This window comes from Asticcacaulis sp. AC402 (assembly GCF_000495835.1).
Taxonomy (GTDB): domain Bacteria; phylum Pseudomonadota; class Alphaproteobacteria; order Caulobacterales; family Caulobacteraceae; genus Asticcacaulis.
This window is the reverse complement of sequence record NZ_AWGC01000014.1, coordinates 1-115,343: the sequence shown is the minus strand read 5'-3', so window position 1 is coordinate 115,343 and position 115,343 is coordinate 1. Positions and strand designations below refer to the sequence as shown.

The following is a 115,343-nucleotide window of genomic DNA, read 5'->3' as shown; positions in this document are numbered from 1 at the left end:
TCAGCGTGACTGCCGGTCTCGATAATGCGGCCACCGTCCATGATTACCAGACGATCCATGCGCGCAATCGTGCTGAGGCGGTGGGCGATGGCGATCACCGTCTTGCCGGCCATCAGTTCCAGCAAGCTGTCCTGGATGGCGGCCTCGACCTCGGAATCGAGCGCCGATGTAGCTTCGTCCAGCACAAGGATCGGCGCGTTTTTCAGCAACACCCGGGCGATGGCGATACGCTGACGCTGGCCGCCCGACAGCTTGACGCCGCGCTCGCCGACATGGGCGTCGAGGCCCGCGCGGCCGCGATTATCGCGCAGTTCCGGGATAAAGTCCCACGCGTGGGCGCGGCGGGCGGCCGCGATGATCTCGTCGTCCGAAGCTCCCGGCCGGCCATAGGCGATATTGCTGCGGATCGAGCGGTGCAGCAGTGACGTGTCCTGGGTCACCATGCCGATATGGGCGCGCAAGGAATCCTGGGTTACTTTCGCAATATCCTGGCCGTCGATCAGAATGCGGCCCTGGGTGACGTCGTGCAGTCTGAGGAAAACATTGACCAGGGTTGACTTGCCGGCACCCGAAGGTCCGACCAGTCCGATCTTTTCGCCGGCGGCGACAGTTAGGTTGACGCCGCCGATGGCCGCGCGTTCGGACTCGCCGTAATGGAAATGGACATCCTCGAACCGGATGACGCCTTGGTCGATGGTGAGTTCGATGGCATCGGGTACATCGGTGACCTTGTGCGGTTGGGCGATGGTGACGATGCCGTTCTGGATGGTGCCAATGTTTTCGAACAGGCTGGTCACCTGGAACATGACCCAACCCGACATGTTGAGGATGCGCTGAGTCAAAGCCCCGGCCAGGGCAATGGCGCCGATGGTGATGGCGCCCTCACTCCACAGCCAGATGGCCACCACAGCGGTCGTGATCAACAGGACGATGTTCAGCAGGTTGACGATCACATCCAACTGGGTGATCAGCCGCTGTTGGACCTGCCATTTGACGGTATTGGTCTCCATGGCCTCACGGACATAGGCTTCTTCGCGGGATGGATCGGCAAACAGTTTGACGGTTTGGATGTTGGTGTAGCTGTCGACCAGCCGCCCCACCAGGGCCGAGCGAGCTTCGGAGCCTTCCTCCGATGCCCTGGACAGTTTGGGGACATAGTGCCAACACAGCAGACCATAGGCGGCGCACCAGACCACCAGCGGAATGACCAGGCGAACATCGGCTTCCAGGAACATGTAAAGCGCGCTGGAAAAATAGACGAGGACGTAGAGGAAGGTGTCGCTCAACGTAATCAGGGTGTTGCGTACGGCCGACGCCGTGTCGGCGACCTTGGACGCCACCCGGCCGGCGAAGTCGTTGGCGAAGAAGCTGATCGACTGGCGCACAATATGGCGGTGCGACTGCCAGCGGATCAGGACAGGGAACTGGGTGGTCAGTCCCTGTTGCAGCAACAGGGACTGGATCAGGACCAGGACCGGCCAGGCAACACCGACGGTCAACAGCATGGTGAGGAAGGTTCCGCCGTGCTGCGCCCACAGTTGGCCAGGCTCGGAGGAGGTCAGGATATCGATGATGTCCGCGATGAAGCGAAACACCATGACCTCGGCAAGAGTGGCCAGCAGCCCGACCACCAGCACCGCGGCAAACAGCGGCCAGACCTGGCGCAGATAGCTCCAGACATAGGCCACCAGCCCCGGTGGCGGGGCCAGCTCGTCATGGGGTCGGAACGGATCGATCAGCCGTTCAAAGGAGCGGAAAAGGGTGTTCAGCATTTCTTATACCTCCCCGCCGCAGGTGGGGTGAGCGAAGCCGAAATATATCTCGGCGCGCGAAGGACCATGAGTGAGGCCAACAAAGTGCAGCCTAGCGAAATGGTGGTGGGGCGACTTGCTGTCATAGTAGCAAACTTTGCTGCTGCTGAAAGAAAGTCGCCCCACCACCACGCGTCGCTACGGCCTTTGGCCTTCGCTAGCGCGGTCCCCCTCCCCGCGCAAGCGCAGGGAGGTATAAAAAAGAGGCGGACTTTTACAAGCCCACCTCCGAAATCCTGTCAGGATCGACGCCTTATTGGGCGCCGAACAGGCGGGCCCAGAAGCCAGGCTTCTTCTTGGTGGCCTCTGCCGCCTTGGCGGTGATTTCATGCGCCTTGTCGGCAGCCTTGTCCATCACGTCATCCGCCTTGCGGGCGAGATCCTCGACCACCGGCTTGGCAGCGGCAATGGCCTCGTCAACCTTGTCCTTGGCAGCGTCCAGAGCGGCTTCGACCTTTTCGCCGGCTTCCTTAAGGTGCGGCTCGGCAGCTTCGCGCAGATCGTCGAGCTTGTCGGCGGCGACAGCGGCGGCCTCGTCCAGCTTGGTCCTGGCGCTTTCGAGCACTTCCTCGACCTGCTTGGACGCGGTCTTCTTGGCGGCAGGCGCCTTCCTGACGGCCTTGGGCGCTGGTTCCAGCACCGCTGGCTTGACATCATTGACCAGCGGCGCCTTGTTCGGCGCGGCCTTGGCAGTCGCAGCCTTGGGGGCAGCGGTCCTGGGCGCAACAGCCTTGGCCGCGGTCGCCTTGGGGGCCGATTTCTTCTCGGCCGGAGTGTCGCCCGCCGCCGCCGCAGGGGCCTTGCGCGCGATCGTCTTTTTCACGCCGGCATCGGCCGGAATTTCACTGTCGCCAGTTGTCTTTTTTGTGCTAGCTCTCGCCATCTTGTGTCCTTAAGTGCCAAACCGTCCGAATCTCGCACGTTCTTTGGGAAATTAGCCGAGTTCGGACGTTGAATCAAATCCTACCGCAGAGCAGCATGCCCTATAATCCTCAACAAATCGTGGCCCGCGGCCCGCGCACCGTCGCCGAAGCCGCAGCCGATGCCCTGGATGCCGATATCGAGTTAGAAGGCATGACCTATTCGATCCTGGAAGAGGACGAAGATCATGACGTCTGGCGCATCGATGCCTTCCCGACGGAGGAAGACGAAGACCAGAGAATTCAACGTATTCTGACGGATTTTCCGGACCTGGTCGTCACCGCCGAACAGTTGGCCGATGCCGACTGGTTGGCCATGGCGCTGTCGGGCCTGCCGCCGGTGCGCGCCGGCCGCTTCTTTGTCTATGGCATTCACGATCACGGCCGCGCCCCGGTCAATGCCGTTAATTTGCGCATCGAAGCCGGCGCCGCCTTCGGCACCGGCCACCACGGAACCACCGTTGGCTGCCTGATCGCCTATAATGACCTGCTCAAAAAATCGCGATTCGCCCGCGTGCTCGATGTCGGCGCCGGCACCGGCGTGTTGGCCATCGCCGCTGCCAAGACCGGAACCGCCGTTGCTGTCGGTACCGATATCGACCCGATCAGCGTGCGCATCTCCAACGAGAATGCCAGGTTAAACCAGTCGACAGCGCGCTTTGTCTACGCCAACGGGTTGAACCACCGCAAGGTGCGTCAATCCGGACCGTATGATCTGGTCTTCGCCAACATCCTGGCACGCCCCCTGGTCGGCCTGTCGATGGATATCCGCGGTGCGCTAAAATCGCAGGGCCTGGTTATCCTGTCGGGCCTGCTGCGTACCCAGGAACGCTTCGTCAAGGCGGCCTATCTCAGCCACGGTTTCAAGGTTGTGCGCCGCATCCACCGCGACGCCTGGTGCACCCTGGTCATGCAGCGTAACTGACGGATCGTCTTTTCCAGCGCCCCTGACCGCTGCGATCTAAAACCGCAGCATGACGCCGTGCGTGGCGCGCGAGCCACAGCCATCGTCTTCCCGCCACGGGTGCTTGCGAATGTGGCTTTGAATTCATAGAGTAATATGTATTAAATAAACCAAATATAAAAAATCTCAGGGAGCCCTTTCATGCCCATTTGCAACCGCCGTTTGTTCACGGGCGCTATCGCTGCCCTTGCATTTTCTGGAGCCGCCATGGCGCAGGATTCCGCCCCGACTGCGCCCCAGCCGATGGTCATTTATGACGACGTTCTGGGCGCCGGCTGGAGCAACTGGAGTTGGGCCAAGACGACGCTTTCGACTGATATCGGCGCCGACGTCAAACCGATCTCAATGCAAAGCGAGCCCTGGCAGGCCCTGTATCTTCAGCACGCACCGTTTTCGACGGCTGGCTATTCCAAGATGACCTTCTATGTGAACGGTGGGGCTGCCGGCGGCCAGAACATTTCCGTCAAAGCACTGATTGGCGACAAGCCGGTCGATCCCGGCTACACCATCCGTCTCAACGCCAATACCTGGAATGTCGTGGAAATCCCCCTCGCCGACCTCGGTGCGGCCAACCAGACCGTCAACGGCTTCTGGTGGCAGGCTCAGAACCAGCCCGTCGGCACCTGGTACATCACGGTTATCCAACTCGAGTAGCAAAATTGCGGCGGCGGATTTGAAGTCGCCACATTGGCCGTCTATAGTCGCTGGCGTAACCAGACAGGTGACTCGATGACTCCCGATACACTTTCCGCCCCGACCGCTTTCCAGCAGTTCGACGTCACCACGCACCCCTCCCAGGGCGTCACCCATGTCGCAGCGCTGCGCTCAGAAATGCGCCGGCTGGAGCTGGACGGATTTATCGTGCCGCATGAGGACGAACATCAGAACGAATACCTGCCCGACGCCAATGAGCGTCTGGCCTGGGTGTCGGGTTTCACGGGATCGGCCGGCGCCGCCATCGTTTTTCAAGACAAGGCTGTCCTCTATGCCGACGGCCGCTATACCTTGCAATCGCGCGAACAGACAGACCAAAGCGTTTGGGAGGTCAAGGACTTCCACGGCACCTCCCTGGCCGACGAAATCACCGCCACCTCGTCCGGGGCGGTCATCGGCTATGATGCCGCCCTGATCAGCCCGACCAGCCTGAACGCTCTGCTTACGGCTGCCGCCAGCGCGGGCGTCACCCTGAAATCTCTGTCGCCCAATCCGCTGGATGTCGCCTGGGGTGCGGCCCGTCCGTCGCAACCGGCGGCGCCAATCGTGCCCCAGCCGCTGGAATTTGCCGGCATCGCCTCGGCCGACAAGCGTGGCCAGATCGCGCGCAACCTGAAAGCCAACGGCCAGGCGGCCGCCCTGATTACGGCACCATCGTCCCTGGCCTGGTTGTTCAACATCCGCGGCGGCGATGTCATCCGTTCGCCCCTGCCCCTCGGCCAGGCCGTGCTGAAAGATGACGGCTCAGCCGAACTGTTTATTGAGCCCGCAAAGATCACTAACGGCTTGCTGGAATGGCTTGGCAACGAGGTCAGCGTCCGCACACCCGGCGAAGTCGCCGCCGCACTCGGCGCCCTGTCCGGCCGTAGCGTGCTGATCGACGCCAACCTGTCGTCGGCCTACTGGCTGGAGGCGTTGCAATCGGCCGGCGCCAAACCTTTCCTGGCCGATGATCCCTGTATGCTGCCCAAGGCCTGCAAGAACCGAACCGAGATCGCCGGGACAAAGGCCGCACACATCCGCGACGGCGCTGTCCTGACCGAGTTCCTGCACTGGGTAGCGACCGAAGCGCAAGAGACCCTGCCAACCGAGATTGAAGTGGCCAAAAAGCTGGAAGCCATGCGTGTCGCAGCCGGTGGACTAAAGGATCTGTCCTTTGACACCATTTCCGGTTTCGGGCCGCACGGCGCCCTGCCCCACTATCGCGTTACCACCGCGTCGGACCTGCGCATCGCGCCCGGTAACCTGCTGCTGGTCGATTCCGGCGGGCAGTATGCCGACGGCACCACCGACGTTACGCGCACCATGGCGATCGGCACGCCCACAGCCGAGCACAGACGCATGTTTACCCTGGTGCTGAAGGGCCATATCGCCCTGGCGACAGCCAGGTTCCCGGCCGGCACCACCGGCACGCATCTGGATATCCTGGCACGGCAATATCTGTGGGCGGAAGGCTTCGATTACGACCATGGCACCGGCCACGGCGTCGGCGTCTATCTCGGGGTCCACGAAGGCCCCCAGCGGATCGCCAAGGCGCTGAACCGCTACGCCCTGCAAACCGGGATGATCGTTTCAAACGAGCCCGGCTTTTACAAGGAAGGCGATTTCGGCATCCGCATCGAGAACCTGCAATATGTCACCGAAGCCGTCATCCCCAAAGGCGGCGAACGCGCCATGCACGGTTTCGCCAACCTGACCTGGGCACCGATCGACCGCAGCCTGATCATGGTCGAGATGTTGAGCCCCGCCGAGCGGCAATACATGGACGATTACCACGCCGAAGTCACCCGGTTGGTCGGGCCGATGGTGAAACCCGACGTCCGGGCCTGGCTGGACGAGGTCTGCGCGCCGCTTTAGAGCGCAATCCGATAAAGTGGACACCACTTTTCGGAAAAATTGCGCGACAAAACAAAACCTTAGAGCGGGGTTTTGATTCCATCAAAACCCCGCTCTAGCCCCGTCCGAAAAACGGCATAGCGCCGGCCATGACCGTGACAAAAGGAATATTGGCTTCCGGTGGCAGACTGGCGATGTAGACTACCAGCTTCGCCACCTCATCGGACGACATCCGCGGTTCCGGCCGCAATTGCCCGTCGGCCTGAATCGCGCCAGTGACCCTATGGCCCGACATGTCGTTAACAGCATTGCCGACATCGATCTGCGAACAGGTGACGCCGAACGTCCGGCCATCCGTCAGCAATGACCGGGTCAGGCCGGTGATGGCGTGTTTCGACACGCTGTAATACCAACCCGCGAAAATCTTGACTCATCGTGGGTTGGCAAGCGCGACTGCGCGCCCGAGCTTTTGCGAGGAGCCATGCGGCGCTTGAGCTGAAAAAAACGAATGCCAAGCGTCATTCTTTATGAGGCTTGGTGTAAGCAGCCGTCAGCGGACGCGGCATGTGGGCAGACTGCGAGCCGGCATTGATGATCCGACCGCTGCGCGGGTTCTGCGCCTTCATTATGCGCATGGCCTGACCGGCGCACAGCATGGCGCCAAGGATATTGATATCCAGTGTCGTGCGCAGTTCGTCCCATGGCAGGTCTTCCAGCGGCAGAAAGGGCGAATTGTAGCCGGCATTGTTGAACAGCAGATCAAGCCGACCGTACTCAGTCACCGTCTTGTCGAACAGAGCCGTCACGGCCTGCGGATCGGTGATATCGGTCGGCATGGTCAGCATGTTGGCGCCAAGCTTTGCGGTCTCATCGAGGGCATCGGCGCGGCGGCCCGCCAGCCCCATCGCAAATCCGGCCTGATACCAACCCGCGAAAATCTTGACTCATCGTGGGTTGGCAAGCGCGCCAGAGAACGTTCTTTGGGCGCCCGAGCTTTTGCGAGGAGCCATGCGGCGCTTGAGCTGAAAAAATGCGAATACCAAGCGTCATTCTTTATGAGGCTTGGTATGAGAGAGGTGAAGCGCGGCGGCGCGGCCGATACCGCTGTCGGCGCCGGTAACGAGGGCGATCTTGGTCATGGCGCACATGAACCCGTCACGTTGCTGTGGTCAAGGGTGGCAAATTGTGCCAAGTTCGCACAGAGTAAGAGGATGCCCTATGCGCAAGATACTGATCGTCACCGCCGCCCTGCTAATGTGCGCGTCCCTGAGCGGTTGCATTACCCGCGGCTGCGACAACAAGCCGGTCAAGACCTGCGACAGCCAAAAAGCGCCCATGGGTTACGAAACGGCTGTCCAAAGCCTCAAAGCTCTGATTTCGTAACACCTTATCCTCCAATCAGCGCCAGCCACTCGTCTTCGGTGAGCACTTGAATTCCCAGTTCCGCCGCTGTCTTGAGCTTCGACCCGGCGCCCGGGCCAGCCACGACGATATCGGTCTTTTTTGACACCGAACCTGACACCTTGGCGCCCAGCCGTTCCGCCTGGGCCTTGGCCTCGTCGCGGGTCAGCTTTTCCAGCGTGCCCGTGAACACCACCGTCTTGCCCGACACCGGCGAGGTCGACGCCACGGCCTCGGCGTCCTGCACCCGCACCTGCTCGATAAAGCGCTCATAGATGCCGCGCTGATACGGGTGGGCGAAATAGCTGGTCACCGAGCGAGCAATGACCGGCCCGACCTGATTCAGGTCTTTGACCGCGTTGAAAGCTTCCTCGTCACCAGCCGCGGCCTTGACCAGGGTGTCATGAAAGACCCGCTCGCTGACAAAGGCGCGCGCCAGCAGCTTTGCCGTCGTGTCGCCGACGTGCTTTATGCCCAGGGCCGCAATAAACCGCTCCAGTGGCAGATCACGCCGGATGTCAATGGCAGCGAACAGCTTATCCAGCTCGGTAAAGGCGCGGTCGGTGTCGGCCAGTTGCTTCTTGACCGCCTGGCCGCTCTTTTCCTGGCGGGCGGTCGACTGGCGCTTGCGCTCCTCCAGAACGATCACCTTGGCTTCCTCGGCCTTTTCATGCAGACGATAGATGTCGGCTGGTTCGCCTAAGATACCGCCGCGGTTGAAGATCTCAATATAGGTCTCGCCCAGACCTTCGATATCCAGCACCCGGCGCGAGACAACATATTTCAAATACTCGGTCCGCTGATGCGGGCAGGCCTGGTCGCCGCTGCATTTGCGCGCTACGCCCTCGGTGCCCGCTGCGTTCTGCTCGCGCACGACCTCGGTCTTCAGCGGACAGGGACAAACCGTCGGGAATACGTAGGGCTCGGCCGTATCCGGCCGTTCGTCGGGTTCTATCCCCACGATCTGGGGAATGACATCCCCGGCGCGCTGGACGCGGACCATGTCGCCGATACGGATGTCCTTGCGCTCGATCTCGTCGGCATTGTGCAGGGTGACATTGGTGACCACGACCCCGCCAACATTGACTGGCTGCAGCCGCGCCACCGGCGTCAGCGTCCCCATTCGGCCGATCTGGATGTCGATGGCCGCCAAACGCGTCAGGGCCTGTTGCGCCGGAAACTTGTGGGCAATCGCCCAGCGCGGCGACCGCGACACAAAGCCCAGCCGGCGCTGCCAGTCCAGGCGATCGACCTTGTAGACCACGCCGTCGATGTCGTAGCCCAAGCCAGAACGCTCGCGGCCAATACGGTTATAGACCTCCAGCAGACCGGCCGCGCCATCGACCTGGGCCGACTGCGGATTGACCTGCAAACCCCATTCACGGAACTTCGCCAGAGCCTCGGTCTGAGTGGCGACAAAACCGTCATCGCTCACCTCTCCCCCAAAGACTTCTCCCCAAGTGTAGGCAAAGAAGCACAGCGGCCGCGCGGCGGTCACCGCCGCATCCAACTGGCGCAACGAACCCGAGGCGAAGTTGCGCGGATTGGCGTAGGTGCGACCGCCTTCGGCCTGGGCCTTGGCGTTCATGTCGGCAAAGGCCTGCAAAGGCACATAGATTTCGCCGCGGATTTCAATCCGTTCGGGATGGCCGGTGCCGTTTAAGCGGTGCGGAATATCGGCGATAGTTCGAATGTTCTCGGTGACGTCTTCGCCGGTACGGCCGTCGCCGCGTGTCGCCCCGCGCACCAGTTCGCCCTTGACGTATAGCAGGCTGCACGACAGGCCGTCGATCTTGGGCTCGGCGGCAAAGACCACCGGCTCTTCGGCCGGCAGTTTCAGGAAACGGCGGATACGGTCCTCGAAATCAGTGACGTCTTCGTCAGCAAAAGCGTTGTCGAGCGACAGCATCGGCACGCCGTGGACCACGGGCGAGAATTTTTCCAAGATCACCGCCCCTACAGTCTGTGTCGGCGACTCGGCAGTCTTGAGCTCGGGAAACCGCACTTCCAGGTCGCGCAGTTGCTTTTCCAGCGCGTCATAGTCGGCGTCGGTCAGCTCCGGCGTTTCTTCGCGGTAGTAGAGGTTGCGATGATACTGAACCTGCACCGCCAGTTCGGTATGCAGGGCGCGAGCGTCGTCGAGAGTCATGTGAAGAACCACGGATAGACACGGATGAACACGGATGAACACGGATGTATAGGACGCACGATCCATCCGTGTCCATCCGAGGTTCAATCCTTATGCGCGGACAAGTCACAAACCGTCAGTACCGCCACGGTCCATTGTCGGGGTCGTTGGGTTCGTCCAGCGCCTTCTGTGTAAGGTGATAGCACAGCAGGATCAGGCAAAAGAAACCGGCCACCACCATACCGACCAGAGCCCAGAATTTGAGATCGGCGCGAAAGGCCAGGGTCTCGGCATAGGACATGCCGCGATCATTCAGCGTCCAGGCAACACAGCCGATCACTACAGCCGCCGTAATGCCGAAAAACTGCAGCAGGAAAAAGAACAGGTGACGGAGCAAAGACATCATAGCCGCACCTCCTTACCGACGAAGTCTATCACACTGTCTCAGCGGATTTAAGACGTACCGCTGCCGCTCTCGCTTCCGGCGTTATCGAGGCACCCGACAGCATCCGCGCCAGTTCTTCCAGCGCCTCATTAGCATCCAGACGCGCAACCTGCGACCGCATGCCATCGCCATGGACGTGCTTGCTGACTTTGAGATGCGAGTCGCCGCGCGCCGCCACCTGGGGGCTATGGGTGACGACGATCACCTGCGACCGCTCCGCCAGCCGCTTCAACCGCAACCCGACGGCATCCGCCACGGCACCGCCGACACCCTGATCGACCTCGTCGAAAATCATCACCGGTCCCGCGGTGTCTTCTCCGCCGCGTCCGGCCAGAGCCGCTTTCAAAGCCAGGGCAAAACGCGCCAGTTCCCCGCCCGAGGCGATGACCCCCAGGCCACCCCATTCGGCGCCAGGATTGGTCTTGACTTCAAACTCGACGACATCGCCGCCGGCGGCCGTAAACCGTTCCGGTTCCAGCGCCTTCAGCGCCACACGGAAGCGCGCCTTATCCAGCTTTAGCGGCGTCAATTCGGCCATTACAGCGTTTGACAGGGTCTCGCCGGCCGCCACGCGTCGCGCCCGCAACGCTTCGACAGCGGCATGGAACAGCGCCTCGGCCGCGGCAATCTGCTTGTCCAGCCGCGCCAGATGGGCATCGAGATCCTCGATCCCGCTCAGCGCCTTGGCGATGCGGACCCGTTCCGCTGGCAGATCATCGACCAGCACACCCAGCTTGCGCGCCATGGCGCGCAGCGCAAACAGCCGCTCCTCGACGCGATCGAGTTGACCAGGTTCCAGATCCAGGCTGTTGCCGGCCTGATCCATAAGCGCCAGGGCCTCATCGGCAGCAATCAGCGTGCGGTCCAATGCATCGGCCGCCGCCGTCAGACGCTGCAAGACCTCGTCCTCGCCAGTCGCACCGGCCTGCATGGCGCGGGTGCGGGCATGATCCAGCGCCCGGAAAGCCTTGGCAAGGCGTTGCGACAGCAGGTCACCGCCGACGGCATCGCGCGCTTCGGTGATATCTTCCAGTGCCCGTTCCGACGCGCCCAGCAAGGCGCGTTCTGACGCCAGTTGCCCTTCTTCTCCCGGCTGCGGATTCAGCCGTTCCAGTTCCTGCAGGCGCTGGGTCAGGATCTCCAATTCGGCCTTGTCGCCCAGGGCGCGCTTGACCAGATCGCGGTGTTCGTCCTTCAGCGCCTTCAGCGCTTTCCACGCTTCAGCCACCTGGGCCCGCTCGCCGTCACAGGCGCCATAGGCATCCAGCATGCCCAGGTGCGACCGCGCATCCAGCAGCCCCACCGTTTCGTGCTGACCATGAACTTCCAAAAGTGAGTCACCCAGCGCCTTGAGCACAGCGACGCTCACCGGTTGGTCGTTGACGAAGGCTTTCGAACGACCGTCACGGCCTACCACGCGGCGCAACAGCAGGGTCTCGCCGGGTTCCAGCGCCAACCCCTTGTCTTCAAGGAAATCATAGACCGGATGAACGGCCGGCAATTCGAATTCTGCCGTTACAGAAGCCTGCGATGCGCCAGAACGGATCAGGCCGGTATCGGCGCGCGCACCGGTCGCCAGTCCCAGACTGTCGAGCAGGATCGATTTTCCGGCGCCGGTTTCACCCGTCAGGACGCTAAGGCCCGGCTGGATATCAAGCTCCAGGCGGTCGACAAGCACGACGTCATTGATGGTCAGGCGGGTCAGCATGGGCGCAGTCCGTGATTCACTGTGCCCATTAGACCTCATTTTGTTCTCTTCGACAAGAACATTTCAGGAACCTTGCCTTAGCGGGCGGAAGATTAGCCGGCGTCCGGGCGCAAAAACCCGAACCAGCCCTTCTTGTTCGTCTTGGTGTCAGGCGTCTCGGGGCCCTTCTTGCCATTGGGATCAGGTGCGATAGCGGGACGGTCACCCTTCTCGGTCAGCAACTTATAGGCCGCAGCATACCAGCGATCGCCCGGATAGTTGTAACCCAGAACGGCGCCGTTACGCATGGCTTCCTCGTGCAGACCCATCACCTCGTTGGCCTCAACGAGGCGGTACAGGGCCTCCGGCGTGTGCGAGGTCGTCTGATAGGTGCTGGCCACCGTTTTAAATCGGCCGATCGCCGCCAGGGGCTGATTGTCGTCCATATAATAGCGGCCGATTTCCATTTCCTTGCCGGCCAGCTGGTCTTGCACCATGTCGATCTTGACGCGGGCATCCTTGGCATATTCGCTATTGGGATAGCGGCGAACGACCTCCGACAACAGAGTCTGGGCGTTGGTGGTCGAAGCCTGGTCGCGGCCGACATCTACGATCTGCTCGAACGAACAGATGGCCTTCATGTAATAGGCGTAGGGGGTCAGTTCGCTACCCGGATACAGATGGATGAACTGATCCGATGCCGCAGAGGCTTCGGCATACTTGCCCGCCTGGTAGTGGGCGAAGATGGTCATGACGATGGCACGGCGTGACCATTCCGAATAGGGGTGCTGACGCTGCACTTCTTCGAAATATTGCCCGGCCTCGTTCCACGACTTGTCGTCGAGGCGCTCCATGCCCGTGGCATAGAGCAGCTCGACCGGGCGTTCTTCGTACACCAGATGCTGCTGCTCGCGCTTGCTGGCGCACCCCGAAAGCGCCGTCAGGGCAACGCCTGCGGCCAGAACTAATGCCGAAGTCTTGATAAGCCGACCAGAGATCACGGAACACCCTCGAATAAGCGCCCGCCCCGGACGCAGTGATTAAGTATTTGAGGATATCTACACGATGGTCAGGGCGCCGCCAACCGGAATTAACCGATGGGCGAACTAGCCAACGTCGGCGAGGGCCGCGCCACGGGTGACGATGCGGTAGGCATCCGGACGAGACAGTAGTTCGCGAACAAGGGCATTATTAAGGCCGTGGCCGGCGCGGATTCCTTCAAACCTGCCAAGAATCGGCATGCCCAGCACATAAAGGTCGCCGATGGCATCCAGGGCCTTGTGGCGGGCAAATTCGTCGGCGAAGCGCAGACCGCCTTCGTTCATGATGGTGTCACCATCAATGACAATGGCATTGTCCAGCGATCCACCACGCGCCAGGCCGGCCTTGCGCAGCGCTTCGACACCCTGCAGGAAGCCGAAGGTGCGGGCCGAGGCCAGTTCTTCACGGAAGGATTGCTCAGTAACCACAAGGTCGACTTCCTGATGGCCGATCGGCGTACCCGGAAAATCGATCTCGAAACGGACCTCGAAACGATCACAGGGCAGAAGCACGGCCGACTTGTCACCGTCGACGACTTCAATCGGCTTCAGGATCTCGATGACCTGTTGCGGCAGGGCCTGGCGGCGGAAGCCGGCCTGGTCGAGCAGTTGCACGAATGGCAGGGCCGACCCGTCCATGATCGGCACTTCGGGACCATCGAGTTCGACAACCACATTGTCGATACTCATGGCCGCAAAGGCCGCCATGACGTGTTCGATGGTCGAGACGGAAACACCGGCCGAATTCGTAATGACGGTGCCAAGATTGGTCTTGGTGACATTGTGGGCCACGGCCGGGACGCGATTGTCGATGCCGTCGATGTCGGAACGCACGAAGACGACGCCGGTGCCGGTTATCGCAGGACGCACCACCATACGCACAGGAACGCCCGTGTGCAGGCCCATGCCGGCGATGATCGCCGCGTGAGCCAAAGTCTGTTCGTTCTGATCAGGCAACATGACGCTTAACCTACACTCTTCAGATGAAGAAACCGCTGTTTACCGCCCCAGCCAGACATAAAAAATGCGGGCGCTGCGCCCGCATCAGATATCTCATTTTCAACGTCCGTTCACAAACGAACTTCTATTTCGCTTTGTAACCACGTCCTTAACGCGGTTTTTCACCAATCCACGATGACCTTGACTCATCGTGGATTGGCAAGGGCGCCAAAGTACGCTTCTTGGCCGCCCGAGCTTACGCAAGGAGCCATGGGGGGCGCCTAGTCCGGCGCTTGAGCTGAAAAAAAGCGAATACCAAGCGTCATTCTTTATGAGGCTTGGTATTTGAGCGCAATCCGATATAGCGTGAGGCACTTTTCGGAAAAATTGCGCGACAAAAACGAAAACCTAAAGCGCAATCCGATAAAGTGGACGCCACTTTTCGGATAAATTGCGCGACAAAAACGAAAACTCAGAGCGAGGTTTCTGGTCTATCATAACGCATCCCGCTCTAATCGCCCCAACACCCGGCCCAAAAAGAAAAATCCAGGCCTGTCGACCTGGATTTCCACGCTTCTTAGAATTTGCTTTCAGCGCCCTAAAACGTACAGGGGATCAACCGCGACACCGCGCACGGTGTCATCAGTTAGCGAGGCGCCTTAAGAAAGAAGGTATTTCGAGATCGTCCTCCGCTTCCATGGAGGGCTGCTCGACAGGGCGTGTAGCCGGGTTGAGGTTCGACTTCTGCGGCGCCGGAACATAACGATCCTGAGCCGCTTCTTCGACCGGCTCGACGTGGCCTGCCAAAGAACCACCCTGAGGTCCGCCCTGATGTCCGCCCTGGGGACCGGCAGCGCCACGCTGCGGGAACAGCCCGCGCCAGAAGGATTCGCGTCCCTCGTCTTCGGTCTGTAAACGCGGTGCCGGTTGCGTTGCCGGACGGGCGGTAACCTGCGGCGCAGGCGCTGCCGAAGGGGTTTCCAGGCGGGCGTTTGTGTAAGGATTGGGACGCGAAATCGCCGGACGCGCCACTGGCGCCTCAATCATAGGCTCAGGCTTTACGTCGGACTGGGCGTGGGCAAAAAAGGCGTCCTCGTCGACTGGGGAATCGACACTGCGGCTGACGACCGGCTCGGTTGCCGGCGAAGCCTTAGCCGAATGGCGCTCTTCAAACAGGCTGGAACGGGCCACCGCGCCGGACGATGTCAAGCTGGACGTGGCAGCCGGCTGGCGTGCCTCGGCGGCGATCGGGTTGGCTTGCGGAGCCGGCAGCGGCTGGCTTTCCTGGCGCGCCGCGTACCCCATACCGAACGTCGGCGGCTGAACCTGCGCCCTGACCGGGGAGGCAAGCGGGGTCTGCAGAGCGACGCCGTCCATGCCGGTGGCGACCACCGACACGCGCAACTTGCCTTCCAGACTGGGATCGAAAGCAGCACCGAAGATGATATTGGCATCCGGATCGACTTCCGAAGAAATGGCATTGGCCGCTTCGTCGACCTCGTGCAGGGTCATGTCCAGCCCGCCGGTCACGTTGACCAGTACAGCCTTGGCACCCTTCAAAGAGGTTTCGTCCAGCAGCGGGTTCTGGATGGCATTCTGTGCCGCCAGCAGGGCGCGGTCTTCGCCGGCGGCTTCTCCGGTGCCCATCATGGCCTTGCCCATATCGGACATGACCGAGCGGACGTCGGCGAAGTCGAGGTTGATCAGGCCCGGCAGCACCATCAGGTCGGTGATGGAGCGCACGCCGGCGTGCAGCACCTGGTCGGCCATGCCGAAGGCTTCTGCGAAGGTGGTGCGTTCGTTGGCAATCCGGAACAGGTTCTGGTTCGGAATAACGATCAGCGTGTCGACATAACGCTGCAACTCGGCGATGCCGGCATCGGCCAGACGCATGCGGTGGCGGCCTTCGAAGGTGAAAGGCTTGGTGACCACGCCAACCGTTAGTATGCCGCGTTCACGCGCACACTTGGCGATGATCGGTGCTGCACCGGTACCGGTACCGCCGCCCATGCCGGCGGTGATGAACACCATGTGCGCGCCGTCCAGATGCTCGTTGATCTGGTCGGACGATTCCTCGGCGGCAGTCATGCCGACCTCGGGATGCGCGCCGGCGCCAAGACCCATGGTGATGCCGACGCCCAGCTGAATGCGGGCATCGGTACGGGAAAACTGGAGTTGCTGAGCGTCGGTATTGGCGACGACGAACTCGACGCCCTCCAGGCCGGCCTCGATCATATTGTTGACGGCGTTGCCGCCGGCGCCACCAACGCCGAAGACCACGATACGCGGCTTGAGTTCCGTGGCGCGCGGTGCGGAAAGAGAAATAGCCATGGGCTCGGACCAACCTTTCACAAAATTCCCCTTTCAGAGGCATGTCAAGCGGGGCGCTTCGCTGTCTCCTGCGGGTTCCAAACAGGAGACTACGAACATGCTTAACGAATTCTTACCCGATACCTTGAGTCGGGTAAATTTGAAGTGCTCACGGTAATAAATTTTAAGAGAGATTACCGAAACGTGGACGTTCTAGGCGTCAATCGCGTCCGAAATGAGTCAGCCAAGTTGTGCAATTCCCGTGATAGCTGAAATCGCGTTAACGCAACCTGAATTACGGCCGCACCCTGCATATCTGCACCGCTTCCGACCAACTGTGAGATATCCCACATGGCAGCGACAACTCATTGCGCCCAAGAAGGGCGGCGAACAACACCCGCCCGCGATGATCGTGGCTCATCGCGGGCTGGCAAGCGCGCCAGCGTGCATTTCTGGCCCCCCCGAGCTTATGCGAAGCGCCATCGGGGCCGCCCGTGCAGTGGCGCTTGCCAACCCGCATGTGCCAAGAATTTCGTGGGTTGGTATAACAATGCGTCAGAACTTGTAGCGCACACTCATGTTGAAGTTCTGGTTGCTGTTTAGCTTGCCAACCTCGTTAACGAAAGACAGCCGAAGCGAGAATTTATCGTCCTTGCCGACATACTGTGCATCGGCGCCGTAGCGCACATTGTACTCATCGAACGCAGTGCTGATTTGCGCCGGATTCGAAGCCGTATTGGCCCCGACCAGACGGAACGGCATCTTCAGCCTGTCGGTCGATTGTTTCAGGGCGCCGATATTGAACGATATAACCGAATGGCTGTCGGCCCTCTGGTCCATGACCAGCCCGAAGGTCACTTCAGGATTAAGCGTCATGAAAACCTGAGTACTGGACGCCCCCGAAGCACCGAGCCCGTCGAGCCCCGTTTCCCGGAAGTCGTACTGGTGCAGCGCAGTCACCGACAGGCTGACGGCTGGCTGGATGAAATAGGCATCCCGGGCCCAGGTACCGCCGAAGCTGCCCCGTGCCATCAGGTAGCCGCTGGACGGTTTCGACTGCCCGACCCCCGGCGTAAAGACAGTGACACGGCGTTCAGTCTCGAGCGACTGGTATCCACCCGACAGAGATAGACCCAGGACCTTGCCACCGGTGTACCTGCGCTTGAAGCCCAGGCCCATCTTCAAGCTGTTACCCTTGCTCCATGCCTTGTCGGCGCGGACGTAGAGGGCGTCGATACTGTCATAACCGACGGCAGTTGCCACCGACCAGTGCTCGTTGAGTCGGTCCTCACGGCCCGCCTGGAAGCTGGCCATGGCATTGTCGAAGCCATAGCTCTCGTTGTCGGCCTTGCGCTTTGCAGAGGTGGAGGCTGCATGCCCCCAGATGCAACTGTCGGCAGGGGAAACAGCACCCTGGTCGCACTTCATCATCTGGCCAGCGAACTGCCGTCCGGCGGTCGTTTGCACGAACAACGGTGCCATGAAGGGTTCCGGGTTCAGTTGGTCGAATATCGCCTTGTAGCGATCCTCTTCACCGGCCTGAAGATTGCCGATCAGCGCCATCAAGCGGCCGATACCGCCTGAATCGCCAGCTGAGATCGCCGAATCCATATGGTGACCGATTTCGCGTTCGTTTCGGTTGAGGAACGGCTGGCCGAAGTTCGACGTAAAGGCCAGGCTAACGCCCGAGGTATCGGCGATAATGCGGTAGTCCAGAGCCAGGGTGTCGGTGATATTCAGGCCGTTGTCCGCCCCGTCGCCGCCAGTGGCGAACAGGGTGGCAGGCGCAGCATTCTCGAGCCAGGTCAGGATCACATCACCCGTCCCGGCCACCGTTGCATTGCCTGTTACATTGACTTTGTCGTAGGCATAGGGACCAAAGGCGACATCAAAGGCCAAATGGCCCGTCGCCGTCTGGACGAAATTGCCGTCCAGCTCGACCTGATTGACGACGCGTGAGCCCAGCATGAGGTTGGTAAGCGGATTGCCAACGGCGTCGAGATTGTCGAAGACGCCAGAGTTGGCGAGGTCGATCGGCACGCGCGGTGCCGACAGGCCCATCAGGAAGTCGCCGGAATTGCTGAAGGTGCTGGACGACGGAACCGGCCCCGCTCCGTCATGCAGGTCGATGGTCGTGTAGGCGACAAAACTCGAACCGGCGCGATTGCTGAAACTGTTGGCGCCGCTGCCGAGGTCGATATTGCCGATCACCACGCCGTCATTGAATACTCTGTCATCGCCGGTCGTGGCGTTGATAGCCAGGCCGGAAACGGCCGAGATCGATCCCTTTGAGGTGACCGTATTGACCGCGCCGCCGTCCAGTGAAATGCCGATGGCATTGCCGCGAACCAGGCTGGTGGCGTCGATGGTGATGTTGCCGCCACCCAGGCTACCCAGACTTTGCGCGAAGATCGCCGTGGCGCCCGCACCCGAGGTGACGACATTGCCGTCAACGTTTAGGCCAATCGCACCGCCCTGACCGGAACCGCCGGCCGTGCCGGCAAACAGGCCGTCGACCCATCCGCCGCCGCCGCCCAGGCTTTGCGCGGCCACACCGTAGGCGCCGATGCCCGACGTTATGACCGAGCCGACCTGCTTGAAGTCGATCGAGCCACCGTTGCCGATATTGGCGCTGTTTAACACCACGCTTGAACCGTCACCAACGCCGAAGACACCCCCGCCCCCCCCGCCGATCGACTGCAGGAAGATGCCATGCGCGCCGGCGCCTGTCGTCTCGACATTGCCGGCATTACCGAGCTTGACCAAGCCGCCAGTGCCCGAAGCACCGCCACTGCCGCCAAGGGTCAGCTGGAGGGTATCAACGCCACTCAACCGCAGCTCTCCGCCGCCCGCCCCGATCGACTGGGCAAAGATGCCAAGGGCGTGGGCACCCGAGGTGCTGACGCCGCCGCTGAAGCTCGTATCAATATCACCGCCGTCCAGCATGGTACCGCCTGTGGCGCCAAACGTGACGGTCGAGGTCACCGGGACCGGTGCGGCGTTCAATCCGCCACGATTGCTTGCGATCGGTGTGCTACCCGCCAGCCTGGCCGAAAGCGACGCCGGAACCACTGCCGGATGCACGACCACGCTGGCCGAGCCGCCACCGCCGCCAATGCTTTGCAGGATGACGCCGGTCGACAGATCGCCGGTTGTCACGACACTGCCGGTCTGGCGACGCAGGATGTCGCCCCCGGCTTCATGTGAGCCCGACTGGCTGCCGAAGGCCAGGTTGATCGGCCCGACCAGGGCGCCGGCTTCGGTCGTGATGTCAACAAGGGCGTGACCGCCGCCACCGCCGATGGTCTGCGACAGGACGCCGGCCGAATTGCGGCCCGTGGTGATCAAAGCGCCATCGTGGGTATTGTCGATATCGGCACCGGAATTGTTGACGCCGTTGCTGCCGCCCAGGTTAACCGAGTAGGAAATGGCCGCTGCCCCGATATTGTCACCCATCGACGCTGCATCCACCTGGCGGGTCTTGATACGCACGGTGCCACCACCACCACCGACCGACTGGTCGAAGCTGGCCACGCCGTTGTCGCCGCCGACACCCAGCGTGCCCTTGGAGATGATCTTGACCTTGCCGGCATTCATATCCGTCAGGTCGCTGCCCCCCAGTCGCGCCGCGATCTTGGGATCTTCGACGACGTCTTCATCCTTGATGTCGAAAACGTCCTTGAACAGGCTCACGACGGACGAGCCGGGCAGGCCCGCCACGCCATCAATGCTGAAGTCCAGCCTGCCGCCGCCGCCATTTATACTTTCGGCGACAATGGCCTGGGCGCCTTCACCGGTTACGGTGATATTGCCGGTCTGATTGACCGTGACATTACCGCCGGCGCCGCCCTTGCCGCCCCCGGTGGCACCGACCGCCAATGCGATCAGATTGGACGCGACAACGTTGGCAAGGTTATCGGTCGCCGTGAGTCCGACGCCGGCGTTTCCGCCTCCCCCTCCGATACTCTGCGCCACAATGCCGTGGCCGCCGGCACCAGTCGTCTGGATGATTCCGGAGTTGGTAACCGTAACGTCGCCTCCATAGCCGCCGTCACCACCAATCCCGCCGATGGCGAGGACCGGAGTCTTGGACTTTTGGCCAATGGACGCCGCCGCCGCGATGACGAGGCCACCATTACCGCCGCCACCGCCTGTCGACTGGGCCAGTATCCCGTAAGCGCCCTTGCCGTCCGTGAAGATGCCGCCGGAATTGTCGACCAACACCGTGCCGGAATGGTTACCCTTGCCGCCCTTGCCGCCGAAATGCAGGCCAACCGATATCGAATCGGCCGAGCCGCGCAACCCGGTCATCGAGACGATCGAAGACCCATTGCCGCCGCCGCCGCCCAGGCTTTGGGCAAAAATCCCGTGCGCCGAGTCACCCTCGGTCCAGATGGTCCCGGAGCCAGTCGCCGCAGTCTTGACGTTTGCAACCTTGACGTTGCCGCCGGTGCCGCCCTTACCGCCGTTACCGCCGAAATTCATGGTCAGGGCCTGGGTCTGGCCCCCACCACTGTTGGAGGCCAAAAGTGTATGCAGAATAACGCCGGCATTGCCGCCGCCACCTCCGGTGCTGGTCGCGCGGATACCCTCCGCGGCGAAGCCCTTGGTGACGATGCTGCCTTCGTTTCGAACCTCGACCAGACCGGCTTCGGCGCCTTCTCCGCCCGTGCCGCCGACATTGATATCGATCGACTGCTTACTACCGCCACCGGTCGTCAATGTACCCTGTGCGACAGCACCGCCGTCGCCGCCGCCGCCGCCGATGCTCTCAGCCCGGATACCGAAGGATTGCAGGCCGTCGGTCTGGATGGCGCCGCTATTGGTCACCTTGACACCATAGCCGACCGCACCCTCGCCGCCACTCCCGCCGACATTGAGGTTGAAGGTCCGCGTCGTCTTCTCCGCCTTTACGCTCTCGATATTGGCCTGCAAATAGTCGCCGCCGGCTCCGCCAGAACCACCGATCGACTGGGCCCAGATCCCGCTGGAACGGTCGTTCTGGGTCCAAAGGGTCGCCGAATTGATCACGGTGACCTGGTCGGAATGCGAGCCCTTACCGCCGCCGCCGCCGATATTGATATTGGCGGAGGTGGTATCCTCTTCCGCGTCAGTGCTCAGTGTAAACTTGTCACCAACCGTGCCGCCCATGCCACCGCCGCCGCCCAGGCTCTGGGCGAAGATGGCGTGTGCCCGATCACCCGCTGTATGGATCAGCCCCTTTGTCGTGACAGTGACAGTGCCCCCGATAGCCGACTCGCCGCCATCGAGACCGATAGCCAGATTGCCGCCATAGCTGCCGGACTTGCCCTCGAAATCCCCACCGACAGAGGTTGTTCCGCTGTCACCGCCGCCGCCGCCGATGCTCTGGGCCAGAATACCGATCGACTCATCGCCCTCGGTGACAATCGAGCCGTCGGAACCAACCGTCACTGCACCGCTGGTCGCCCCCTTGCCGCCGGCGCGTCCGATATTCACGGCGAGACTTGAGCCATCGGCCTGGCTCGTCGCAAAATCGAGGATGGGATCAAGAATCTTGTTGATGCTGCTGGCTGAACCGCCGCCACCGCCAATGCTTTGCGCCTTGATGCCGACCGAGGAATCGCCCTGGGTCGTTATCTGGCCGACATGATCGACCGTAACCGCAGCGCCACTTCCGCCTGAGCCATTGGCGCCGCCGACACCGATATTGACGCCCTTGGTCTTGCCGCCCAAGGCGCCCGCGCCAAGATTGGCATGAGAATCACCGCCGCCGCCGCCGATGCTCTGCGCGATCAGGCCATGGCTGTAACGACCGTCAGTCGCTATGCTGCCATTATGGCGGACGACAACAACGTCACCATTGCCGGCATCGGCGCCGGAACCACCGACTGAAATGATGGCCGCCTTGTAGGTCTTGCCATCGTTCGGATTGGATTCCTTGTTGTAGGCGAAGTTGAAATTCATTCCCGCGATGCCGCCACCGCCGCCCACACTCTGCGCGATAAGGCCGGTACTGTAGTCGCCGGTCGTCTGGATGGCTGAGGCATTGACCGTCTCGGTCGCCGCAACGGTTTCGTAACCGCGGTTCACCCTGACCATACCGCCATTGCCGCCAGCGCCGCCATTGCCGCCCATGCCGAATTGCAGGGTGTTGCCGGCGTTGCGCGCCACGGTCGCCGTAATGTTCATGCCACCGACGCCGCCGCCGCCGCCAACCGACTGGGCCAATATGCCACCGGCATTAAAGACCACGGTCAGTTCGTCGTCGGAATTGTCCTCAGTCGACGTGCTGTCGGGCCCGGTGACGGTGATCGCGCCAACGCTGTTCAGCTTGACATCACCGGCATCCGCACCGCCGCCAGCCGTTCCGCCAACGCCCGCCACAATGCGGTTTGTCGACTTGCCCGCGCTGGCATTGGCGATATTGGCCGAGACATTCAGTCCACCATCGCCACCGCCGCCAGCCACGCTTTGGGCCACGATGCCGAAAGCGTTTTTGCCCGTAACAATGACCAGGCCCTTCTGTTTGACATCAACGTCCCCGCTGATATTGCCCGCGCCGCCGAAACCGCCCAGACCAAAGGTAATCGAAGTGTCGTCCTTGCTGTTGATATTGACAGTACCCGAAACATTGATGCCGCCGGCACCGCCGCCGCCGCCCAGGGACTGGGCAAACAGGCCGCGGGCACCGTCTCCGGTCGCCTGGATATCGGCATCGACGTCGGCCGTGACCTTTTTCGCCAGGCCGCCGTCGCCGCCGAAGCCGCCCATGCCAAAGGCCAGGGCGCTGTTGCTGGCGATACCGCCCGAGACGTTCAGGCCGCCGAGGCCGCCACCGCCGCCCAGCGACTGCGCGATGATCGCCGCGCGGTTGTCACCATCGACGATGACCTGTACGCGATCCGAAGCCGGCGCCCTAACCGTCAGATCGACCGTGCCGCCGTTACCGCCGCCGCCGCCGAAGCCACCAATGCCGATCGCTGCCGCCTTGCCGGAAGAGGCCGATTTTGTGAGGCTGACGCCGCCCGAGACGTTCAGGCCTCCGTTGCCACCACCGCCGCCCACGCTTTGCGCCACAAGGGCGCCACTGAACAGGTTGGGGGTGTCTGAGCCGCCCGCCCCGGCGCCCATGCCGGTTGCCCGGACATTGCCGATGACGGTCGCTGTCACGGCGTCGGCATGACTGGCCTTGCCGCCGAAACCGCCGATGCCGATATTGATTGCGGCATTGTCGGCCGAAGATGCCACAAGACCACCTGTGACGTTGATGGCGCCATTGCCGCCGCCGCCCGCCAGGCTCTGGACGATGATGGCTTCGGAATCCTTGCCCGTCGTCAGGGTATCGCCGGTGCGTTTCAGCCAGGCCGTGCCCGATGCACCGCCGTCGCCGCCGAACCCGCCGATACCAACCGAGGCCTGGCCTGACTTGCCCTTGGCCGAAAGGCTGAGTTGCCCGGTGACGTTCAGACCGCCATTGCCGCCGGAGCCGCCGACGCTCTGGACGACCACACCGTCAGAATTGACGCCATGGGTCTCATATTTACCAGAGATATCGCCATGGACATTGCCCCCGGTGCCGCCCGAAAGACCGAAGCCGCCAATGCCGACGCCAATGGACCCATTGTCACCCGAGGTCAGTGTGGCCGAAGCCGTGACATTGAAGCCGCCATTGCCGCCACTACCGCCCATACTTTGCAACGTGGCGCCGTAGGCTTCATTGCCGCGCGTATAGACGTCGCCGCTCAGCGTGCCATGGACGCTGCTGGCATTACCGCCGCCACCGCCAAAGCCACCCAGGCCGACACCGATATTGCCGCCCTTGCCGGCCGACGCCGTCAGACTGCCCGTCACATTGAATCCGCCCTGGCCGCCACCGCCGCCAACGCTTTGCATCAATATGCCGTGAGACGTGTCGCCCATCGTCGTGACATTGCCGATGACCGAGGCATTGACCAGGCTGGCGTGGCTCGCCTTGCCGCCAAAACCACCGACACCGACGCCGATATTGCCCGAGCCACCGCTGTCGCCCGCCGTAAGGGCGACCGCGCCGGTAACATTGAAGCCGCCATTGCCACCGCCGCCGGCCAGACTTTGATAGGTGACGCCGCCCGAATTGGCACCGGCCGTATAGACGTTGCCGGACACCTTGCCAGTGACCGCGCCGCTTGCGCCGCCGTCACCGCCCATGCCGCCGACGCCGACCAGCACATTGCCTGCGCCCTTGGTTGAAGCGGCCAGGCCGCCTGAGACATTGAATCCGCCGTTGCCGCCGCCGCCGCCGACACTCTGGATCAGAACGCCCGTTGCGTCACGGGCCCCGAGCGTCGTGACATCACCCGTGACATTGCCCTCGACCGCGCTGGCATAGCCGCCCTTACCGCCTGATCCGCCAACCCCAACGCCGACATTGCCGGCACCGGTCTTGGCCAGGGTAATTCCGGCAACGACCGTGAAGCCACCGTTGCCGCCGCCGCCGCCGATGCTTTGCGCCAGGACGCCGCGGCCGCCGGCCGCGTGCGTCTGCACGGCGACCGTCTTACCTGAAGCCGCTGCGCCTCCGGTCACGTTCAGCGTCACCTTGCCGGTCGAATTGCCGCCATCGCCGCCCGAACCGCCAACCGACACACCGACGGTGCCCGCTCCTGTTCCACCCGCTGCAATACTGCCGGTAACGGCGAAGCCCCCGTTGCCGCCGCCGCCGCCAACGCTTTGGGCGATGATGCCGTCACTGTCCTTGCCAAGCGTCTCGGTAATTCCCGTGACCGTCAGGTCGACCTGGCCGGCATTGCCCCCGCCCATGCCCGAACCACCGATCCCGACACCAACCGCTCCGCCGCCGGTTCCACCGCCGCCGATACTGCCCGCGATCGCAAATCCACCATTGCCGCCGCCGCCGCCGAGACTCTGGGCCACGATGGCGTCGGACTCAGTCCCGGCCGTATAGACATTGCCCATCACGCTCGCGCCGACGCGCTTGCCTTCACCGCCGCCCGCGCCGGATCCACCGATGCCAACGCTGATTGCGCCGCCGCCGGTGCCGCCGGCGCCAATTCCGGCGCCGATCGAGAATCCGCCGTTGCCGCCACCGCCCCCGACGCTTTGCGCCAGGAACCCGCCCGATTGGTCCTTGGTGGTCGTGATTGCAACCGCCGAGGCATCGACCTCGCCGCCGTCCCCGGCCTTGCCACCGCTGCCGCCCAGCCCGACTGAGATCGCGCCGCCGCCCGTGCCGCCACCGCCGATGCCGCCGGCGACCGAAAAGGCGCCATTGCCGCCGCCGCCGCCCATGGACTGGACAATGACGCCCGCCGAGCCAACACCTTGCGTCGAGACCAGGCCTGAAACGCGCCCTTCGACATAGCCGGCATTGCCGCCTTCGCTGCCCGATCCACCGATCGAGACCGAAATGCCGCCGCCCCCCGTTCCGCCGGCACCAATACTGCCGGCAATCGAGAAGCCACCATTACCGCCGCCGCCGCCCACGCTTTGCGCCAGGAAACCGCTGGAATTCTCGCCCTTGGTCCCGATACTCTGCGCGAAGCCGTGAACTTCGCCGGCCTGGCCAGCGCCGCCGCCCGAACCGCCCAGGCCGACCGAAATCGCCCCGCCGCCCGTACCGCCCGCGCCAATGCCGCCCGCCACGCTGAAACCACCGTTACCACCGCCGCCGCCCAGGCTCTGCACGGTCACGCCGGTCGAACTTTCGCCCTCGGTCAGGACCAGTCCCGTAACCGTCCCGGTGACCTTACCGCCAGTGCCGCCACCGGCGCCGGCGCCGCCCACCGACACCGAAATGGCGCCTCCACCCGTTCCGCCGCCGCCAATTCCAGCACCGATCGAGAAGCCGCCGTTGCCGCCGCCGCCGCCGACACTCTGCGCCAGGAAGCCGCCCGAGCGGTCTCCCTTGGTCGTGATCCCCGCCGCCGAGGCATCGACAGTACCACCATGTCCCGCGGTGCCGCCCGATCCGCCGACCCCGACATTGATCGCGACACCGGCGGTACCGCCCCCGCCGATCCCGCCCGCCACGGTAAAGCCGCCATTGCCGCCGCCGCCGCCCAGGCTCTGGACGACGACGCCGGTCGAATTCTCGCCCTCGGTGATAACCTGGCCGCTGACCCGGCCCTCCGTCCAGCCGGCGCTGCCGCCGGAACCGCCCGAACCGCCCACCGACACGGACACCGCCCCGCCCACCGTTCCTCCGGCACCGATACTGCCGGCAATTGAGAAGCCACCATTGCCACCGCCGCCACCGACGCTTTGCGCCAGGAAGCCGGTGGACTGAGCCTTGAGCGTATGAATACTGGTCGCGAAGCCATGGACCTCGCCGCCGCCGCCGCCGCCGCCGCCCGTGCCGCCAAGGCCGACCGAAATTGCGCCGCCGCCTATGCCGCCGCCCCCCAGGGAACCGGAGACATTAAAGCCGCCATTGCCGCCGCCGCCGCCCAGGCTCTGCACCGTCACGCCTGCCGAGCGAAAGCCTCTGGTCGTTACCGCGCCGCGTGCATCGCCAAAGGCGTAACCACCGGTGCTGCCTGTACCAGCGCTGCCACCTATGCCAACCGACACGGCACCACCAGCGCCACCGCCAGCGCCGATCGTCCCCGATATATTGTAGCCGCCGTTACCACCGCCGCCGCCAACGCTCTGGACCAGCAGGCCGCCGGAATCGTCGCCCCAGGTATCGATCGTACTGAGAGTCCGCCCCTCGGCGCGACCGCCAATGCCGCCGCCCTTGCCAGTGCCGCCCAGGCCTATGGCGACCGCGCCGCCCGTGCCGCCCGCAGCGCCGAGCGCACCGGATATGTTAAAGCCGCCATTGCCGCCGCCGCCGCCGACACTCTGCACGATGACGCCCGTCGAACGGTCGCCCACCGTCTGGACCTCGCCACCAATGGTCCCCAGCGCCGTGCCGCCAGCGCCGCCCGTATCCCCGCTACCGCCGATCCCCAGGCTGCCGCCGCCGCCAGCACCGCCACTCAGGCCGACCGCGCCCGAGATGTTATAGCCGCCGGAACCGCCGCCGCCGCCAACCGACTGGATCAACGCCCCTGCCGCGTCGTCGCCCAGGGTCGTGATGCTGCCATTGAAGTCGACATCACTCAGGCCGCCATCGCCGCCCATGCCGCCCGATCCACCGATGCCGCCGGCCAGGGCCAGGGCCCCACCGCCCGCCGCGGCCACAGAGGCCGAGATGCTGAAACCACCCTTGCCACCGCCGCCGCCGACGCTTTGCGCCAGAAGGCCTGTCGAAAACTCACCGTTGTTACGCACCTCGGTGGTTGCGACACCGTCCTTCATGACAAAGGCGCCACCGATTTCACCGGTCTGGATCGAACCACCCGAGCGCACGATGACGTTACCGCCAGCGCCACCGTTGCCGCCAGCGCCGCCGACCGCCGCTGACAGCGACACCGCAACGCCCGGACTGGCCGCGATTGCCGTCGAAATGGCATAGCCGCCCGAACCGCCACCACCACCGACCGACTGGATATACATGCCTTCGGAATTATCGCCCGAGGTCAATATCTTGAGATCGTCCTTGTTGGTACCGTAGCAGGTGCTGGCCGTGAAACAGCCCACGACATCGCCGACATGGACCAGCCCCCCGGCGCCACCGCTATTTCCCTTGCCACCGATGGCGAGACTGACTGCGCCGCCGAAGCCGACCGACATCTGCGCCGCCAGGCCGCCGGAACCACCGCCGCCGCCGACACTCTGCGCGAAGATACCGCGCGACCGGTCGCCGATGGTGGTAATCTCGCCCGTCGCTGTCCGGTTCCTGAAGGTCAGGTCGACCTGCCCCCCCTTGCCGCCGGCATTGCCATCCCCCCCCAGTGAGACGCCCGCAAAGGCGCTGACCGAATAGCTGGCGCCGCCATTACCGCCGCCGCCGCCGACCGACTGAGCGAAGATACCGTGGGAATCCTCTCCCGACGTCGTAATACTGCCAATATGATTGACCGTAACGACGCCGCCATCGCCGCCGGCGCTGCCCTTGCCGCCGATGACCAGGAAGACACCGCCCGACGTGCCACCGTCGCCGCCACCGCCGCCAATCGACTGCGCCTGAAGGCCGGTCGCCTGGTTTCCTTCGGTGACAATCGATCCGGCATTGCCAACGGTCACGTGGCCGCCCGTGCTGCCGGGTCCCGCCTCGCCACCGATCGAGACCAGCCCGCCGGCGTCGCCGCCGGAACCGCCACCACCGCCGACCGACTGGGCGAAGATGCCCCGGGCATATCTGCCTTTGGTCCAGACCAGGCCGGCATTGTCGATCCCGACCACACCGCCGATACCGCCGCCGGCGCCTTTGCCGCCCAGCGAGACCAGGCCACCCGTGCTACCGCCCGAACCGCCACCGCCGCCAACCGACTGGGCAAAGATACCGTCACTGCCGGCCTTGGTTGTCACAACCGAGCCGGTCGTCCCCACGCTGACCGATACATCACCACCCGGACCGCCGACATCACCCTTGCCGCCCAGTGCGAAGATACCGCCAGAACCGGCCGCCGAACCGCCGCCACCGCCGACCGACTGCGCGAAGATGCCCCGCGAATCCAGGCCATCGGTGGTGAGTGCTCCGCCTGAGGTTACGGTCACGGTGCTGGCCCGGCCACCCTTCTTGCCGCCGCCGCCCAGGGTCACCAGTCCGGCACTGACGCCGGCATCGCCGCCACCGCCGCCGACCGACTGGGCAAAGACGCTGTGTGAATTTTCTCCGGTCGTCGAAACCGTGGCGCCGCTCTCGATACTGATCGTGGCCGTGCCGCCGTCACCGCCGGCCCCGCCGTCCGAACCCAGGGTAGCCAGTCCGACGCTGAGGCCGCCAGAACCACCGCCGCCGCCAACCGACTGGGCAAACAAGCCGTAGGCGCGCTTGCCGGTCGTCAGCACCGAAGAGCCGGTCTTGGCTGTGATGCTGGCCGCGGCACCATTGCCACCGGCGGATCCGGTATTGCCGAAGGTCACGATGCCGCCGGCATCGCCGGCATTACCGCCCGATCCCCCGATCGACTGGGCAAATACACCATGGGCGTAGTCTCCGCCCGTCTGGACCTTGCCAGCGTTGGTGACAGACACGGTATTGCCATTGCCTCCGGTGCTGCCACCACCACCTTCGCCGATTATGCCATAACTGCCGCCACCATCGCCTGACGCGCCGCCGAGGCTCTGTGCCATGATTCCGATGGCGTTCTTGCCTGTCGTAATGATCTTGCCCGAGTTGGTGACGTCAACCGTGCCAGCCTGGGCTGCTGCGCCGCCGCCGCCGCCGGTGCTGGCTATGTATCCTGTACCGCCCTTGCCCCCTTGTCCTGCTCGGCTTTGCGCAAAGATACCGTAGGCCCCTTCGCCACCGGTCGTAACTTCGACCGATGTATTCAGCTTGACCGTGCCGCCGACCCCTGCCGTGCCGCCACGCGCCGCGTCAATGTTACCATAAGCATCGCCGCCCTGGCCACCATTGCCCCCCACACTCGACACAGCGATCCCAGGCAGCGATCTCGAGATGGTCTGGATATTGCCCCAGCCCGCGTCAATCGTGCGGTCGACATCTGGCCCCTTGCCGCCGTTTCCGCCGGCGCTCGGGTTGTAAGCTATTTCTATGCAGCCCAGAATCCCAAAACAGATCCGTACGCCCCCACCGTCATGACCATCGGAACCGTTCCCGCCGGCACCACCGGCGACATAGATGTTCGTGTCGCCGACAGCAGGGAGAAACGAAAGAGGAACGGAACCCGAACCGTCACCGCCCGTGCCGAAACTGGGAACGCCCTCGATATCCTTCGATTTGTCAATAACCCGGTCAATGAGCGACTCGACGCCCTTGTCGTCCTTGGCCTTGACCTGAATAACGCGTCCATCGGCATTCTTGATGACGTCCGTAACCGTATAAAAGACCGGCCCCGCAGGCGTCTTGACGGTGATAACGTCGTCCTTGGCCGATGCCAGAAGGATAATATTGCCCTTGTCGGTCCGCACGGTCGAGGGCGTAATGACCTCAACGACTTTTTCATCCGCCCCGGAGACCGGGTTGACGACATTCTGCCCAACGGATATCGGCGGTGGTGGAGGAAGGGCAGCGAACACAACTGAGGGCAGCCCGCTTCCCAGTGTCGCCATGGCCAAGCCAATAGTCAGCCAGGACGATGAGCCGAACAGGCGCCGGGCGCGTGGATTAGAAACGGGACGACAGCCAACACTCGACTTTGACAGACCATCTGATTTGCGCATTTCGTGCCCCGAATTATGAATAGAGTTGATTTTCTTAACGATTGTTAACCAACTTGGGAGCAGTTTTGGCGCAAAGTCAATTCTGCAAATCGGTTACACAGGCCGGCCCCGCCTGGAAACCTGCATCATACCAACCCGCGAAAATCTTGACTCATCGTGGGTTGGCAAGCGCGCCAGAGAACGTTCTTTGGGCGCCCGAGCTTTTGCGAGGAGCCATGCGGCGCTTGAGCTGAAAAAAAACGAATACCAAGCGTCATTCTTTATGAGGCTTGGTATCAGACCATTGAGACGTTAGGCCCGGCGCTGACTCTGTCGCGGCGTTCGATTCGGCAAGAAGCGACGGCGTTGGTAAAGAGTTGAAACTACCGTACTTTGGGATAGTGCGTCCCGGGCGTTCGTGCGGGTTCCGGATTACGGAACGGCTTAACCTACAGGTTGGATTTCAGCCACTCGACGACGCGCATGAAGAGGTTGCCATGCCCGCCGGTCGGCGCATCCTTGGGGCCGATCTTGGCCGCCATGATCTTCTTCACCGGCACAACATCGCGCGGACCGTACAAGGTGCGCAGGATTACACCTGCGGTTGCCGCGAACGACGGCCCTGCCGCAGCGTCGCCAAGGTGCGGGACGCGCATGGGACGGCCCAGACGTACAGGACGGTCGAACACCCGAATGGCCAACTCACGCACGCCCGCCAGTTGCGAGGCGCCACCCGTAAGCACAATACCGGCGCCCGGCTCGATGTGAATTCCCGATGCCTTGATCTTTTCGCGCAGCAACTCAAAGGTTTCCTCGACGCGCGGGGCGATGATCCCTTTCAGGATCGAACGCGGCACGATGATGGGCGCACCGCCGCGTTCATCGCCGCGCGGCGGGGCTTCGACGGTTTCACGGTCTTCATTGGACGAGGCAATCGCCGAACCATGGAGAGTCTTCAGGCGCTCGGCGCCGGCCAGGGTTGTCGACAGGCCGCGGGCGATGTCCGCCGTCACGTGCTGGCCACCGACATTGAGGCAGTCGACATGAACCAGGGTCCCGTTGGCGAAGATCGCTGCCGTCGTGCTGGACGCCCCCATATCGATACAGATGCAGCCCAGATCCTTTTCGTCCTCTTCCAACGAAGCCACAGCGGCCGCCAAGGGTGCCGAGACGATCGCCTGGACCTCGAGATGGGCCTGGCTGACACACTGCTGAATATTGTTGAATACGCTCTCGTCAATGGTAACGACCAGAAGCTCCAGGCCAAGACTGCGTCCATTAAGCCCGCGCGGATCGCTGACCCCGGCCTGCTCGTCGACGCTCCACGACACCGGCAGCAAATGTATGGCGCGGCGGTTGGGGAAACGGACCTGAGCGAGCGCAGACGCAATGGCACGGTTGAGGTCGAGATCGGCGATAGGCTTCAAGCCCAGCGACACCTGGGCCGACACCCTGTGCGAAGCCGTCTGGGCGCCGGGGATCGTCACCCGCACCCCTTGGATCGACACATTGGCCATGGCCTCGGCGCGCTCGACGGCCTGGGCGATGGCCTGGGAGGCCGCCTCCATATCGATGATCGAGCCGGCGCGGATACCGCGTGACTGAACATAGCCGACGCCGGCGACGCGGATCGACTGATCGGCGTGACGCGCCCCTTCCGGCCGCATGATAAAACAGCCTATCTTGGACGAGCCCAGGTCAAGAGAGGCGATCAGACCTGTCGCGGCGGTGGGGCGTGCCTGATGGGCAGACACCGGCGGCGGTGCCGTCCGGGCGCGTGGCGCCGGGACGTTCAGGCGGGCATTCTGGCGGTCTTCAAATCGTGACATGAGCTTCTTCTCTGGTCAGATCAAAGGTTGGGATGGGCTTCGATGGGCACGACGACAAGGGCTTCCGGATCGAGCAGGTCGATTTCGGCAAACCCCTGGTCCAGCACGCGCTGGCGCACCATCAGGGTGTCAAGCGTGTTCAGCGCCTGTTCCTGGTTCAGCGCCGGCAGTTTGATGATGGCGCCGTTCTTCAGGTGGACATCCCAGCGCCGCGTATCGACGCGCACCAGGGCGTAGGTCTTCTGCATAAGCGCCGGCCGCGTCTGCATCAGTTGCAGGATATCGTTGGCGGTTTCGTTGGCGCCCTCGCCCACGACCAGTGGCAGGTCGAGGAAGCGGCTGGCCTGGGCCTCCGGAATGATATGACCCTGATCGTCGATAACGGTATCGCGACCCCTGTACTGCCACACGGCCAGGCGTGGGCGCTCGACGATCGAGACGACCAGCAGGCCGGGTAGTTGGCGGCGAACGCTGGCTTCCTTGACCCAGCCAACGGCTTCGATCTCAGCCTGGAGCTTTTTGAGGTCCAACAGGGCAATCGGCTGGCCGGCTGTCAGGGTTTTTTTCAACGCGCGCTTAATGGCCGGCTCGGCCTCGTCGCTGACCCCGACCAGACGGATATTCTGCAGCTTCAATCCCATGGCCGCCAGGCGGCTGTCGGCAAAGCCGGTGACAGCGCCACCCAGGGCCTGAGCCCGCTGGCCGGTGAACAGGACGACCCCCAGCAGGACGACGACGATGACGACAGCGAACCAGGCGCGCAACTCGTTGGGGACGGCGACGGATCCAATGACACTTGACTTGCCGGCGGGTCCCGCAGCCTTGCGTCCGGCCGGACGCTTGCCGGCAGGCTTGGCGCTCCCCTTCCCCTGGGCCTTCCCTTGGGCAGGAGCCGGGGCGGAAGCTTGGCGTCTGCCTCCACGAACGACGGCGGGCATGCGTGTCTCCAGTTTTCAAAAAACCTGCGCGCCCCATGCGAGAACGTGCCAGACCAGGTCTTGGGCACTTCCTGGATTAACATGAGGCGTCAACCCTATGAGCGCCCGCGGGACGGACACGCGGCGGGCAGGCCGACCTGACGGGCTAGGCGTCCATTCAACGCCATCGTCCTTAACAGAGTGATAACGAATCGCGTTTTTGTCGGCTCTGGTCGCTCAAAACCAGTCTGAAAACACAAAATCTCTGATGGCTGTTGCGCTGCAACAGTCTCGACACTGTTGGCCGATAGCTGTTTCCCGCGAAGCGCGTAGCGGGCCATCGCCCTACCGGGAGAGTCGATTTTACCGTACGCAAAAACGGGCGGAACCGAAGTCCCGCCCGCTCCACTTCATCCAAACACGTCAGCCTATTCCGCCGCTACATTCTCGGTCTCCGGCACAGCCAGATTGGACGACAACTCGATGGACACGCCGCTGTCATCGTCGCGTACTATCTCCTCGCCGTTGAGAATCTTGGCGATTTCATCGCCTGTCAGGGTCTCGATATCCAGAAGAGTCTTGGCCAGGCGATGCATTCCATCCAGGTTCTCCGTCAGGATGCGCTTGGCGTCGTCATGACCTGCCTGAACCAGACGGCGGATCTCCTCGTCGATCTTCTGCGACGTCGCTTCCGAAACGTCGCGGCCAAAGGCACCATGCTGATCTTCGCTGTCCTTGTAATTGACAAAGCCCAGCACATCCGAATAGCCCCAGCGGGTCACCATGGCCTTGGCCAGACGGGTTGCATACTGGATATCCGACGAAGCGCCCGTGGTCACCTTGTCCTTGCCGAAGATGATTTCTTCCGCCACCCGGCCGGCCATCAGGATGGCCAGACGCGAGGTCATCTGGACATAGGTGTCCGAAAGGCGGTCGTTCTCCGGCAGTTGCTGGACCATGCCCAGGGCGCGACCGCGCGGGATGATCGTCGCCTTGTGAATGGGGTCAGCGTCCGGGGCCTTCAGGGCCACGATGGCATGACCGGCTTCGTGATAGGCGGTGTTCTTCTTTTCCTGTTCGGTCATGGCCAAAGACCGCCGTTCGGCCCCCATCAGAACCTTGTCCTTGGCGTCTTCGAAGTCGCGCATGGTGACCAGTTTGCGGTCCTTGCGCGCCGCCATAAGCGCCGCCTCGTTGACCAGATTGGCAAGATCGGCGCCCGAGAAACCGGGCGTGCCGCGGGCAATGACCTTGACGTCGACATCAACCGCCAAAGGCACGGGCTTCATGTGGACGCGCAGGATGGCTTCACGGCCAAACAGATCGGGATTGGACACGGTGACCTGGCGGTCGAAACGGCCGGGACGCAGCAGGGCCGAGTCCAGCACATCAGGACGGTTTGTCGCCGCGATGATGATAATGCCCTCCTGGGCCTCGAAGCCATCCATCTCCACCAGAAGCTGGTTAAGGGTCTGTTCGCGCTCGTCGTTACCGCCGCCATGACCGGCGCCGCGATGACGGCCGACCGCGTCGATTTCGTCGATGAAGATGATGCACGGTGCGTTTTTCTTGGCCTGGTCGAACATGTCGCGGACGCGGCTGGCGCCAACACCGACGAACATTTCGACAAAGTCCGAACCCGAGATCGAGAAGAAGGGCACGCCGGCTTCACCCGCGACGGCGCGGGCCAGCAAGGTCTTGCCGGTGCCCGGCGGGCCGACCAGCAATGCGCCCTTTGGGATCTTGCCGCCCAGCTTCTGGAACTTGGACGGGTCCTTCAGGAAGTCGACCACCTCCTGAAGCTCTTCCTTGGCCTCTTCGATGCCGGCGACATCCTGGAAGGTGACACGGTTCTTGTGCTCGGTCAGAAGGCGGGCCTTCGATTTGCCAAAGCCCATGGCGCCGCCACGGCCGCCGCCCTGCATCTGACGCATGAAGAAGATCCAGATGCCGATGATCAGGATAACAGGCAACAAGGTCATGATGACGTTCATCAACATTGACACGCGGCCGGACTTGACGTCGTACTGGACGTTCTTCTGGTCCAGAGCCTCGATCAGGTTGCGCTGATCGTAGGGCGACGTGCTGCGGTAGGTAGCCTTGTCCTTGCCGATAGCCTGGATGTCGTCGTTATGGATGGTGACCTTGGCTATGGCATCGCCCTTGATCTTGGTCATCAACTCCGAATACGGAATCTCTTTGGGCCCCTGGGGCATGCCGGTGCCCGCCTTGCCTTGGTTCATATAGATATAGATTCCGAGCAATACCGCCAGAATCACGCCGACTATAGCCATCGACCGCAGGTTCATGCCTTACAATCCTCGTCTGGTCCCAGCGGGACCGTCTTGCACATTCTCTCCCATATAGGGAGCGCCGTGTCGTTTCGCTACAGCACTTTTCCGGAAGGGATCACAAATCGGTTTCGCAGCTGACCCTGCAGGCGCTGGCCCTGAAACGCGGCAGCACCCAGCAGGTCGTCGTCACCGTCTCATTATGCTTCTGCCCCGAAACGCCGTAAAGGGGCACTGCAAGATGTGGGCCCGCGCCGGTGACCATCGGCAGAGAGGCACGCAGTTGCGCCGGAAGAGTCCTCAGAAAGGCGTTTCCGACCTCGTCAAGACGGCTGCGGTCGTGGCCGGTGGCAGTCACGACAACTGTCTGGTCGAATTCGAAGCGACCGTCCCAAACCGCCTCTTGCCGTGGCGGGCCGTGGCGGCCGATATCGCCGGCTTCCCGAAAAACATGGATTATTCCGCGGGTTTGGCGGATGCGGGCTCCGGCCAGGGTATGGGCTTGGCCATCCGACATCGCGCCATAGAGCCGCTCGACACTAGGACCGCGCGGCAGCCGGTCGCCGCCACCGGCACAGACGGCGGCAGTCACCAGAAGATGGAGCGCCGCTTCCCGCGGCAGGCGGCGAAAAGCTTCGGCGTCGAACCGTAACAGGCCCAAGGCGGCCCAGCCCTCAGGATCGTGCAGCAGGCCCTCGACCTCGGCGCGCATCACCCGTTTGCCTTGCCTGGCCGGTTCCGGCGCCTGGCCAGCCAGGGCCTGGCGGGCGCGGGCGCGCAGGGAGAGTGGGTTGTCATTAGCCGGGTCATCGATCCAGGTCAGATTGCGCGCACGCAAAAAATCACGCAACCCAGCGCGGCTGTGGCCCAGCAGCGGTCGGCATAGAAATACCCCCCGGCCCTGGGGCCAGGCGGGCGAAGGCGACCAGGTCTGGGGCGAGCCGACATTGGAGCCAAGGTCGCGCATATAGGCGGCTTCGGCGATGTCATCGGCGGTATGGGCCAGGCACAAAACGCGAATTCCGGCGGCCCGAGCCGCATCGGCCAGCAGCGCGTGGCGTGCCGTGCGGGCGGCGGCGGACAGGCCGGTAGCGGGTTTGTCGCCGGTCCAGGCCAGGCCCGTGAACGCAAGGCCCAGCCGGTCGGCATGCACAGCCACGCTGTGCGCCCATTGTCCGCTGTCGGGATGGATGCCGTGATTGACATGGAAGACATGTAACGGACGCCGGCCCCACTCGGCGAGCAGATATAGCAGGGCGACCGAGTCTCCCCCGCCTGACACGGCCACCCCAAGCGTACCGTTTCCGTTTAGCAAGGTACCGAAATCAGGGCCAAAGACCGAATTGTCAATCATCAAAAGCGTTGAACCACGGATGGGAACAGAAGAACACGCCTTTCCGACTAATCCGGAAATACCGCGAAGCGGCACTTGTGAATGAAGTGGGTCCACAGATTACACAGATTACACAGATTGGATTCTTAATCTGTGTAATCTGTGTAATCTCTGGATTCCTTTAGGAAAAGGCCGCTGCGCGGAGGGTCAGGCCAGCCCTGAAAATCCGTGTCCATCGGTGGTTCGACACTAAACTCTTAAGCGGGACATTTATCCTTGGCCTTGAGCGTCTTGGCCATCGTCTTGTGCTCGTTGGTCGCTGTCTTGGCATACAGCTTGTCGAACTGCGCCAGGGCCAGGCAGGCATCGGTCGGTCGGTTTGAGTCTGTCAATGCCCCCGCCAGGCGCACTGTGGCTTCCGGCGCCCACGAGGTCTTCGGCCAGCCCTTGAGCGCGGTGGCGTAGGCCGCGACAGCACCCGACGCATCCTGTTTCATGCTGCGGATCTGGCCCAGCCGGAACCAGGCTTCCGGCAGTTGCGTCGCTTCCGGCCAGGTGGCGGTGAACGATTCGAAGGCCCGGCCAGCATCATCTGTCTGGCCAGAGGTCATAAGCGCAAAGGCCTGGTCGAAATCGCCCTCCGCAGTGCCCGTCGAAGCCGGCGGCGGCGGCGGCGGCGCCAGCATCGCCTCGATATCCTTCATATGGGCGTCAGCGACATCGGCGCGTCGCGTCAGGACGTCGATACGGGCATTCTGGGCGTTGACCACGCCCTGCAGTTGCTGATTGGCATAGAGCGCCTCCTCAAGCTGCCCGGTCAGACGAATGATCACCTCCCCCTGTTCGTCCTGCTTGCGCGACAAACTGTCGACGGTGGCCTGCAGGGCCACGACCTCAGGGTCAGGCTCGATCAGGATCGGCGGATTCTTCTTGTTTTCCGTACGGGCGACGGCACGTTCCAACTTGCGGACATTGCGGTCGAGGCGTTGAAGGCGCTTTTCGTCCCAGGCCCCTGCCGGCGTCGCCGGACGACCAAGATCTTCCTCCTCGTCCTCGTCGCCAAACAACTGGGCGTGGGCGACGGCCGGAACCAGCACCGCCGTCGTCACGGCTCCGAACGCCAGCGTCAGGGCCACAATCGAGGCGCCCGCCGTCATTCGGCCGCGCAGCTTCCAATCCCGCTTTTTGTCAGAAAATCCGTTATGCGCCATAGGCTTGTACCCCGCCCTTGAGAACTGTTACACATAGGTGCCGATAAATCGGCGCAACCTGGCGCGGGATGTGTTCTGATGGAAACGTTTAGAAGAACACAACCCGCTCTAGATTCAAAATACATGCGCTCCGCACGTTTTTCGGATTGATTCCGTGAAAACGCACCTTGCTCGAGGCCTAGCAACATAGTCGGGCTGAAATAAGACGTAAACCCCTTTGCTGTGCAGCCTTCACTACGGCATGGAAACGGCCTCCCGCCCAAGACGGAAGGCCCCTCCATAATCACTCGGCAGGAACGCCCTAGTTGGCGCCCGAAACGATGGCCGTGTGGCTGTTGCGGTTCTGCTGCCAGGACTCCTCGTCCGCGCCGGTGGCAATCGGCTGTTCTTTGCCATAGGAGATGGTCGAGATACGCGAGGGCACGACGCCCTTGGACGTCAGGAAGTCGGCCACGGATTGGGCACGACGTGCACCCAGGGCGAAGTTGTATTCGCGGGTGCCGCGTTCGTCAGCATTGCCTTCGATACGGACCTTGACCGACGGATAACGGATCAGCCAGGCCGCCTGGGCCGCCAGAACGCCCTCGGCGTCGGAACGGATGGACGACTGGTCGGTATCGAAATAGACACGATCGCCGACATTGACGATGAAGTCCTGCTGCGAGCCGGGGGCCACACCGACCGGAGGCAAGGCCGTCGCGGCGGGCGGCACAGGTGTCGTCGGCTTGGGCGCCGGAGTCGTGGCGACCGGCGGAGTTACGGTGGGGGGCGGGGCCACTTCCTTCTTGGTACAGGCTGCCACAGACGTCATAACGAAGGCTACCAAGGCCACCTTGACGATCGACTTCATCGATACGTTCATAATAATTCCTCTCACGAAATTATGAAACCAGGGGTATTTTTCATGGTTTTGCGACACTCACATGTCAACAGAACCTATTTTCCGTCACGATGATATGCCTTTGCAGTTTTGTCAAACTAAAGGCGGCATAAATTCCATCCGAAACGGTTTTTCACGTCTCCGGTGTGCCCCTACTCCAAAAGAGGCGACCAGGCGGGATCGGAGGCGCCGCCAGGATAGGGCACATTGCGTTCGATCCGGCCGTTGACCTCGACCATCCACAGCGAAGGCATGCCACCAGGCGGTTCGCGGAAGAACATGATATAGCGACCATTGGGCGCCCAGGTCGGGCCTTCCTCCAGGTAGGACGAAGTCAGCAGGCGCTCACCCGAACCATCCGGATTCATCACCCCGATCGAGAAACGGCCCTTGGACTGCTTGGTAAAGGCGATCAAATCTCCCTTGGGAGAAAACACCGGGGTCGAATAGAGCCCCCCGCCGAAGGTGATGCGGCGCGCGCCCGACCCGTCCGCCCCCATCACATAGATCTGGGGCGAACCACCGCGGTCCGAGGTGAAGGCGATACGCGACCCATCCGGTGAGAACGACGGCGAGGTGTCGATGGCCGGGTCCGAGGTCAGCCGCGACGCGGCGCGAGTGTTCAGGTTCATCACATAGATGTCGGAATTGGCGCCCTGCGACACCGAAAACGCTAGTTTTGACCCGTCCGGTGAGTAACGCGGCGCAAACGCCATCCCGCGGACCTGCCCCACCTGCTCCCCGCGCTGGGCACGCACATTGTAAAGAAAGATGCGGGCGCTGTCCGCGGACAGGGCCATATAGGCGATTTCGTTGCCGTCGGCCGAAAAGCGCGGCGTGATAATCTTGCCCGAGCCTTCGACTGGCAGATATTGCGGATTGGCCCCGTCCTGATCCATCATCGCCAGGCGCTTGACCCGGGCGCCACGTTTGCCGCTTTCGGCGACGAAGGCGATGCGCGTATCGAAATAGCCCTTCTCACCGGTCAGCCGCTCGTAGATGAGATCGGCATGCTTATGCGCCACACGCCGCCACTCGACGGGATTGTTCGCAAACCCGATGCCGGGGTTGTTCGGATTCGTCGAAAGCTGCACTTCCTTTTGAGAGTAGATGTCCCAAAGATGGACATCGGCCTGTATCTGCCCGTTCGCATTGATATAGGCACGCCCGTTGGCCAGGAACTGGGCATTAACAGCGCTCCAGTTCTCCCATGCCGGCGAGAGATTGACATCGAGCGACGTCTGGATGAAGGCACGCGGATCGATCGGCGCGAAGTAACCCGAGCTTTGCAGGTCAGCTATAATCACTTTGGTGATCTGCTCGCCGATATTGTTACCCGATGGTTCTGTCCCTGCAATCATGATGGCGATCGACAGGGGCTGAACAATGCCCTCACTCACCGTTCCACGCAGCGGACCTTGCGACTGGCCCGCCACCGATCCGGCCAGTGACGTCACAACGCCGGCGGCGGGAAGCGCACCCAATAGCATTCGGCGGGACAGGGGCGAAAAAGGCTTCGTCATGACCTGACTTTCTTGTAGTTGCGACACACCGGGGCGGCACTGAAATGAATGACTAGGTTCGGTCCATATAGTGTCCGGTCCAGGCCGGAATATGGCTGTCCCGACACATTGGCCTGGGCAGTCAGGTCGTAGGCTTGTTGCAGGGCGGGCTTAACGTCCACGGCAAACCGCCTGAGCGTCAAAAAGAGGCTGCACGCCGTCTGTGTTGTACAAGGCAGGCGGAAGATCAGTATAGGGTTCGCCCCGGCGGACGGCGGCGATAGCCAGGTTGGCATTGGCCACCCAGACAGGATCGGTGCGGCGGTTCGCCCAGCGAGGGCCTTCGACAATGCGGCCATTGGGCGACAGCCTGAACCAGATTTCGATTTTTACCTGACGGGTGCCTGGAACGTCGCAGTTCAGGTACCACAACTTGCTCAGTCGCCGTGTCAGGGCATCCATCTCATCTTTTGTGCCCGCGGCCTGATCGGCATTGCCGCGCTGATTCTGACCATTCGTGGCCTGGGTATTGGCTTTCGGCGGCCGTCGGCTGTTTGACTGCGATGGCGTAGCGCTCAGAGTGTCGAGATCAAGAGTCTTTTCCGCAGCCGCCTTCTTGTCCGGCGTCGGCTTTTTCTGCCCTTTCGGGTCCGGCAGTGGCGCCTTGTCCTTTCTGGCCGGCTCGGGTTTCTTGTCCGGCTTGGCCGGTGCAGAGGCCTTCTGGGGTGCCGGCACCGGCTGCGGATCGGGTTCCGGCGGGGCCGGTGTGACCGTCTCTTCCGAAGGTATCGGTTCCGGCTGATTGACCGCCAGCTCATCGACGGGCGCCGGCGCCATTTCCTGACTGGTCACGTCCGAGAGGATCTCAACAGCGACCGAAGTCACCCGAACAGGCTTCGGCGCCGTCGTCCAGCCGATATAGGCCAGCCCCAGCAAGCCCACATGCAGGAGAAGGGAGACCACAACGGCGGGAAGAAAACCTCGCTTCATCGGCTTAGGACGAGGCTCCCGCGGACGACGAAGCGGTGCCAGCAGCCTTGCTCTTGCCCATCGGATCGGTGACGATGCTTATCCGGTTGAAGCCCGAGCTCGAAAGCTTGCCCATCACCTGAGCGACGGTTTCCCAGTCGGTCTCGCTGGCACCACGGATATAGATTGGCCTGTCAGTCTCGCCATTGGTCATGGCCAGCAGGCGCGGCGTCAGTGTGTCGTAGGTGACGGCCTTGTCATTGACATAGATGTTACCGTCCCTGTCGACCGACACGGTGAGAGGATCGCTCTCTTCCTTCAGCGCGGCGGCTTCGGTCTTGGGCAGGTTAATATCTATGCCCGAATTCAGCAGCGGCGCCGAGATCATAAAGATGATCAGCAGAACCAGCATGACGTCGACCATCGGCGTCACGTTAATTTCGGAAAGCGCCGAGCGGCGGCGGACGCGACGATTGCCGCGGCGGCTCCCCCCCGGACCGGCAAGACCCATGGCCATCGGATCAGCCCCCCAGCTTTTCGCCGAGACGGCGGGTCAGGGACACCATCAGCTCATCGGCAAAGCTTTCCATGCGGGTGGCGAAGCGCGATACCTTGGCGTTGAACAGGTTGAACGCGACATAGGCCGGGATGGCAGCGAACAGGCCCAAAGCAGTGGCAAACAGGGCTTCTGAAATGGCCGGCGCCACCGTGGTCAGGTTGGTATCGCCCTGGGACGCGATGGCCGAGAAGGCGTTCATGATGCCCCAGACCGTGCCGAAAAGGCCAAGGAAGGGGGTCGCCGTGGCGATGACGGCCAGGATCGACAGCCCGTCTTCAACACTGTCAGCCTCGGACGTAACAATGTGCGACAGCTCGCGATCGACCTGGGCCATCAGGAATTCCCCCTGGACGGCGTTCATCGACTTGCCCTTATAGTCACGCCAGGCCGAAGTGACCGCCACCAGCAGTTTCTGAAACGGTTCCTTCGGTTGATTGCCGATCGCGGCGGCGATATCGTCAAGGGCCCGGCCAGAGTTCAGCGCGGCCTCAAAGGTATCAGCCTCCTTGTTGATGCGGCCCAAGGCCAGCGACTTCTGCACCATGATGGCCCACGACCAGACAGATGAGAAGGCCAGGATGACCATCACGACCTGGACGACCAGATCGGCATCCATGACCATTTTGATGTAATCCAGCGAAGCAGGAGAGGCAGTACCGGCGCTCATGATGCACCCCCAAAACAGTTAATCCGACGTATGACAGGCTTATATGTGAACCACATTGCCCCAAGTTTCACGACAATTCTATGGCGTGCAAGCAAGTTTAGAAGAAGTGTTCGCATCTTTTTCGAAAAATCGCGCCCGAAGAGACAGCGGGAAATGAAGCCTTAGGTGCCGTTTTGGTCAGTTAAGATGTTATTCACAGCGTCAAGTAGCACCCGCGGCAGGCGGCGGGGCCGGCCGTCGAAGCCCAGGCAAACGGCGTCGAAATGCGCTTCGCACAGTAACACGCCGTCGCGTTCGATTCGCTGGTGCAGGAAGAACTGCGCGCCCTTCACACCGGTAGATCGTGACCGCACCAGGACGATTTCGTCGATCCTGGCCGGCGCCTTGTAGGTGATATCGATATGGGTGACGGCGAAGGCCAGCGGCGGGTCCATCTGCGCCAGTTCGTGGTGGTGGACGCCGATCAGGCGCAAATAGTCCGACCGTCCACGCTCGAAAAACTTCATATAGTTGGCGTAATAGACGACGCCGGAAAAGTCGGTGTCTTCATAATAGATGCGCACTAGGAGGTGATGCTCATCACCAACCAGGCGTCCGGCCAGGGGCTGTTCGGGAATATCGGTCATAGTATATTTGTAGCTGCCGGTTCACGGCCTGTCGAGCAAACTGCACACCGGCCCGCGCAGTTCCGTCCGCGCATACGGCCCCTTGGTGGTGAAATCGATATAGCTTCTGTCGTCACCATAGACAGGCCAGCGCGGCAGGCCCGGCGCATTGGGATCGCCCGTCTTCGCAAAGTTCACCCAATAGTCCAGCAGCGGCGGCCACGTCTCATCCCCCTGCCCGTCCGGACGCGGGTTCATCACGAAATCCAGCTCCGAACCATGGTGGACCTTGCCGTCCTTATCGACCCCCAGATGGTACAGAAAAGCCGAATTTCCGGCCCGGGTCATCTGGGCCGCCGTCCAGTCGGCGGGGCAGCGCATCATGATGTCGGTCGAAATCTGCATGGCCGTATCTCCGAGCAGCGGATCGGCCTTGGGCGGCTTACCCTTGTCGATTCGATAGAAGCTCATTGCCTTGAATCGGCCCTCGCCGAAAGCCTTAAAGACCGCCTTGTAAATGTTATCCGGCCCGCCGTGCAGCCCCAGTTCCCGGGCCGAAACGCCGATGATCAGCGGGACCCTGGCCGCCTCGCCGCTTCGGAAAACATCCTCAGGCGCACGCGGTAAAACCTTGCCGTCGACAATGGCCTGCAGCCAGATAAAGGAGGCGTCCTCGACCGGCGGCGGAATCTGGTCGGCCTGGATTTGCAATGCCATCGCCGGCTGTCGGCGCAGATCGGCCAGGGCGGCGGCGCTTTCAGGCGCGTTCATGCTGTATCGGCGTGCCAGTTCCACGCCAATGGCCTCGTTCTGCGCCAGACTGCGCGCGGGCAGGCCGAACTGCGGCGGGCCTGATTGCGAGATTGCCTTTTGGAACAGGCCCTTGGCCAGAGGCGAGGTCAGCAGCAGGCCGACATCCTGGGCGCCCGCACTGTGGCCGAAGATGGTGACATTGCCAGGATCTCCACCAAACCCCGCGATATTGTCGCGCACCCACTCCAGCGCCTTGACCTGGTCCATAAGGGCGTAATTCCCCGACGCCCCGCCCTGCTCCTGGGTCAGGGCCGGATGCGACAGAAAGCCGAGCGCGCCGAGGCGATAGGGTATGGAGACGATGACCACGCCCTTGGACGCAAACCCAGCCATCACCGTGCCTGCGGCACCGCCAGCGCGATTGGCGCCGCCGTGGATGAAGACCATGACCGGCAACTTCGCCTTGGTATCGGGTGTGCGCACCTCCAGGTACAGGCAATCCTCGTCACTCGATTGCGACATGGCCGACTGCCAGCCGAGATCGACCTGAAGGCACGCTGGCGCTGAATCTTTAGTGTAGCGCACCCCCTGCCACGACAGTGGATCCTGCGGCGCGCGCCAGCGCAGGTCACCGACCGGTGGCCGGGCAAACGGCACGGCCCTGAAGACATGGCTGTCCTCCCACAGTTTTTCTCCACCTAACAGGCCGGTGGCGGTGGTAACGACGATATCAGGCCGTGGCTCAACCGGCGGCGGCGGCAACCGTTCAGGTGCGGGCGGTGGCGGAGGCAGCGCATCCAGGCTCTGCTGGGCGATCGGCTGGGCTGCGGGTTGAACGACGGGCTTGACCACCGGAGGCTTTAGCCTGGCCTGCACACCCGGCATCACGACCCGGTAGCGGCCATTTGGCGCCTGAGTCGGGGTTTGCGCTGTTACGGCCGTTGCGAGCGCAGCCATTGCCACACCGATCAGACTCGTTCGGATCATGTTCCGCCCCTGTTTTGGGAACCTTGACAAAGATCGCCCCGCGCCACAAGCCTGCGGAAGACGGAATTAATGCCCCTGGGCCCACAGATAGGCAGCGCCGCGCACGCCCGAACTGTCGCCCCATTGCGCCGGCTTGAGTTCGGCGCGCCAGCCATCGCTGAAGACATACGGCAGTATCTTGGCTGTCAGGCGATCATAGATTTCATGGACGTTGGACAAGCCGCCGCCGAAAACAAAGGCGTCCGGATCCAGCATATTGACCGTCACGGCCATGGCGCGGCCCAGCCGATCCATCAGGCGGTCGAAAGCAGCTTCGCATTCCGCGTCGCCGGCGCGCATGCCGTTGATGATCTCCTCGCTGCGCAGCGCCTTGCCGGTGACGGCCTGGAAATCGCGGGCAAAACCCGTGCCCGAAACCCAGGTCTCCAGACAGCCCTTGTGGCCGCACCAGCAGGTTGGGCCGGGGAATTCCTCAGGCTTTTGCCACGGCAGGGGAATATGGCCCCATTCGCCGGTCAGCCCGTTGGCGCCTTCGATGAGGTGGCCGTCGACCACCAGTCCGCCGCCGCACCCCGTACCGACGATGATGGCGAAGACGGTTTTGAGCCCCTTGGCGGCGCCGTCGATGGCCTCGCTCAGGGCCAGGCAGTTGGCGTCGTTGGCCAGGCGGACGGGGCGCTTGATCGCAGCCTCCAGGTCCTCACGGAAAGTCGTGCCATTCAGCCAGGTCGAGTTGGCGTTGCGCATCACACCGGTGCGTGGGCTGACCGAACCGGGCGCGCCGACGCCGATAGTGGCGACGCGAGTGGCCAGACTGGGATCGGTCTGCTTGGCTTCGGCCTCGACGCGGGCGATCAACTGGCGGACTGTCTCAAGCGCGTCCTTGTAGTTCCCCGGGTTCGGTTCACGCTGGCGCGACAGGAAGGTGCCGTTCTGCGACAGGGCAGCCGCCTCGATCTTGGTCCCACCAAAGTCTACACCGACGTACAACATTAAATTTCGCGTCTTTGTTTTAAGAATTCAGAAAGAGAAAAACCCCCGGGTTTTGACACCCGGGGGCCGTCAGCAAGGTCGATTTAGTGACCTGTGCTAACGCCTTCTTCGATGGCGTGGGTCGGAGCTTTCTTGGCCGCGATCGCGAACCACAGAACGTAGACGTAGCAAAGCAACGGGGCAATAAAGCCCAGCGACATGCTTCCGGTCATTTCCTGGATCTTCGCGAAAGCCAGCGGCAAGAAGGCGCCGCCGACAATGGCCATGCATAGCAGACCTGAGGTCGCCGAGGTCGGCGCCGAGGAACGCTGCAGGGTCAAGGTAAAGATAGTCGGGAACATAATCGAGTTGAACAGGCCGATCAGCAGGGCTGCCGCAGCCGGGATAAGACCGGTTGTCAGTGGCACCGAGGTCAGGACGACGTTCAACATGCCCGTCGGTTGTGACGGAACCAAGTCCTTGGTAAGGATGACCACCAGGCTCAGCGCTATGGCTCCAAGCGCAACGAAGGTGAGCAGATAATAGTCCTTGATGAACCTCAGCAGGGCCGAACCGGTGAAACGGCCGATCATGGCGAAAAGCATGTAGAAGGTCGTCAACTGACCCGCCGACTGCGCTTCGATGTTCAGGATGTTTTTCTGCTCAAGGAACAGGAGCAGGTTAAGTGAAATCGCCACTTCGGCGCCGACATACAGGAAGATGCCGAGCGACCCGAGGTTGGCCCACTTGGAGGTCAAGGCGACAAATGGCAGAACCAGCTTGCCGGTCTTCGGCGCTGCCGCCGTGATCTTGTGCCGAACCAAATAGATGGCGAGGATGAAGGCGACCAGGGCGCAACCGATGGCGAGATAGACATTCGAGACGAAGCCCAGGGCTTCTTCGCGCATAACGTCCGTGATGACCACGTCCTTGTCGAAGATTTCGCCGTTCAACAGGAACTTGGCGCCGAAGAACAGGCCGCAGGCAGCGCCAAGCGAGTTGAACGACTGCGACAGGTTCAGACGGAAGGCCGAATCTTCCGGCTTGCCCATGGAGGCGATCAGCGGGTTGGCAGCCACCTGAAGCAGCGTGACGCCCGACGCCATGACGAACAGGGCGATCAGGAAGATGGTGTAGACGTGCATGTGGGCGGCCGCGATGGCCATGAAACAACCGATGACAATACCGGCCAAACCGACCATGACCGAATTAGCATAGCCCAGCTTGGACAGGAACGCCGCCGAGGGCAGCGACATCACGCCATAGGCGATAAAGAAAGCGAAACCAGTGAGGTTGGCCTGGACGGGGGTCAGGGTAAAGACGGTTTTCATCGTCTTCAACAGCGGATCGAGAAGATTGGTAACCAGGGCCCATATAAAAAAGAGCGTCGTTACGTAAACAACCGCCAGGGCGAGACCGCCAACTGGTTTGGTTGCGGTTTGAGATTCTGACATTTTACCTGCCTGTACACGTTATGCGATGAGTGACGCGGCACGACCCTGACCTCACCGATTATTTAAATCAAATTGCAAAAAGCGCGCTTTTGCATGGTTGGCAAACGAAAAACATCGTTCGAGGGAAGATTTTTACGATTTGCTTACCTTCAGGTTAGCCGCTGAATTATTGTCCGACAAGACCTCATGCGTCTGAGGCGAGATTTAACCACGTGGCTTGACAAGGGTTGTGCCGACAACGCTGTCATGATGCCACCTAAATTTGACTTGACCCTGAGGCAGAACACAGGCTTTGTGGCGCCGATTGCCCGCCGGGCTAAGCTGCGCGTCAGGGTAACAGATAAAAAATCAACGTTTTCAAAGAGTTGTGCCTTGAAAATCCTCCGCCGCCGCAAAACCAAAATCGTTGCGACCCTGGGTCCCGCGAGCTCCAGTGCCGAGATGCTGGCACAGCTTCACCAGGCTGGCGCCGACGTTTTCCGGTTGAATTTTTCGCACGGCAATCATGAAGACCATGGCCGCAACATCGACCTGATCCGCGACCTGGAAGCCAGAACCAAGCATCCGATTGGTATCCTGGCCGATGTCCAGGGGCCGAAGTTGCGCGTCGGCCGCTTTATGGGCGGCGCCGTCGTCCTGACCGCCGGCCAGGCCTTTCGCCTGGACCTCAATCCGACGCCAGGCGACTCCCGCCGCGCTACCCTGCCCCACCCCGAAATCATAGCTGCCGCCCAGATCGGCTCGCACCTCTTGCTCGACGACGGCAAGCTGAAGCTGCGCGTGACGCATGTGCGGGAAGACCACCTGGAAACCATCGTTGTCATCGGCGGGCGCCTAAGCGACCGCAAGGGTGTCAATGTCCCCGACGTCGTCCTGCCTATCCCGGCCCTGACCGAGAAGGACCGCGCCGACATGGAGTTCGCGCTGGAGCGCGGTATCGAGTATATAGGCCTGAGCTTCGTCCAGCGTCCCGAAGACGTCATAGAGGCGCGCGAAATCATCAAGGGCCGCGCCTGGGTACTGTCCAAGCTGGAAAAGCCTCAGGCGCTGGATAATCTCGAAGAGATCATGGCACTGAGCGATGCCGTCATGGTCGCCCGCGGCGATCTCGGCGTCGAATTGCCGCCAGAAGAAGTCCCCCTGGCCCAGAAGCGCATCGTGCAGTGTGCGCGCGCCCACGGCAAACCGGTCATCGTCGCCACCCAGATGCTGGAATCGATGATCACCGCGCCCACCCCCACCCGCGCCGAAGCCTCCGACGTCGCCACGGCCGTGTTTGATGGCGCCGACGCTGTCATGCTTTCGGCCGAAACCGCCGCCGGCCAATACCCGATCGAAGCTGTCACCATCATGGACCGCATCGTGGCGCGCGTCGAAAAGGACGACGGCTGGCGCACCATGACCGACCGCCGCCGGCCCGAGCCAGAAAAGACCACGTCAGGCGCGATTGCTGCGGCAGCCCGCCAGGTAGCCCAGACCATCGACGCAGCGGCCATCGCCGCCATGACGAACTCGTCCAGCACGGTTCTGCGCGTCGCCCGCGAACGCCCGACAGCGCCGATCATGGGTCTGACGCCGAACCTCCAGACCGCCCGCCGCCTGGCCCTGACCTGGGGCGTGCATCCGGTGCTGACGCCGATTACGCATTCGATGACCGAGACCGTGGCGGTGGCGACCAAGCTGGCAAGATCCGAAGGCATTGCCGAGCCTGGCCAGGACATTGTCATCGTTGCCGGGATGCCATTCGGCAAGTCGGGCTCTACCAACGCCCTGCGCGTCGCCCGGGTTACGCGCACCAACACCGAAGAAGCCGAGTTCGTCGACGACGCCTGAGTCCGATCGCTCCCGCGCTCACCCCAGACTGTCCGTCGCAAAGGCCACTGGCAGCAGTTCTCCCACAGTAAAAGAGGTCTGCGGGCCAGCGGCATTGCACAGCCAGACGCGGGTCTGCGGCGCGGCGAACTCGGCCAGCTTCTGACGGCAACCACCACACGGCGCGACCAGGTCCAGGCGATCGGCACTGACGGCGACTTCGGTTATCTGGCGTGCGCCGGACATGATCAGGTGTGCAATGGCCGTGGCTTCGGCGCAGAGGCCTTCCGGGAAGGCGACGTTTTCGATATTGCAGCCGGCATGGATGCGGCCGTTTTCGTCGCGTAAGGCTGCACCGACCTTGAACTTCGAATAGGGCGAGTGACTGTGCTGCATGGCGGCGCGGGCCGCCTCGAACAGATCCTGGGACAATTTTTTGCCTTCCGAAACATCCGCGCAGCAGCGGAATCCGCTATCCTGGAACCGCGAATGAACGCGAATTTTGGGGCGATCCTTGCATTCAGCGTATCCCCACACCGGACCATTGAGCGCCTGAGGTGCTTTCTTTATTCGCGTTTATTCGCGGTTCCAAACCATCCTACAATGCCGCCGCGTAGCAAGAACAGGACGAACCGCAAATCCGTGTCCATCCGTGGTTCAAAAATCCTACTCGATATACTCCGGCGCGGCGATTCGCTTGCCCAGCAGCATAGCGTCGGCGACGATGCGCAGCGGTGCGAAGTCGGCGTCGGACGTGCCGGAATTGATAAGCCCCAGGAAGTGGGCATAGAGACCCGGATATTCGGCTTCCTTTTCCTTGAGCTTGACGTGGCCATTTATCTCCAGTTCGGTCCCGCCCAGGTGCAGGGCGAGCTTTTCGCCCCTTGCGCTCTCGATATAGATACTCCAGGTCTGGATGCCGGTTTGCAGGAAATCGTATTCCGCCCGGATCGGTAAGCCGCTTTCGGTCGTCATATCCATCTCGACCTGGATCGGCGCGTCGCAATTGACCGGAATGTGCAGGTCGGCCTTTTTAACGATCACCGCCTCAGGCAGGATTGCCGTAAGAATCGATAGCGAATTGATGCCTGGGTCAAATACCCCCATGCCGCCGGCTTCGAATATCCACGTCTGGCCGGGATGCCACTGACGGACATTCTCCTTCCACATGATCTTCACCGAAGACACCTTGCGTTCGGCAATCCACTGTCGCACAGCCTCGACGGCCGGGGCGAACCGCGAATGCCACGACGCCAGCAGACTGACACCCTTCGCTTTCGCCAAGGCTGCAATAGCCTCCGCCTCTCCCAACGTAGCGGCGGGCGGCTTTTCCAGGAAGGTGTGCTTGCCGGCAGCGATCACTTTCCCGGCGATGGCGTGCCGGATCTGCGGTGGGGTACAGATGGCGATGGCGTCGATTTCGGGATGGGCGGCCAGCATCTCTTCCATCGAGTTATAACCGGCCAGACCGTCGACACGCGAAGTCGGGCTGCAGCCGGCCACCAGTTCCAACGCCGGATTACCGCGGATCGACGGAATATGCTGGTCGACGGCGATCTTGCCGAGTCCGATCAGACCGATTTTGAGACGCTTGGACTCGGTAAACATAAGAACTTTCCCTGTTAATTTTGTACTCGCCGCTCAGCTTTAGCGCAGGCTGGCATGAAATTGTAGTACTTTTTAGTCCTGTTCGCTGAGGCTATAGATTCGCTGCATGGGCAGCCACTTTTCACCTTCGATAGCAAACGGCAAGGCCTGCTGGAACTGCCACATGAGGGTTTCCCATGCCTGGACATCGGCGCTGGCGGCATCCGCCGCAGCCTTGGCAGCCGGATCATAGCCCTCCCCCGGCGTCAGGACCATGACCAAGCGGTTACCGACCTGGAAAATCTCCAACGCGTCGATCCCGGCATCGCGAATCGACGCGTTGATCGCCGCCGGCACCGCACCGGGCGCGTGCCAGGCCTTGTAACGCTCGATCAGGACCGGATCATTCTTGAGATCCAAAGCGAAATACAGTTTCTCAGCCATCGCGCACTCCATTTGTCTGAGTTTATAGCCAGCAAAATCCACCTTGGCAAATTTCATATTTGACGTTTTCGTTCATATGTGATGATAAATTGCCCCACAATAACAAGGGTTTTACGGGCCCGTACAAACAGGGAAAAACTTCATGTCGACCTCGCCTGCCTCCGGCACGCCGGCGCGTAATGCGCTCTGGCCGGTGCTGCTGATCACCGCCTTGTTCTTCTTCTGGGGCATGGCCAACAATCTCAACGACATTCTGATCCCGCAGTTCAAGAAGGCTTTCATCCTCACCGACCTGCAGTCTGGCCTGGTGCAGTCAGCCTTCTATATGGGCTATTTCTTCCTGGCCCTGCCAGCAGCCTTCCTGATGCGCAAGCTCGGCTACAAGGCCGCCGTCATTACCGGCCTGGTGCTTTACGCAATCGGCGCCTTCCTGTTCTGGCCGGCGGCGGAAAACCATCAATACACGTCCTTCCTCGGTGCCCTGTTCGTAATAGCTTCTGGCCTGGCCTTCCTGGAGACCTCGGCCAATCCGCTGATCACTGTGCTGGGCCCGCCGGACAAGGCGGCCTTCCGCCTCAACCTGGCCCAGGCCTTCAATCCCTTAGGTTCGCTGGCCGGCATCTGGATAGGTCAGACCTATATTCTGTCTGGGATCGAGCACGACGAAACCGCCCTGGGCACCATGACCGAAGCCGCCCGCCAGGCCTTCTACATCTCCGAGGTCAAGGCCGTACAAGGCCCCTATCTGGTGATCGGCATCGTCGTCCTGGCCTGGGCCGCCCTGGTTCTATTCAGCAAATTCCCCGCCGCCGCCACGAATAATGCCGAGGAGGATGCCGGCGAAGAGGTCGGCTTCGTCCGCTCCATCGGCCGCCTCTTCGAAAAGCCGCGCTTCCTGGTGGGCGTCGTGGCGCAGTTCTTCTATGTCGGCGCCCAAGTCGGTATCTGGAGCTACATGATCCGCTACGGCCAGACGGAGATCGGTCTGGTCGATAAGGACGCCGCCACCTATCTCTACTATGCACTGGCCGCCTTTGCAGTCGGACGCTTCTTCGGCACCGCGTTGATGAGCAAGCTGTCGCCGAACCTGATCCTGGGGGTTTTTGCCGTCATCAACATTGCCCTGATGGTTGCTGCTGTCGCCTTGGGTGGAGAGACCGGAATGTGGGCCCTCGTGGCGTCGAGCTTCTTCATGTCGATCATGTTCCCGACCATCTTTGCCACCTCAATCGCCGGCCTCGGCAACCTGACCAAGACAGGATCGTCGCTGCTGGTGATGAGCATTATCGGTGGCGCTGTGCTGACCGTGGTCATGGGCTTCGTTTCCGATCACAGCCACATTCGCACTGCGTTCCTCGTAGCTGCGGCGTGTTTCCTTGTTATCGCCGCCTATGCCTTTTCGGCGCCCAGGGCCGTCAAGGCCCACTGAGATGATCATCGACGCTCACCAGCATCTCTGGCAGATCGGCCGCAACGACCAGTTGTGGCCGACACCGGACCTGCCAGAGATTTACCGTGATTTCGTCGCCGCTGACCTGCGTGACGTGACGACAGCCTGCGGCATCTCCGGCACCGTCCTCGTCCAGTCCCAGCCATCCGAAGCCGACACCCTGTGGCTGCTCTCCCTGGCCAAGGCAGAACCGCTGGTCAAGGCCGTCGTCGGGTGGACCGATTTCGTGTCGCCGCAGGCGGCGGAGCGCATCGCCCACCTGTCGCGTCAGCCCAAGCTGAAAGGTCTGCGTCCGATGCTGCAGGGATTGGAGGACGACTGGATCCTGCAGGAGGCCTGCCGCCCAGCGCTGGAGGAAATGACCGCAAGCGGCCTGACCTTCGACGCCCTGGTCTTTACGCGTCACCTCCCCGCCATCGACGGCATCGCAAAGCGCTACCCGGCCCTGCGCATTATCATCGACCACGGCGCCAAGCCGCCGATCGCCGCCGGCGAGATGCAGCCCTGGGCCGATGTTATTCAACGCGTTGCCGAAAACCCCAATATCGCCTGCAAGCTGTCGGGCCTGCTGACCGAGGCCGGCGACAATCCAATCACGCCCTATGCCGACCATCTGTTCGAGGTTTTCGGACCCGACCGGTTGCTGTGGGGATCGGATTGGCCGGTCGTGCTGTTGAAAAGCAGCTACCGAGACTGGTTCGACTGGACGACAGCCTGGTTGGCCAATAAGGACACAGCCATGCGTGACGCCATACTGGGTGGCAATGCCCGCCGCATTTACGCCTTTGATGAGGGGCCGCACCATGCCTAGAAATACAACGGCTACGAAGTACCGCGCGCCGGCACTGGAAAAGGGCCTCGACGTGCTGGAATTGCTGGCCGGCGCCAAGCAGTCGATGACCTTGTCGCAGATTTCTCAACAACTGGACCGTTCGGTCAGTGAATTGTTCCGCATGGTCCAGGTGCTGGAGGCGCGCGGCTATGTCGGCACCTCGTCGCGCGGCGACGGCTTCGAACTGACCAACAAGCTGTTTTCGCTGGGCATTTCGCGCGGCCCCAGCCAGAACCTGCTGGCCAGCGCCCTGCCCTTGATGCAATCCTTAAGTGACACCACCCGCCAGGCCTGTCACCTGGCCATTGCTTCCGATGACCGCATGGTGGTCATCGCCCGTATCGAGGCGCCCGGAGATCTGGGCTTTTCGGTCCGAGTCGGTTACCAGCGACCACTGATCCATTCGACGTCGGGTGTGGTGCTTTACGCCTTCCAGAAGTCGAAGATTCGTGACCAGTGGCGTGCCTTGCTAAAGGCCGGCGCCACTGGCGAGGAATGGAAAGCCTTCGAGAGCAACGCCGAAAAGGCGCTGTCCCAGGGGCATTTCACCTCGCTGTCGGAATACATCGACGGCATAACCGATCTGTCCGCGCCAGTAATGAACGATGTGACGACGGTCGCTGCCCTGACCATGCCCTATATCCACGTCCATGGTGGCGTTAGCCATGACGAGGCGCTCAGCCATCTGAAGGCAGTGGCCAAAAGCTTGAGCAAATCGCTCGGCGGTCCGGGATAATTTGCTTGCCTGTCAGATGAGGGGTTGTTATCCGTTTCATCTATAAGAACAGTTTCAAACTTGAATCATCAGCGACGAAACGCGCAACCGTGACCTTAACCGCATACCTGCCTTGCAAAGCCATCGGCACGACGCCGGTAAGCGTCACCGCGCTTGGTTTCGGCGCGGCGGGCATCGGCAACCTGTATCGCAAGGTCGAAGATGCCGACGCCGAAGCCGCGCTCGACGCCGCCTTCCGCCATGGCATTACCTATGTCGACACGGCACCGCACTACGGTCAGGGTCTGTCGGAACGCCGCGTCGGCGCCGCGCTCAATCCCGGCATCATTTTGTCGACCAAGGTTGGCCGCGTGCTGGATCCGCTTCACGCAACGCCGCCGCCCGGCACCGAGCGTCACGGCTTCGTCGACGGCGACCCGTTTGAGCCGCGCTTCGACTATTCCTATGACGGCATAATGCGTTCGTTTGAGGCCAGTTGCACCCGGCTGAACCGCAATTATGTCGACATCCTGCTGTGTCACGACCTGGGCACGATGCCGCACGGCGATAATGCCGACCACCACACCAGGATCTTCCTGAACAGCGGTTACCGCGCCATGGACGAACTGAAGGCGGCGCGCAATGTCGGCGCGATCGGCTTAGGGGTAAATGAGACCAGCATCTGCCTGGACGTTCTGCCCGATACTGATCTCGACACCATCCTGCTGGCTGGACGCTATACCCTGCTGGAGCAGGGCGCACTCGACGACCTGCTGCCGCAATGTTTGCGTCGCAAGGTGTCGATCATCCTGGGCGGGCCATTCAACTCTGGCATACTGGTTGGTGACAACCACTATAACTATGCCGCGGCGCCTGAGGCTATGGTCACGAAGGCGAAAGCTCTGGGCCGCGTCTGCGCCGACCACGGCGTGGCGCTGGCGGCGGCGGCGCTGCAATTCCCCCTCGCCCACCCGGCTGTGGCCTGCGTCATCCCGGGTATGGTGTCATCCGGTCAGGTCGAAAACAATCTCGAGTTGCTCTACACCGACATTCCCGCTGATTTATGGAATGCACTGAAGGACCAGGGCCTGCTGCGCGAGGACGCACCTGTCCCACAAGATACGAAACAACCGGTGGCGTCATGATTTTCGGCCCCTTCATCCTGTTGCACGACGATGACAATGTCCTGGTGTGCCGCGAGCATGCGGCCGGCGGCCAGATACTGATCTTCGACGGCGCCGACCTCAGCCTGTCCAGCGATATTGATGTCGGCCACAAGATCGCCCGCGTCGACCTGAGGGCTGGCGACAAGGTCCTCAAGTACGGTGCGCCCATCGGATCGATGACGGCCGATGCAAAGCGCGGCGACCATGTCCATATGCACAATATGAAAAGCGACTACATCAGTTCCCATACGCGTGAGGTGACAGGTCATGGCTGAAAAACCTTTCCAGGCCTGGCTGAGAGCCGACGGCCGCAAGGGCATCCGCAATGTCGTCGCCGTCGCCTATCTTGTCGAATGCGCCCATCACGTCGCGCGCCGCATCGTCGACAAGGCTGATGACAGCGAGGTCCATCTGATCGGTTTTCCCGGCTGTTATCCCAACCATTATGCCTACGACATGATGGAAAAGCTGTGCACCCATGCCAATGTCGGCGGGGTCGTGCTTGTGTCGCTGGGCTGCGAGAGTTTCAACCGCAATTCGCTGAAACGCGCCATCGAGGCGTCGGGCCGGCCGGTTGAAACCTTCGTCATCCAGAACGAAGGCGGCACCATGGAGACCATCCGCAAGGGGGTCGAGGCCGTGCGCCGAATCCAAACCATAGCGGGACAGACACCGCGTGGCGAGATGGATGTGTCGGAACTGATCATCGGCACGATCTGCGGCGGTTCCGACGGTACGTCCGGAATCACGGCCAACCCGGCGGTCGGTCGCGCGTTTGATTATCTGGGCGCCCAGGGTTGCGCCTGTATCTTCGAGGAGACCGGGGAACTGGTCGGCTGCGAGAAGATTATGGCGTCGCGGGCCATCACGCCGGAACTGGGCATCGAACTGGAAGCCTGCGTCCAGAAAGCCGAGGCTTATTACACCATAATGGGCTACGGCTCGTTTGCGCCCGGCAATGCCGAGGGCGGGCTGACCACCCAGGAAGAAAAATCGATGGGCGCCTACTCCAAGTCGGGCGCGGCGCCGATCTGCGGAATTCTAAAGCCCGGCGACCAGCCGCCAACAGGTGGTTTGTACCTGCTCGACGTCGTGCCGGATGGTGAGCCGCGGTTCGGCTTCCCCAATATTTCCGACAATGCCGAAATTGTCGAACTGATCGCCTGTGGGGCGCACATGACCCTGTTCACCACAGGGCGCGGCAGCGTTGTCGGCTCGGCCATCTCGCCGGTGATCAAGGTGTGCGCCAATCCGGAGACCTACCGCAAGCTGTCGGCCGATATGGATATCGACGCCGGCCGGATCATGGAAGGCCGCGCCACCCTGGACGAGGTCGGCGAAGAGATCACCCGGCTGGTCCTGGACGTTGCCGCCGGCCGTCAGACCCTGAGCGAGGAGATGGGCCACCAGGAGTTTATCCTGACCTATAAGGCGTTCGATCCGGTCGGCCCGGCCTGCCTGCCTTTGAAACAGTTCTGACGCCGCGTCAGCGGCCTTACCTAAGCTGGGGTTGTCCACAGATAAGCCAGACAAGTCAGATGGTTCGAGCGGCGTGACGAACTCAGCCATAACCGGACAAACCTGAAATCCGGCTTATCTGGCTTAACTGTGGACAACCCTTTCCATCATTGACGCCGCATTGCGGCCAACAGAAGAGACACTGTCCATGCCACGTCTTGCCGGGAAAACCGCCCTGATCACCGCTGCTGGTCAGGGCATTGGCCGCGCCACCGCGGAACTGTTCGTCGCCGAAGGCGCCAAGGTCATCGCCACCGATATCAAGGCCGACCTGGTTGGCACGATCGCGGGCGCCACGGCACGGGCTTTGGACGTCACGAATGCCGAAGCTCTCAAGGCCCTTGCTTCCGAATTTCCGGAAGTGAACGTGCTCTACAACTGCGCAGGCTACGTCCACGCCGGGTCGATTCTGGATTGCGACGAAGAGGCCTGGCAGTTCTCGCTCGACCTGAATGTAACGGCGCAATACCGCATGATCCGCGCCATCCTGCCGGGTATGCTGGCCAATTTTGAGAAGACTGGGGGCGGCGGGTCGATCATCAACATGTCGTCGATTGCCTCGTCCGTGAAGGGCATCCCCAATCGCTTCGCCTATGGCGCCACCAAGGCGGCGGTGATCGGCCTGACCAAGGCGGTAGCAGCGGACTTTGTGACCAAGGGCATCCGCTGCAACGCTATCTGTCCGGGCACGGTCGAGACCCCGTCCCTGCTGCAACGGTTGCGCGACACCGGCGACTTCGACAAGGCCTATGCCGAGTTCACGGCGAGGCAGGCGATGGGCCGCTTCGGACGGGTCGGGGAATTGGCCAATCTGGCGCTCTACCTGGCGTCGGACGAGTCAAGCTTCACCACAGGCCAGATTCATGTCATCGACGGTGGCTGGGTGAACTGAGCCTAAGCCCCGGAGATACTATGAAAAATCTGATCCTGCTGAGCCTTGCCTTGATCGGCGCTGTCCCCGTCTCTGCTTCCGCGATGGACGCCAAGTGGGAACCGATCTTCGACGGCAAGACGCTGGGCGGATGGACACCGAAACTCGCCGGTCACGCGGTCGGCGAAGATCCCAAACAGACCTTCGTTGTCGAGGATGGCGCGCTGCGTGTTTCCTACGCCAACTACAACAACCGGTTTGGCGCAGAGTACGGCCACATTTTCTGGAAAGCGCCGCTGAAAGCGTTTCGCATTCGCTTCGAGTACCGCCTGTTCGGCGATCCTTTGCCCGACATCAAGGTATGGGAGGTCAGCAATTCGGGCCTGATGTTCCACGCCCAGGCGCCCGAAACCATGCGCCGTGACCAGGCCTTTCCGGTCAGTCTGGAACTGCAACTGCTGGGCGTTCCACGCCCGCAGGAGGAGCCGACCGGTAATCTCTGCACGCCGGGCACCACCATCGTCATCGACGGCAGGCGCGACCTGCGCCACTGTATTCTGTCGTCTTCGCCGTTGCTGCCGGTCGGCCAATGGACCTCAGCGGAAGTGGAGGTCCTGCCCAATGGCGAGATCACCCATTTCATTGATGGCAAGGCCGTTCTGCAGTATTCGGCACCGGAGTTGGATCCTGCTGACAAGGATGCGGCGGCCCTGATTACCGCAGCGGGGGGCTCGCTGCATCTGGGGAAGGGTTACATCGCGTTGCAAGCGGAAGGCCAGCAGATCGAATTCCGAAAGATAGAGATACAGCAGCTCGACTGAGCGAAGTCAGCAGGCAACCGCTGAAACGTGCCCATCCCGATCATAGTCCAGTATTGTCGGGTCACGCCCAAAAGCCGGAATTTTCGCTTCCGGAGATCCGTTTCAGCACACGGGACATTCGTTAATGTCCTGAGTAGCCGCGTAGGATTTCCGGGTGATCTCCTCGAGCACGCCCAAGTCGACATCAGCCAGCTTGTTCAAATAGAGACAGGCCTTGGAAAGCTTGTGCTTGCCGAGCTTTGCCAGCAGAGCCTCATAGTCCGGAAAGCCGCCGACATAGAGGACGAGATTGGCTGCACGGGGCGAAAAGCCAATGCGGCACATGTCGCCTTCGTGGCCGCTGGCATAGCGATAGTGATAGGTGCCAAAGCCGATAATTGAGGGGCCCCACATCGCCGCGGGCTCACCGGTGACACGCTCCATCATCTCGCGGAGGGCCTTGCCGTCAGCGCGGCGCACCGGGTGCTCGACAGAGTCGAGAAAGGCTTCGACGCTCACCTGCGTGGGTTTGGTCTTGAGTTCTGCCAAGCGCATCTCCTTTCGGCGTCGCGGTTATGACTGCAATATCCGCCAAAAACGGTCATGCTGCAATCGCTGTCATGTCCGAAGTCCCTGACGCGGCAATTGCGTAAAAGCGCCAAAAAGGAAATTCATAATTGATAAGGCGTCCTCGGAATTGTCTTCCAAACGACGCTTCTTCTTCGGCGCTCAATTGTATGGCCGGTTGCTCTTCGCCTACGACCTGCAACACCATGCGAGCAAGACTGTCTTGCATGTCGGGCGACGGGTTGCGCAGGCCTTTGACGGCGTGTTCAAGCCGTTCGGTAATGCCGGCCAATCTATGCCGATCTTGTCGAAAAGTCATTCCATTTCGCTTTTGGGTCCTGTCCTTCGCGAGGTGTCGTTTACCGTGATCTGGAAAGAAAGCGGCGCGAAGTCAAAGGAAGTAAGATGAAGACTTGGGACCACGGGCCCGACATGCCGTCAGGCGACCGCGATGTCCATCCACACCATCGAGGTCTCCCCTGCCTTCAGGCACTTCAACCCCGAATTCGGTTGGTTGAACGGGTCCGGCATATGGTTGACCGGCTCGACGCAGAAAAAGTCCGGATGATCCAGCGGCGCGAAGACGTGCAGCCACTTGCAGTCCGGCGAGGCCCGAAGTGTCAGGACCGGCGTGTCGCCTTCGAGGATCTCGGCGCGGCCGCCGAAGCCTGTATAGCAATGGTCAATCGTCACTTCGTGGTCGACGATGTCGCCCTGCGACCAGTCCTTGCGCAGAACGCCGGCATGCCACGAAACCGGCAGGCACTCGTCGTCTGCCCGCCAGATGCCCGTTGTCACCGCCTTCAGACGCGTCTGGCGCGTGCGCGGGAAATAGGGGTGGAAGCCCAGACCCGCTGGCATGGTGTTACGCGATAGATTCTTGACGCTGAGATAGGCGCGCAGGCCTGCCGGGCGCAGTTCGTAGACCAGAACCGCCTCATAGGCCCACGGCCATTCATCGGCTTCGTGGGTGTAGGCCAGAACCACTCTGGTCGGGGCTGCCTCGACCACCTGCCAGGATGCGCGCCATCCCTGGCCGTGCAGCGGGTGCGGATGGCCGTTGCCGAGGTTCGGGGTCAGCTTGATCTTTTTGCCTTCGAAGGCGAATTCGCCGTTGCGGATGCGATTGCAATAGGGGACCAGCGGAAAGCTGGCCGTCATCAGGACGTCATCGCTCCCGTGGGCTGTGGGGCGCAGGATGTCCCGGCCCTGATGGACAAAACGCAAGATGCTGCCCGCGATTTCGGGGCAGATTTCCAGCGTGGTTTCGTTGGAGCTTAAGCGCAGCATAGTATTTCTCGTTATTCGCTTAAGAGATTGGCGGGCGATCCTTGCGGATCGCCCGGTACGCAGACTTACGACTTCTTCCAGAAGCCTTCGATGGCTTCGAGGGTCTTACCCTTGGTTTCTGGGACGAACTTCCAGACAAACAGCGCGGCAAGAACCGAGAAGCCAGCATAGAGGTAATAGGCAAAACCGTGGTTGAAGGTCGCGTTTAACCCCGAATCGCCGTCGATGACCAGGAACGACCAGGTGACGACGTAGTTCGAAATCCACTGCGCCGCGACCGCGATCGACATGGCCGCGCCCTTGATCGAGTTCGGGAACATTTCCGACAGCATCACCCAGACCACCGGACCCCAGGACAGGGCGAAGCCGGCGATGTAGAAGATGGCGGCGGCGAGCAGCATGGTCCCCTCCATCTTGCTTTGGAACATGAACCCCATGGCGGCCATGGCCAGGGCCATCATGATGGCGCCCAGAATCAGCAGCGGCTTGCGGCCCCAGCTGTCGACCGTGAAGGTCGCCACCAGAGTGAAGGCCACATTGGTCGCCATGACGATCACTGTCTGGAGGAAGGCGGAGTCCGTGCCCGCACCGATGTTCTTGAACATCAGGTTGGAGTAGTACAGCACGGCATTGATGCCGACAAACTGCTGGAAGATCGACAGCATGACACCAACCACGAGGACGCCGATGCCGAAGGACAAGAGCTTCCCGGAATGGGCCGTCGTGCTGTCCTTGATCTCGGTGTAGGTAGCATTGGCAGTGTCGGCGTCGTTCAATTCATTCAGCAGCTTGCGGGCCTTTTCTTCCTTGCCCTTCAGGACGTACCAGCGTGGCGTGTCCGGCATCATCAGCGCCGCCAGGAAGAACAGGGCCGCGGGGATAGCGCAACTGGCCAGCATCCAGCGCCAGCCCGTTGCATGAAGCCAGGTTTCATCGCCGCCACCCAGGCGCTGGATCTGCAGGTTGACAATAGCCACCAGAAGCATGCCGCCAACAATGGCCAGTTGCTGGAACGTAACCAGCAGGCCGCGTTGTTTCGGCGGCGCGATTTCAGCGATGTACATGGGAGAAATCAGCGATGCCATGCCGATGGCCACGCCGCCCAGGAAGCGATAGACCATGAAGGGATTGAGCGCATCGACCCCCATGCCGCCGATCGGCGCCAGGCCCAGTTCCGGATAGCCGGACAGGACCGATGAGGCGAAGAACAGGAAGGCCGCGATCAGCATGCCGACGCGGCGGCCCAGCCAGGTCGCGATCGGGCCGGCGAAGATGGAGCCGAAAACGCAGCCCAGAAGCGCGATGCCCGTGGCCTGACCGGCCAGCGAATTGCGCTCCAGTTCACTGAGGTCAATCCTGGGATCGACGAAATTGTGTTTAATGGATTCAACCGCGCCGTTAATCACGGCCGTGTCGTAGCCGAACAGCAATCCGCCTAGAGCCGCGCCAATGGCGAGACCCATGACCAGACCCATGTTCACGGTTTTTGTTGTCGAGGACATCCTCTACTCCCTTGAAGTCGGGCATGTTGCCCGTTCCCTAGTCTGTTGAAGCACCTTTTTTGTGTGGCCTTATGATTGGGGTGATGCTTGACGGAACCTTAACTTTTTGCGCAGGATCGCGCAAGCCAATCCATCGCAGAAAGCTATATTTTAAAAGGCTTTGCGCGCGAAATTCGCCTGAATCGGCGCGCATTCACGGTTAACTTTGTTACCGCTACCAGTGACGCAGTGCAACACAGTTAGTGATTATGCCGCGGCATCTTTTCAGCGATGCGGGTAAACTTAAGGGCAGGCTCCATCACGCCGCCCGTGTGCAGTTGCGAGACCGTACTGCGATAGATCTCCTGCCACGGGGTCATGCTCTCGGGGATGGGCGGCAAGGGTTCTTTTTTGCGTTGCGCGATGACATCGGGCTCGACCAGGGCGTCGCAGGCGCCGGTCGTTAGGTCGATGCGGATCATATCGCCGGTCCTCAGCCACGACAGGCCGCCGCCGGCAGCACTTTCCGGCGAGGCATTGAGGATGGACGGCGAATCCGACGTGCCCGACTGACGGCCGTCGCCGAGCGTCGGCAGCGAGGTGATGCCACGTTTCAGCAAGTCGTTGGGCGGCTGCATATTAACGACCTCCGCCGAGCCCGGCCAGCCGATGGTACCGGAGCCGCGGATAACCAGGATGGTGTCTTCGTCAATGTTCAGCGCCGGATCGTTGATGCGTTCATGATAGTCGGTCGAGCCGTCGAACACCACCGCCTTGCACTCAAAGATGTTCTCGAAGCCCGGGCGCGACAGGTAGCGGGCACGGAATTCCTTTGAGATCACCGATGTCTTCATGATGGCAAAGTCGAACAGGTTGCCCTTCAGCACCAGGAAACCGGCGCGTTCCATCATCGGTTCGGCGACGGTCTTGATCATCTCGCGGTCTTTTGAGGCCTTGCCGTCGATGTTCTCGCCCAGGGTCTTGCCGGTGACAGTCGCGGCCGTGGTGTCGATCAGGTTGGCGACGGCCAGTTCATGCAGGATGGCCGGTACACCGCCGGCGCGATGGAAGCGCTCACCGAGGTATTTGCCGGCCGGCTGCATGTTGAGAAGCAGCGGGATATCATAGGCCGCACGCCAGTCGGCATCGGTGATATCGACCCCGGCATGACGGGCCATGGCGGTGATGTGCGGCTGGGCATTGGTCGACCCGCCGATGGCCGCGACGGCGGCGATGGCGTTCATGAACGACGCCTTGGTCAGGATCTTGGAGGGCTTCAGGTCCTCATAGGCCATCTCGACGATACGCACGCCCGTCTCATAGGCCATCTGGCCGCGCTCACGGTACGGCGCCGGAATGGCCGAGCAGCCGGGCAGCGACAGGCCCATAGTCTCGGCGACCGCGTTCATCGTCGAAGCCGTGCCCATGGTGTTGCAGTGACCTGCCGACGGGGCCGAGGCGCAGGCCATGTCGAGGAATTCGTCTTCGGTGATTTCACCGGCGCCCAGCTTGCGTCGGGCGCGCCAGATGACCGTGCCGGACCCAACCAGGTCGCCGTCGTGCCAGCCGTCCAGCATCGGCCCGCCCGACAGGACAATAGCCGGGATATCGACGGCAGTGGCGGCCATAATGCCCGCCGGTGTGGTCTTGTCGCAGCCTGTGGTCAGGACCACCGCGTCCAACGGGTAGGCGTGCAGGATCTCGATCAGAGTCATCATCGAGAGGTTGCGGTCAATAGCCGCGGTCGGACGGCGGCAGTTTTCGAAGATCGGGTGGACCGGAAACTCCATGCAGATGCCGCCGGCGTCACGGATGCCGTCGCGGGTACGCTTGGCCAGTTCCAGGTGGATTCGGTTGCACGGCGCGATGTCGCTGCCCGACTGGGCGAAACCGATGATCGGCCGGCCCGACCGCAGCTCCTGGGGGGTAATTCCATAGTTCATGAAGCGTTCGAGATAGAGCGCCGCCATGTCGATATGTCCAGGCGCTTCGAACCATTCCTGGGACCGGAAACGACCGTTTTGGGTTGCGGGCTTTCTTGTGGACATGGGGCTTAATCCTGGAAGACGTTTTGGGGCTGGCCCGGGATATCGACGTCGAAGCGGAACAGGCCGCCGGCCTGGGGTTGCTGTTTGATCTCGTCAGCGCTGAGGCCCTTGGCAGCCGTGGTGGCATAGACGGTCTTGAGGTCGTGGCCACCGAAGGCGATCTTGGTGACATTGGACACCGGCAGCCGGACCTGGCGGATTAAGCCACCATCGGGCGCGTAACAGTTGACACCCCAGCCAAAGAACAACCCGACCCAGACCTGGCCGGCGGAATCTACGATCGGACCGTCCATATAGCCTTCGCCGTGTTCGCTATAATGTTTTGCCCTTACGCTATCGCCGCTTACCGGCGGCTTGCCATTGGTGTCCAGGCGGGCGAATTCCCGCTTGTTGGAAATATGGCCCGAGGCGTCGAGCTCGAAGGCGTAGATGATCTTTTTGAGGGTGTCATTGTGGTAAAGGGTCCTGCCGTCCGGGCTGACCGCCGGACCGTTGGTGATGACATAGTCATGGTCCATGGCGACAAGGCCGCGATTGTCGTAGCGATAGAGCTTGCCGGTCGGATTGACCTCGTCGTCGTCCATCGAGCCGAACCACAACCGGCCGTGATGATCGACATATCCATCATTGAGACGATTGGTCGGAAGGCCCGGTTCGACCTGAAGGCGGAATTCGAACTGGCCAGTTTTGGCGTCCAGGTCATAGAGTCCGGTCTTGCAGCCGACGATAAATCCGCCGGATTTTTTAGGCGCCAGGAAGCCGCAGGGTGATGGGGCATGAAAGACCTGGTGCGAGCCGATGTTGACGTCATAACGCAGGACTTCAGAGCGCTTGATGTCAACGAACCACAGGGCGTGGTCATGGGCACTCCAGAGAGGGCCCTCGCCCAGGGTGCACTTGCGGTCCCAAACACAGATGGGCTGGAAGCGTTCGGTCATGTTCATTTCCCGAAAGTTGGAAGCGACAACATCTACTCACCGCTGAGGGCGCCGCCCTTCTTATCCTCCACCGCTTGCGGGGGAGGTGCCGCCGAATGGCGGCGGAGGGGGAGCCGGGAGCTCGGAACGCCCCCTCCGTCTCGACGCGCTTCGGCCCATAAGGGACCTCGCTTGCTCGACACCTCCCCCGCAAGCGGTGGAGGATAAGAAGGGGCGGTTACGCTAACTCAGGCCTACCGCCAGCCGGCGTCGATCCAGTAGCCATGGCCCGTGCAAAGCGACGCATCGTCGGACGCCAGGAACAAAGCCAGCGAAGCGACGTTCGCCGGCTCGATCCGGCCCTTCAGGCACTGGGCATCGACGATCTGCTGCTCGCCTTCGGGCGTGTACCATTTCATCTGACGCGGCGTCTTCACATTGCCGGGCAGGATGGTCGTAACGCGGATATTGTCCGGCCCCAGTTCCCGGGCCAGGGCACGTGTCATGCCCTCGATACCGGCCTTGGCCGTTTCGTAAAGGACCAGATCCGGCAGGCCCAGGTGCCAGGAGATCGAACCGAAGTTGATGATGGCGCCGCCACCCCTGGCCTTCATGCCCGGCACCACAGCCTTGGCGCAGAACAGCAGGTGCTTCAGGTTGACCGCGATGCGGTTGTCAAAATAGGCCTCTGTGACGTCTTCCAGGCGATGACGGTCGTCGTTGGCAGCGTTGTTAAGGAGGATATCGACCGGACCAATGCCGGCAATCACCTTTTCGACCGCCGGAATATTGGTCAGGTCGCATTTATGAAACGTGGCCGCACCGGGCTCCAGCGTCGCTGACACGGTGTCCGCCAGGTCGATGAAGTGAACGATAGCGCCCTGACGGACGAAGCCGGTGACCAGACCGGCGCCGATACCGGAGCCCCCGCCGGTGATCAATACCGTACGGCCCTTGAGACTGGGATAGATGGCTGAGGACATGGTCACGATACTCTTTCGTTATACGATTTGGGCGCCATGGGCGGGCTCAAGAAGCCAGGGCTTGCGCCCGGGCGGCATTACGAGGTTTGAGCAGTCCGCGGTCAGCCAGGTTCTGCATCAGGTCGGCGATACCGAAGGTCCAGTGGCGCGCGTCCCTCGAGAAGGTCACACGGTTTTCGAGGCAACCCAGCCTGGGCGAGGATACCTTGACCACATCGCCGACCTTGTGCGTAAAACCACGGCCGGGAACGTCTCGGTCCTGGGTCGGTGCAAAAAGCGTGCCCAGCATCAGGACGAAGCCATCGGGATAGTGGTGCTCGCTCATCGCCTGAGCGATCAGGTCCAGCGGATCGCGGCTGATCTCACTCATGGTCGAACGGCCAACCAGCTCGTAACCTTCCGGACCGTCGATCTTGAGATCCAGCACGGCCGAGCGCACATCGTCGATGGTAAAACCTTCGTCAAACATGCGGATGAACGGGCCAAGAGCGCACGACGCGTTGTTGTCCTTGGCCTTGCCCAGCAACAGGGCCGAACGGCCTTCAAAACAACGCAGGTTGACGTCGTTGCCCAGCATGGCGCCGACGGCGCGACCGGTGGGATCGACCACCATGACGACTTCAGGTTCAGGATTGTTCCAGGTCGAGTCGGAGCGAACCCCGACCTCATCGCCCCAGCCGACTGACGACAGGACGGCCGACTTGGTGAAGACCTCAGCGTCCGGGCCGATAGCGACTTCGAGATATTGCGACCACAGGTCGTCAGCGATCAGCGCGGCCTTCAGCCTGGCCGACTCTTCGGAGCCCGGCTTGACCGAGCGAATGTCAGAGCCAACGCGCTCAGCCAGGGCATCACGAATGCCCTGGGCCTTGTCGGCATCGCCACGGGCGCGCTCTTCGATGACGCGCTCGACAGCCGAGACAGCGAAGGTGACGCCGGCAGCCTTGACCACCTGCAGGTCGATCGGCGACAGGAGCTGATGGCCCTTGCGCTCGCCGATCCAGGATTTAGCGAAGCTGAAGGACTCCAACTGGCCCAAAGATAGTCCGCCGTCCGGCGCGCCGCTTTGTGGCCACATCTTCATCAGTTGCGACACTGTCGGTGCCACAGCGCTCATGTCGAACACCTCGCCACCCGAGATCAGGATCGGGGTCGGGCCATCGGCGGTATCAAGGCGACCGACCAGGGTAGCGTTCTTCCAATCCACAGGCAGAAACGCCGGGCTCAGAGTATCAGGCATGTACAAATCCTTAAAGCCTTTGCGGGACAGCCCGCGTTCTTCCTCAACCCGTCTTATTGACAGCCCTCTGCTGCGGCGAAAACACGTCGCGGCGGGACCGATTTGTTAGCGCTAACATATCAGTCACACGCAGCACATTGTCAAGTCAAAGTTAGGAACTCGTGACGATTCCATAAAATTGAAATCATAATGCGTTTACAATCCTCCACCTGTCGCCACGGGTGCCGATGACTGGCGCTCGATCAGCGAAAAATCGCGAATTTCACGGACAGGTTCGAAAGGACGCCCCAACCGTTTGGCGCGGATCTGATCATTCATCAACCGGACGCTCAGCGCCGCCATATCAGCAATCGGCTGACGCACCGTGGTCAGTTCCGGCCATACGGACGACGCCATGGCGGTGTCGTCGAAACCGACGATGGTGATGTGGTCGGGCACGTCCAGCCCCAGGCGGTGAGCCGTTGCCACAGCGCCAGCGGCCATATCGTCATTGCTGGCGAAGATGGCTGTCGGCCTGTCCTTCTGCGCCAGAAGCCGTTCGGCGGCGTCGAAGCCCGAGCGGTAGGTGAAATAGCCTTGAGCGACCAAAGCCGGATCGACCTCCAGATCGGCCTTTTTCATCGCCGCCTCGAAGCCTTCGAAACGCATTTGACTGGCATAGGCGTTGGGGTGGCCCTTGATAAAGCCGATGCGCCGGTGGCCCAACTCGATAAGCCGCCGGGTCATGGTCAAGGCGGCCTTGTAGTCGTCGATGGTAACGCAGCACACCAGGGGGTCCGGCCGCGCCATGGCTACACCGACGAACGGCAGGTTCATGTCGCGCAAAATCTTGGCGACCCGCGACGAATCGCTGAGCGGCGGTGACAGGATGACGCCGTCGCAGCCAGCGGCCTTCATCTTTTCCAGCGCGGCAGTGGCGCCTTCGGGCCCTTCGCACGATTCAATCAAAAGTTGCGCTCCGCTAAGGGAGCTTTCCGACAGGATACCGAGCAGGAATTCGCTCAAAAACGCAACCGACGGATTGGAATAGAGCAGACCAATTCGCGCCGAATCCTGGGTGGCCAGGGATCGCGCAGCAAGATTGGGTGAGTAGTTCAGCGCCTCGACCGAAGCCAGAACCTTGGTACGAGTTTCCTCGCGGACGTTTTTTTCACCATTGATAACGCGCGACACAGTCATGGGCGACACACCGACATGGCGCGCCACATCGTGAATGGTGACGATATTGCCTCCCCGGCGACTGAGCCTGCGCGCCAAACTGATTACATCCCTCATTCATCCCGGCGCGTTTCAAGACGCCGCGCCTTGTGGTTCAGGCCATGTATAGGACGCAAACCAAGGCTTGGCAAATGGGTTGATAACGGTCACACTGTGTTCGCTGATGAAATTCCTTTGGCCGGCGAAAATCTTACGGGTCAGTTGTCGTACAAAAAGCACTTGAATTGCAGGCAATTGTTTGCCGTTATCGGCGCAAAGATCAAGAGTTGAGGGTGCTGTTATGTTCTTGCCATTGCGCGCCGGCGCAGCCGCCCTGGGCGCTATCGCCTGTTTCGTCCTTCCCGTGTGCGCTCTGGCCGCCGAAGCCCCACGATTCGCCGGTGTCTTCGGCGACCACGCCGTCCTGCAGCGTGATGCCGCGATCAAGGTCTGGGGTAAGGCGGTGCCCGGTTCGGCCGTCACCGTAACCTTCAACGGCTCCAAGGCGACCGCAACGGCCAATGCCGCCGGAAAGTGGGCGTCACAACTGCCACCTGCCAAGGCCGGCGGGCCTTACACCCTGGCCGTTTCGGACGGCATCCAGACGACCACCCTGGCCGACATTCTGGTCGGTGACGTCTATCTGTGTTCCGGCCAGTCGAACATGGAATTTACCGTCCGCTATACCACCAATGCCGGCTCTGAACTGAACACCAGCAACGACAAGCTGCGCTTCATCACCCTCGACCGCGTCGCGGCCATCACGCCGCAGTCTGAGCTTGGCAAAGCGACACCGTGGCAGGTGGTCACACCGCAGACTGTCGGCGATGCCTCGGCCGTCTGTTACTTCATGAGCAAGTCGCTGGCCAAGACAGAAAATGTCCCGGTCGGCATGATCCATGCATCCTGGGGCGGCACCTTTATCCAGGCCTGGATGAGCAAGGAGGGCCTGGGCGCAGTCGCCAGCTATCGTCCTGGTCTCGACGCCCTGAACCTCTACGCCAGCGACCGGGCCGCCGCCCAGACCCAGTGGGCCGCCGCCACCCAGGACGCCTGGAAGGCGACCGAGGACGATCTCGCCACCAAGCTGCAATGGATTGAGCCCAAGTTCCGCGACACAGACTGGAAGACCATTGTGCCCGATGTCATCTGGGAGGGCTCACCCGATCCGGAGCTGACCACGTTCGACGGCATCGTCTGGTACCGCACGGCCGTCACGGTCACGAAGGCCCAGGCGGCACAGGCGGCGCGCCTGAGCCTGGGGCCCATCGACGATGTCGACATCACGTGGATCAATGGCGTCAAGGCCGGCACGACCTACGGCTGGAACACACCGCGAGACTATGACCTGCCCGCCGGCACGCTTAAGGCCGGACGCAACGTCATTGTCGTTCGTGTCACCGACACCGGCGGCGGTGGCGGCCTTTACGGCAAGACCAGCGAAAAGAAGATCCGCTTCGCGGATGGCTCCACGGTGGGCCTGCCCAATGTCTGGCGCTACAAGATCTCCGGTCCGATCCGTCCCGGCGCCAGGGTGGCCGGCGAGCCCTGGGCCGTGCCCAACGGCCTGACCACCCTTTACAACGCCATGATCGCACCCGTTGCCCCCTACACAATCAAGGGAGTCGCCTGGTACCAGGGCGAGGCCAATGTCGATTCCCCCGTCGAGTACCAGTCCCTGGTGACGGCATGGATGAACGACTGGCGGCAAAAGTTCGACAATCCCGCCCTGCCCTTCCTGATTGTGCAACTGGCAGACTATGGCCCGGTGGCGTCAAGGCCGGTCAATTCCGGCTGGGCGCGTCTGCGCGAATCGCAACGCCTGGCCGTCAAGGCCGACCCCCATGCCGGCCTTGCCATCAGCCTGGATGTCGGCGACCGTTTTGACATCCATCCGACGCAGAAGACCGTCATCGGCAACCGCCTGGCCCGGGCCGCCCAGAGCGTGGTCTATGGCAGGTCCGTCACGCCTTCGGGACCGGAACCGGTCAGTGTCGCGCGCATGGTCGATGACCTGATCGTCACCTTCAAAAACACCAGCGGCGGTCTGGTCACCTATTCCGGCAATACTGCCCTGGGCTTTGAAGCCTGTACAGAAACCGACTGCACCTTTGTTTCGGCAACACCTGACGGCGACCGCATCATCCTCCAGGGCGCCAACCGCATCGGCGTCATCAAGGTGCGCTACGCCTGGGCCGACAGCCCCTATGTCAACCTTTACAGCCAGGACGACCTGCCCGCCGGACCGTTCGAGATGGAGATCAGCCAATGAAACTGTCGCGCCGTACCCTATTGACCGCTGCACCCGCTGTGGCTGCCTTACCTACCGCTGCCGAAGCCGCCCCGGCCCCGTTCAAGCCGACCTGGGAGTCGCTGGGCGCCGGCTACCAGACGCCGGACTGGTTCCGCGACGCCAAGCTGGGTCTGTGGGCCCACTGGGGCCCACAATGCATCCCGGAATGCGGCGACTGGTACGGCCGCCAGATGTATATCCAGGGCAATTTCTATTACGAGCACCATACCAAAACCTACGGCCACCCGGCCCAGTTCGGCTTCATGGAGTTCCTGAAAGACTGGAAGGCTGAGAAGTTCGATCCGGAAGGTCTGCTGGCGCTCTACAAGTCGATCGGCGCCAAGTACTTCGTCGCCATGGCCAACCACCACGACAATTTCGATCTCTACGATTCGAAATACCAGAACTGGAATTCGGTCAATATTGGCCCCAAGCGTGACATCTGCGGCGACTTTGCCAAGGCCGCCCGCGCCCAAGGCCTCAAGTTCGGCCTGTCCAACCACGCCGCCCATGCCTGGCATTGGTGGCAGACCGCCTATGGCTACGACGCCGAAGGGCCGGTCAAGGGTCTGCGCTACGACGCCGCCCGCCTGACCAAGGCCGACGGCAAGGGCAAGTGGTGGGACGGCTACGACCCGCAAGAGCTCTATACCGGCCGGTTCGGCGACATGCCACCGCCCGACGGCATCAATTCCGTTAAGGCTATGCAGGACCACATCAACTCCACCTCCGGCCAGTGGCTGGAGACGGTTCCGCCCAACGGCGCCTACTATGCGAAAAAGTGGCTGCTGCGCCAGAATGACATGATCGACAAATACAGGCCGGACCTGGTCTATTTCGATAACTACGGACTGCCGCTGGAACAATACGGCCTGGACGCCACCGCCTATTACTACAATCAGGCCGCCAAGTGGCACGGCACGGCGGACGTCATCGCCACCGGCAAGAAACTGGACGACACCCAGCGCAAGGCTATCACTGAGGACATCGAGCGCGGCTATTCCGATCGCCTGCGCGATAATGTCTGGCAGACCTGCACCTGCATCGGCAACTGGCACTATGATCGCGGCCTGTATGAGCGCAACGGCTATAAGAGCGCCAAAAACGTCATCCAGCGCCTGGTCGACATCGTGTCGAAGAATGGCAACATGCTGCTGTCAATCCCGGTCCGCGGCAATGGCGAGATCGACGAGAAGGAAGTCGCTATCCTGGGTGAGATGAAGGCGTGGCTGGACGTCAATGGCGAGGCCATCTTCGGCTCGCGGCCCTATGCCATCTTTGGCGAAGGTCCGTTCAAGATCGTCGAAGGCCATGTAAACGAAGCCGAGGCCAAGCCATTTACCCACGAGGACATTCGCTACACCACGAAAGCTGGTACGCTTTACGCCCTGCCGCTGGAATGGCCCTATAGCGGCTTCGTCACCCTGGCCAGCCTGGCCGAGGGTTCACGCTTGCGCAAGGGCAAGGTCGAGCGGGTGGAACTGCTGGGACATGGTGAGCCGTTGCAGTTTGAACCGGGGATGGACGGGTTGACGGTGAAACTGCCGCCGGTGCGACCAGCGTTCTCGCCGGCGCTGAAGCTCATGGGATCGGGGATCGTCTGATGCGGTTTGTTCTGTCGACCCTGGCTGTGCTCCTGGTGGCGACGGCCTGTTCGCCGCCGCCCTCCCAGCCCGCGGAGGACAGCCTTTCGGCATCATCCACGACCCTGGGTTTCGACATCGCCCTGACCTTCAGTCCGGCGGCCAGGGCTAAGCTCGGCGAAATCAAGGAAAAGGTCAATGTGGCTGCCATGTATTGGGGCGAGCCGACAGACAAGGCTGCGTCGATAGCCGACGAGATGGGTCAGATCGATCTCGGGCGCGACGATGTCATGGTCGAGCCGGCCGACCAGACGGTCCATGTTGCGGGAACCGGGCTCAAGACCGCCAGCCTCGCCGACATCACGTCAACGCCTTATGTTCTGGTCAATATCTACACCGCGCGCACGGTTAACCCTGACAACCTGCTGGATTGCGGTTTCTTCGAAGGTCCGATCTCCCCGGCAACCACGGCTGCCATCCATTGCAAGCTGATTGGGGAAGAATAGGCAGCCGCAGCGAGATGGTGTAGACATGGGGTAACCACAAAAGGGAAAACGTCGATGTCGAAATTGCCTGTCTTTGCCGGCTTGCTGCTGGGCGCCGCCTGCCTTGTCCAATGCTCACCCAAGCCTGCCGCAGATGCCGTAGCGGCTTCGTCCCAGACGGCCGATTTCAGCTATGACGTCCTCATTACGCTGACGCCTGCTGCCGAAGCCCGGTTGAAAACACGCGGTGAAAAGCTGACGGTGGAGACGCTCTATTACGGCAATGTCACTCCGGCGACCGCGGCCATGGCCGATCCCAAGGACGGTACTCTGCACCTGAACACAGATAGGGTGACCGTCGAACCGGCCAGCCAGACCGTGCGCATGAGCGGCGTCGGCGTCGATCCGGTCAAGCTCGCGTACATCACGCAGCAAAAGCCGCTGGCCTTGATCAATGTCTACGCCAGCAAGGACGGCAACAAGGTTGCGACCATCGCCTGCGACGTCTTCCAGGATTATGTCGCCGTCGCCCAGGAAAAGCCGGTAAAGGTGAATTGCGATTTGAAATAACTCAGATGCCATCGGGCTTTGCAAAACTGTCGCAATTCGCGGCTATTGCACGGCATCGCGTTTGAAAAGGCTGTCCTATGCGTTTGTTTGCCATTCCCCTGTTTGCGAGCCTCGGCCTCGCCCTGGTTCAATGTTCGCCGCAATCGGGCGAAGAGTCGAAGCCGACCAGCCTGCGTTCCACCGTCGAGCTCAAGCTGACGCCGGCTGCGGTGGCCAAGCTCAAGGCCACGGGTGAGACGGCGGTCCTCGACGCCCTCTATTTCGGCATCGTCACCCAGGAAACGGCGTCCATGGCCGATCCAAAAGACGGTACCATCCATCTGGGCACCGATCTTTACGACCTTCCGCCCAAGGCGAGCCAAACCGTCCGCCTGACCGCCAAGTCGGTCGATCCGGCGAAGTTTGATCTGATTTCTCAGGGCAGGCCGATCTTGAGAGTGGCCGCCTATGCTTCCAAGGACGGTCAGCGCGTGGAGACCCTAAGCTGCCACGACTATCAGGACTATGTTGACGTCGTGCAGAAGCAGGCTGTAACTCTCAGGTGCGATCTGAGCCAGCAGTAAGGATTTGTCGTCATCCGTCGATTACTGGGGAGGATTGGAGCGGGATGGCTTTAGGTAGAATCACCATCTCGCTCTAGGTTTTTGTTGTGTCGCGCAATTTATCCGAAAACGGGAGCGCCCGTGCGGGTGCGTCACACTTTATCGGATTGCGCTCTGGAACTTTCAAAATCTCAAAGGCCACGTGCGAATATTTATTTTTGCTGCCTGAGCCGCCGCCACCACATCCGGGCGGGCCTTGACCGCCGCCATGGCCGCCACGAAACCCCTATCGCGCTCGCCAAACGGAATCGGCGCCAAGCCATTCTGCATGAACATGATCACCGACAGCCGGCTGCCCGGATCCCGGATCGCCGCGATCAGAGCCTGGGCCGCGCCTTCGCTGTCGCCAGCGCACAGGGCCGGCTTGACGCGCAGCAACGGCTGGCTGGCAAGGCCGGCAACCGATGCCGCATAGCCCGGTTCGTCGCCGGCATAGGCTAGAGCGCAGGCCTTGGCCCCTGCCAGTTGCAACTGGTCGTCAGGCTCCATCGACTCCGTCTTCAGGCCCGCCGCCAGGGCGAGGGCTTCCTTTTCCCGCCCGCTATCGGTCAGGTAGTTGATATAGATGAGATTGTGGTTGATGGCATATTCCGGCGTCAGCTTGGCATTGCCGTCCTTGAAAGCCTTATCAGCCTCGATATGGCGTCCCAGGTCGGCCAGCAGTGAACCGCGATCGGTCAGCAGGCCGGGATAGGATTCAATGTTCTGGAAATTTTGCAGGCCATATTGCTCGACCAGGGCAAAGATGCCGTCCAGTTGGGTCAGGGCCAGGCTGCTCTGGTCGTCGGCGCGCTCCAGCAGGATCAGATAGCGCAGCACCATAAGTTCGGCAGGGTTGCCAGCAACATGCTCCGTCGCGGCGCGAATCTCGCGATCAATCACCGGACGGACGTCGAACGGTGCCACATTGGGATCGCTCAACTCGCCATCACCTTGCATGATGACATAGACCAGGCTGTCCTCGGCAATATCCTTGCGGTACAGAGCGGCGTGGGTCTCGTCGCCGGCGGCAAGGGCCTTGCGCAGGCCTTCGACGCGCATGAAGCCGATCAGCGGCCGCGCCGCCGGATTGTGCGCTTGCCAGCGCACTTCTTGCAGACGGTTCAGCAGTTTATGCCCGGCTTCACCATCGACGCCGGCCAGTTGCAGCAGCAGCCCCATGACCGACATGTCGGTAAAGTCCCCCGCCGTCGCCGGGAAGCGCGTCAGGCCCTCGTTGAGCGCGATATTGGCGGCAAGTACCTGGTTGTCGATCAGCAGCAGGAAGACGTGCAGGTCGTAAGCCGCAGCATTGGCGCTCGGGCGCTTTATATTGTCTGCTGACAGGGAGATGGCCGCCTTCATGCCGTCGGTCTGGGCGGTACAGGCGATCAGGGAGGCGCGCATGCTGGCGGCCAGGTCAGGATCGGCCTGGGCCAGATAAGGGTCGTTCCATAGCTGGTTCAGCGGTCCCCGCGCTCCGGCGCAGTCCTCGCTTTGCAGTGCGGCGGAAGCCTGCATGATGGCGATCGCGGTGCCCGGGCTGGTTTGCGGCGCATCGGCGGCCATAACGGCGGGCGCGGCCAGCCCGGCGGCCAGGGCCAGCACAGCCAAACCCGAGGAAACCAGGTTGCTTATCCACCGCGTTTTGCGACCGGTCTTCATGCCATCCCCCGAACTCAATTCCGTACACACCATAATCCGTTAACCCACTCTAGCGGCAAACGAACACCCGGCAAGCGAAAAGGCGTTTCCAATATGCGGCGTGTGACCGGTGTGGCCGATTGCGCGCATTGACGCGGTTCGAACCGCCGCATAAATTGCATCTGGTTTTCCGGGGAGGATGTGATGAGGGGCTTTTTCAAACTTGTAACGGCGGGGGCGGCGATGCTGGTTCTGTCGGCATGTAACATGTTTCCGGTCGGTCCAGACCTGGCCAAGGCCCCGACGCCGTTCGGCAACGCTGCCCAGGTGGACATCGCCAACGCAGATGAAGGCATGGACGTTCATATCCGCCATATGCCCGACGGCGACCGGATCACCCTGACCTATCCGATGCTCGGCAAGAAGCCCTATGAAGGCGACGTCACCTATCACGCCATCGACGGTACCGCGGCTGAGAGCAACTGGCTGATCGCGGCCAATGTCTTCCAGTCGGCCGACCGTTCGGTCTATGCTATCCTGAAATACCCCAGGGGCACCACCTTCGCCCCGGGCAGCGAAACGCAAGGCGAAGTCATGATGCTGACCTGCGCCATGCGCATGCCGTCGGAAGAAGAACTCGAGGCCAAGTACGAAAACGCCGACAAGGACGCCAGCGAGGAAGATCAGGACATCCTTGTGGCCAGCGCCTTGAGCGACATCTTTAGCGCCTGCGACTTCAACACGGTCGAAGAGGTACACGCCTTCGCGCCCAAGGCCATCGCTGCCGCCCGCGAGGAAGACGAGATAAACGCCAGGGTCCCGGCAAGCCGGCGTGAAGACAGTTACGAGTGGAAGCCGGTGACTATCCGGGTTCCATAGGCGGGCGTACTGCGTGTTGCAGTCAGTGGAAGCACTGACCTTCGCAAAAAAAGTGTCCACAAGCCAGACAAGCCAGATGAATGGCGCCCGTACGCGCCGTCGCAACCCGGACTTCTTCGCTTCCTGACGCGCTTCGCTCGTCGAAAAAACCAAAGGTGGTCTAATACCAATCCACGATGACCTTGACTCATCGTGGATTGGCAAGGGCGACTGCCCGCCCGAGCTTACGCGAGGAGCCATGCGGCGCTTGAGCTGAAAAAATGCGAATACCAAGCGACATTCTTTATGAGGCTTGGTATAAGCGCTTCGGCTCCTGATATGCGCTGTACATCTGGCTTATCTGGCTCATCTGTGGACACCCACTTTTGGCCTTTCCGGCGGCCCGAACGGAGCCAGGCGCAGCTCAGGGCGGCATTGGCCGCAGATCAGAGTTCTCGCAAAAATGGAAGGCTCGCAGACTGACGCGTATGTCGAACAACGCCGCGCGCCTACCTCGGCACTTGATGAGGCCATTCTGGAGGGTGATAAAGGCTTCTTTGTCTCCGGCGAAAAGGTTTTTGCCTGGCTGGAAGACCTCAGGACCGACTCGAATGCTCCGGCGCCGGAGGCAGATGTAGTCAAGGCACGAACCTGATCCTGCTGCCGAACCTCGAGTAACCTGACCCTGCAAGCTCCACATAACAGGTTTTGTCACTTGACGATCACGAACTTGTGATCAACACTTCCGCCATTACCGGGAGGTGGTCATGAACCATGTTATGCTGATTATCGTTGCGGGCCTGGCCTTGACCGGATGCAATAAGGTGTTCGACGACCAGTCCGTCGTCGGCCCGGACCTCAGCGGCGACGGCCCGTTCGAAGGCGCGGCCGAAGTGGTCATGACCGAGCCTTTCCGTATTGATGGCAAGGACAAGACCCGCCACATTACCATCAGACCGCGCGCCGGCGAGGATGTCGGCACGGTCGTCAACCTGACCTCCAACACCGAAAAACCCTTCAACGCCGGCGTCACCTGGCACGCCTTCACCCCCATCGTGGCCGAGACAAATGCCGAGGCCCGCGCCTACTGGCTGGTCGGGTTCAATCTCAGCCGTACCCCGGACCGGGCGGTCTACATGATCATTCGCTATCCCCGCGGGCTGGAGCTGAAACCGGGCCTGACCAGCGACGCCTTCGAGTACTTAAGCCTCGACTGCGGCGACCTCGACGTCGCCCGCCATCCGCCCGAGCACTTCGCCCCCGTTGCCGATGGCGAGGCGCGCAAGGACACACCGCTCGATCCCGCCCCTGAAGCCGGCGACTGCGAGTTCAATTCGTTGAACGAAGCGCACAAGCTGGCGCCGCTGGCGCTGCAGCGCTACGACCAGATCAAGCCTTACGAAGACGCCCCTACAGCCGACTGGAACCGGCTGAAGGTCGAGATCAGGTAGCCTTGCGCACGATGCGTATAATGCGCTTGTAGATGACTTCCGATTTCGTCCAAGCATTGCCACCGCTTGTACTGACAAACTGAACAACCACCGTGTCGATATCCTTGTGATAGCGCGCGATGCTCTGATACCCCGGCAGCAAACCGGTATGTTCGTAATCGTAGACGGACGAATAGATGGCCTGTTCATCATCATCCAGCAACGAACCGTCGTTCAGAGCCCGCAGAAAGACACCGACATCCTGGGCAGTGGCCACCATCGATCCGCCTGGGTTGATATAGTCGAACGACTTCAGGTCGCCGTCATAGCCGATGACATAGCCGCTGACGACATCCGCCGGGTTGACGTCGCTGAGCTGGCCATAGGTGCGGGTCAGGCCCAGAGGTGTCAGGATTTCGGCCTTGATGTAATCACGGTGGCTGTAGCCCAGGACCTTGTCGAGGATGGCGCCGACCAGCACGTAGTTGCTGTTGGAGTAGCTGTGCCGGCTGCCCGGTTTGAATTTCGCCGGCTTGCCCAGGATGAGGCCAAGGCTCTCGGCACTGTCGCGAGGCCTGTCCCAATAACCGGGCACATCGGTGAAGTTGGGGATGCCGCTGCGATGCTGCAGCAACATCCTCAGCGTGATGGTGTCGGCATTTTCAATGCGGCCGGCGGTTTCAGGCAAGAGGTGAGCGAGCGTGTCGTCGAGGGATAAACGCTTGTCACGGGTCAGCTTGGCGGCGGCAACGGCGATGTACAGCTTGTTGATGCTGGCGATCTTGAACAGGGCATGCGGATCGGCAGGGACCTTGGCCTGACGGTCCTTCCAGCCGGCAGCGTAAAAGGCCGGTGCTTTGCCCGCCTGGTCGACATAGACGATGACGCCATCCATGCCGTGACGGGCAGCATCGTCGACCTGTTCCTGCACCGTAGGCGGCAAGGGCGCGAAATAGGCATAGCCGACGTCCCAGGGCACGAAGACCGCCGTACAACCGATCGCTATGACGGCGATGATGAATCGGAAAAGCCACACGGGACGTTTCATGTCAGATGAAATCCCGCTTGGTGTTCTGGACAAGCAACGTCGCCACGATCACCGATACGGCGACCAGGACCTGCGCCGCCACAATCGTGACCGCCGTCGGGTTCCACACGGCTTGCGCTCCCCAGATATGATCGGAGATGGGTTGTAGGAAGGCGACCGCCCACAGATAGGCTGATGTCGCCACCTCGAAGAGCGCTATGCAAAGTACGGTAACACCCAGGTTCTGGGACAGAAGACTAACGGACAGGATGCAGGTATAGGCGACAAATCCGCCCAGGAAGACCATCGACACAAACGGCACCCCGCCCAGCGGCAAAAGGCCCCGCGCAAAGGCGAAGTAGAAGCCCACAGCACTGATAACGGCCCAGAACAGGCCGAAGACCGGCAGGTTGACCCACAGCTTGGCCCGGGTGAATTCCTTTACGGTGACCGGCAGGCTCATGATGAAGGCCTGAGTCGATTTTTCCCGCTCGAAGACGTTCGTCTTCATCAGCATGACGATGCCGCAGGTGCCGGCAGGTCCTATCAGCAGGATAAAGCCGAAATTGCCCTGCACCACGACCGGTATGTGGTCCCAGATCGCGGCCAGAATAGCGATAAAGACGAGGGTGACCACCACGAAGGCGAGGATGACCCGGCGCAACAACCGAAGGTCTTTAACGACGAGTTGCGGAACAATCGAGGTGCTCATGACGCGACTTTCATCTGGATGTTGGCCTTGGCGCTGAGGACGATGGTGAGGAATATCTCTTCCAGGGTCAGACGTTCGACAGCCGTCACCGACAGGCCGGCCTGGGTAAACTGCGCCGGCAGCGCGTCGTCGTACTGGTTTACGGTAACCGTCCATATCTGGCCGCTTTGCTGAACCTCCTTGATATTGGGCAGGTCAGGCAACGGCCTGTTGTGCGGATTGGTCAAGCGCAGCCGGCGCCAGCCGTCGAGAAAGTCTTCCTTGTTCGACGATTCAACGACGCGGCCGCCGTAGATAAAGGTGATGTGGTCGGAGATCTGCTCGACATCCAAGGTGTTATGCGACGAGAACAGAATGGACCGCGTCTCGTCAGCCAGCGCGTTCATCATCTCGTCGAGCACCTCCTTGCGGACCGCCGGATCCAGCCCCGTCGTTGGCTCGTCGAACACCAGCAGGCCGGGCCGGCGCGCCAGGGCCAGCACAAGGGTCGCCTTGACCCTTTGGCCATGCGACAGGCCCTTGACCTTCTGTTTTTCGTTGAGATCCAGGCGGTGCAGCAAGGTCTGGGCGTAATCACCATCCCACGAGTCAAAGATCGACCTGACGAAGTCCATGTGGAAGGCGATGGTTTCGCTCTCGTAGAGCCGCATATCCTCGGCGACAAAGCCGATATGCCGTTTTGCGGCGATCTGGTCGTGCGGCATGGCATGACCCAACACCCTGATCGAGCCGCTGTCGGGACCGATCAGCCCCATCACCATCCGCATGAGGGTCGACTTGCCCGCGCCATTGGGCCCAACCAGGCCCATGACAGTGCCTTGTTCGAACGACAGGTCGACGTTCTGCAAGTGAAAATGCGGGTAGCGCTTGCTGACGCCTTCGCACTGGATTGCCAGAGGCAGGTCCATAGACTTAACTCCCCTATTCCAGATACTGTTTCAGTATCTGCATGACTTTGTCGTCCGGTAGCCCCAGCGACCTGGCCAGCCTGCCGGCCTGCTCCAGGTGCTGGATCATCTCTTCGCGCTGCAGCGACTTCATATTGAGCGCGTCACTGACCCGGCTGCCCTTGCCCTGCTGGGTGACGATGACCCCTTCGCGTTCCAGCTCCAGATAGGCGCGCTTCACCGTAATGACGCTGACCTTGATATCGATCGCCAACTCCCGGATGGACGGCAGGTCCGCGTTGGCCGGCCAGTCCCCCACAGCAATCCGCTGTTTTATCTGCTCCATGATCTGCTGATACATGGGGCTGCTGTCGGTCTGGGAGAACACGAAGCCGTATTTCATATACACAGTATATACAGTTGGGGCGTGAGGGCAAGGGGAATTCTGTCGTTACAGTTGGTTGTTTTTATCCTCCACCGCTTGCGGGGGAGGTGTCGAGCAAGGGAGCCTTCTTAGGCGACCGCGTCGAGACGGAGGGGGAGCCGGGAGCTTGTAACGCCCCCTCCGCTTCGACGCGCTACGGCCTATGGCCTACGCTCGCTCAGCACCTCCCCCGCAAGCGGTGGAGGATAGTTGGGCGTCGGTCCGGGCTCTCCATCTCAATGAAAAAGCCCCGTCCCCCAAGAGGGACAGGGCTCTTTTATTGAATTAGGAAAGACCTGGGGCCGCAGGCCCCAGACCCCATTAGCTGTCGAGGAAACTCCGCAGCTTCCGCGACCGTGACGGATGCTTCAGCTTGCGCAGCGCCTTCGCCTCGATCTGACGGATACGTTCCCGCGTAACCGAGAACTGCTGACCGACTTCTTCCAGCGTATGGTCCGTGTTCATACCGATGCCGAAACGCATCCGCAGAACCCGCTCCTCGCGCGGCGTCAAGGACGCCAGCACCCGGGTCGTCGTCTCACGCAGGTTCGACTGGATTGCCGCATCGATCGGCAACACCGCATTCTTGTCCTCGATGAAGTCACCCAGGTGCGAATCCTCCTCGTCCCCGATCGGGGTTTCGAGCGAGATCGGCTCCTTGGCAATCTTCAAAACCTTGCGTACCTTTTCCAGAGGCATGGCCAGTTTTTCAGCCAGTTCCTCGGGCGTCGGTTCACGGCCAATCTCATGCAGCATCTGGCGCGAGGTCCGCACGATCTTGTTGATCGTCTCGATCATGTGGACCGGGATTCGGATGGTCCGCGCCTGGTCGGCGATCGAGCGCGTGATCGCCTGACGGATCCACCACGTCGCATAGGTCGAGAACTTGTAACCGCGGCGGTACTCGAACTTGTCGACCGCCTTCATCAGGCCGATATTGCCCTCCTGGATCAGATCCAGGAACTGCAAACCGCGGTTGGTGTACTTCTTGGCGATCGAGATCACCAGGCGCAGATTCGCCTCGACCATTTCGGTCTTGGCCTGACGCGCCTCGCGCTCGCCCTTTTGCACAGTCTGAACGATACGGCGATAGTCATCGACCGCCACGCCCATATCGGTGGCCAGGGTGATGATATCGCCGCGAATACGGCTGATGGCGCCGCCTTCGTTGTCGATGAACTTCTGCCAGCGCACGCCCATATCGCGCACCTTGGACTCCCACTGCGGGTCCAGTTCACGCGTATAATAGGCCGTCAGGAATTCCGAACGCGAAATACCGTACGAGTCGGCCATCCGCAGCAGCCGCCCCTCCAGTTGCATCAGACGCTTGTTGATGCCGTACAACTGCTCGACCAGGGCCTCGATACGCTGGTTGTTCAGCTTCAGGGTCTTGAGGTGGCGGGTAATGGTCGCCGTCACCTCATCGTAGGCCGCGCGGTCCTTGGGATCGAGGGGCAGGCCCTCGAGCTTGGCGCTCAGCATCTTTTCCTGGGTCCGGCGATAGGTCTCGAACTCGCCGGCAATGGCGTCAAGCGTCGCCATCACGCCGTCGCGCAACTCCGATTCCATGGCCGAAACCGAAGGCCCGGCACCGTCGTCGAAGTCGTCCTCTTCCTCTTCTTCCGGCTCTGGCTTCTTTTCCTGCTCATCCATCGGGACGTAGTCGTCGTCCTCGTCCTCATCGCCCGACTTCTTCTTGGTCTCGACCGGAACCGCTTCAACGACCTCTTGCCTGGGCGGTTCGGGTGGTTTCGGCGGCTCAGGCACCTTCACAACCACGGGCGCCGGGGCGCGCATGGCGATTACGCCGGCATCGCCCTCTTCCTCTTCACCGTCTTCTCCCAGGGCGCCCGGAGGCGGACCTTCCGATGGACCGCCGCCGTAAGTGCCTTCCAGGTCGATGATTTCGCGCAGCAGAATGCGGCCCGACCCCAGTTCTTCGCGCCAAACCATAATGGCTTCAAACGTCAGGGCGGATTCGCACAGGCCGCGGATCATGGTGTCGCGGCCGGCCTCGATCCGCTTGGCGATGGCGATTTCGCCCTCGCGCGACAAGAGCTCGACCGAGCCCATCTCGCGCAGATACATGCGCACCGGGTCATCGGTACGGTCATAGGCCGACGTCTTGGCCGTCTCGACCAGGCTGCCCGACTCTTCGCGAACCGCCACCTCCGTGGTCTCACCAGCCTCTTCTTCCGACTCGATGACATTCACGCCCATCTCGGTGAGCATGGCCAGGGTGTCTTCAATCTGCTCGGAGGTGAATTCTTCCGACGGCAAGACCTTGTTCAGCTCGTCCATCGTGACGTAGCCGCGGGCCTTGGCCGCTTTGATGAATTTCTTGACCGCAGAATCGGTCAGGTCGAGCAACGGGCCATCGGATGAAGTTTCCGATTCAGGTTTTTCTGCCGTTGTGCTCATTTTGTCACGCTCATATGGGTCTCCGCGGGTCAGCGCAAGCGCCCGCCAAATGCTCTTATTCCAGAAACTTCGTCAAGGAACCCTTAACCCAACCAGTTGAGTTTCCATGGTTTCTATGACATCATTCCTGCCAGATCTGTCCGCTTCGAAGGGTGCGCCGCAGGGCATCGCGTTCCAGCTTGAGCCGTGAAAAAAATTCTGTCCCGACACGATCGCGAGAGGAATTCAACGCACGTTCCAAGGCCGTCAAACGCGACATCGCGTTGAACGCCTGTATCCAGCGGGCATGGGCATCGGCGAGAGAGATGTCCGGTGACAGGAAGGGTGCGCCTGATTTCAGGGCCGCCTTTTGTATCTCGCTTAGTAATGCACCAAGTCCTTGAGTGTGCAGATGGCGGCTCAACCCTTCTCTGTCAAGGGGGGCGCCGCGGAAACTTATCGCCACCAGGGTGCGCGCCAAAGGGTCCAGAGCCTCATCGCCGAAGCCGAACGCCTCCAGCCCCTCGACCTGGTCTGACATCCAGTCGGGCTGGTCCAACAGGCCCTGAGCCAGGCAGGCAGCAATCGAATCGATCGCCTTCGACAGCTGGACGGCCGCAGAGCGCGACTCCAGCATGGCCGGCGCCAGGTAAACCTCGCCGCGTTTACGGAACTCGCCCTTCTTATAGGGCTGAAAGGGCGTCTGCGCCCTGGCCTTGGGTGCGAACATCTCATCGTAGCGCGCCAGCAGGTCGTGACGGTAACTCTCCGCCAGATCCTTGTCCTCGATCTGGGCCGCCAGGGCGCGCAGCCGCTTCTTGAAGCCGGCCTTGCGCTCCGGCGTATCCAGGGGCTCCAGTTCAGCCTCGCGCTGGAACAGCACCTGGACGAACGGTCTGGTCTCGGTCAGGGCGTCGCGCAACGCCAAAGCGCCCTTTTCACGGAGGACATCGTCGGGGTCCTTGCCGCCGGTGATCAGGCAGACCTTGAACGATTTGCCAGGCTTAAGCTTGGGCAGGGCGCGGTCCAGGGCACGGTAGGCGGCACGCTGACCGGCCTTGTCACCGTCGAAACAGAGCGTTGGCTCCGGGTGGCGCCGCCACAAAATCTCGATCTGCTCCTCGGTCAGGGCCGTCCCCAGTGGCGCCACGGCAGCGATCCTGGCGCGCTGGCAGGCGATGACGTCCATATAGCCTTCGACCACCACAAGGTCGGCATGATGCTGCTCGGCGCCCAGGATCTTAAGGGCACGCGGCAGCCCAAACAGCATCTGCCCCTTGTGGAACAGCGTCGTTTCCGGCCCGTTGAGATACTTGGCCTTTTCGTCGGGATTGAGCGCCCGGCCGCCGAAACTGACGACGTGTTCGCGCTGGTCGTGGATCGGGAACATCAGCCGGTCACGGAAACGGTCATAGGGCGCAGCCCCGCCCTCGACCTCGATCAGCAGGCCGCATTCGACCAGTTCCGACACCTTGGCGCCCTTCTGCACCAGGGCATCCTTCAACCCCGTACGCTCCTTCGGCGAATAGCCCAGGCCATAGGTCTGGATGTCCTCGGGCGACAACCCGCGCTTGGTGAGATAATCCCGCGCCGCCTGGGCCGCCGGATTGCGGTCCTGCAGCCGCGCCATGAACCATTTATGCGCCAGTTCCATCCAGTCGTTGAGCGACTGGCGTTTTTGTTCAATGGCGCGGGTTTCGGGCGTGACCGCGGGCAGCGCCATGCCAGCCTCGGCGGCCAGCCTCTCGACAGCTTCGTTGAACGACAGCCGCTCGGTTTCTATCAGGAAGGTGATGATGTCGCCGCTCTTGCCCGACGAGAAGTCGTGGAAGAATCGCTTGTGATCGTTGACATAAAAGGAGGGTGTCTTTTCCTTGGTGAAGGGCGACAAGCCCACCCATTCGCGGCCGTTACGGCGCAGCTTGACCGACTTGCCGATGACCTCCGAGGCCGGCAAGCGGGTTTTCAGTTCTTCGAGGAAATGGTCGTCAAATCGCACTGTACGCCTATACGCCTTCGCTGACTGTCGCGGAAGAGATTCGACAATGCGACGATCTGCGCTAGATTACATCAAACTCGGGGAGAGGATCATGCGCACACTTACAACGCTTGTTGCAACCGCAGCCCTTATGTGGGGCGCACCGGCGCTCGCTGCCGACGGCACACTGACCTACAACGGCAAGACCATCGCCGTGCGGGAAATTGCCGGCGGCGCGATTTACGCCGAAGCCGGCAACAATGGCCCCAGCCTGGAACAGATTCAGGTCGAGATCGATGCCAAAGGCCTGAGCGAACTGCTGCCCCTGGTCGATGTCATGATCAAGGGCGGCAAGGACATGCCCAACCTGACCCTGACGACAGAGGGCCAGACCCACACGCTGTTTGGGGTCCGCCTGAGTAACCTGGTCCTGCCGGCCTGCACCGCCCAGTCGATCTCGGACCCCAGGATTCAGCTCGCGCTTCATGTCGAAAAGATCAAGTCTACGCTTGAACTTAAGTCCGCCACGCCGGTGAACCTCCGGCCTGTCGCTGCAATGCCCCTAACCTCATGCACGATCACCATCACCGGCGCGCAGGTCACGGCCGACACTGTCGTCCAACCGATCTTTATTGGCCGCCACATCGACGACGGCGCCGTCGGGGAGCTTCGCGATTATGACCAACCCGCCGACTCACCTGCAGGCTCTGCCGTCACCCTGGGCGGAAAGTCATTGAATGCCTGGGCGCGCAAGGACCTGACGCTGGGTACCGACGGCAAGGCGACCGTCATTATCGCCTATGCCACGGCGTCAGGTCCGGCCTTCGTGCTGACCTATGCCGAGGCACGCCCCGACAGCGCCTCGCTGGTCGGCGGCGAGACCAGCATGACCTCCAACAGCATGACCCTCACCAAGCCGTAGCTTGCAATCACCGCTGATCCGCGCATAGTCCATCCCAAAACGTGGGGAGAAACGACATGCTGCTCAGGATATACCTTGTTATCGCGCTGCTGTTCGCCTTCGCCGCGCCAGCCCAGGCCAAGGAACCCATGCCGATCGGCGTGGTCGGCCTGTCGCATGATCATGTCCACTGGCTGTTCGGCAGCCTGAAGCGCGGCGACGTCAAGATCGTCGGCATTGTTGAAAAGGACCGCGCCCTGGCGAAGCGCTATGCCGACCAGTATGGCTTCAGCATGGACCTGGTCCATGACGATATCGGCGCCATGCTGGACTCTGCCAAACCCCAGGCGGTCGCCGGCTTCGGTCCCATCTCCGACCACGTCAAGATCGTCCGTGCGGCTGCCCCGCGCGGCGTCCATGTGATGGTCGAAAAGCCACTGGCGCTCAATGCCGCCGAAGGCCGCGAAATGGCTGGCCTGGCGCAGAAACACCAGGTCCAGGTCCTGACCAACTACGAAACCAGCTGGTATCCGTCGGTGGCCGAAACCAAGTCCATCGTGTCGGCCGGCGCTCTCGGCCCGGTGCGCAAGATGGTCATCCATGACGGCCATCAGGGACCGAAAGCCATCGGCGTATCCAAGGAATTCCTGTCGTGGCTGACCGACCCGGTGCAAAACGGCGGCGGCGCGGTCATCGACTTTGGCTGCTACGGCGCCAATCTGATGACCTGGCTGAACGGTGGCCTCCGCCCGGTCGCGGTGACAGCCACGCTGCGTACTTTCCAGCCCGGCAACTACCCGAAGGTCGATGACGAAGCCACCATCTTCGTCGACTATGCCGACGCGCAGGGCATCATCCAGGCGTCGTGGAACTGGCCGGTTTCGCGCAAGGACATCGAAATCTACGGCACCGCCGGCCAGATGATCGCCGACGATCGGGACACTCTGCGCCGCTGGGGCTCGACACCGGAAAGCATGAAGACGTCCGAACTGCCTGGTCGCACAGCGCCGTTCGACGATCCGTTCGCCTGGTTTAGCGCCGTGGTCTCTGGCGAGGTCAGGCCGGACGCTTTCGACCCGGGCTCGCTGGAGAACAATCTGATTGTCATGGAAATCCTCGACGCCGCCCGCGAAAGCGCCCGCTCCGGCAAGACAGTGACATTCAAGTAGGCTGCACGTTTACAGCCTTGAAAATAAATACTTTTTCACGTTTCCCTTGAGAAGACAGCGCACTTGCGTGTGGTTTCCACCCCTTCCCACGTGTGGAGATAAGCCGCGCGTCAGGCTCGTTGCCAGGGATTTTGCCTTTCGCTTCAATTCTGACTTGCAAACTTTTGTGCGGCGCATCACAGCGGTATCGGTGAACGCATTTCGGGGCTAGTCTGTGCCATGGCCATACACCATAACAAGATCAAAGCGCTGTTCGAACGTTTTATGGCCGGGGCATCGCCGGCGCAGTTGCTCCGCCATCTGGCGGCCAAGCCTCATGCCCCGCCGCCACGGTTACGCCACCTGCCGCGCCTGACGCCGGACCTGCTGCGCAGCAACTGGCGGACGCTCAAAAAGAACACCTCCGTCGATGACGCTGACGAGGCGGTGTTTTGCGACTCAGACAGTCTGGGCGCTATCTCAGATTATAGTCAGAACATTGAAAACTGCATCGGCACACTAAAGGTCCCGGTCGGCGTGGCAGGCCCCTTGCGGATCAATGGCCTGTTTGCCAATGGAGATTTTTATGTCCCCCTGGCGACAACCGAAGCCGCATTGGTAGCCTCCTATGCCCGGGGTGCCGCCCTGATCACCCAGGCCGGCGGCTGCACCAGTCTTATTCTCAACGACACCATGACGCGCGCGCCAGGCTTTGTTTTTGACACCCTGGTCGACGCCGCGCAGTTCGTGTTGTGGCTGAATGCGCAGTACGACGCGCTGAAGCAGGTTGCTGACGCGACATCGCGATACGGGCGATTGCAGGACGTGCGCGTGACCATGGAAGGCAACCACGTTTACGTCAATTTTGACTATACCACGGGCAACGCCGCCGGCCAGAACATGGTGACCATCGCCACCGCGGCGATCATGACCTATATCGAGGCCCACAGCCCGATCACGCCGCAGCAGGCCTTTATCGAGGCCAACCTGTCCGGCGACAAGAAGGCCTCCAGCCTGTCCTTCCTGTCGGCGCGCGGCAAGAAGGTGACAACCGAGGTCACCATCGCTGCGGATACTGTACGCAAGGTCCTCCACTGCGAAGGGGCGCTGATGGTCGACTATTGCCGCCTGGCGGCTCTGGGCGGCGTGATGAGCGGAACCATGGGCGTGCAGGGCCACTTTGCCAACGGTCTGGCGGCGCTTTACCTGGCCACCGGTCAAGACGTCGCCTGCGTCGCGGAGTCCAGTATCGGCATCACCCGACTGGAACTGAAGGCAAATGGTGACCTCTATGCCTGCGTCACCCTGCCCAACATCATCGTCGGTACCGTCGGCGGCGGGACCGGTTTGCCGTCGCAATCGGCCGCGCTGAAAATCATGGGCCTAAGCGGCGACAACAGTGCGCTGGCCCTGGCGGAAATATCTGCCTCCATCTGCCTGGCCGGCGAATTGTCGATCATGGGGGCCCTGTGCGCCGGTGAATTCGCGTCCGCTCATGCACGACTGGCGCGCGGCAAATGAGCGACCTGGCCAGCCTCAGTTTATGGCAAAAGCTCTGGATCTATCAGGCGGAGCGCTTTCCCGTCTTCAAGCATGGTTTGCTGATTGCCGCCTTCAGTTCGTGCGGCATCTGCCTGTCTACCCTTTTGCGCCACGACCTAAGCTGGCCGAAGACCTCGACCTTTGTCGTTGGCTTCGTCGTCCTGTTCGGACTGTTCCTGCAGCTTCGTATCGCCGACGAATTCAAAGACGCCGAGGTGGATGCCCGCTTTCGTCCGACGCGCCCGGTCCCGCGCGGCCTGATCCGTTTGAAAACGCTCCTGTGGGTGGCGATTGTCATGGCGGCCGCGCAAGTGGCCGCCTGCCTTTGGCTCTACCCGCCCCTGCTGGGCCTGTTGGCGATTGTGTGGATCTATATGGCCTTGATGAGCGCCGAGTTCTTCGTCCCGACGTGGCTCAAGGCCCATCCGGTTGTCTATCTGCTGTCGCACATGCTGATCATGCCGCTGGTCGATGTCTGGGTCAGCGCCTGCGACTGGCTACCGGCGACCGGCGCGGCGCCCGACGGTCTCGGCTATTTCCTGGTCCTGAGCTTTCTGAACGGCGTCGTGCTGGAAATCGGCCGCAAGACCTTGGCACCGGCAAACGAACGCGAAGGCGTCGAGACCTACAGCGCCTTGTGGGGCTTGCGGCCGGCCCTGCTCGTCTGGCTGACGGCCTTGCTGGCGGCGGTCGGCTTTGCCCTGGTCCTGGCCGGACAGATTGGCACGATCTGGCTTGTCGCCGCCGTCAGTGCGCTCGTCATCATCCTGGCTGGCCTGTTGCTGGTCCGGCTCTGGCAGCGGCCCGATGAGCGCCTGACGCGGGCGCTGGAAAACCTGTCCGGCGTCTGGGTCCTGCTGTGTTATCTGGGATTGGGCTTCATTTCGCTGGGGGTGGCTCTATGGCCGAAATAGCTGTTTTCCACGCCCGGGACCGATTTGACGGCACAAACCTGCAAGCCCTGATCGGCGGCAAGGCAGCGACCCTGTGGACCCTGGGCCAGGCCTTTGCCATCCCACCCTGGTTCGCCGTCACGGGCCCGGCGTTTCTTGAAAATCTTACACCTGAGCAAAGACGCGCCTTCGACGCAGGCGACGCCATGGACGGCCTTGTCCTCGGGCACGACCTGCACGCCGCCATCACGGCGGCGGTCGCGCAGCTGTCTGGTAAGGGTTCATTGCTGGCCGTGCGGTCTTCCGCCATCGGCGAGGACGGTCAAAGCCTGTCCTATGCCGGGCAACTTCGGTCCTACCTCAACGTCGCACCGGACGCCGTGGCAGACCATGTGCTGAAGGTATGGGCATCGGCATTTGCCGACAATATTGCGGCGTATCAGACGCAGCGGGACCAATCTTCAAACACCAAAATTGACCGCCTTGTCCCGGCGGTCCTGGTGCAGGTCATGCTGGCCCCGCAGGTGGCGGGCGTCGCCTTCGGCTGCGATCCCGTGACCGGCAATCCTGACGTTTGCGTCGTCAACGCAACGCCAGGACTGGGCGACCGGCTGGTCAGCGGTGAGGTCAATGGCGCGCTCTATTACGTGCCCCGCGATCCAAAGGCCCTGGTCGTGGCCACGGAGGGGGGCAATGATCCCCTTTTGACGCCGGCGCAATTGCGCGCCGTCGAAGGTCTGGTCCGCCGGACCGAGGCCGTTCTGGGCCGGCCGCAGGATGTCGAATGGGCAATCGAAGGCGAGACCCTGTACCTTCTGCAAGCCCGCCCGGTGACGACCCTCAACAGCCGCGGCGATGAAATCGTCTGGGATAACTCCAACATTGTCGAGAGCTACAGCGGTGTCACCTCTCCCCTGACCTTTTCGTTTGCGCGCTATGTTTACGCCCACGTCTATATCGGCTTTTGTCAGTTGATGGGCGTGTCGCCGGTGAAGATCGCCGCCAACCACACGCGCTTCTTCCATATGCTCGGCTACATTCACGGCCACGTCTATTACAACCTTATCAACTGGTACCGGCTGCTGGCCCTGTTTCCCGGCTTCAAGATGAACCGGGCCTTTATGGAGCAGATGATGGGCGTCAAGACGCCCCTGCCCGATCGGATCGTCCTGGATATAGCCGGTCCCAGGCCTGACGGCTGGGCGCGCCTGGTCGACAGCCTCGATTTCGCGCGCACGCTTGCGGGTTTGGTCTGGCATCAACTGCGCCTGCCCGCGACGATGCGCGACTTTCATGCCCGGCTGGATGACGCCTTGCGCGGCGATGTCGCCAGCCTCGAACTTGACGGCCTGGCGCAGGCCTATCGCACGCTGGAAGAGAAGTTGCTGAGCCACTGGGACGCGCCGCTCATCAACGACTTCCTTTGCATGATAGCCTTCGGGATATCGCGCAAGCAGATGGAAAAGCTGGGCGGCGAACGCGGCTTGCAATACCATGCCGATGTCATGATCGGACAGGGCGATATCATCAGCGCCGAACCCGCCCGTTTGATGCGCGAGATGGCCGAACTTCTGGCGGGCGACGACGCGGCCACCGCGGCCTTTATCCACGCGGATGACGCCGCCATCCAGCACGTGCGGGCGCGCCTGCCGGCACTGGATCGCAAACTGGCGGCTTATTTTGACCGGTTCAGCGATCGCTGCCTGCAGGAACTGAAACTCGAAAGCCCGACCCTGCGCGATGATGCTTCGACGCTTTACAGCGCGATCGGCCAGATGGCCAAAGCAGGGTCGGGCGCCACGCCACGCCATGACCGCCTGCCAGAGCTCAGCTCGGTGATCGGGCACAATCCGGTCCGTCTTTTCCTGGTCGCACGCCTGCTCGACTGGGCCCGCAAAGGTGTGCGTCAGCGCGAAAACCTGCGCTTTGAACGCACGCGTGTCTTTGGCCGTGTACGGCGCATCTTCGTCACCATGGCAGACCATCTGACTCGGGCCGGGCATCTCGATGCGGCGCAGGATATCTTCCTGCTCGAAGTCGAGGACGTGCTGGGCTTTATCGAAGGCACATCGACCCTGTCGACGCTGAGAGGGCTGGCCGACCTGCGGCGGGGCCATCAGGACGCCTTCAAGGCCAGGCCCGCGCCGCCGCCGCGCTTTACCTCGCATGGCGCGGTGGGTCTGTTCGCAGATGGCCTTATCCCGGCCGATAGCAATGCCCGCGCGGAAGCCACCCCCGCCGGTGACAGCCTCAAGGGGCTGGGCTGTTGTCGCGGCACGGTGACCGGCCGAGTCCGGGTCATCACCGAACCCAAGCGGGCGACGCTTGAACCCGGGGAGATCATGGTGGCGCAATTTACCGATCCCGGCTGGATCACCCTGTTCGTCAATGCGGCGGGTATCCTGGTCGAGCGTGGCAGCCTGTTGTCGCATTCGGCAATCGTCGCGCGTGAATTGAACATCCCCGCCATCGTCGCTTTGGACGGCGTCATGGACTGGCTGACGACGGGTGACCTCGTCGAGATGGACGGCGCCACCGGAATCGTTAGAAAACTGGCGCCATGACCGATACGCAAAGCGAAATCGCGTCGAAGGCCGACTTCTCGCTGGTACGTTATGCCCAGTGCTGGGAAGATGCTGACCTGCTGATCGCGGCCCTGGCGATTGGGCCCGACGACCGCTGCCTGTCCATTGCCTCGGCAGGGGATAATTCGTTCTCTCTGCTGTCGCAGGGACCAAAGGCCGTGATCGCCATCGATCTCAACCCTGTTCAACTCCACTGCCTGGAACTGCGCGCCGGCGCCTATCGCCACCTGGATCATGCGGGCCTGCTCGAGCTTATCGGATCGAGACCCTCGGACAATCGCCGCGCCCTTTATCGCGCCGCCGCCGCGGACCTGTCGCCGGATGCCCGCGCCTTTTGGGACCGGCAGGAAGCCGACCTCCTTGCCCTGGGCCTTGGCGGTGTCGGCAAGTTCGAGCGCTACTTCGCCCTGTTCCGAAAGTTTATCCTGCCCCTGGTGCACGGCCGTACAACCATCGCCGCTGCCCTGGCACCCCGCGACCGCGCCGAACGTCAGGTATTTTTCGACCGGACGTGGCGCAACGCCCGCTGGCGGTTGTTGACACGGCTGTTCTTCTCGCAAACGGTCATGGGCCGGTTGGGGCGCGATCCCGCCTTTTTCACCTATGCCGAGGGCAGTTTCGGCGACCATATTGCCGCGCGCATCGATCACGCCTTCGTCGATCTGGAACCGGCGAAAAATCCCTACCTGCAATGGATCCTGACCGGGCGGCATATCAGCGCCCTGCCCCATGCCCTGCGTGACGAAAATTTCGCACCGATCCGCCGCAACCTCGACCGCCTCAGCTGGCATCACATGTCAACCGAAGGCTATGGCCGTCATGTCCAGGCCAGCGGCGAACGGATCCATTGTTTCAATCTCAGCAATATTTTCGAATATATGAGCGAGGACAATTTCCTCGCCACGATGCGGGGCCTGATCGACATGTCGGCCGACGGCGCGCGCCTTGCCTATTGGAACATGATGGTGCCGCGCCGGGCGTCTCGGCATTTGCCGCAGCTCGACTATGACGCGGCAGCCTCGAAGGCCCTGCACGACGCCGACAAGGCCTTCTTCTATCGCGACTTTGTGGTCGAACGGCTGAAGCCATGATGGCGCCGGCGTTTGTGTCTTTGATGACCATCGCCGCCGTCGTTGCGGCCCTGTTGGCCTTTCTGGGGCTGACGACGGTCCTGGGCCAACGCTACGGCCTGCATCCGGAGTTGAAGCGCAAGATCCTGCATACCGGCCTGGGCTTGAGCGCACTGGCTTTTCCGTTCCTTTTTCACCGCCTGTGGGAGATGGGGCTGTTGTGCGCCATCCTGCTGATCGTGCTGTTCGTTGTCCGGCGCCTGCCCGCCCTGAAGTCCGGGCTGGGCTCCAGCCTGCACGGTGTTGAACGCGTTTCGTTCGGTGAAGTTTTCTTCGTCCTGGCGGTCCTGGCCCTGTACGTGCTGGCCCGCGATCGTCTGGTACTTTACGTTGTCCCCTTGATCATCCTGACCTTGTCGGACGCGGCGGCGGCGCTGGTCGGCGTGCGTTACGGCAAGCGCGCCTTCGACGTCGTCAACGGCAAGAAGTCGCTCGAGGGCATGCTCGCCTTCTTCGGGGTCACCTTTGTCAGCGTCGCCCTGTGTCTGTATGGACTGGCGGACCTGCCTGTGGACGTCATTGTGCTGACGGCGTTTTTGCTGGCGGTCCTGGGCGCGCTGACCGAAGCGGTGTTGTGGCACGGACTGGACAACATCTTTGTGCCGCTGGGCGGCTATCTGTTGTTGTCCTACACCCTGGACGCCCAGCCCGGCGAACTGATCGCGGCGGCGATCGCGCTGATCCTGCTGACCGGGCTGGCGCTGGCGTCTCGGCGCTTCAGTCAGTTGAATACACACGCCCTGATGATGGCCATGATCTGTGCTGCCATTCTGTGGCTGGTCGGCGGTATCGCCTGGGTCTCTATAGCCCTGGTCATTTTCGGCGTGCACGTCGCCATTGTCGGCTGGCTGCACAAGGACGATGGCGTCTATACCATCGAGGCGGTGTTCTGCGTGGCCAGCTCCGCCATGATCTGGCTCACCGTCTGGCAAGCCTACCGTTATGAGGACGCGTTTTTCCTCTATTGCCTCGCCATGGCGATCCATATTCAGGTCAATCTGTTGCTGCGGCTCAAGGCGCACCGTCAACAGCTGGCCGGCCCGGTGGAGGTCACGATCGCCGCTTTCCTGTCCGGCGGAGCGATGATGGCGCTATACATGCTGTTTGCCGGCCCGACCCAGGCGCATGTCGTGCGCGCCGGCCTGGTCATTGTCGCGCTGGCCGTGGGCGGCATGTTGACCCGCGTCACGGCGGATCGCTTCACGCGATCGCGGTGGGTGGCGCAAGCCTCTTTTGCCCTGTTCGGATCGTTGCTCGGCTGGGTCATTTTGGAAAGTACCGGCCTGTGAGTGACTTTGCTGTCATCGATTTTACCACGGCGGCGGGACTTTCGTTCGCCCAGCCGGCCTTTGCCCCAAGCCTGGACAACGCCCCCCTGTCGCGGCCCGATCTGAGCTTTGCGGCGCGTGTCGATGGTGTTGTCCGCGCCTGTTTCAGTCTGTGGTGGCGGGCGACGCCGCAAATCGGAGGCCAGCCTTCGGTTTGTCTCGGCCACCTCTATGCCGAGGACGCAGCCTGGGGTCTTAAGGCGCTGGACCATGCCGGTCAGGTCCTGCGCGAGCGCGGCGCGTCTGGCAGGGTTCTGGCGCCGATGGATGGCAGCACCTGGTTCAGCTACCGCGTAACAATCGAGAGCGGCGATACGCCACCGTTTTTTCTGGAACGGTTCAGCGCCCCCTTCTGGCCGCAGGTGTTCGAAGCGTGCGGCTTCGAACTGACCGCGCGTTACCGCTCGTCTTTGACGAACGACCTCCGCCATGACGATCGTGCCGCAGCGGTTTGGGCCGAAAAAATCGCCTATAGCGGCATCAGGGTACGCGCCTTCGATCCGGCGCATGCTGAAGCGGATATGAAGGCCCTGCATAGCCTCAGCCTCACCAGTTTTGCGCGCAACCTGTTCTACACGCCTATTTCACAAGCCGACTTCCTGGCCGCCTATGCCCCGATCCTGCCCCTGGTGGTGCCTGATCTTGTCCTCCTGGCCCATGAGGGTGACGAACTCGTGGGCTTTGTTTTCGCCGTGCCCGATTACGCCTGGAAACAGCGCGGCGAGATCATGGATACGGTCGTGGTCAAGACCCTGGCCGTGCGGCCGGGCCGCAGCCTTGCCGGCCTGGGCAGCTACCTGGCCAGCCAGGTTCACGCCCGGGCTGCGGCCTTGGGCTACAGGCGCGCCATCCATGCCTATATGTTTGAGGGCAATGTTTCGCGCGTGATCAGCGACAAGTCCGCCACCTCGATCCGAAGTTATGGCCTCTATGCCAAAGCCTGAAACCCTTTTTGACCTGCTGGAGGTTCAGGCCAGCGCGCGCGGCGAGCACCTGGCCCTGATCGACGGCGAGGCGACCTGCAGCTATCGCGATCTGCACATCCGCGCCCGCAGCATGGCTGGCGGGCTGCAACACGCCGGGGTCACGTGCGGTGACCGCGTTCTGCTGCTCGTGCCGCTGAGCATCGACTTTTTCGTGGTGTTTCTGGCCCTGATGCGACTTGGGGCGGCGGCCGTGCTGATCGACCCGGCCATGCCGCTGAAAACCCTGCGGGCCTGCCTGAAAAAGGTCCGGCCGAATGTCCTGATAGGTGTCCCAAAGGCGCATCTGTTTCGCCTAGTCCCGGAGGTTGGCGCCATTGCGCTGGCGCTGAGCCTTGGCGGAGCCGTTCCCTTCGCGCGCCACGTGCGGCCGCTTGAGGCCAGGATACCAGGCCCTGTTGATCCGCATAGCGCCGCCTTACTGACCTTTACCAGTGGCTCAACGGGCACGCCGAAAACCATCGTTCGCAGCCACGCCTTCCTGTTGCACCAGCATGACGCCGTTCGATCGACCCTTGAGGCCCGCGACGGCGACATCGAGCTATCGACCTTGCCGGTGTTTATCCTGTCGAATATTGGCTGTGGTATCACCTCTGTCCTGCCGCTCAAGGGCTATGGCCGGCCGCACAGCATGCGGGCCGATCACATGATCGCCTATATGGCGGCCAAGGGCGTCAATCGCCTGCTGGCGGCGCCGGCGTTTTGCCGCAGGCTGTGCGACGAGGCCATGCGCCAGGACCGGCCACTGTCGGACCTGAAGCGCATATTCACCGGCGGCGGGCCGGTATTTCCCAATCTGCTGCGCGATTTGCAGCGCGCCGCGCCGCAGGCTGAAATCACCATGGTCTACGGCTCGTCCGAAGCCGAACCCATAGCGCACGTCCGGGCGAGCGAGGTGTCTGCGGACGATGTGACGGCGACCGCCAACGGGGCCGGTTTGTTGGCCGGGGAGCCGGTGGCAGCTGTCCAACTGGCAATCATTGCCGATACGGACGCCGTTCTGACGGAGATGGATGCGGAGGCGTTTGCGGCCCTGAAGCAGCCACAGGGCCAGGCGGGGGAAATCGTCGTTTCCGGCGCCCACGTCGTCAAGGGCTACCTCGACCCTGCCGATGCCGCCGGCACCAAGTTCAGCGTGGAGGCTACGCTGTGGCACCGCACGGGCGACGCTGGCTATCTCGATGCGCGGGGGCGGCTCTGGCTTTTGGGGCGCTGTTCGGCGCGGATAACGACGTCTGCCGGGGTGCTCTATCCGTTTTCGGTCGAAGCCGCGGTCATGGGTTTGCCGGGCGTCCGGCGGGCTGCCGCGCTCACCCAGGGCGAAGCGGTTACGCTGGTCGTCGAGGCCGATGCGCCGCTGACGCCGGATCAGTGCGCCGATCTGCACCGGCAATGGCCGGCCTTAAGCGCTATTCACCCCATGAAGCATATTCCGGTCGATCGCCGCCATCATTCGAAAGTGCTCTACCGTGAGCTTTTGAGGCGCCTTTAGCGACGGCCGCGACCTGGGTCGCACGAGGCCAGCGTCGTGGCAAACCTAGTCGCGATCAACTGGCTGTCGCCCCGCCCAGCAGCCGGATCTCAGAAGCTCTCGGGGAGAAAATGGCTCCGACCTTGTTTTTTGCGTTTTGGCCTGCGCTGCCCGTGCGGGGTAAGGGAAGTCGGCGGAGAGACGTAACGACTGAGTTGTCGCGGGCAGGACGATAAGTTTCATGCAAAGGGGCGGCAATAGAGCGCGTTGCAGAGCGTATACGTCTCTTCTGACAATGTGGCTGACCGTCGAAGCCGGCAAAACCAAAAGTAAGTCGCCCCACCACAATGTCGCTACGCTACGCTTAACTACGTTACGCTGTGCTTATGGTCCTTCACTTGCCGAGATGTATCTCGGCTGCGATCACGCCGCGTAAGAGGCGCAGGGATGTATAGAAGCGCGCTTTCTTATACATCCCCATCGCTCTTCGATGGGGAGGGAGACCGCACGAACGCGCCAGGCCGCAGGCCGCCAGCGCGTGAGATGTGGTGGTGGGGCGACTTACTTTCTACCCTTCGGCGGCGGCCTGAACCTTCGCAAGTCGCCCCGATGCCCATAAAACCCGTCAATTAAGGCCGAGCACACGTCTCATGTGCGGCGGTACTGGGTTCCTCAATTTCCAAGTGACGGAGATTGGATTATTACCTTCCCATTCAACAAAATCTACGTCGCCGCTATACATAAAAGGCGTTGCCGTTGACCCGCGCTTTTTCGTCGGCCTAACAAAAAGGTGGATCAAATACCCCTTGTCGCGCTGGCTAATAATCCCCCCATGCTTCGATACCTGTGTTGTACGGTTCTGGCTTTGCCACCTTAGGTGTCGGTCGTCCACGAAGCCATCTTCGTACCTATGGTTATCCTGAAGACCGCTCTTATCGAGGGTGACGAGAATGAAGACATCATTCCCCTGCACCACAAAGCCTTGGTTCCACGACCCCGTGCTGAACTGTCCCCCATATAGCTTGGGGATATCCTCGCGCATATATTCCTGCCACACCTCAGGGCCCTTTGGCGTGTCATGGGTGAATTGCGTTTGGGGCTCAGACATTCCGTCGAAGCCATGGTCTGATTGCGCGTCCGTCGATGCGGATGCGCGAACAAGATATTCGGCAAGGCGCCAATCAATGACCTCTCTGGTCATGGCGTTGAAAGCGCTGACAAGGTCATCGCTGACCGAGAAGGTCGTGCGAAAAATGCCATCTTTGTAGTCGAAAAATGTACGCCCGGATGTTCCGCGGGCCTTGACCAAGGCATCAATCGGATTGACTTCCAGCAATCTGCGCACGGCGCCCGCATTGTCAATCGGCACGGTGATGGCGCTTCGGTAAATGGGGTGTCGCTTTGCGATGGTTGTAAACCGCGCCGTCAAAGGCTCAATGCCAAGGGCGCCCGGCAGGGCACCTTCCTGCTGGACGGCCTTTAGAAGCAGCATCTTGTAGCTTTTTGTCATCTGGGTCTTGGACAGGTTATCCAAAAACTCATGGTGAGCAGCGAGCACGCGCTTGTCTTGGTCCGAAATATCCTTGTGGTGATTTACAAACTCGAACCAAGATCCGTGACCCGAGGTGCGCGGGTTGAAGCCTGCATGAAACACTTCGAGCGCCGTCGGCCTTTCGCCAAACCTTAGCCGGAAATCGATGTAAAAGGCTTCGAGAGCGTCACCTTGGCTGGTCGACCGCAGCAGGCTCTGCATCAAGTCCATCGCCGCCAGGTCATAGGTAACGCTACACCCCGGTGGTAGCTCAAACTCACCGTCGCGCACCTGCTGGAGTTTGATGGCCAAGTCTCGGTCACCGGCATTGCAGTTCAGCAGCGCCCTCGCCTTGGTCAAAAATATCCGATGATTGCCAATGTAATCTATAACGTTCAGCCGCGTTTTGCCCTCTGATCGTCGCAGCCCACGGCCAAATTGCTGCATCCAAATCGTCGTCGACTCGGTCGGTCGCAGCATGAGGACAGTGTCAATATTGGGTATGTCGACGCCCTCGTTGAACATGTCGACGGCAAAAAGAATGTCCAATTCCCCTGCCTGAAGCGCGTCTAGCGAACTGGTGCGAGGTGCCGAGGTCTTGCCGGAATGCACCGACACGGCACGCATCCCCTTGGCTCGGAAAAACTCCGACATAAAATCAGCATGAAGCTGAGAACAACAGAAGGCCAAGGTCCGCTGACCGGCGTGTTTACGGTGTTGTTCTAAGGCGTTGCTCGCGCGGGCTTGGGTTGCCAAGGCAGCGGTAAGAGCCTTTTCGTCAAAGCCTGCGTTGCGCCACGGAATATTTGCATAGTCGACATCATCGGGCACACCAAAGTAGCTAAAGGCTGAGAGCAGACCAGAGGTAATCCCCTCGAATGCGTCGCAATCGAAGACGAGATTTTCCTGACACAATCCCAGCAGGTCGCCTCCGTCCATCCGTTCGGGAGTCGCCGTGAGCCCTATCATGAACTTTGGCGTAAAGTGGTCGATAAGCCCACGGTAGGTTCGCGCCGCCGCATGGTGAAATTCGTCAACGACGACATAGTCGAAGGCGTCCGGAGCGAAGTTACGCAAGTGAGCAACCTTACCCAGGGTTTGGATGGACGCGAACAGCACGTCGGCATCCAGATCCTTCTGCGTCCCGGTATAGCGGCCAAGACGGGCTTTGGGACGACAGACCCTGAATGTCTCCATCGCTTGTGACAGGATTTCTTCGCGATGAGCGACAAAAAGCACCGTCTTGAACTCGGGGCGATGGCTGTCAAAGGCACTCAGCCACGTCTTGCCCAACCCCGTCGCCAAGACGACCATGCCTGCCGTGTAGCCATCGCGCCGCGTCTCCTCCAAAGCCGAAAGGGCACGCCTCTGAATCAGATGTGGTACCGGTAGGATGAGCTCAGCTTCGGCTTCGACCTCCGCCGCCCTAAACTGGGTTTGCGTCGGTACGCCGCGGCGTTTTTCGTATTTGTCTATCCATTCATGGGTCAGAGACTTGACTTCAGGACGTGCCAGTAAGCCTTCAAAACCATTTAGGACGTCGCGCCATCCCCCATCCTGGTTGGGTGTGAACACGCGATAGTTCCACTCCACGCCGGTGCGCAGCGCCATTTCGGACAGGTTGGAACTCCCGACGAGCGCCACGCCCGTCCCATCAGCAAAGTGAAATATCCATGACTTTGGGTGAAAGCCAATCCTACCTGTTTCAAAGACATGCAAAGACACCTCACCCTCTAGATCCATCAAGCGACGCAGGGCATCTGGGTCTGTCACATCCAGATAGTCGCCTGTGATAAACCTCACCCGACCATCGCGATTGAGCAGATCTTGAAGATGGGATCGCAGGATGCGGATACCGCTCTCCATGGTGAAGGACACTGCTACGTCGACGCTTGACGCGCGGTCTATATGCGGCATCAGGTGACGAATGAGCGCGTCGTCGCCGCCAGAAATCAAGGCGCGGTTGTGCGGTACCCACATTTCTGGCTTGGGGACATCATCTGGCTTGGGTTCAACCAGAGAACCGTTCTGAATGAGGTAGTTTCCCTTGGCGGGAATGACGTGACGAACCCCGCCCCTCGGGTCCTTCATGTCCCCACGCCGGCGAGGAATGACATGAATATGGAAATGCGGAATCGTCTGGCCAGCCGCCTCGCCTTCGTTGAAGCCGACATTGAATCCGTCGACGGAAAACCTGTCTTTGATAAGGGATTTGGCCGTTTCGATGCCGTCTATAAGGGCCGTTTGTTCCGACGCGTGCAGGTCCGACCACGTGGCAATATGCCGATGCGGCGTCAGCAGCAAATGCCCCTCTGTAACAGGAAAAGCGTCCCAAATCCCCTTGATCAGAGCACCGAAAAACGCCAATCTACCTTCGGTCGGCAGGCAAAATGGACAGGCGTGCGGTGACAGAATAGGCCTCAATAGCGACGGGTTTCAGCGCCCATAGATGTACTACCACAGGTCGAAGCACAATAGATAATCACACTCTATCCGCAGGCTCTTCACCCGCCCCTCATTTAACCCGTATTATTCACCCCTTGGGTTATAGCGCACCAATACTTCGGTTTTTCGTCCCATTCGGACTCGCCTCGGAATTCCCGGAAATACGGGGCAAAAGGACAGGCCGGGCACGCGCCCATGTGGCCGCACAGGACCACGCCTACTGTTTAAGTGTCTGGCAAACACAACTCTGCATAACTAACTCGACCTTTTGCTTCTTCCACTGACAAATAGCTCGTCAAAATCTCGAACTCTGACAAGTTATGAGCGCTCACAGCAAGCATGTTATATTCAGGAAATTCTCCGTACTCCGAGTACAACCCCATGGCGCGAATTCTTTGATAAACTTCCTCAGAAGAGTCTGGCTCAACAAAAATAATTGAGACTGAGCCTCTTCCACTTGATGATTTTAAACTTAAGTATCTATAGTTTATTGAATCTCCAAATGACTCACAAAAAATCTTGTAACCGACAGCAATACCCTGAATGAAAAAAGGAGTATTGTCGATTTCAACGATATTTTCGCTAATGAGATATCCGTTTAAAATCTCCACCGAGATGGGGGGATAAACCTTATCTACTTCCAAAGAAAAATGTATTCTTATAGCTCGCATATAATTCTATTCCAGTATTATAGCGCTATCTCTATTATAAACTACGCAAATCCAATTTGAATAGTGGCAGCATTTTGTGGACATGTTGTCAATTGGGTAATTGTTAGTTGCCCGATGTGTAATGAAACTCGATTTGCCCGGCAGTCTTCGCCAGGAAAAGACATCTGAACCGCCTGGCGCGCGGTGGGAGAGGTCCGAACAATTATCCAGGCAATCGGCCGTGGCCACGCGAAGCGACACAGACGTCATTGATGCGCACACCTGCGTGACCGCGACTGGACACGGCTCAGGACTGTGGCAAGGTCCGTCTGCAACACGGAGGATTCGCCATGCAGATGACCACCACACATACCATCGAAGGTTCCCACATCAGCCAGTACCTCGGCATCGTTACCGGGGAAGCCATCCTGGGCGCCAATATCTTCCGCGACTTCTTCGCCGGGATCCGCGACATCGTCGGCGGCCGTTCCAACGCCTATGAGGAAGTCCTGCGCGAAGGGCGCGACGCCGCCTTGCGCGAAATGGAAGCCGAAGCCGCCAAGCGCGGCGCCAACGCCATTGTCGGCATCGACATCGACTATTCCACCGTCGGCCAGAGCGGCAGCATGCTGATGGTCAGCTGCACCGGGACCGCCGTAACAATCCAGCCGGGAACCGCGCGGTAAGGCTTACGAGATCACGCCGTTGCGCGGCACGGCCTTGACGTTGCGAGCGGCGTACAGCGAGTTCGACGCCAGCTGGCTGACGGTGCCCAGGCCGAGGGCATCGAGCAGGGAGCGAATCTTGACGAGTCTGTCGCTGAGTTCGCCACGGCGAATTTCCAGCTCATTGCGCCGCAGTTCCATGGCAGACAGCTCCATTTCAAGCCCTGCCTTTTCTTGCTCGATCATTTCGATGTCCGCCGATGTCAGTAGTATGGCGGGTGCTTCGTGCGTCATTGTGCGACTCCCCTGAAAACCTTGTTGTGCGTAGCACAAGACTGCCATATCGAACCATTCGCATGACAGTGTTATGACACTAACCGTTTCGATGTGACGATATGACGAAAAAAATGCGCGCGCCATAGGATTCATCCGCCAAGTCGCCAATTTGTGACGAGTCTCCCTGGACGGGAAAGACCGCATCAGGGCAGCGGCATCGGGCAGTTAAATGGTCTTGCGTCACAATAAGTCTTGATACGCCCACCTCATGCCCCTATGTGTGCGGCCGTTTGCGCGCCGGTCGCCCGTGCGTGCCCGTGGCGCCACAGGAGATGCCCCCAATGACCCCCGAAACGGCTAAACGTGTTGAAGGTTGCACAGCGGTATTGGTGCTGTCTGACGGCACAGTCTATCAGGGCGTGGGTTGCGGCGCCACCGGCGAAGTCCTGGGCGAGGTTTGCTTCAACACCGCCATGACCGGCTACCAGGAAATCTTGACCGATCCGTCCTATATGGAACAGATCATCGCCTTCACCTTTCCGCATGTCGGCAATGTCGGCGTTAATGCCGAAGACGTCGAGCAACTCGGAGATGACCCCAGGCGCGCCGCCCGGGGTGCCATCTTCCGCGACGCCCCAACCCCGCCGGCCAACTGGCGTTCGACATTGAGCTTCAATGACTGGCTGACGGCGCGCGGCATCGTCGCCATTTCCGGTATCGACACGCGCGCCCTGACCCGTCGCATCCGCGAAAACGGCATGCCGCACGGCATCGTGGCGCATGATCCGTCGGGCGATTTCGACATCCCGGCCCTGGTCCATAAAGCCGCCGCATGGAAGGGTCTGGGCGGGCTCGACCTGGCGGTCAACGCCACGGTGACGCAGCCGGCCGGCTTTACCACCGACCTGTGGCAGTGGCCGCAAGGCTTCTCTCAGGGCACCCGGCACGATTTCAAAGTCGTGGTCATAGACTACGGCGTCAAGCAGAACATCCTGCGCGCCCTGGTCGATATCGGCGCCGACGTTTACGTCGTGCCGGCCCAAACCCCGGCCGAGGCGATTCTCGACATGGCTCCCGATGGCGTACTGCTGTCCAACGGTCCTGGCGACCCGGCGGCCACCGCCATCTATGCCGTGCCCGTTATTCGCCAGATCATCGCGGCCGGTGTGCCGGTGTTCGGCATCTGCCTGGGCCACCAGATGCTGGGACTGGCGTTGGGCGCTGCCACCCTCAAGATGAGCCAGGGCCATCATGGCGCCAACCACCCGGTCAAGGACAAGACCACCGGCAAGGTTGAGATCGTGTCGATGAACCACGGCTTTGCCATCGACCAGGCGACCCTGCCCGCCGGCGTGGTCGAAACCCACGTTTCATTGTTCGACGGCAGCAACTGCGGCATCGCCATGACGAATGCACCGGTGTTCAGCGTCCAGCACCACCCGGAAGCTTCGCCCGGCCCCGTCGACAGTCTGTATCTGTTCGAGCGCTTCGCCGAAAACATGCGGGTCTACAAAAAAGTCGCCGCCTGACGCTGAATTTTTGGCCGTTTGCGTGATGATGGCTGTCGTGGGGTAGCGACTCGCGGCATGCTTGGACAAATATGTGTCTTGAACTAGGGTCAGAATGTCCGACTCCGCGCCGGAAAAACCCAATATTCTTGCCGTCGATGATGACGAATCCATCCGCGAGCTGCTGAAGGCAACCCTGACGCGCCAGGGTTTTCGTGTCTTCCTGGCCGATGGCGGCAAGGCGATGGATGCGGTTCTGGCCGATACCCGCATCGACCTGATCGTGCTCGACAGCATGATGCCCGGAGAAGACGGGCTCGCCATCTGCGAACGCCTGAGCCAGAATAATGGCCCGCCGATCATCATGCTCAGTGCCCGCGGCGACGATGTCGCCCGCATCAAGGGCCTGAACCTTGGCGCCGAAGACTATATGGCCAAGCCGTTCAACAGCGACGAACTGGGGTTACGTATCCGCAAAGTCCTGCGCCGAACGCCGGGCTCGGTGCGCGACGAGGCCGACATAACCCGCTTCTTCGGCTGGAGCCTGGACAATCGCACGCGCCGGCTGACCTCGCCGGCCGACAAGATGCTGATCCTGTCCGCCGCCGAATTCGCCGTGCTGCACGTCTTCCTGGCCCAGCGCGACCGCCCGCTTCGCCGCGACCAGGTGGTGGAGCGGATGTCCGAGATGCACGACGATTCAACCGACCGGTCGCTGGACACCCTGATCTCGCGCCTGCGCCGCAAGCTGAAACATATTGCTCCCGAGGGCGAGGACGACGTGATTCAGACGGTCTACGGCGTAGGCTACATGTTCCGGCCGGTACGTTAGAGCGCAAGCCGAAAGCGGGAGCGCCCGTGCGGTGGTGTCCACTTTATCGAAACGGGCTATAACATTGACGGCGACGTAAAACTTGCGACAGCAGGGTAAGAATTTTTTCGACCGGTGTTAAACTCCCTGCCGTATAGTCCTCCTATCAAGACGCACAAAGACCGGTGATAGAGATGACGACCTCCAGACTGCATTCCCTGACCCTGGCGATCGCCATAACCCTGATCGTGGCCGCCTTTGGTCTCCTTCTGGGCGGCTCCGCGCATGCCCAGGCCGCCTGCGGAACGATTCGCCTGGCACCCGTTGTTCAGGGCGAGGTCTGGCAGGGTTACGGCGAGGCCACACCACTGTTCACTGTCGGCGGGCCGGTCGGCAGCCGCGGCATAATCTATCGCACCGCCGCCGGCGCCGACGTCACGGCCCCGGCCAGCGGCACGGTCGACTATGCCGGTCCGGTCGAGAACCTGGGCCAGGTGGTGGTGCTGAACATCGGCGGCGACCGTCGGGTCGTCCTGACCGGCCTGTCGGACCTGCGGGTCGTTACCGGCGACCGCATCGCCCAGGGCGGCCGCCTGGGCGGCATGGCCCACACCGGCAATGACGCGGCCTTCCTGTATATGGAACTGCGTTGCGGCGAGGAACCGGTCAACCCCACGCTGGTCATGACCGTCGCGATGCAATAGCTGGTTTGACGGTCCCTCACCCGGCGTCAAACCCCTCCGCCTCACCCTCCGGGGGAGGCGGTTTTTTGTGACGGGCAAGGCGGATAGATATCTTAATATATACCGCAATATCTGCTGATCATCTGCCATGGACGATACTGCAAAGATCTTTATGACCGGCCGAAGCCAGGCTGTCCGCCTTCCCAAGGATTATCGCTTCGAAGGTGAAGACGTCTTTATCCGGCGAGATCCCTGTCCATCGAAAAGGCGACAATCTCAATCGTCACACGGGCGGAAATCCTGTTCGGTTTGGCCAAAGCGGGACACCCGCCGCGCCTGGACCACTCAGTGGACGTCTTTTTCCGTACCGTGACGGTTTTGCACTGGGCCGGGTCCGAAGCCCGGGCCTACGGCAACCTGCGCCGAAACTGCGAATCGCAGGGAATCACCATCGCGCCTTTGGACCTGATGATCGCCGCCCAGGCTTTGTCTGCCAGCGCTATTCTGGTGACAAACGACACAGCCCGCATGCGCCTGACGCCTTGGCTACCTGTCGAAGACTGGACCGCCTAAATTTGTAAATTTTGCGGGTTGCACTGCACACCCTAAGGCACTAAAGCACCCGCTTAGCCCAAAACCGGCACTTCCCCGCCACGGCCCGCGTCCTTAACGCAGGCCGTCACTTCGCGCGCGACCCGATTGTTACGAAAGACCGACTATGCCCAAACGTACAGATATCAAGTCCATCCTGATCATCGGCGCCGGGCCTATCGTCATTGGTCAAGCCTGCGAGTTCGACTATTCCGGCGTGCAGGCCTGTAAAGCTTTGCGTCAGGAAGGCTACCGCATCATCCTGGTCAATTCCAACCCGGCGACCATCATGACCGATCCGGACGTCGCCGATGCCACCTATATTGAGCCGATCACGCCGGAATTCGTCGAAAAGATCATCGCCCGCGAGCGCCCCGACGCCCTCCTGCCGACCATGGGCGGGCAGACGGCGCTCAACACCGCCCTGGCGCTGGAAAACTCCGGCGTCCTCGCCAAATACAATGTCGAGATGATCGGCGCCAAGGCCGAGGTCATCGACAAGGCCGAGGACCGCCAGAAGTTCCGTAACGCCATGGACAAGCTGGGGCTGGAATCGGCCAAGTCGTCCGTCGCCCACACCATGGAAGAAGCCATGGCGGGCCTGGAGGCGATTGGCGGCCTGCCGGCGGTCATCCGTCCGTCCTTTACCCTGGCCGGTACCGGCGGCGGCATCGCCTTCAACATGGAAGAGTTCAAGGAGATCGTCGCCAACGGGCTGGACCTGTCCCCGACCACCGAGGTCCTGATCGAGGAGTCGATCCTGGGCTGGAAGGAATACGAGATGGAGGTCGTGCGCGATACCGCCGACAATTGCATCATCGTCTGCTCGATCGAGAACGTCGACCCGATGGGCGTCCACACCGGTGATTCGATCACCGTCGCCCCGGCCCTGACCATGACCGACAAGGAGTATCAAATCATGCGTTCGGCCAGCCTGGCCGTGCTGCGTGAGATCGGCGTCGAAACCGGCGGTTCCAACGTCCAGTTCGCGCTCAACCCGGCCGACGGCCGCTTGATCGTCATCGAAATGAACCCGCGCGTATCGCGCTCGTCCGCCCTCGCGTCGAAAGCGACCGGCTTTCCGATTGCCAAGATCGCCGCGAAGCTGGCCGTCGGCTATACGCTCGACGAACTGCAAAACGACATCACCCAGACGACGCCGGCCGCGTTCGAGCCCAGCATCGATTACGTCGTCACCAAGATCCCGCGTTTTGCCTTTGAAAAGTACCCCGGTTCCGAGCCTTTGCTCGGCACCTCGATGAAGTCGGTCGGCGAGGTCATGGCGATTGGCCGGACCTTTGCCGAGTCGATGCAGAAGGCCTTGCGCGGGCTGGAAACCGGCCTGTCCGGCTTTGACGAAGTCGAAATTCCTGGCGTCAAGAATGCCGAACACCAGGCTGTCCGCGAAGCCGTCATCCGCGAACTGGGCCGCGCCACACCGGATCGCATCCGCGTCATTGCCCAGGCCTTCCGTCATGGTCTCAGCGTCGAAGACATAAATGCCGCCTGTTTCTATGAGCCGTGGTTCCTGCGCCAGATCGAGACCATCGTTTCCGAAGAGGCCAAGATCGCCGTCCTCGGCCTGCCCCAGACCGCCAAGGCAATGCGCTCGCTGAAGGCGATGGGCTTCTCCGACGTGCGCCTGGCCAAACTGACCGGCACAACCGAGGTCGAGGTTCGGACGGCACGCCGCGCTTTGGGTGTGCGCCCGGTCTTTAAGCGAATCGACACCTGCGCCGCCGAGTTCCGGTCCAACACCGCCTACATGTATTCGACCTACGAATCGGGCGCCCTGGGCCAGCCGGCCGAGAACGAGGCTGAACCGACTGACCGCAAGAAGGCCATCATCCTGGGCGGCGGTCCCAACCGGATCGGCCAGGGCATCGAGTTCGACTATTGCTGCTGTCATGCTGCCTTTGCCTTCAAGGACATCGGCGTCGAGGCCATCATGGTCAACTGCAACCCGGAAACCGTGTCGACCGATTACGACACCTCCGACCGCCTCTATTTCGAGCCGCTGACCGCAGAAGACGTGCTGGAACTGATCGCGGTGGAACAGTCGAACGGACAACTGCTGGGCGTGGTCGTCCAGTTCGGCGGCCAGACGCCCCTGAAGCTGGCCCAGGCGCTGGAGGACGAGGGCATTCCGATCCTCGGCACCTCTCCCGACGCCATCGACCTGGCCGAGGACCGCGAACGCTTTCAGCACCTTCTGCGCGATATCGGACTGACCCAGCCAATCAACGCCATCGCGCGGACACCGGAGGAGGCCTTCCGTGCTGCCCATGAAGTCGGCTACCCCATCGTTATCCGTCCCTCCTATGTCCTGGGCGGCCGCGCCATGGAGATCATCCGCGACGACGAACAACTGACCCGCTATGTTCGCGAAGCCGTGAAGGTGTCCGGCGACTCACCCGTCCTGATCGACCAGTATCTGTCGGCAGCCATCGAGGTCGACGCCGACGCTCTCGCTGACGGCGAAACCGTGTTTGTTGCCGGCATCATGGAACATATCGAAGAAGCCGGCGTGCACTCGGGCGACTCGGCCTGTTCGCTGCCACCGTTTTCGCTCAAGGCGGAAACCGTCAAGGAACTGGAACGCCAGACCATCGAACTGGCCAGGGCGCTGCAGGTTCGCGGCCTGATGAACGTTCAGTTCGCCATCGAAAACCCCTATACCGACCCAAAGATCTACGTGCTGGAAGTCAACCCGCGCGCTTCGCGGACCGTTCCCTTCGTCGCCAAGACTTTGGGGCAACCGCTGGCCGGCATCGCCGCCAAGATCATGGCCGGCATGTCACTGGCGCAGTTCAATCTGAAACCGCGCGACTATCGCCACGTCGCCGTCAAGGAAGCCGTCTTCCCCTTCGCCCGCTTCGCCAATGTCGACACGGTCCTGGGGCCGGAAATGCGCTCGACCGGCGAGGTCATGGGCCTGGACTGGATGCGCGACGGCGAGGACATGATCGAGGCCTTCTCGCGCGCTTTCGCCAAGTCGCAGTTGGGTAGCGGCACGATCTTGCCGACTCAGGGCAAGGTTTTCGTCTCGGTCAAGGATCAGGACAAGCCTGTCATCGTCGACTCGGTGCGCCAACTGCTGGAGATGGGCTTCAAGGTCGTCGCCACGGGCGGAACCTATGACTATCTGGCGGCGCAGGGCGTCGAGGTTGAAAAGGTCAAGAAGGTTCTGGAGGGTCGTCCGAATATCCTGGATGGCATCAAAAACGGCGAGATCGCTCTGGTGTTCAACACCACGGAAGGTAAGCAGTCCCTGGCCGACTCCTTCTCAATCCGCCGCACGACCCTGATGATGAAGATTCCGTACTATACGACGGCATCGGGCGCGGTCGCTGCCACCCGCGCCATCGCCAGCGCCCGCAAGGGCGACCTGGATGTGCGTCCATTGCAGGAATATGCCTGAGGCGGGTGGCAGAGACGCCTGCCACCCAGGGCCGGATCAGAATCTGACACCAGGCAGGTGATACGAGGTCGATATGTTCCTGGTCGCAAGCTCAACTGAAATCATCGTCAACTGGCCTGCCTCGCTGCGGTAGAAACATCCGAGGCTAGCCGAATTTTGCGCCACGCAGCTTATCGGTCCGGCGACCGGTGTTTGCAGGTCGCGCATCTCCTCGACCCACTCTGAGCCTGTATAGCGGCTAACGGCGACCTCGTGGCTTGGGCCCAATGTGGTACGATGCAGGCATCCGACGGTTAGCAACTCAGGATGCGGCCCGCCCCAACTGGCCCGTGGCGTTAGAATGACGCAATTGGGTTGCTGACCAGTGGCTATTGGCACGCCGCGGGACCTCCATCCGCCCGTTGCCGGATCCGAAGGCATGCCAGGTCGCTCGTCAATGCCGCGCACCCACAGCCGGTCATCGAAATCGCCACCGGCACCCAACGCGAAGCAGACGCGTTTTCCGCCGCGCTCGCTGGTCGCACCCGGGGCAAAGTCGAACAACAGCTCATGACATGCCGGACGTCCGGTCAGTTCGAGGCCGGGACCGGGTCCGCGGTACGAGGCCCCCCAAACCGGGCGCTCAAACGCCGCGGGCCGGCCATCGGGGAATTGCCATTTTTGAAAGCGCAGGAGTTGCACATTGCTGGTTGGACCTTCGCGACCGGAATAGGCGGTAAACAGCGTGCAATAGTCATCCATGACGCCGGTGGTGACGCAATTGCCGATGTGACCCGCCCAGATCACTTCCCAGTCAGTCCAGGCCATCACTGTGCCACTCAGGCGATAACGCTTCATGTACACCTGGCCCGCATCGGTGCGGACAAGACACGCCAGATTAATTGAATAGTTCAGACATGTCAGTTCGTTGTCCGCGTGATCGATCGATCCGGACCCGGGGGCACCCAAATCCTCCCACGCGCCCCAGCTGCTGCCCGTCGTCTTGGAATGTACCACATGTCCGGCGGCCGAAATTGCAAAGCAGTCCCGGCGGCCGGTGTTACGCCGCTGGAAGCAACTGATGGCGCGTGAATTCGGCGACAGGCCACTGCCAACCACCGTCCAGCCTTCGCGCATCGTCGGCGCCGAACGCCTCTGCCAGTTCTGAAGGGTGTTGCCGGTGTCGATGACAAAACAGTCGATACCCGTCCGCTCGGGCGCGCTACTCGGCAGGCCGACCACATAACATTCGGGCGCCAGCTTTTCCGATGCCGCGCTGGCGGACCCCAAACCCAGGCCTGCGGCCAGAACAGCCACGGCCGCCGCAAGTTTCACGATTGCGCGCATATCCATCCCCTGCTTTATTTTATAACATTGTTACCCCGATCGCGGCAGGTGATCAACAGTCTGCAAGTCGGGTTGAAGCGGGGCTGAGGACGCGTTCGCGACATGTGCAGCCAGTGCTGTTATAAGCCCTGGCGGAACCGATCAGGGCGACGGGACGCAACAGAGGTGTAACAAAATGTCACCCGTTCACAGGCTTGTGAACTTCGTCGATTCGCGTACACTGTGACTTGAAATCATCCTGTTATCGTCACAAGAGCTTATCGCGTTGGACAAAAGGTCCTTCGCGACGCCGCCGCAGACAGGCACGACGATTGCAGGAGCCCCCTGCCCGCCTCCGTCCGAGTATCGAAAAAGATTATGCGTTTGCCGACCTGGAACTGGCGCTCCCTGATGAGCCAGCCCCAAGCCTTTGTGACAAACCTGCCGCCCCAGGTCTGGACGGGTGTGTTCCGCGCCGCCTGTTGCCTGGCGCCCGTCGTCCTGTTTCTGTGTTTCTTTAATCCTTACATTGTCGACCCGACCCGGATCGGCTGGGTGCTGGAGGCCGACTGGGGCCAGCACGTCCTTGGCTGGAACGCCTACCGCCATTGCGCCGAAAGCCTCAACCATCAGACCTGCCTGGCCGCCCCTGTCGGTAATACCCTGATGTCGCTGGACGCCAATCCGCCGTTCGCCTTCCTGTTCAAACCTTTTGCCAGTCTCCTGCCCGAGAACTTCCAGTATATCGGGCTGTGGTTCGCCATGTGCGTGGCCCTGCACTTCTTCGTCGCCTACCACCTTGTCCGGCCGTACGCGCAGCACCGCTGGATGGCATTTGGCGGCGCCATTGTGCTGAGCCTGCTGCCGATTCTCTATTACCGCATGCGCCACGACACCCTGGTGGCCCAGTTTCTGGTCCTGTGGGGCCTTCACATCTTCCTCAACGTGCAGACTGAGCGCGCCAAGATGTGGCATTGGATCGGCCTGCTCGGTTTTGCCGGCCTGCTGCACCCCTACCTTCTGTTCATGATCGCTGCCATCTGGGGCGGCGATGTCCTGCGCCGCTTCTGGCCGGCCGCGAGAACGTTCGACCGCAAGGCGCTGATCGACATGACCTGGCGCGCCGTCCTTGTTCTGGCAGCCCCCATCATCACCATGGGCATTGCCGGCACCTACACCAAGGGTATGGCGTCGGGTGCCGGCGGCTGGGGTTACTACACCGCCGGGATCGATGCCTTCTTCAATCCCGTGCGCCAGGACTTCTCCAATATCCTGAAGGCAACGCCCCTGAACGGCGGCCAGTCGTTCGAAGGCTATCAGTATCTCGGGTTCGGCCTTCTTGTGCTGATTGTCATCGCCGTGGTGCTGTACCTGACCTCACCCGAAGCCAAGCGGTCGAAAGACTTCCTCAACAAGCTGTGGCCCCTGGCCTTGCCGATGCTGTGCCTGGCCCTGATTGCCGTCTCGAACAACGCCAAGTTCTTCAACATGACGGTGTGGAATTTCCCGTTGCCCGAAGTCCTGCGCGAACCGGCATCCATCCTGCGCGCGTCGGGGCGGATGATGTGGCCGATCGCCTACCTGATGATCCTGACCGCGCTGGTGGTGCTGTTCAGGGCGCGCCCCAAGACCGTTGGCGTGCTGCTACCCCTGGTTATCGCGGTCCAGGCCTATGACATTTCGGGTTTTGCCGCCGCCATGCGCAAGGCCACGGGCCTCGCCCAGAGCGAGAAGATCTATTACCTGACGCCGTCGCCGCTGTGGGACAAGCTGGTCGAAGCTTCGGACGGTGTCGACTTCTATCCAGCCAATGTCCACCTGAACCAGAAGCTGTTCTATGAGGTCACCTGGCGCGCCACCTCGAACAAGCTGCCGGTCAATACCATGTATGCGGCGCGTGAGAACCTGATCCAGGTCGGCTATCAGGACGCCAGCCAGGACGCCTTCAAAAGCGGCCAGGTCAAGTCCAACCACCTGCTGGTCTTCCTCAAGCAGTGCGACGCTCCGGCCAATCTGCGTCCGCGCCTGCGCATGCTGGACGGGGTGTGGATTTTGCCGCCGGAAGCGGCCATGGACCTGCCGCTCGACAAGCCGGTGTGGGATCCGATCCGATCGGAACTTCGCTTTGGCTGGCTGGATCAGGGCACCTGCATGCTGGACCAGAACTGGTCGCGCCCCGACACGGAAGGGACCTGGAGCGACGGCCCCGACGCCAATGTCATGATCCCGATCAAGCATGTCGAGTTCGATACGCCCAAGCCACGCAAGCTGGACCTGAACCTGAAGGCCAAGAGCCGCCGCACGGTCCAGGTCAGCGTCATGGTCAACGACGTCAAGGTCGATGAAATCGAACTGAAGCCACGCGCCAGCCAGCATACGATTTCGTTGCCGGCCTCGGTGCTGCGCAAGGACACGCTCAGGTTACGTTTCGTGGTCAACACGCCCGAACCTGTGGTCAGCGAAGGCGCAGCCGAATCGTCGGCGAGCAGTTCTGCGCCGCGCAGCGGCCGCAGCCAGATTGCCCGCCAGCCAGAGCCGCAATCCGAGCCGCAAACGGGGCAAAGCCTGGGGATCAAACTGATCAATATCAAGCTCACCGACCCCGACGCCGACCCGGAAGACGAGCCCCCCGCCAAACCCCTAAAGGGTTGAAAACCAGTATAAAAAGCCCGGCACAAAACTCCTCTTCCAAATTCGCAGAAATCGCACTATACAGGCCGTGACGCCGCTCTTGTGCACCGCAAGGTGAACAGGGCGGCCTCTTTCACAGTCTTAGCCTTCAGCCCTGCCGGTTGTATTCACCCTCAACCGGTTGTAGGGCTTTTCGTCATTCCTCTGGGTGTTTCAAGAATAATCGCACATGGAAAAAGTGCCGATGACCGTTGGGGGCTACAAGGCTCTCGACGATGAACTGAAGCGACTCAAGCAGACTGAGCGCCCGGCCGTGATCGCGGCCATCTCTGAGGCCCGCTCACACGGAGACCTTTCCGAAAACGCAGAGTATCATGCTGCCAAGGAACGTCAGGGCTGGATCGAAGGTCAGATCGCTGACATCGAGGACAAGATCAGCCGCGCTCAGGTGATCGACGTCTCGAAGCTGTCGGGCCTGAACGTCAAGTTCGGCGCCACGGTCACGGTGATCGACGAGGACACCGAAGAAGAGGGCCGCTACCAGGTTGTGGGCGACCACGAGGCCGACGTCAAATCGGGCAAGATCTCGCTGTCGTCGCCGCTATCGCGGGCGATGATCGGCAAGGAAGTCGGCGATGTCGTTGAAGTCGTGACGCCCGGCGGCGTCAAGGCGTACGAAATCCTCAAGGTCGAATGGATCTGACCCGCTACGGTGATGAAACCTGACCCAGCTCAGCCTGTGACGATCTGGGCCGTGTCCGACGGACGCGCCGGTATCGAAAACCAGGTTCTGGGCCTGGCCGAAGCCGTTGCACGCGTGATTGCGGCCCGGATCATCGTCAAACGCATCCTCTATGAGCCCGCGTTCGACCGTTGGCCGACGGTGCTGAAACTATGGCCGGATCGTATGCTGGCTGCGGACAGTGACCGCATCGAAGCGCCCTACCCTGACATCTGGATCGCCGCCGGCCGGGCGACCCTACCCTTCTCGCTGCGCATGAAGACGCGCTCGGATGGCAAGACCCTGGTGGTCCAGCTCCAGGATCCGAAAGAGAAGCTGTCAGCCTTCGACCTGGTCATTGCGCCTGAGCACGATGAGGTCAGAGGCGAAAATGTCCTGTCGCTGCTGGGGTCGACCAATCGTATCACGCCTGAGCGTTTGACAGCCGAAGCTGCCGGCTGGCAGGATCTGGCGGCCCTGCGACCTCCGCGCGTCGCGGTACTGGTCGGGGGCAAATCGAAAACCCACGACCTGACGCCGGCACGCGCCCGTTCGATGGCCGCCGCCATCCGGCAGGCCGTCGGTTCGGGCAGCCTGCTGATGACGCTGTCGCGCCGTACGCCGGACGATGCCCGCGCGGTCTTCCACGACGTGCTGGGTGATCTGCCCGGCTTCATTTACGACGGCCAGGGCGGCAACCCTTATTTTGCTGTCCTGGACGCTGCCGAACATATCCTGGTCACCGAAGACTCGGTCAACATGGCCACTGAAGCCGCCGTCACCGGCAAGCCCGTTTATCGCCTGGCCATGGACCGCTTGCGCGCCGAGGGCAAGTTCGCCCGCTTCCACGACGCATTGGAACACCGCGGCATCGTTCGCCCGTTCGAGGGTACGCTCAAGACCTGGACCTATACCCCTTTGAACGAAACCGCCCGCGCCGCCGCCAAGGTGGTTGAGGTGTTTAACCACAAAGCCAGGCGACAATAGCGATTTCTTCTCCTCCCTATCGAAGTG

87 protein-coding genes (1 of these 87 running past the window's edge) are annotated in these 115,343 nt (G+C 61.5%); 39 read left to right on the top strand and 48 right to left on the bottom strand.

What is annotated here, in order from left to right; all coding sequences use genetic code 11:
• Together ABAC402_RS29095 and ABAC402_RS39190 are read right to left on the bottom strand one after the other, a co-directional pair.
• Positions 1-1,772 carry the 5' portion of an ABC transporter ATP-binding protein gene (locus ABAC402_RS29095; RefSeq protein WP_023449262.1) on the bottom strand. It extends 76 nt beyond the left edge of the window, so 1,772 of the gene's 1,848 nt are visible here — the first part of the coding sequence; it begins with the start codon at positions 1,770-1,772; its stop codon lies beyond the left edge, outside the window.
• Between the two features lie 292 nt (positions 1,773-2,064).
• Entirely contained in the window at positions 2,065-2,694 is a 630-nt protein-coding gene (locus tag ABAC402_RS39190) for a hypothetical protein (RefSeq protein ID WP_023449261.1), read from the bottom strand.
• A 95-nt stretch (positions 2,695-2,789) separates the two neighbouring features.
• On the opposite strand from ABAC402_RS39190, the gene ABAC402_RS29080 reads away from it, so the two are divergent.
• From ABAC402_RS29080 to ABAC402_RS29070, 3 genes are all read left to right on the top strand, one after another.
• The gene (locus tag ABAC402_RS29080) at positions 2,790-3,656 is read left to right on the top strand and encodes a 50S ribosomal protein L11 methyltransferase (protein WP_023449260.1); all 867 of its coding nucleotides are present in this window, start codon (positions 2,790-2,792) and stop codon (positions 3,654-3,656) included.
• 246 nt (positions 3,657-3,902) lie between these two features.
• Entirely contained in the window at positions 3,903-4,349 is a 447-nt protein-coding gene (locus ABAC402_RS29075) for a hypothetical protein (protein ID WP_155847360.1), read from the top strand.
• A 75-nt stretch (positions 4,350-4,424) separates the two neighbouring features.
• Positions 4,425-6,266 (top strand): aminopeptidase P family protein, encoded by a 1,842-nt coding sequence (locus ABAC402_RS29070; RefSeq protein WP_031235494.1) that lies wholly within the window; start codon positions 4,425-4,427, stop codon positions 6,264-6,266.
• A gap of 94 nt (positions 6,267-6,360) precedes the next feature.
• Here ABAC402_RS29070 and ABAC402_RS29065 read toward each other — a convergent pair whose 3' ends face one another.
• Complete coding sequence (locus tag ABAC402_RS29065; protein ID WP_023449257.1) at positions 6,361-6,645, bottom strand: hypothetical protein; 285 nt, start codon at positions 6,643-6,645, stop codon at positions 6,361-6,363.
• A 118-nt stretch (positions 6,646-6,763) separates the two neighbouring features.
• Positions 6,764-7,183, bottom strand: coding sequence for an SDR family oxidoreductase (locus ABAC402_RS29060; RefSeq protein ID WP_369751396.1), 420 nt, complete (start codon positions 7,181-7,183; stop codon positions 6,764-6,766).
• A 280-nt stretch (positions 7,184-7,463) separates the two neighbouring features.
• Between ABAC402_RS29060 and ABAC402_RS40185 the strand changes: the two genes are divergently transcribed.
• On the top strand, positions 7,464-7,628 hold the full coding sequence (locus ABAC402_RS40185) for a hypothetical protein (RefSeq protein WP_023449254.1): 165 nt from the start codon (positions 7,464-7,466) through the stop codon (positions 7,626-7,628).
• Between the two features lie 4 nt (positions 7,629-7,632).
• Here ABAC402_RS40185 and ligA read toward each other — a convergent pair whose 3' ends face one another.
• The 21 genes from ligA to ABAC402_RS28955 form a co-directional block, all read right to left on the bottom strand.
• Positions 7,633-9,795 (bottom strand): NAD-dependent DNA ligase LigA, encoded by a 2,163-nt coding sequence (gene ligA / locus ABAC402_RS29055; protein WP_031235492.1) that lies wholly within the window; start codon positions 9,793-9,795, stop codon positions 7,633-7,635.
• A gap of 115 nt (positions 9,796-9,910) precedes the next feature.
• Positions 9,911-10,180 carry a hypothetical protein gene (locus tag ABAC402_RS29050; RefSeq protein ID WP_023449252.1) on the bottom strand — a complete coding sequence of 90 codons (270 nt, stop codon included), beginning with the start codon at positions 10,178-10,180 and terminating at the stop codon, positions 9,911-9,913.
• Between the two features lie 28 nt (positions 10,181-10,208).
• Positions 10,209-11,927 (bottom strand): DNA repair protein RecN, encoded by a 1,719-nt coding sequence (gene recN / locus ABAC402_RS29045; protein WP_023449251.1) that lies wholly within the window; start codon positions 11,925-11,927, stop codon positions 10,209-10,211.
• 92 nt (positions 11,928-12,019) lie between these two features.
• Positions 12,020-12,907 carry an outer membrane protein assembly factor BamD gene (locus ABAC402_RS29040; RefSeq protein ID WP_023449250.1) on the bottom strand — a complete coding sequence of 296 codons (888 nt, stop codon included), beginning with the start codon at positions 12,905-12,907 and terminating at the stop codon, positions 12,020-12,022.
• 105 nt (positions 12,908-13,012) lie between these two features.
• On the bottom strand, positions 13,013-13,906 hold the full coding sequence (gene lpxC, locus ABAC402_RS29035; protein ID WP_023449249.1) for a UDP-3-O-acyl-N-acetylglucosamine deacetylase: 894 nt from the start codon (positions 13,904-13,906) through the stop codon (positions 13,013-13,015).
• A gap of 621 nt (positions 13,907-14,527) precedes the next feature.
• Positions 14,528-16,216: a cell division protein FtsZ gene (gene ftsZ, locus ABAC402_RS29030; RefSeq protein ID WP_023449248.1), complete on the bottom strand. Its 1,689-nt coding sequence runs from the start codon at positions 16,214-16,216 to the stop codon at positions 14,528-14,530.
• Between the two features lie 534 nt (positions 16,217-16,750).
• Positions 16,751-30,301, bottom strand: coding sequence for an autotransporter outer membrane beta-barrel domain-containing protein (locus ABAC402_RS29025; RefSeq protein WP_155847359.1), 13,551 nt, complete (start codon positions 30,299-30,301; stop codon positions 16,751-16,753).
• 539 nt (positions 30,302-30,840) lie between these two features.
• Complete coding sequence (gene ftsA / locus ABAC402_RS29020; RefSeq protein WP_023449246.1) at positions 30,841-32,220, bottom strand: cell division protein FtsA; 1,380 nt, start codon at positions 32,218-32,220, stop codon at positions 30,841-30,843.
• Between the two features lie 20 nt (positions 32,221-32,240).
• Entirely contained in the window at positions 32,241-33,158 is a 918-nt protein-coding gene (locus ABAC402_RS29015; RefSeq protein ID WP_023449245.1) for a cell division protein FtsQ/DivIB, read from the bottom strand.
• A 407-nt stretch (positions 33,159-33,565) separates the two neighbouring features.
• Positions 33,566-35,446 carry an ATP-dependent zinc metalloprotease FtsH gene (gene ftsH / locus ABAC402_RS29010; protein ID WP_023449244.1) on the bottom strand — a complete coding sequence of 627 codons (1,881 nt, stop codon included), beginning with the start codon at positions 35,444-35,446 and terminating at the stop codon, positions 33,566-33,568.
• 100 nt (positions 35,447-35,546) lie between these two features.
• Positions 35,547-36,782 carry a tRNA lysidine(34) synthetase TilS gene (gene tilS, locus ABAC402_RS29005; protein WP_023449243.1) on the bottom strand — a complete coding sequence of 412 codons (1,236 nt, stop codon included), beginning with the start codon at positions 36,780-36,782 and terminating at the stop codon, positions 35,547-35,549.
• Between the two features lie 236 nt (positions 36,783-37,018).
• Complete coding sequence (locus ABAC402_RS29000; RefSeq protein ID WP_023449242.1) at positions 37,019-37,972, bottom strand: tetratricopeptide repeat protein; 954 nt, start codon at positions 37,970-37,972, stop codon at positions 37,019-37,021.
• Positions 37,973-38,273: 301 nt separating this feature from the next.
• On the bottom strand, positions 38,274-38,834 hold the full coding sequence (gene pal / locus ABAC402_RS28995) for a peptidoglycan-associated lipoprotein Pal (protein WP_023449241.1): 561 nt from the start codon (positions 38,832-38,834) through the stop codon (positions 38,274-38,276).
• Positions 38,835-39,004: 170 nt separating this feature from the next.
• On the bottom strand, positions 39,005-40,375 hold the full coding sequence (gene tolB / locus ABAC402_RS28990) for a Tol-Pal system beta propeller repeat protein TolB (RefSeq protein WP_023449240.1): 1,371 nt from the start codon (positions 40,373-40,375) through the stop codon (positions 39,005-39,007).
• A 150-nt stretch (positions 40,376-40,525) separates the two neighbouring features.
• Positions 40,526-41,344: a hypothetical protein gene (locus ABAC402_RS28985; protein ID WP_031235488.1), complete on the bottom strand. Its 819-nt coding sequence runs from the start codon at positions 41,342-41,344 to the stop codon at positions 40,526-40,528.
• A 4-nt stretch (positions 41,345-41,348) separates the two neighbouring features.
• A complete protein-coding gene (locus ABAC402_RS28980) occupies positions 41,349-41,840 on the bottom strand; it encodes a biopolymer transporter ExbD (RefSeq protein ID WP_023449238.1) in 492 nt (163 codons plus the stop codon).
• A gap of 4 nt (positions 41,841-41,844) precedes the next feature.
• Positions 41,845-42,549, bottom strand: a complete 705-nt coding sequence (locus ABAC402_RS28975) for a MotA/TolQ/ExbB proton channel family protein (RefSeq protein WP_031235486.1) — start codon at positions 42,547-42,549, stop codon at positions 41,845-41,847.
• A gap of 161 nt (positions 42,550-42,710) precedes the next feature.
• Positions 42,711-43,175 (bottom strand): YbgC/FadM family acyl-CoA thioesterase, encoded by a 465-nt coding sequence (locus ABAC402_RS28970; protein ID WP_023449236.1) that lies wholly within the window; start codon positions 43,173-43,175, stop codon positions 42,711-42,713.
• A gap of 21 nt (positions 43,176-43,196) precedes the next feature.
• Positions 43,197-44,894, bottom strand: a complete 1,698-nt coding sequence (locus tag ABAC402_RS28965; RefSeq protein WP_023449235.1) for a carboxylesterase/lipase family protein — start codon at positions 44,892-44,894, stop codon at positions 43,197-43,199.
• A 66-nt stretch (positions 44,895-44,960) separates the two neighbouring features.
• Positions 44,961-45,887, bottom strand: a complete 927-nt coding sequence (locus ABAC402_RS28960; RefSeq protein ID WP_023449234.1) for an ROK family protein — start codon at positions 45,885-45,887, stop codon at positions 44,961-44,963.
• Between the two features lie 83 nt (positions 45,888-45,970).
• The gene (locus ABAC402_RS28955; RefSeq protein WP_023449233.1) at positions 45,971-47,320 is read right to left on the bottom strand and encodes a sugar MFS transporter; all 1,350 of its coding nucleotides are present in this window, start codon (positions 47,318-47,320) and stop codon (positions 45,971-45,973) included.
• Positions 47,321-47,692: 372 nt separating this feature from the next.
• On the opposite strand from ABAC402_RS28955, the gene pyk reads away from it, so the two are divergent.
• Positions 47,693-49,153, top strand: a complete 1,461-nt coding sequence (gene pyk / locus ABAC402_RS28950; protein ID WP_023449232.1) for a pyruvate kinase — start codon at positions 47,693-47,695, stop codon at positions 49,151-49,153.
• Between the two features lie 18 nt (positions 49,154-49,171).
• Here pyk and cdd read toward each other — a convergent pair whose 3' ends face one another.
• The 3 genes from cdd to ABAC402_RS28940 form a co-directional block, all read right to left on the bottom strand.
• Complete coding sequence (gene cdd, locus ABAC402_RS0120030) at positions 49,172-49,564, bottom strand: cytidine deaminase (protein WP_031235483.1); 393 nt, start codon at positions 49,562-49,564, stop codon at positions 49,172-49,174.
• 234 nt (positions 49,565-49,798) lie between these two features.
• A complete protein-coding gene (locus ABAC402_RS28945; protein ID WP_023449230.1) occupies positions 49,799-50,740 on the bottom strand; it encodes a Gfo/Idh/MocA family protein in 942 nt (313 codons plus the stop codon).
• 72 nt (positions 50,741-50,812) lie between these two features.
• On the bottom strand, positions 50,813-51,163 hold the full coding sequence (locus ABAC402_RS28940; RefSeq protein WP_031235482.1) for an L-rhamnose mutarotase: 351 nt from the start codon (positions 51,161-51,163) through the stop codon (positions 50,813-50,815).
• A gap of 142 nt (positions 51,164-51,305) precedes the next feature.
• Here ABAC402_RS28940 and fucP point away from each other — a divergent pair, with 142 nt between their 5' ends.
• From fucP to ABAC402_RS28900, 8 genes are all read left to right on the top strand, one after another.
• The gene (gene fucP, locus ABAC402_RS28935; protein WP_023449228.1) at positions 51,306-52,592 is read left to right on the top strand and encodes an L-fucose:H+ symporter permease; all 1,287 of its coding nucleotides are present in this window, start codon (positions 51,306-51,308) and stop codon (positions 52,590-52,592) included.
• 1 nt (position 52,593) lies between these two features.
• Positions 52,594-53,424 (top strand): amidohydrolase, encoded by an 831-nt coding sequence (locus tag ABAC402_RS28930; protein ID WP_023449227.1) that lies wholly within the window; start codon positions 52,594-52,596, stop codon positions 53,422-53,424.
• Positions 53,417-54,181, top strand: coding sequence for an IclR family transcriptional regulator (locus ABAC402_RS28925; protein WP_023449226.1), 765 nt, complete (start codon positions 53,417-53,419; stop codon positions 54,179-54,181). Before ABAC402_RS28930 ends, ABAC402_RS28925 begins: the two co-directional genes overlap by 8 nt.
• A gap of 89 nt (positions 54,182-54,270) precedes the next feature.
• Positions 54,271-55,305, top strand: a complete 1,035-nt coding sequence (locus tag ABAC402_RS28920; protein ID WP_023449225.1) for an aldo/keto reductase — start codon at positions 54,271-54,273, stop codon at positions 55,303-55,305.
• The gene (locus ABAC402_RS28915; RefSeq protein ID WP_023449224.1) at positions 55,302-55,601 is read left to right on the top strand and encodes a UxaA family hydrolase; all 300 of its coding nucleotides are present in this window, start codon (positions 55,302-55,304) and stop codon (positions 55,599-55,601) included. Before ABAC402_RS28920 ends, ABAC402_RS28915 begins: the two co-directional genes overlap by 4 nt.
• Entirely contained in the window at positions 55,594-56,805 is a 1,212-nt protein-coding gene (locus ABAC402_RS28910) for a UxaA family hydrolase (RefSeq protein WP_023449223.1), read from the top strand. Before ABAC402_RS28915 ends, ABAC402_RS28910 begins: the two co-directional genes overlap by 8 nt.
• Before the next feature lie 187 nt (positions 56,806-56,992).
• Positions 56,993-57,736, top strand: coding sequence for an SDR family oxidoreductase (locus ABAC402_RS28905; protein ID WP_023449222.1), 744 nt, complete (start codon positions 56,993-56,995; stop codon positions 57,734-57,736).
• A 20-nt stretch (positions 57,737-57,756) separates the two neighbouring features.
• Positions 57,757-58,536 carry a DUF1080 domain-containing protein gene (locus ABAC402_RS28900; protein WP_023449221.1) on the top strand — a complete coding sequence of 260 codons (780 nt, stop codon included), beginning with the start codon at positions 57,757-57,759 and terminating at the stop codon, positions 58,534-58,536.
• 102 nt (positions 58,537-58,638) lie between these two features.
• On the opposite strand, the gene ABAC402_RS28895 is transcribed toward ABAC402_RS28900, so the two are convergent.
• The 9 genes from ABAC402_RS28895 to ABAC402_RS28855 all read right to left on the bottom strand — a co-directional run bounded on the left by ABAC402_RS28895 (position 58,639) and on the right by ABAC402_RS28855 (position 68,316).
• Positions 58,639-59,064: a DUF1801 domain-containing protein gene (locus ABAC402_RS28895; RefSeq protein ID WP_040409897.1), complete on the bottom strand. Its 426-nt coding sequence runs from the start codon at positions 59,062-59,064 to the stop codon at positions 58,639-58,641.
• Between the two features lie 52 nt (positions 59,065-59,116).
• Positions 59,117-59,374 carry a hypothetical protein gene (locus ABAC402_RS40180; protein WP_155847358.1) on the bottom strand — a complete coding sequence of 86 codons (258 nt, stop codon included), beginning with the start codon at positions 59,372-59,374 and terminating at the stop codon, positions 59,117-59,119.
• Positions 59,375-59,520: 146 nt separating this feature from the next.
• On the bottom strand, positions 59,521-60,372 hold the full coding sequence (locus ABAC402_RS28885; protein WP_023449218.1) for an aldose 1-epimerase: 852 nt from the start codon (positions 60,370-60,372) through the stop codon (positions 59,521-59,523).
• Positions 60,373-60,437: 65 nt separating this feature from the next.
• Complete coding sequence (locus ABAC402_RS28880; protein ID WP_031235478.1) at positions 60,438-61,874, bottom strand: sugar porter family MFS transporter; 1,437 nt, start codon at positions 61,872-61,874, stop codon at positions 60,438-60,440.
• 239 nt (positions 61,875-62,113) lie between these two features.
• Positions 62,114-63,901 carry an IlvD/Edd family dehydratase gene (locus ABAC402_RS28875; RefSeq protein WP_031235477.1) on the bottom strand — a complete coding sequence of 596 codons (1,788 nt, stop codon included), beginning with the start codon at positions 63,899-63,901 and terminating at the stop codon, positions 62,114-62,116.
• A gap of 5 nt (positions 63,902-63,906) precedes the next feature.
• The gene (locus tag ABAC402_RS28870; protein ID WP_031235476.1) at positions 63,907-64,839 is read right to left on the bottom strand and encodes an SMP-30/gluconolactonase/LRE family protein; all 933 of its coding nucleotides are present in this window, start codon (positions 64,837-64,839) and stop codon (positions 63,907-63,909) included.
• A 233-nt stretch (positions 64,840-65,072) separates the two neighbouring features.
• A complete protein-coding gene (locus ABAC402_RS28865; RefSeq protein WP_023449214.1) occupies positions 65,073-65,801 on the bottom strand; it encodes an SDR family NAD(P)-dependent oxidoreductase in 729 nt (242 codons plus the stop codon).
• Between the two features lie 46 nt (positions 65,802-65,847).
• Positions 65,848-67,041, bottom strand: a complete 1,194-nt coding sequence (locus ABAC402_RS28860; RefSeq protein ID WP_023449213.1) for a fumarylacetoacetate hydrolase family protein — start codon at positions 67,039-67,041, stop codon at positions 65,848-65,850.
• 195 nt (positions 67,042-67,236) lie between these two features.
• Complete coding sequence (locus ABAC402_RS28855) at positions 67,237-68,316, bottom strand: LacI family DNA-binding transcriptional regulator (protein WP_023449212.1); 1,080 nt, start codon at positions 68,314-68,316, stop codon at positions 67,237-67,239.
• A gap of 223 nt (positions 68,317-68,539) precedes the next feature.
• Here ABAC402_RS28855 and ABAC402_RS28850 point away from each other — a divergent pair, with 223 nt between their 5' ends.
• From ABAC402_RS28850 to ABAC402_RS28830, 5 genes are all read left to right on the top strand, one after another.
• The gene (locus ABAC402_RS28850; RefSeq protein WP_023449211.1) at positions 68,540-70,510 is read left to right on the top strand and encodes a sialate O-acetylesterase; all 1,971 of its coding nucleotides are present in this window, start codon (positions 68,540-68,542) and stop codon (positions 70,508-70,510) included.
• Positions 70,507-72,135, top strand: coding sequence for an alpha-L-fucosidase (locus ABAC402_RS28845; protein WP_023449210.1), 1,629 nt, complete (start codon positions 70,507-70,509; stop codon positions 72,133-72,135). The genes ABAC402_RS28850 and ABAC402_RS28845 overlap by 4 nt, the downstream gene beginning before the upstream one ends.
• A complete protein-coding gene (locus ABAC402_RS28840; RefSeq protein WP_023449209.1) occupies positions 72,135-72,620 on the top strand; it encodes a hypothetical protein in 486 nt (161 codons plus the stop codon). Before ABAC402_RS28845 ends, ABAC402_RS28840 begins: the two co-directional genes overlap by 1 nt.
• A 54-nt stretch (positions 72,621-72,674) precedes the next feature.
• The gene (locus ABAC402_RS28835; protein ID WP_023449208.1) at positions 72,675-73,169 is read left to right on the top strand and encodes a hypothetical protein; all 495 of its coding nucleotides are present in this window, start codon (positions 72,675-72,677) and stop codon (positions 73,167-73,169) included.
• A 77-nt stretch (positions 73,170-73,246) separates the two neighbouring features.
• A complete protein-coding gene (locus ABAC402_RS28830; protein ID WP_023449207.1) occupies positions 73,247-73,732 on the top strand; it encodes a hypothetical protein in 486 nt (161 codons plus the stop codon).
• Between the two features lie 162 nt (positions 73,733-73,894).
• Here the strand turns inward: ABAC402_RS28830 and ABAC402_RS28825 are convergent, their stop codons facing one another.
• A complete protein-coding gene (locus ABAC402_RS28825; protein WP_023449206.1) occupies positions 73,895-75,415 on the bottom strand; it encodes a hypothetical protein in 1,521 nt (506 codons plus the stop codon).
• A gap of 183 nt (positions 75,416-75,598) precedes the next feature.
• Between ABAC402_RS28825 and ABAC402_RS28820 the strand changes: the two genes are divergently transcribed.
• The 3 genes from ABAC402_RS28820 (at position 75,599) to ABAC402_RS28810 (ending at position 77,703) form a co-directional block, all read left to right on the top strand.
• Positions 75,599-76,273 carry a hypothetical protein gene (locus ABAC402_RS28820; protein WP_155847357.1) on the top strand — a complete coding sequence of 225 codons (675 nt, stop codon included), beginning with the start codon at positions 75,599-75,601 and terminating at the stop codon, positions 76,271-76,273.
• A gap of 442 nt (positions 76,274-76,715) precedes the next feature.
• A complete protein-coding gene (locus ABAC402_RS28815) occupies positions 76,716-76,907 on the top strand; it encodes a hypothetical protein (protein ID WP_023449204.1) in 192 nt (63 codons plus the stop codon).
• A gap of 112 nt (positions 76,908-77,019) precedes the next feature.
• Positions 77,020-77,703 carry a hypothetical protein gene (locus tag ABAC402_RS28810; protein WP_023449203.1) on the top strand — a complete coding sequence of 228 codons (684 nt, stop codon included), beginning with the start codon at positions 77,020-77,022 and terminating at the stop codon, positions 77,701-77,703.
• On the opposite strand, the gene ABAC402_RS28805 is transcribed toward ABAC402_RS28810, so the two are convergent.
• From ABAC402_RS28805 to dnaG, 6 genes are all read right to left on the bottom strand, one after another.
• Entirely contained in the window at positions 77,696-78,730 is a 1,035-nt protein-coding gene (locus ABAC402_RS28805; RefSeq protein WP_031235473.1) for a serine hydrolase, read from the bottom strand. The genes ABAC402_RS28810 and ABAC402_RS28805 overlap by 8 nt on opposite strands.
• A 1-nt stretch (position 78,731) precedes the next feature.
• Positions 78,732-79,421 carry an ABC-2 transporter permease gene (locus ABAC402_RS28800; protein WP_023449201.1) on the bottom strand — a complete coding sequence of 230 codons (690 nt, stop codon included), beginning with the start codon at positions 79,419-79,421 and terminating at the stop codon, positions 78,732-78,734.
• The gene (locus ABAC402_RS28795; protein ID WP_023449200.1) at positions 79,418-80,329 is read right to left on the bottom strand and encodes an ABC transporter ATP-binding protein; all 912 of its coding nucleotides are present in this window, start codon (positions 80,327-80,329) and stop codon (positions 79,418-79,420) included. The genes ABAC402_RS28800 and ABAC402_RS28795 overlap by 4 nt, the downstream gene beginning before the upstream one ends.
• A 13-nt stretch (positions 80,330-80,342) precedes the next feature.
• The gene (locus tag ABAC402_RS28790; RefSeq protein WP_023449199.1) at positions 80,343-80,711 is read right to left on the bottom strand and encodes a GntR family transcriptional regulator; all 369 of its coding nucleotides are present in this window, start codon (positions 80,709-80,711) and stop codon (positions 80,343-80,345) included.
• Between the two features lie 342 nt (positions 80,712-81,053).
• On the bottom strand, positions 81,054-83,153 hold the full coding sequence (rpoD, locus tag ABAC402_RS28785) for an RNA polymerase sigma factor RpoD (protein WP_023449198.1): 2,100 nt from the start codon (positions 83,151-83,153) through the stop codon (positions 81,054-81,056).
• Between the two features lie 121 nt (positions 83,154-83,274).
• On the bottom strand, positions 83,275-85,131 hold the full coding sequence (dnaG, locus tag ABAC402_RS28780; protein ID WP_023449197.1) for a DNA primase: 1,857 nt from the start codon (positions 85,129-85,131) through the stop codon (positions 83,275-83,277).
• Positions 85,132-85,222: 91 nt separating this feature from the next.
• On the opposite strand from dnaG, the gene ABAC402_RS28775 reads away from it, so the two are divergent.
• The 9 genes from ABAC402_RS28775 to ABAC402_RS28740 all read left to right on the top strand — a co-directional run bounded on the left by ABAC402_RS28775 (position 85,223) and on the right by ABAC402_RS28740 (position 97,112).
• Positions 85,223-86,032 carry a hypothetical protein gene (locus tag ABAC402_RS28775; RefSeq protein WP_031235472.1) on the top strand — a complete coding sequence of 270 codons (810 nt, stop codon included), beginning with the start codon at positions 85,223-85,225 and terminating at the stop codon, positions 86,030-86,032.
• Between the two features lie 56 nt (positions 86,033-86,088).
• On the top strand, positions 86,089-87,180 hold the full coding sequence (locus ABAC402_RS28770; protein WP_023449195.1) for a Gfo/Idh/MocA family protein: 1,092 nt from the start codon (positions 86,089-86,091) through the stop codon (positions 87,178-87,180).
• A gap of 219 nt (positions 87,181-87,399) precedes the next feature.
• A complete protein-coding gene (locus ABAC402_RS28765) occupies positions 87,400-88,680 on the top strand; it encodes a hydroxymethylglutaryl-CoA reductase (RefSeq protein WP_023449194.1) in 1,281 nt (426 codons plus the stop codon).
• Positions 88,677-89,615 (top strand): UbiA family prenyltransferase, encoded by a 939-nt coding sequence (locus ABAC402_RS28760; protein ID WP_023449193.1) that lies wholly within the window; start codon positions 88,677-88,679, stop codon positions 89,613-89,615. The genes ABAC402_RS28765 and ABAC402_RS28760 overlap by 4 nt, the downstream gene beginning before the upstream one ends.
• Entirely contained in the window at positions 89,603-92,158 is a 2,556-nt protein-coding gene (locus ABAC402_RS28755) for a PEP/pyruvate-binding domain-containing protein (RefSeq protein WP_023449192.1), read from the top strand. Before ABAC402_RS28760 ends, ABAC402_RS28755 begins: the two co-directional genes overlap by 13 nt.
• A complete protein-coding gene (locus tag ABAC402_RS28750) occupies positions 92,155-93,270 on the top strand; it encodes a DUF3419 family protein (protein ID WP_023449191.1) in 1,116 nt (371 codons plus the stop codon). Before ABAC402_RS28755 ends, ABAC402_RS28750 begins: the two co-directional genes overlap by 4 nt.
• Complete coding sequence (locus ABAC402_RS28745) at positions 93,267-94,598, top strand: diacylglycerol/polyprenol kinase family protein (RefSeq protein WP_155847356.1); 1,332 nt, start codon at positions 93,267-93,269, stop codon at positions 94,596-94,598. The genes ABAC402_RS28750 and ABAC402_RS28745 overlap by 4 nt, the downstream gene beginning before the upstream one ends.
• The gene (locus tag ABAC402_RS0120025; protein ID WP_023449189.1) at positions 94,595-95,581 is read left to right on the top strand and encodes a GNAT family N-acetyltransferase; all 987 of its coding nucleotides are present in this window, start codon (positions 94,595-94,597) and stop codon (positions 95,579-95,581) included. The genes ABAC402_RS28745 and ABAC402_RS0120025 overlap by 4 nt, the downstream gene beginning before the upstream one ends.
• Positions 95,568-97,112 carry an AMP-binding protein gene (locus ABAC402_RS28740; RefSeq protein WP_023449188.1) on the top strand — a complete coding sequence of 515 codons (1,545 nt, stop codon included), beginning with the start codon at positions 95,568-95,570 and terminating at the stop codon, positions 97,110-97,112. Before ABAC402_RS0120025 ends, ABAC402_RS28740 begins: the two co-directional genes overlap by 14 nt.
• A gap of 604 nt (positions 97,113-97,716) precedes the next feature.
• On the opposite strand, the gene ABAC402_RS28735 is transcribed toward ABAC402_RS28740, so the two are convergent.
• Positions 97,717-100,989 (bottom strand): DUF3427 domain-containing protein, encoded by a 3,273-nt coding sequence (locus ABAC402_RS28735; RefSeq protein ID WP_023449187.1) that lies wholly within the window; start codon positions 100,987-100,989, stop codon positions 97,717-97,719.
• A gap of 302 nt (positions 100,990-101,291) precedes the next feature.
• Complete coding sequence (locus ABAC402_RS39700; RefSeq protein ID WP_162148515.1) at positions 101,292-101,711, bottom strand: DUF4265 domain-containing protein; 420 nt, start codon at positions 101,709-101,711, stop codon at positions 101,292-101,294.
• A gap of 356 nt (positions 101,712-102,067) precedes the next feature.
• Between ABAC402_RS39700 and ABAC402_RS28730 the strand changes: the two genes are divergently transcribed.
• Positions 102,068-102,403 carry a heavy metal-binding domain-containing protein gene (locus ABAC402_RS28730; RefSeq protein ID WP_023449186.1) on the top strand — a complete coding sequence of 112 codons (336 nt, stop codon included), beginning with the start codon at positions 102,068-102,070 and terminating at the stop codon, positions 102,401-102,403.
• A 3-nt stretch (positions 102,404-102,406) separates the two neighbouring features.
• Here the strand turns inward: ABAC402_RS28730 and ABAC402_RS28725 are convergent, their stop codons facing one another.
• Positions 102,407-102,676: a hypothetical protein gene (locus ABAC402_RS28725; RefSeq protein ID WP_023449185.1), complete on the bottom strand. Its 270-nt coding sequence runs from the start codon at positions 102,674-102,676 to the stop codon at positions 102,407-102,409.
• A 323-nt stretch (positions 102,677-102,999) separates the two neighbouring features.
• Between ABAC402_RS28725 and carA the strand changes: the two genes are divergently transcribed.
• From carA to carB, 5 genes are all read left to right on the top strand, one after another.
• Positions 103,000-104,187 (top strand): glutamine-hydrolyzing carbamoyl-phosphate synthase small subunit, encoded by a 1,188-nt coding sequence (gene carA, locus ABAC402_RS28720; RefSeq protein ID WP_031235468.1) that lies wholly within the window; start codon positions 103,000-103,002, stop codon positions 104,185-104,187.
• A 94-nt stretch (positions 104,188-104,281) separates the two neighbouring features.
• Positions 104,282-104,998 carry a response regulator gene (locus ABAC402_RS28715; protein WP_023449183.1) on the top strand — a complete coding sequence of 239 codons (717 nt, stop codon included), beginning with the start codon at positions 104,282-104,284 and terminating at the stop codon, positions 104,996-104,998.
• A 173-nt stretch (positions 104,999-105,171) separates the two neighbouring features.
• Positions 105,172-105,681 carry a murein hydrolase activator EnvC gene (locus tag ABAC402_RS28710; RefSeq protein ID WP_023449182.1) on the top strand — a complete coding sequence of 170 codons (510 nt, stop codon included), beginning with the start codon at positions 105,172-105,174 and terminating at the stop codon, positions 105,679-105,681.
• Positions 105,682-105,912: 231 nt separating this feature from the next.
• On the top strand, positions 105,913-106,233 hold the full coding sequence (locus ABAC402_RS28705) for a PIN domain-containing protein (protein WP_082179891.1): 321 nt from the start codon (positions 105,913-105,915) through the stop codon (positions 106,231-106,233).
• Positions 106,234-106,378: 145 nt separating this feature from the next.
• Complete coding sequence (gene carB, locus ABAC402_RS28700) at positions 106,379-109,672, top strand: carbamoyl-phosphate synthase large subunit (RefSeq protein ID WP_023449180.1); 3,294 nt, start codon at positions 106,379-106,381, stop codon at positions 109,670-109,672.
• A gap of 36 nt (positions 109,673-109,708) precedes the next feature.
• Here the strand turns inward: carB and ABAC402_RS28695 are convergent, their stop codons facing one another.
• The gene (locus tag ABAC402_RS28695; protein WP_155847354.1) at positions 109,709-110,998 is read right to left on the bottom strand and encodes a hypothetical protein; all 1,290 of its coding nucleotides are present in this window, start codon (positions 110,996-110,998) and stop codon (positions 109,709-109,711) included.
• 357 nt (positions 110,999-111,355) lie between these two features.
• On the opposite strand from ABAC402_RS28695, the gene ABAC402_RS28690 reads away from it, so the two are divergent.
• From ABAC402_RS28690 to ABAC402_RS28680, 3 genes are all read left to right on the top strand, one after another.
• Entirely contained in the window at positions 111,356-113,629 is a 2,274-nt protein-coding gene (locus ABAC402_RS28690) for a DUF6311 domain-containing protein (protein WP_023449178.1), read from the top strand.
• A 208-nt stretch (positions 113,630-113,837) separates the two neighbouring features.
• A complete protein-coding gene (gene greA, locus ABAC402_RS28685; protein ID WP_023449177.1) occupies positions 113,838-114,311 on the top strand; it encodes a transcription elongation factor GreA in 474 nt (157 codons plus the stop codon).
• Positions 114,312-114,323: 12 nt separating this feature from the next.
• Positions 114,324-115,316 (top strand): mitochondrial fission ELM1 family protein, encoded by a 993-nt coding sequence (locus ABAC402_RS28680; RefSeq protein WP_031235466.1) that lies wholly within the window; start codon positions 114,324-114,326, stop codon positions 115,314-115,316.
• The last annotated feature ends 27 nt before the right edge of the window (positions 115,317-115,343 follow it).

Excerpts from the sequence above, each read along its gene's own strand:
- ABAC402_RS39190 (WP_023449261.1), bottom strand. The coding sequence starts at position 2,694 with ATGGCGAGAGCTAGCACAAAAAAGACAACTGGCGACAGTGAAATTCCG.
- ABAC402_RS29080 (WP_023449260.1), top strand. The coding sequence starts at position 2,790 with ATGCCCTATAATCCTCAACAAATCGTGGCCCGCGGCCCGCGCACCGTC.
- ABAC402_RS29075 (WP_155847360.1), top strand. The coding sequence starts at position 3,903 with ATGGCGCAGGATTCCGCCCCGACTGCGCCCCAGCCGATGGTCATTTAT.
- ABAC402_RS29070 (WP_031235494.1), top strand. The coding sequence starts at position 4,425 with ATGACTCCCGATACACTTTCCGCCCCGACCGCTTTCCAGCAGTTCGAC.
- ABAC402_RS40185 (WP_023449254.1), top strand. The coding sequence starts at position 7,464 with ATGCGCAAGATACTGATCGTCACCGCCGCCCTGCTAATGTGCGCGTCC.
- ligA (WP_031235492.1), bottom strand. The coding sequence starts at position 9,795 with ATGACTCTCGACGACGCTCGCGCCCTGCATACCGAACTGGCGGTGCAG.
- ABAC402_RS29050 (WP_023449252.1), bottom strand. The coding sequence starts at position 10,180 with ATGATGTCTTTGCTCCGTCACCTGTTCTTTTTCCTGCTGCAGTTTTTC.
- recN (WP_023449251.1), bottom strand. The coding sequence starts at position 11,927 with ATGCTGACCCGCCTGACCATCAATGACGTCGTGCTTGTCGACCGCCTG.
- lpxC (WP_023449249.1), bottom strand. The coding sequence starts at position 13,906 with ATGTTGCCTGATCAGAACGAACAGACTTTGGCTCACGCGGCGATCATC.
- ftsZ (WP_023449248.1), bottom strand. The coding sequence starts at position 16,216 with ATGGCTATTTCTCTTTCCGCACCGCGCGCCACGGAACTCAAGCCGCGT.
- ABAC402_RS29025 (WP_155847359.1), bottom strand. The coding sequence starts at position 30,301 with ATGGCGACACTGGGAAGCGGGCTGCCCTCAGTTGTGTTCGCTGCCCTT.
- ftsA (WP_023449246.1), bottom strand. The coding sequence starts at position 32,220 with ATGTCACGATTTGAAGACCGCCAGAATGCCCGCCTGAACGTCCCGGCG.
- ABAC402_RS29015 (WP_023449245.1), bottom strand. The coding sequence starts at position 33,158 with ATGCCCGCCGTCGTTCGTGGAGGCAGACGCCAAGCTTCCGCCCCGGCT.
- ftsH (WP_023449244.1), bottom strand. The coding sequence starts at position 35,446 with ATGAACCTGCGGTCGATGGCTATAGTCGGCGTGATTCTGGCGGTATTG.
- tilS (WP_023449243.1), bottom strand. The coding sequence starts at position 36,782 with ATGATTGACAATTCGGTCTTTGGCCCTGATTTCGGTACCTTGCTAAAC.
- ABAC402_RS29000 (WP_023449242.1), bottom strand. The coding sequence starts at position 37,972 with ATGGCGCATAACGGATTTTCTGACAAAAAGCGGGATTGGAAGCTGCGC.
- pal (WP_023449241.1), bottom strand. The coding sequence starts at position 38,834 with ATGAACGTATCGATGAAGTCGATCGTCAAGGTGGCCTTGGTAGCCTTC.
- tolB (WP_023449240.1), bottom strand. The coding sequence starts at position 40,375 with ATGACGAAGCCTTTTTCGCCCCTGTCCCGCCGAATGCTATTGGGTGCG.
- ABAC402_RS28985 (WP_031235488.1), bottom strand. The coding sequence starts at position 41,344 with ATGAAGCGAGGTTTTCTTCCCGCCGTTGTGGTCTCCCTTCTCCTGCAT.
- ABAC402_RS28980 (WP_023449238.1), bottom strand. The coding sequence starts at position 41,840 with ATGGCCATGGGTCTTGCCGGTCCGGGGGGGAGCCGCCGCGGCAATCGT.
- ABAC402_RS28975 (WP_031235486.1), bottom strand. The coding sequence starts at position 42,549 with ATGAGCGCCGGTACTGCCTCTCCTGCTTCGCTGGATTACATCAAAATG.
- ABAC402_RS28970 (WP_023449236.1), bottom strand. The coding sequence starts at position 43,175 with ATGACCGATATTCCCGAACAGCCCCTGGCCGGACGCCTGGTTGGTGAT.
- ABAC402_RS28965 (WP_023449235.1), bottom strand. The coding sequence starts at position 44,894 with ATGATCCGAACGAGTCTGATCGGTGTGGCAATGGCTGCGCTCGCAACG.
- ABAC402_RS28960 (WP_023449234.1), bottom strand. The coding sequence starts at position 45,887 with ATGTTGTACGTCGGTGTAGACTTTGGTGGGACCAAGATCGAGGCGGCT.
- ABAC402_RS28955 (WP_023449233.1), bottom strand. The coding sequence starts at position 47,320 with ATGTCAGAATCTCAAACCGCAACCAAACCAGTTGGCGGTCTCGCCCTG.
- ABAC402_RS28945 (WP_023449230.1), bottom strand. The coding sequence starts at position 50,740 with ATGTTTACCGAGTCCAAGCGTCTCAAAATCGGTCTGATCGGACTCGGC.
- ABAC402_RS28940 (WP_031235482.1), bottom strand. The coding sequence starts at position 51,163 with ATGGCTGAGAAACTGTATTTCGCTTTGGATCTCAAGAATGATCCGGTC.
- fucP (WP_023449228.1), top strand. The coding sequence starts at position 51,306 with ATGTCGACCTCGCCTGCCTCCGGCACGCCGGCGCGTAATGCGCTCTGG.
- ABAC402_RS28930 (WP_023449227.1), top strand. The coding sequence starts at position 52,594 with ATGATCATCGACGCTCACCAGCATCTCTGGCAGATCGGCCGCAACGAC.
- ABAC402_RS28925 (WP_023449226.1), top strand. The coding sequence starts at position 53,417 with ATGCCTAGAAATACAACGGCTACGAAGTACCGCGCGCCGGCACTGGAA.
- ABAC402_RS28915 (WP_023449224.1), top strand. The coding sequence starts at position 55,302 with ATGATTTTCGGCCCCTTCATCCTGTTGCACGACGATGACAATGTCCTG.
- ABAC402_RS28910 (WP_023449223.1), top strand. The coding sequence starts at position 55,594 with ATGGCTGAAAAACCTTTCCAGGCCTGGCTGAGAGCCGACGGCCGCAAG.
- ABAC402_RS28905 (WP_023449222.1), top strand. The coding sequence starts at position 56,993 with ATGCCACGTCTTGCCGGGAAAACCGCCCTGATCACCGCTGCTGGTCAG.
- ABAC402_RS28900 (WP_023449221.1), top strand. The coding sequence starts at position 57,757 with ATGAAAAATCTGATCCTGCTGAGCCTTGCCTTGATCGGCGCTGTCCCC.
- ABAC402_RS28885 (WP_023449218.1), bottom strand. The coding sequence starts at position 60,372 with ATGCTGCGCTTAAGCTCCAACGAAACCACGCTGGAAATCTGCCCCGAA.
- ABAC402_RS28880 (WP_031235478.1), bottom strand. The coding sequence starts at position 61,874 with ATGTCCTCGACAACAAAAACCGTGAACATGGGTCTGGTCATGGGTCTC.
- ABAC402_RS28875 (WP_031235477.1), bottom strand. The coding sequence starts at position 63,901 with ATGTCCACAAGAAAGCCCGCAACCCAAAACGGTCGTTTCCGGTCCCAG.
- ABAC402_RS28870 (WP_031235476.1), bottom strand. The coding sequence starts at position 64,839 with ATGACCGAACGCTTCCAGCCCATCTGTGTTTGGGACCGCAAGTGCACC.
- ABAC402_RS28865 (WP_023449214.1), bottom strand. The coding sequence starts at position 65,801 with ATGTCCTCAGCCATCTATCCCAGTCTCAAGGGCCGTACGGTATTGATC.
- ABAC402_RS28860 (WP_023449213.1), bottom strand. The coding sequence starts at position 67,041 with ATGCCTGATACTCTGAGCCCGGCGTTTCTGCCTGTGGATTGGAAGAAC.
- ABAC402_RS28855 (WP_023449212.1), bottom strand. The coding sequence starts at position 68,316 with ATGAGGGATGTAATCAGTTTGGCGCGCAGGCTCAGTCGCCGGGGAGGC.
- ABAC402_RS28850 (WP_023449211.1), top strand. The coding sequence starts at position 68,540 with ATGTTCTTGCCATTGCGCGCCGGCGCAGCCGCCCTGGGCGCTATCGCC.
- ABAC402_RS28845 (WP_023449210.1), top strand. The coding sequence starts at position 70,507 with ATGAAACTGTCGCGCCGTACCCTATTGACCGCTGCACCCGCTGTGGCT.
- ABAC402_RS28840 (WP_023449209.1), top strand. The coding sequence starts at position 72,135 with ATGCGGTTTGTTCTGTCGACCCTGGCTGTGCTCCTGGTGGCGACGGCC.
- ABAC402_RS28835 (WP_023449208.1), top strand. The coding sequence starts at position 72,675 with ATGTCGAAATTGCCTGTCTTTGCCGGCTTGCTGCTGGGCGCCGCCTGC.
- ABAC402_RS28830 (WP_023449207.1), top strand. The coding sequence starts at position 73,247 with ATGCGTTTGTTTGCCATTCCCCTGTTTGCGAGCCTCGGCCTCGCCCTG.
- ABAC402_RS28825 (WP_023449206.1), bottom strand. The coding sequence starts at position 75,415 with ATGAAGACCGGTCGCAAAACGCGGTGGATAAGCAACCTGGTTTCCTCG.
- ABAC402_RS28820 (WP_155847357.1), top strand. The coding sequence starts at position 75,599 with ATGAGGGGCTTTTTCAAACTTGTAACGGCGGGGGCGGCGATGCTGGTT.
- ABAC402_RS28815 (WP_023449204.1), top strand. The coding sequence starts at position 76,716 with ATGGAAGGCTCGCAGACTGACGCGTATGTCGAACAACGCCGCGCGCCT.
- ABAC402_RS28810 (WP_023449203.1), top strand. The coding sequence starts at position 77,020 with ATGAACCATGTTATGCTGATTATCGTTGCGGGCCTGGCCTTGACCGGA.
- ABAC402_RS28805 (WP_031235473.1), bottom strand. The coding sequence starts at position 78,730 with ATGAAACGTCCCGTGTGGCTTTTCCGATTCATCATCGCCGTCATAGCG.
- ABAC402_RS28800 (WP_023449201.1), bottom strand. The coding sequence starts at position 79,421 with ATGAGCACCTCGATTGTTCCGCAACTCGTCGTTAAAGACCTTCGGTTG.
- ABAC402_RS28795 (WP_023449200.1), bottom strand. The coding sequence starts at position 80,329 with ATGGACCTGCCTCTGGCAATCCAGTGCGAAGGCGTCAGCAAGCGCTAC.
- ABAC402_RS28790 (WP_023449199.1), bottom strand. The coding sequence starts at position 80,711 with ATGAAATACGGCTTCGTGTTCTCCCAGACCGACAGCAGCCCCATGTAT.
- rpoD (WP_023449198.1), bottom strand. The coding sequence starts at position 83,153 with ATGAGCACAACGGCAGAAAAACCTGAATCGGAAACTTCATCCGATGGC.
- ABAC402_RS28775 (WP_031235472.1), top strand. The coding sequence starts at position 85,223 with ATGCGCACACTTACAACGCTTGTTGCAACCGCAGCCCTTATGTGGGGC.
- ABAC402_RS28770 (WP_023449195.1), top strand. The coding sequence starts at position 86,089 with ATGCTGCTCAGGATATACCTTGTTATCGCGCTGCTGTTCGCCTTCGCC.
- ABAC402_RS28765 (WP_023449194.1), top strand. The coding sequence starts at position 87,400 with ATGGCCATACACCATAACAAGATCAAAGCGCTGTTCGAACGTTTTATG.
- ABAC402_RS28760 (WP_023449193.1), top strand. The coding sequence starts at position 88,677 with ATGAGCGACCTGGCCAGCCTCAGTTTATGGCAAAAGCTCTGGATCTAT.
- ABAC402_RS28755 (WP_023449192.1), top strand. The coding sequence starts at position 89,603 with ATGGCCGAAATAGCTGTTTTCCACGCCCGGGACCGATTTGACGGCACA.
- ABAC402_RS28750 (WP_023449191.1), top strand. The coding sequence starts at position 92,155 with ATGACCGATACGCAAAGCGAAATCGCGTCGAAGGCCGACTTCTCGCTG.
- ABAC402_RS28745 (WP_155847356.1), top strand. The coding sequence starts at position 93,267 with ATGATGGCGCCGGCGTTTGTGTCTTTGATGACCATCGCCGCCGTCGTT.
- ABAC402_RS28740 (WP_023449188.1), top strand. The coding sequence starts at position 95,568 with ATGCCAAAGCCTGAAACCCTTTTTGACCTGCTGGAGGTTCAGGCCAGC.
- ABAC402_RS28730 (WP_023449186.1), top strand. The coding sequence starts at position 102,068 with ATGCAGATGACCACCACACATACCATCGAAGGTTCCCACATCAGCCAG.
- ABAC402_RS28725 (WP_023449185.1), bottom strand. The coding sequence starts at position 102,676 with ATGACGCACGAAGCACCCGCCATACTACTGACATCGGCGGACATCGAA.
- carA (WP_031235468.1), top strand. The coding sequence starts at position 103,000 with ATGACCCCCGAAACGGCTAAACGTGTTGAAGGTTGCACAGCGGTATTG.
- ABAC402_RS28715 (WP_023449183.1), top strand. The coding sequence starts at position 104,282 with ATGTCCGACTCCGCGCCGGAAAAACCCAATATTCTTGCCGTCGATGAT.
- ABAC402_RS28710 (WP_023449182.1), top strand. The coding sequence starts at position 105,172 with ATGACGACCTCCAGACTGCATTCCCTGACCCTGGCGATCGCCATAACC.
- carB (WP_023449180.1), top strand. The coding sequence starts at position 106,379 with ATGCCCAAACGTACAGATATCAAGTCCATCCTGATCATCGGCGCCGGG.
- ABAC402_RS28695 (WP_155847354.1), bottom strand. The coding sequence starts at position 110,998 with ATGCGCGCAATCGTGAAACTTGCGGCGGCCGTGGCTGTTCTGGCCGCA.
- ABAC402_RS28690 (WP_023449178.1), top strand. The coding sequence starts at position 111,356 with ATGCGTTTGCCGACCTGGAACTGGCGCTCCCTGATGAGCCAGCCCCAA.
- greA (WP_023449177.1), top strand. The coding sequence starts at position 113,838 with ATGGAAAAAGTGCCGATGACCGTTGGGGGCTACAAGGCTCTCGACGAT.
- ABAC402_RS28680 (WP_031235466.1), top strand. The coding sequence starts at position 114,324 with ATGAAACCTGACCCAGCTCAGCCTGTGACGATCTGGGCCGTGTCCGAC.